The sequence below is a fragment of the Ruegeria sp. AA6 genome, assembly GCF_056542865.1.
In genome coordinates, this window is the sequence record NZ_JBQGAN010000016.1 from 1 (window position 1) to 101,009 (window position 101,009).

Annotated in this window: 106 protein-coding genes; 65 read left to right on the top strand and 41 right to left on the bottom strand. The window is 58.7% G+C overall.

Annotated features, from left to right (window positions below; all coding sequences use genetic code 11):
• Positions 1–117: 117 nt before the first annotated feature.
• Positions 118–1,950, bottom strand: coding sequence for a dihydroxy-acid dehydratase (gene ilvD / locus ACR0LN_RS16945; protein WP_480431300.1), 1,833 nt, complete (start codon positions 1,948–1,950; stop codon positions 118–120).
• A gap of 107 nt (positions 1,951–2,057) precedes the next feature.
• Between ilvD and ACR0LN_RS16950 the strand changes: the two genes are divergently transcribed.
• The 5 genes from ACR0LN_RS16950 to ACR0LN_RS16970 all read left to right on the top strand — a co-directional run bounded on the left by ACR0LN_RS16950 (position 2,058) and on the right by ACR0LN_RS16970 (position 6,214).
• Positions 2,058–2,621, top strand: coding sequence for a helix-turn-helix domain-containing protein (locus ACR0LN_RS16950; protein WP_480431302.1), 564 nt, complete (start codon positions 2,058–2,060; stop codon positions 2,619–2,621).
• Positions 2,618–2,950 (top strand): CBU_0592 family membrane protein, encoded by a 333-nt coding sequence (locus ACR0LN_RS16955; protein ID WP_480431304.1) that lies wholly within the window; start codon positions 2,618–2,620, stop codon positions 2,948–2,950. Before ACR0LN_RS16950 ends, ACR0LN_RS16955 begins: the two co-directional genes overlap by 4 nt.
• A gap of 3 nt (positions 2,951–2,953) precedes the next feature.
• Positions 2,954–4,084, top strand: a complete 1,131-nt coding sequence (locus ACR0LN_RS16960) for a Hint domain-containing protein (RefSeq protein WP_480431306.1) — start codon at positions 2,954–2,956, stop codon at positions 4,082–4,084.
• Positions 4,085–4,175: 91 nt separating this feature from the next.
• Positions 4,176–5,030: a 3-mercaptopyruvate sulfurtransferase gene (sseA, locus tag ACR0LN_RS16965; protein ID WP_480431307.1), complete on the top strand. Its 855-nt coding sequence runs from the start codon at positions 4,176–4,178 to the stop codon at positions 5,028–5,030.
• Positions 5,030–6,214, top strand: coding sequence for an amino acid aminotransferase (locus tag ACR0LN_RS16970; RefSeq protein ID WP_480431309.1), 1,185 nt, complete (start codon positions 5,030–5,032; stop codon positions 6,212–6,214). Before sseA ends, ACR0LN_RS16970 begins: the two co-directional genes overlap by 1 nt.
• 112 nt (positions 6,215–6,326) lie before the next feature.
• On the opposite strand, the gene ACR0LN_RS16975 is transcribed toward ACR0LN_RS16970, so the two are convergent.
• Positions 6,327–7,652 (bottom strand): ammonium transporter, encoded by a 1,326-nt coding sequence (locus tag ACR0LN_RS16975; RefSeq protein ID WP_480431311.1) that lies wholly within the window; start codon positions 7,650–7,652, stop codon positions 6,327–6,329.
• 32 nt (positions 7,653–7,684) lie between these two features.
• Positions 7,685–8,023, bottom strand: coding sequence for a P-II family nitrogen regulator (locus tag ACR0LN_RS16980; protein WP_058273036.1), 339 nt, complete (start codon positions 8,021–8,023; stop codon positions 7,685–7,687).
• 258 nt (positions 8,024–8,281) lie between these two features.
• Here ACR0LN_RS16980 and ACR0LN_RS16985 point away from each other — a divergent pair, with 258 nt between their 5' ends.
• Positions 8,282–10,471: a transglycosylase domain-containing protein gene (locus ACR0LN_RS16985; RefSeq protein WP_480431313.1), complete on the top strand. Its 2,190-nt coding sequence runs from the start codon at positions 8,282–8,284 to the stop codon at positions 10,469–10,471.
• 56 nt (positions 10,472–10,527) lie between these two features.
• On the opposite strand, the gene leuB is transcribed toward ACR0LN_RS16985, so the two are convergent.
• Entirely contained in the window at positions 10,528–11,631 is a 1,104-nt protein-coding gene (gene leuB, locus ACR0LN_RS16990) for a 3-isopropylmalate dehydrogenase (protein WP_480431315.1), read from the bottom strand.
• Positions 11,632–11,722: 91 nt separating this feature from the next.
• On the opposite strand from leuB, the gene ACR0LN_RS16995 reads away from it, so the two are divergent.
• Positions 11,723–12,250, top strand: coding sequence for a redoxin domain-containing protein (locus ACR0LN_RS16995; RefSeq protein ID WP_480431317.1), 528 nt, complete (start codon positions 11,723–11,725; stop codon positions 12,248–12,250).
• On the opposite strand, the gene ACR0LN_RS17000 is transcribed toward ACR0LN_RS16995, so the two are convergent.
• From ACR0LN_RS17000 to leuC, 6 genes are all read right to left on the bottom strand, one after another.
• Complete coding sequence (locus tag ACR0LN_RS17000) at positions 12,247–13,140, bottom strand: LysR family transcriptional regulator (protein ID WP_480431319.1); 894 nt, start codon at positions 13,138–13,140, stop codon at positions 12,247–12,249. The genes ACR0LN_RS16995 and ACR0LN_RS17000 overlap by 4 nt on opposite strands.
• Before the next feature lie 57 nt (positions 13,141–13,197).
• The gene (locus tag ACR0LN_RS17005) at positions 13,198–14,241 is read right to left on the bottom strand and encodes an endonuclease/exonuclease/phosphatase family protein (RefSeq protein WP_480431321.1); all 1,044 of its coding nucleotides are present in this window, start codon (positions 14,239–14,241) and stop codon (positions 13,198–13,200) included.
• Positions 14,238–15,068 (bottom strand): hypothetical protein, encoded by an 831-nt coding sequence (locus tag ACR0LN_RS17010; RefSeq protein WP_480431323.1) that lies wholly within the window; start codon positions 15,066–15,068, stop codon positions 14,238–14,240. The genes ACR0LN_RS17005 and ACR0LN_RS17010 overlap by 4 nt, the downstream gene beginning before the upstream one ends.
• Positions 15,069–15,429: 361 nt before the next feature.
• Positions 15,430–16,035 carry a 3-isopropylmalate dehydratase small subunit gene (gene leuD, locus ACR0LN_RS17015; RefSeq protein WP_480431325.1) on the bottom strand — a complete coding sequence of 202 codons (606 nt, stop codon included), beginning with the start codon at positions 16,033–16,035 and terminating at the stop codon, positions 15,430–15,432.
• A gap of 42 nt (positions 16,036–16,077) precedes the next feature.
• Entirely contained in the window at positions 16,078–16,650 is a 573-nt protein-coding gene (locus ACR0LN_RS17020) for an HdeD family acid-resistance protein (protein WP_480431327.1), read from the bottom strand.
• Positions 16,651–16,687: 37 nt separating this feature from the next.
• Positions 16,688–18,091 carry a 3-isopropylmalate dehydratase large subunit gene (gene leuC, locus ACR0LN_RS17025; protein WP_480431329.1) on the bottom strand — a complete coding sequence of 468 codons (1,404 nt, stop codon included), beginning with the start codon at positions 18,089–18,091 and terminating at the stop codon, positions 16,688–16,690.
• A 242-nt stretch (positions 18,092–18,333) separates the two neighbouring features.
• On the opposite strand from leuC, the gene ACR0LN_RS17030 reads away from it, so the two are divergent.
• The 4 genes from ACR0LN_RS17030 to ACR0LN_RS17045 all read left to right on the top strand — a co-directional run bounded on the left by ACR0LN_RS17030 (position 18,334) and on the right by ACR0LN_RS17045 (position 21,212).
• On the top strand, positions 18,334–19,686 hold the full coding sequence (locus ACR0LN_RS17030; RefSeq protein ID WP_480431447.1) for a mechanosensitive ion channel family protein: 1,353 nt from the start codon (positions 18,334–18,336) through the stop codon (positions 19,684–19,686).
• Between the two features lie 164 nt (positions 19,687–19,850).
• On the top strand, positions 19,851–20,210 hold the full coding sequence (gene rsfS, locus ACR0LN_RS17035; protein ID WP_480431449.1) for a ribosome silencing factor: 360 nt from the start codon (positions 19,851–19,853) through the stop codon (positions 20,208–20,210).
• A 44-nt stretch (positions 20,211–20,254) separates the two neighbouring features.
• Positions 20,255–20,725 (top strand): 23S rRNA (pseudouridine(1915)-N(3))-methyltransferase RlmH, encoded by a 471-nt coding sequence (rlmH, locus tag ACR0LN_RS17040; protein ID WP_480431331.1) that lies wholly within the window; start codon positions 20,255–20,257, stop codon positions 20,723–20,725.
• Position 20,726: 1 nt separating this feature from the next.
• Positions 20,727–21,212 carry a flavodoxin family protein gene (locus ACR0LN_RS17045; protein WP_480431333.1) on the top strand — a complete coding sequence of 162 codons (486 nt, stop codon included), beginning with the start codon at positions 20,727–20,729 and terminating at the stop codon, positions 21,210–21,212.
• Here ACR0LN_RS17045 and ACR0LN_RS17050 read toward each other — a convergent pair.
• Together ACR0LN_RS17050 and ACR0LN_RS17055 are read right to left on the bottom strand one after the other, a co-directional pair.
• Complete coding sequence (locus tag ACR0LN_RS17050; RefSeq protein ID WP_480431450.1) at positions 21,209–21,556, bottom strand: hypothetical protein; 348 nt, start codon at positions 21,554–21,556, stop codon at positions 21,209–21,211. The two genes, ACR0LN_RS17045 and ACR0LN_RS17050, sit on opposite strands and share 4 nt — an antisense overlap.
• Positions 21,557–21,591: 35 nt before the next feature.
• Positions 21,592–22,302 (bottom strand): DUF599 domain-containing protein, encoded by a 711-nt coding sequence (locus tag ACR0LN_RS17055; protein WP_480431334.1) that lies wholly within the window; start codon positions 22,300–22,302, stop codon positions 21,592–21,594.
• Between the two features lie 82 nt (positions 22,303–22,384).
• Here ACR0LN_RS17055 and ACR0LN_RS17060 point away from each other — a divergent pair, with 82 nt between their 5' ends.
• The 6 genes from ACR0LN_RS17060 (at position 22,385) to ACR0LN_RS17085 (ending at position 28,587) form a co-directional block, all read left to right on the top strand.
• Positions 22,385–23,833, top strand: a complete 1,449-nt coding sequence (locus ACR0LN_RS17060) for an FAD-linked oxidase C-terminal domain-containing protein (protein ID WP_480431336.1) — start codon at positions 22,385–22,387, stop codon at positions 23,831–23,833.
• A 23-nt stretch (positions 23,834–23,856) separates the two neighbouring features.
• Complete coding sequence (locus tag ACR0LN_RS17065) at positions 23,857–24,957, top strand: FAD-binding protein (protein WP_480431338.1); 1,101 nt, start codon at positions 23,857–23,859, stop codon at positions 24,955–24,957.
• A gap of 4 nt (positions 24,958–24,961) precedes the next feature.
• Positions 24,962–26,275 carry a glycolate oxidase subunit GlcF gene (gene glcF / locus ACR0LN_RS17070; RefSeq protein WP_480431340.1) on the top strand — a complete coding sequence of 438 codons (1,314 nt, stop codon included), beginning with the start codon at positions 24,962–24,964 and terminating at the stop codon, positions 26,273–26,275.
• Between the two features lie 118 nt (positions 26,276–26,393).
• Complete coding sequence (locus tag ACR0LN_RS17075; protein ID WP_480431341.1) at positions 26,394–27,185, top strand: trypsin-like serine peptidase; 792 nt, start codon at positions 26,394–26,396, stop codon at positions 27,183–27,185.
• The gene (locus ACR0LN_RS17080; RefSeq protein ID WP_480431342.1) at positions 27,182–27,997 is read left to right on the top strand and encodes a trypsin-like serine peptidase; all 816 of its coding nucleotides are present in this window, start codon (positions 27,182–27,184) and stop codon (positions 27,995–27,997) included. Before ACR0LN_RS17075 ends, ACR0LN_RS17080 begins: the two co-directional genes overlap by 4 nt.
• Positions 27,998–28,119: 122 nt before the next feature.
• Positions 28,120–28,587, top strand: a complete 468-nt coding sequence (locus tag ACR0LN_RS17085; RefSeq protein WP_480431343.1) for an Hsp20 family protein — start codon at positions 28,120–28,122, stop codon at positions 28,585–28,587.
• Between the two features lie 140 nt (positions 28,588–28,727).
• On the opposite strand, the gene ACR0LN_RS17090 is transcribed toward ACR0LN_RS17085, so the two are convergent.
• The 3 genes from ACR0LN_RS17090 to ACR0LN_RS17100 all read right to left on the bottom strand — a co-directional run bounded on the left by ACR0LN_RS17090 (position 28,728) and on the right by ACR0LN_RS17100 (position 33,399).
• Positions 28,728–29,513: a DUF1194 domain-containing protein gene (locus tag ACR0LN_RS17090; protein ID WP_480431344.1), complete on the bottom strand. Its 786-nt coding sequence runs from the start codon at positions 29,511–29,513 to the stop codon at positions 28,728–28,730.
• Positions 29,514–29,611: 98 nt separating this feature from the next.
• A complete protein-coding gene (locus tag ACR0LN_RS17095) occupies positions 29,612–31,795 on the bottom strand; it encodes an esterase-like activity of phytase family protein (protein WP_480431346.1) in 2,184 nt (727 codons plus the stop codon).
• A gap of 128 nt (positions 31,796–31,923) precedes the next feature.
• Positions 31,924–33,399 (bottom strand): NAD-dependent succinate-semialdehyde dehydrogenase, encoded by a 1,476-nt coding sequence (locus tag ACR0LN_RS17100; RefSeq protein ID WP_480431348.1) that lies wholly within the window; start codon positions 33,397–33,399, stop codon positions 31,924–31,926.
• Positions 33,400–33,646: 247 nt separating this feature from the next.
• Here ACR0LN_RS17100 and ACR0LN_RS17105 point away from each other — a divergent pair, with 247 nt between their 5' ends.
• From ACR0LN_RS17105 to ACR0LN_RS17145, 9 genes are all read left to right on the top strand, one after another.
• Entirely contained in the window at positions 33,647–34,726 is a 1,080-nt protein-coding gene (locus ACR0LN_RS17105; RefSeq protein ID WP_480431349.1) for a hypothetical protein, read from the top strand.
• 19 nt (positions 34,727–34,745) lie between these two features.
• Complete coding sequence (locus ACR0LN_RS17110; protein WP_480431350.1) at positions 34,746–35,123, top strand: hypothetical protein; 378 nt, start codon at positions 34,746–34,748, stop codon at positions 35,121–35,123.
• Positions 35,116–36,234: a hypothetical protein gene (locus ACR0LN_RS17115; RefSeq protein WP_480431352.1), complete on the top strand. Its 1,119-nt coding sequence runs from the start codon at positions 35,116–35,118 to the stop codon at positions 36,232–36,234. The genes ACR0LN_RS17110 and ACR0LN_RS17115 overlap by 8 nt, the downstream gene beginning before the upstream one ends.
• A gap of 56 nt (positions 36,235–36,290) precedes the next feature.
• Complete coding sequence (locus tag ACR0LN_RS17120; protein ID WP_480431353.1) at positions 36,291–38,225, top strand: AAA family ATPase; 1,935 nt, start codon at positions 36,291–36,293, stop codon at positions 38,223–38,225.
• Entirely contained in the window at positions 38,222–38,578 is a 357-nt protein-coding gene (locus tag ACR0LN_RS17125) for a hypothetical protein (protein ID WP_480431355.1), read from the top strand. Before ACR0LN_RS17120 ends, ACR0LN_RS17125 begins: the two co-directional genes overlap by 4 nt.
• The gene (locus tag ACR0LN_RS17130; protein ID WP_480431357.1) at positions 38,575–38,700 is read left to right on the top strand and encodes a hypothetical protein; all 126 of its coding nucleotides are present in this window, start codon (positions 38,575–38,577) and stop codon (positions 38,698–38,700) included. Before ACR0LN_RS17125 ends, ACR0LN_RS17130 begins: the two co-directional genes overlap by 4 nt.
• 415 nt (positions 38,701–39,115) lie before the next feature.
• Positions 39,116–40,453 carry a DUF6638 family protein gene (locus tag ACR0LN_RS17135; RefSeq protein ID WP_480431359.1) on the top strand — a complete coding sequence of 446 codons (1,338 nt, stop codon included), beginning with the start codon at positions 39,116–39,118 and terminating at the stop codon, positions 40,451–40,453.
• 1 nt (position 40,454) lies between these two features.
• Positions 40,455–40,721 carry a hypothetical protein gene (locus ACR0LN_RS17140; protein WP_480431360.1) on the top strand — a complete coding sequence of 89 codons (267 nt, stop codon included), beginning with the start codon at positions 40,455–40,457 and terminating at the stop codon, positions 40,719–40,721.
• 9 nt (positions 40,722–40,730) lie between these two features.
• Positions 40,731–41,375 carry a DUF1523 family protein gene (locus ACR0LN_RS17145; protein ID WP_480431362.1) on the top strand — a complete coding sequence of 215 codons (645 nt, stop codon included), beginning with the start codon at positions 40,731–40,733 and terminating at the stop codon, positions 41,373–41,375.
• A gap of 37 nt (positions 41,376–41,412) precedes the next feature.
• Here the strand turns inward: ACR0LN_RS17145 and ACR0LN_RS17150 are convergent, their stop codons facing one another.
• The 6 genes from ACR0LN_RS17150 to ACR0LN_RS17175 all read right to left on the bottom strand — a co-directional run bounded on the left by ACR0LN_RS17150 (position 41,413) and on the right by ACR0LN_RS17175 (position 48,657).
• Entirely contained in the window at positions 41,413–42,507 is a 1,095-nt protein-coding gene (locus ACR0LN_RS17150; RefSeq protein ID WP_480431364.1) for a flagellar basal body P-ring protein FlgI, read from the bottom strand.
• A complete protein-coding gene (locus tag ACR0LN_RS17155) occupies positions 42,504–43,514 on the bottom strand; it encodes a flagellin (RefSeq protein WP_480431366.1) in 1,011 nt (336 codons plus the stop codon). The genes ACR0LN_RS17150 and ACR0LN_RS17155 overlap by 4 nt, the downstream gene beginning before the upstream one ends.
• Entirely contained in the window at positions 43,514–44,965 is a 1,452-nt protein-coding gene (gene flgK, locus ACR0LN_RS17160) for a flagellar hook-associated protein FlgK (RefSeq protein WP_480431367.1), read from the bottom strand. The genes ACR0LN_RS17155 and flgK overlap by 1 nt, the downstream gene beginning before the upstream one ends.
• A gap of 33 nt (positions 44,966–44,998) precedes the next feature.
• Entirely contained in the window at positions 44,999–46,294 is a 1,296-nt protein-coding gene (locus ACR0LN_RS17165; RefSeq protein ID WP_480431369.1) for a flagellar hook protein FlgE, read from the bottom strand.
• A 98-nt stretch (positions 46,295–46,392) separates the two neighbouring features.
• Positions 46,393–47,229, bottom strand: coding sequence for a flagellar motor protein MotB (locus ACR0LN_RS17170; protein WP_480431370.1), 837 nt, complete (start codon positions 47,227–47,229; stop codon positions 46,393–46,395).
• A gap of 87 nt (positions 47,230–47,316) precedes the next feature.
• Positions 47,317–48,657, bottom strand: coding sequence for a FliI/YscN family ATPase (locus tag ACR0LN_RS17175; RefSeq protein WP_480431372.1), 1,341 nt, complete (start codon positions 48,655–48,657; stop codon positions 47,317–47,319).
• A gap of 84 nt (positions 48,658–48,741) precedes the next feature.
• Between ACR0LN_RS17175 and ACR0LN_RS17180 the strand changes: the two genes are divergently transcribed.
• The 9 genes from ACR0LN_RS17180 to ACR0LN_RS17220 are packed head-to-tail and all read left to right on the top strand — an operon-like array spanning position 48,742 to position 53,296.
• Positions 48,742–49,128: a FlgB family protein gene (locus ACR0LN_RS17180; protein WP_480431373.1), complete on the top strand. Its 387-nt coding sequence runs from the start codon at positions 48,742–48,744 to the stop codon at positions 49,126–49,128.
• A gap of 12 nt (positions 49,129–49,140) precedes the next feature.
• Positions 49,141–49,527, top strand: coding sequence for a flagellar basal body rod protein FlgC (gene flgC, locus ACR0LN_RS17185; RefSeq protein WP_480431375.1), 387 nt, complete (start codon positions 49,141–49,143; stop codon positions 49,525–49,527).
• Positions 49,528–49,538: 11 nt separating this feature from the next.
• A complete protein-coding gene (gene fliE, locus ACR0LN_RS17190) occupies positions 49,539–49,829 on the top strand; it encodes a flagellar hook-basal body complex protein FliE (protein ID WP_480431376.1) in 291 nt (96 codons plus the stop codon).
• A gap of 4 nt (positions 49,830–49,833) precedes the next feature.
• Complete coding sequence (locus tag ACR0LN_RS17195; RefSeq protein ID WP_480431378.1) at positions 49,834–50,106, top strand: flagellar biosynthetic protein FliQ; 273 nt, start codon at positions 49,834–49,836, stop codon at positions 50,104–50,106.
• Positions 50,106–50,816, top strand: a complete 711-nt coding sequence (locus ACR0LN_RS17200; protein WP_480431380.1) for a flagellar hook-basal body complex protein — start codon at positions 50,106–50,108, stop codon at positions 50,814–50,816. Before ACR0LN_RS17195 ends, ACR0LN_RS17200 begins: the two co-directional genes overlap by 1 nt.
• Before the next feature lie 22 nt (positions 50,817–50,838).
• Positions 50,839–51,624: a flagellar basal-body rod protein FlgG gene (gene flgG, locus ACR0LN_RS17205; RefSeq protein WP_480431382.1), complete on the top strand. Its 786-nt coding sequence runs from the start codon at positions 50,839–50,841 to the stop codon at positions 51,622–51,624.
• Positions 51,624–52,037 (top strand): flagellar basal body P-ring formation chaperone FlgA, encoded by a 414-nt coding sequence (gene flgA, locus ACR0LN_RS17210; RefSeq protein WP_480431384.1) that lies wholly within the window; start codon positions 51,624–51,626, stop codon positions 52,035–52,037. The genes flgG and flgA overlap by 1 nt, the downstream gene beginning before the upstream one ends.
• Entirely contained in the window at positions 52,037–52,768 is a 732-nt protein-coding gene (flgH, locus tag ACR0LN_RS17215; protein WP_480431452.1) for a flagellar basal body L-ring protein FlgH, read from the top strand. Before flgA ends, flgH begins: the two co-directional genes overlap by 1 nt.
• Positions 52,769–52,777: 9 nt before the next feature.
• On the top strand, positions 52,778–53,296 hold the full coding sequence (locus tag ACR0LN_RS17220) for a flagellar basal body-associated protein FliL (RefSeq protein ID WP_480431386.1): 519 nt from the start codon (positions 52,778–52,780) through the stop codon (positions 53,294–53,296).
• Between the two features lie 21 nt (positions 53,297–53,317).
• Here the strand turns inward: ACR0LN_RS17220 and ACR0LN_RS17225 are convergent, their stop codons facing one another.
• From ACR0LN_RS17225 to ACR0LN_RS17255, 7 genes are all read right to left on the bottom strand, one after another.
• Positions 53,318–53,701, bottom strand: a complete 384-nt coding sequence (locus tag ACR0LN_RS17225) for a hypothetical protein (protein ID WP_480431387.1) — start codon at positions 53,699–53,701, stop codon at positions 53,318–53,320.
• On the bottom strand, positions 53,698–54,786 hold the full coding sequence (gene flhB / locus ACR0LN_RS17230) for a flagellar type III secretion system protein FlhB (protein ID WP_480431389.1): 1,089 nt from the start codon (positions 54,784–54,786) through the stop codon (positions 53,698–53,700). Before flhB ends, ACR0LN_RS17225 begins: the two co-directional genes overlap by 4 nt.
• A complete protein-coding gene (locus tag ACR0LN_RS17235) occupies positions 54,783–55,556 on the bottom strand; it encodes a flagellar biosynthetic protein FliR (protein WP_480431391.1) in 774 nt (257 codons plus the stop codon). The genes flhB and ACR0LN_RS17235 overlap by 4 nt, the downstream gene beginning before the upstream one ends.
• Positions 55,553–57,580, bottom strand: coding sequence for a flagellar biosynthesis protein FlhA (gene flhA / locus ACR0LN_RS17240; RefSeq protein WP_480431453.1), 2,028 nt, complete (start codon positions 57,578–57,580; stop codon positions 55,553–55,555). The genes ACR0LN_RS17235 and flhA overlap by 4 nt, the downstream gene beginning before the upstream one ends.
• A gap of 69 nt (positions 57,581–57,649) precedes the next feature.
• Complete coding sequence (locus tag ACR0LN_RS17245; RefSeq protein ID WP_480431392.1) at positions 57,650–58,342, bottom strand: lytic transglycosylase domain-containing protein; 693 nt, start codon at positions 58,340–58,342, stop codon at positions 57,650–57,652.
• Between the two features lie 72 nt (positions 58,343–58,414).
• Entirely contained in the window at positions 58,415–58,843 is a 429-nt protein-coding gene (locus ACR0LN_RS17250) for an Lrp/AsnC family transcriptional regulator (RefSeq protein ID WP_480431393.1), read from the bottom strand.
• Between the two features lie 36 nt (positions 58,844–58,879).
• Entirely contained in the window at positions 58,880–60,109 is a 1,230-nt protein-coding gene (locus tag ACR0LN_RS17255) for an MFS transporter (RefSeq protein WP_480431455.1), read from the bottom strand.
• A 174-nt stretch (positions 60,110–60,283) separates the two neighbouring features.
• Here ACR0LN_RS17255 and ACR0LN_RS17260 point away from each other — a divergent pair, with 174 nt between their 5' ends.
• From ACR0LN_RS17260 to ACR0LN_RS17290, 7 genes are all read left to right on the top strand, one after another.
• Positions 60,284–60,898 carry a ribonuclease D gene (locus ACR0LN_RS17260; protein ID WP_480431394.1) on the top strand — a complete coding sequence of 205 codons (615 nt, stop codon included), beginning with the start codon at positions 60,284–60,286 and terminating at the stop codon, positions 60,896–60,898.
• Positions 60,895–61,863, top strand: a complete 969-nt coding sequence (locus ACR0LN_RS17265; RefSeq protein ID WP_480431395.1) for a KpsF/GutQ family sugar-phosphate isomerase — start codon at positions 60,895–60,897, stop codon at positions 61,861–61,863. Before ACR0LN_RS17260 ends, ACR0LN_RS17265 begins: the two co-directional genes overlap by 4 nt.
• 16 nt (positions 61,864–61,879) lie before the next feature.
• The gene (lptC, locus tag ACR0LN_RS17270; protein ID WP_480431397.1) at positions 61,880–62,479 is read left to right on the top strand and encodes an LPS export ABC transporter periplasmic protein LptC; all 600 of its coding nucleotides are present in this window, start codon (positions 61,880–61,882) and stop codon (positions 62,477–62,479) included.
• A gap of 3 nt (positions 62,480–62,482) precedes the next feature.
• Complete coding sequence (locus tag ACR0LN_RS17275) at positions 62,483–62,974, top strand: LptA/OstA family protein (protein WP_480431398.1); 492 nt, start codon at positions 62,483–62,485, stop codon at positions 62,972–62,974.
• The gene (gene lptB / locus ACR0LN_RS17280) at positions 62,974–63,732 is read left to right on the top strand and encodes an LPS export ABC transporter ATP-binding protein (protein ID WP_480431400.1); all 759 of its coding nucleotides are present in this window, start codon (positions 62,974–62,976) and stop codon (positions 63,730–63,732) included. Before ACR0LN_RS17275 ends, lptB begins: the two co-directional genes overlap by 1 nt.
• Positions 63,733–63,984: 252 nt before the next feature.
• Positions 63,985–64,548, top strand: coding sequence for a ribosome hibernation-promoting factor, HPF/YfiA family (gene hpf, locus ACR0LN_RS17285; protein WP_480431401.1), 564 nt, complete (start codon positions 63,985–63,987; stop codon positions 64,546–64,548).
• 61 nt (positions 64,549–64,609) lie between these two features.
• Positions 64,610–65,074, top strand: a complete 465-nt coding sequence (locus ACR0LN_RS17290; RefSeq protein ID WP_480431402.1) for a PTS sugar transporter subunit IIA — start codon at positions 64,610–64,612, stop codon at positions 65,072–65,074.
• A 66-nt stretch (positions 65,075–65,140) separates the two neighbouring features.
• On the opposite strand, the gene dalA is transcribed toward ACR0LN_RS17290, so the two are convergent.
• Positions 65,141–65,656 (bottom strand): divisome-associated lipoprotein DalA, encoded by a 516-nt coding sequence (gene dalA / locus ACR0LN_RS17295; RefSeq protein ID WP_480431403.1) that lies wholly within the window; start codon positions 65,654–65,656, stop codon positions 65,141–65,143.
• Between the two features lie 169 nt (positions 65,657–65,825).
• Between dalA and ACR0LN_RS17300 the strand changes: the two genes are divergently transcribed.
• Both ACR0LN_RS17300 and ACR0LN_RS17305 read left to right on the top strand, forming a co-directional pair.
• A complete protein-coding gene (locus ACR0LN_RS17300; RefSeq protein ID WP_480431404.1) occupies positions 65,826–66,425 on the top strand; it encodes a L,D-transpeptidase in 600 nt (199 codons plus the stop codon).
• A gap of 140 nt (positions 66,426–66,565) precedes the next feature.
• Positions 66,566–66,748 carry a hypothetical protein gene (locus tag ACR0LN_RS17305; protein WP_010442520.1) on the top strand — a complete coding sequence of 61 codons (183 nt, stop codon included), beginning with the start codon at positions 66,566–66,568 and terminating at the stop codon, positions 66,746–66,748.
• A gap of 76 nt (positions 66,749–66,824) precedes the next feature.
• Here ACR0LN_RS17305 and hemH read toward each other — a convergent pair whose 3' ends face one another.
• Both hemH and ACR0LN_RS17315 read right to left on the bottom strand, forming a co-directional pair.
• Complete coding sequence (gene hemH, locus ACR0LN_RS17310; RefSeq protein ID WP_480431405.1) at positions 66,825–67,874, bottom strand: ferrochelatase; 1,050 nt, start codon at positions 67,872–67,874, stop codon at positions 66,825–66,827.
• 56 nt (positions 67,875–67,930) lie between these two features.
• Entirely contained in the window at positions 67,931–68,761 is an 831-nt protein-coding gene (locus ACR0LN_RS17315) for a methyltransferase domain-containing protein (RefSeq protein ID WP_480431406.1), read from the bottom strand.
• 16 nt (positions 68,762–68,777) lie between these two features.
• Here ACR0LN_RS17315 and ACR0LN_RS17320 point away from each other — a divergent pair, with 16 nt between their 5' ends.
• The 5 genes from ACR0LN_RS17320 to ACR0LN_RS17340 are packed head-to-tail and all read left to right on the top strand — an operon-like array spanning position 68,778 to position 71,746.
• A complete protein-coding gene (locus ACR0LN_RS17320; protein WP_480431407.1) occupies positions 68,778–69,506 on the top strand; it encodes a ComF family protein in 729 nt (242 codons plus the stop codon).
• A 37-nt stretch (positions 69,507–69,543) separates the two neighbouring features.
• Positions 69,544–69,801 carry a glutaredoxin 3 gene (grxC, locus tag ACR0LN_RS17325; RefSeq protein WP_480431408.1) on the top strand — a complete coding sequence of 86 codons (258 nt, stop codon included), beginning with the start codon at positions 69,544–69,546 and terminating at the stop codon, positions 69,799–69,801.
• A complete protein-coding gene (locus tag ACR0LN_RS17330) occupies positions 69,801–70,631 on the top strand; it encodes a carbon-nitrogen hydrolase family protein (protein WP_480431409.1) in 831 nt (276 codons plus the stop codon). Before grxC ends, ACR0LN_RS17330 begins: the two co-directional genes overlap by 1 nt.
• A 14-nt stretch (positions 70,632–70,645) precedes the next feature.
• Positions 70,646–71,086, top strand: a complete 441-nt coding sequence (locus tag ACR0LN_RS17335; protein ID WP_170327795.1) for a MarR family winged helix-turn-helix transcriptional regulator — start codon at positions 70,646–70,648, stop codon at positions 71,084–71,086.
• A 24-nt stretch (positions 71,087–71,110) separates the two neighbouring features.
• On the top strand, positions 71,111–71,746 hold the full coding sequence (locus ACR0LN_RS17340) for a hypothetical protein (protein ID WP_480431410.1): 636 nt from the start codon (positions 71,111–71,113) through the stop codon (positions 71,744–71,746).
• A gap of 62 nt (positions 71,747–71,808) precedes the next feature.
• On the opposite strand, the gene ubiG is transcribed toward ACR0LN_RS17340, so the two are convergent.
• Complete coding sequence (gene ubiG / locus ACR0LN_RS17345; protein ID WP_480431411.1) at positions 71,809–72,558, bottom strand: bifunctional 2-polyprenyl-6-hydroxyphenol methylase/3-demethylubiquinol 3-O-methyltransferase UbiG; 750 nt, start codon at positions 72,556–72,558, stop codon at positions 71,809–71,811.
• Between the two features lie 48 nt (positions 72,559–72,606).
• Here ubiG and pip point away from each other — a divergent pair, with 48 nt between their 5' ends.
• The 6 genes from pip to infB all read left to right on the top strand — a co-directional run bounded on the left by pip (position 72,607) and on the right by infB (position 79,897).
• Positions 72,607–73,584, top strand: coding sequence for a prolyl aminopeptidase (gene pip, locus ACR0LN_RS17350; RefSeq protein WP_480431412.1), 978 nt, complete (start codon positions 72,607–72,609; stop codon positions 73,582–73,584).
• A complete protein-coding gene (locus tag ACR0LN_RS17355; RefSeq protein ID WP_480431414.1) occupies positions 73,581–74,402 on the top strand; it encodes an ABC transporter substrate-binding protein in 822 nt (273 codons plus the stop codon). Before pip ends, ACR0LN_RS17355 begins: the two co-directional genes overlap by 4 nt.
• Positions 74,403–74,560: 158 nt before the next feature.
• Positions 74,561–75,151, top strand: coding sequence for a ribosome maturation factor RimP (rimP, locus tag ACR0LN_RS17360; protein ID WP_480431415.1), 591 nt, complete (start codon positions 74,561–74,563; stop codon positions 75,149–75,151).
• Positions 75,151–76,767, top strand: a complete 1,617-nt coding sequence (gene nusA / locus ACR0LN_RS17365; protein WP_480431417.1) for a transcription termination factor NusA — start codon at positions 75,151–75,153, stop codon at positions 76,765–76,767. The genes rimP and nusA overlap by 1 nt, the downstream gene beginning before the upstream one ends.
• Positions 76,768–76,790: 23 nt before the next feature.
• Complete coding sequence (locus ACR0LN_RS17370; RefSeq protein ID WP_480431419.1) at positions 76,791–77,414, top strand: RNA-binding protein; 624 nt, start codon at positions 76,791–76,793, stop codon at positions 77,412–77,414.
• An 8-nt stretch (positions 77,415–77,422) separates the two neighbouring features.
• On the top strand, positions 77,423–79,897 hold the full coding sequence (gene infB / locus ACR0LN_RS17375) for a translation initiation factor IF-2 (RefSeq protein ID WP_480431421.1): 2,475 nt from the start codon (positions 77,423–77,425) through the stop codon (positions 79,895–79,897).
• 195 nt (positions 79,898–80,092) lie between these two features.
• On the opposite strand, the gene ACR0LN_RS17380 is transcribed toward infB, so the two are convergent.
• The 6 genes from ACR0LN_RS17380 to ACR0LN_RS17405 all read right to left on the bottom strand — a co-directional run bounded on the left by ACR0LN_RS17380 (position 80,093) and on the right by ACR0LN_RS17405 (position 85,875).
• Positions 80,093–80,959 carry an alpha/beta fold hydrolase gene (locus tag ACR0LN_RS17380; RefSeq protein WP_480431422.1) on the bottom strand — a complete coding sequence of 289 codons (867 nt, stop codon included), beginning with the start codon at positions 80,957–80,959 and terminating at the stop codon, positions 80,093–80,095.
• 246 nt (positions 80,960–81,205) lie between these two features.
• Positions 81,206–82,033, bottom strand: coding sequence for an alpha/beta hydrolase (locus ACR0LN_RS17385; RefSeq protein WP_480431423.1), 828 nt, complete (start codon positions 82,031–82,033; stop codon positions 81,206–81,208).
• Between the two features lie 3 nt (positions 82,034–82,036).
• Positions 82,037–82,915 (bottom strand): tryptophan 2,3-dioxygenase, encoded by an 879-nt coding sequence (locus tag ACR0LN_RS17390; RefSeq protein WP_480431425.1) that lies wholly within the window; start codon positions 82,913–82,915, stop codon positions 82,037–82,039.
• 63 nt (positions 82,916–82,978) lie between these two features.
• Positions 82,979–84,007, bottom strand: coding sequence for an L-threonine 3-dehydrogenase (tdh, locus tag ACR0LN_RS17395; RefSeq protein WP_480431456.1), 1,029 nt, complete (start codon positions 84,005–84,007; stop codon positions 82,979–82,981).
• Between the two features lie 14 nt (positions 84,008–84,021).
• On the bottom strand, positions 84,022–85,206 hold the full coding sequence (locus ACR0LN_RS17400; protein ID WP_480431426.1) for a glycine C-acetyltransferase: 1,185 nt from the start codon (positions 85,204–85,206) through the stop codon (positions 84,022–84,024).
• 105 nt (positions 85,207–85,311) lie between these two features.
• Positions 85,312–85,875 (bottom strand): helix-turn-helix domain-containing protein, encoded by a 564-nt coding sequence (locus tag ACR0LN_RS17405; RefSeq protein ID WP_480431428.1) that lies wholly within the window; start codon positions 85,873–85,875, stop codon positions 85,312–85,314.
• A 117-nt stretch (positions 85,876–85,992) separates the two neighbouring features.
• Here ACR0LN_RS17405 and ACR0LN_RS17410 point away from each other — a divergent pair, with 117 nt between their 5' ends.
• Positions 85,993–87,168, top strand: a complete 1,176-nt coding sequence (locus ACR0LN_RS17410; protein WP_480431429.1) for an acetyl-CoA C-acyltransferase family protein — start codon at positions 85,993–85,995, stop codon at positions 87,166–87,168.
• A gap of 92 nt (positions 87,169–87,260) precedes the next feature.
• Here ACR0LN_RS17410 and ubiB read toward each other — a convergent pair whose 3' ends face one another.
• Together ubiB and ubiE are read right to left on the bottom strand one after the other, a co-directional pair.
• Positions 87,261–88,790 (bottom strand): 2-polyprenylphenol 6-hydroxylase, encoded by a 1,530-nt coding sequence (gene ubiB, locus ACR0LN_RS17415; protein WP_480431430.1) that lies wholly within the window; start codon positions 88,788–88,790, stop codon positions 87,261–87,263.
• Positions 88,790–89,542 carry a bifunctional demethylmenaquinone methyltransferase/2-methoxy-6-polyprenyl-1,4-benzoquinol methylase UbiE gene (ubiE, locus tag ACR0LN_RS17420; protein WP_480431458.1) on the bottom strand — a complete coding sequence of 251 codons (753 nt, stop codon included), beginning with the start codon at positions 89,540–89,542 and terminating at the stop codon, positions 88,790–88,792. Before ubiE ends, ubiB begins: the two co-directional genes overlap by 1 nt.
• A 179-nt stretch (positions 89,543–89,721) precedes the next feature.
• Between ubiE and ACR0LN_RS17425 the strand changes: the two genes are divergently transcribed.
• The 7 genes from ACR0LN_RS17425 to recF all read left to right on the top strand — a co-directional run bounded on the left by ACR0LN_RS17425 (position 89,722) and on the right by recF (position 96,965).
• Positions 89,722–90,390: a hypothetical protein gene (locus ACR0LN_RS17425; RefSeq protein ID WP_480431432.1), complete on the top strand. Its 669-nt coding sequence runs from the start codon at positions 89,722–89,724 to the stop codon at positions 90,388–90,390.
• A complete protein-coding gene (gene mutM / locus ACR0LN_RS17430; RefSeq protein WP_480431434.1) occupies positions 90,348–91,199 on the top strand; it encodes a bifunctional DNA-formamidopyrimidine glycosylase/DNA-(apurinic or apyrimidinic site) lyase in 852 nt (283 codons plus the stop codon). Before ACR0LN_RS17425 ends, mutM begins: the two co-directional genes overlap by 43 nt.
• 66 nt (positions 91,200–91,265) lie before the next feature.
• Positions 91,266–92,042 carry an enoyl-CoA hydratase gene (locus ACR0LN_RS17435; RefSeq protein WP_480431435.1) on the top strand — a complete coding sequence of 259 codons (777 nt, stop codon included), beginning with the start codon at positions 91,266–91,268 and terminating at the stop codon, positions 92,040–92,042.
• Positions 92,043–92,267: 225 nt separating this feature from the next.
• Positions 92,268–92,531, top strand: a complete 264-nt coding sequence (rpsT, locus tag ACR0LN_RS17440; protein WP_170351928.1) for a 30S ribosomal protein S20 — start codon at positions 92,268–92,270, stop codon at positions 92,529–92,531.
• Between the two features lie 554 nt (positions 92,532–93,085).
• Positions 93,086–94,483: a chromosomal replication initiator protein DnaA gene (gene dnaA / locus ACR0LN_RS17445; RefSeq protein ID WP_480431437.1), complete on the top strand. Its 1,398-nt coding sequence runs from the start codon at positions 93,086–93,088 to the stop codon at positions 94,481–94,483.
• Positions 94,484–94,710: 227 nt separating this feature from the next.
• Positions 94,711–95,832: a DNA polymerase III subunit beta gene (gene dnaN / locus ACR0LN_RS17450; RefSeq protein ID WP_480431439.1), complete on the top strand. Its 1,122-nt coding sequence runs from the start codon at positions 94,711–94,713 to the stop codon at positions 95,830–95,832.
• 35 nt (positions 95,833–95,867) lie between these two features.
• On the top strand, positions 95,868–96,965 hold the full coding sequence (gene recF / locus ACR0LN_RS17455) for a DNA replication/repair protein RecF (RefSeq protein ID WP_480431440.1): 1,098 nt from the start codon (positions 95,868–95,870) through the stop codon (positions 96,963–96,965).
• On the opposite strand, the gene ACR0LN_RS17460 is transcribed toward recF, so the two are convergent.
• Positions 96,962–97,528 carry a carboxymuconolactone decarboxylase family protein gene (locus tag ACR0LN_RS17460; protein WP_480431442.1) on the bottom strand — a complete coding sequence of 189 codons (567 nt, stop codon included), beginning with the start codon at positions 97,526–97,528 and terminating at the stop codon, positions 96,962–96,964. The two genes, recF and ACR0LN_RS17460, sit on opposite strands and share 4 nt — an antisense overlap.
• 100 nt (positions 97,529–97,628) lie before the next feature.
• On the opposite strand from ACR0LN_RS17460, the gene ACR0LN_RS17465 reads away from it, so the two are divergent.
• Positions 97,629–98,201, top strand: coding sequence for a TetR/AcrR family transcriptional regulator (locus ACR0LN_RS17465; protein WP_480431443.1), 573 nt, complete (start codon positions 97,629–97,631; stop codon positions 98,199–98,201).
• Positions 98,202–98,303: 102 nt separating this feature from the next.
• Positions 98,304–100,721, top strand: coding sequence for a DNA topoisomerase (ATP-hydrolyzing) subunit B (gyrB, locus tag ACR0LN_RS17470; protein WP_480431445.1), 2,418 nt, complete (start codon positions 98,304–98,306; stop codon positions 100,719–100,721).
• The last annotated feature ends 288 nt before the right edge of the window (positions 100,722–101,009 follow it).

The window sequence follows — 101,009 nt, forward strand, 5'->3', positions numbered from 1 at the left end:
CGCGGCGCCGGGCCCTAGGTCGAACGTGGCATCGGCGCAGCCGATGGTGCGCTTCGGGCGCGGGAGCCCTTTGAGGTTGAGAAGAGCCGGCCCCAATCAGGAACCGGTCCTTGCCGATCAGACCTGACGTACGGCGCCTTTGGCAGCGCTGGTGGTCAGTTTGGCGTAAGCCTTGAGTGCCGTGGACACCTTGCGCTTGCGTGGTTCGGCGGGCTGCCAGCCTTTTTCGTCTTGTTCCTCGCGCCGGGCAGCCAATTCTTCGTCGGATACGGCCAGATGGATCGAGCGGTTGGGGATGTCGATCTCGATCTTGTCGCCTTGGCGCACCAGCCCGATCTCACCGCCTTCGGCAGCTTCGGGAGAGACGTGGCCAATCGACAGACCCGATGTACCGCCCGAGAAACGGCCATCGGTCAGCAAGGCGCAGGCTTTGCCCAACCCTTTGGATTTCAGATACGAGGTCGGGTACAGCATTTCCTGCATGCCCGGACCACCGCGTGGGCCTTCATAACGGATCACCACGACGTCTCCTGCCTCGACCTTACCGGTCAGGATGTCGTTCACCGCCTGATCCTGGCTTTCGCAGACATAGGCCGTGCCGGTGAAGGTCAGGCTGCTTTCGTCAACGCCTGCGGTTTTCACAATACAGCCGTCCCGGGCAATATTGCCAAACAGAACCGCCAGACCGCCATCTTGGCTGAAGGCATGTTCTTTGGACCGGATCACTCCGTTCGCGCGGTCAGTGTCCAATTCCTTGTAACGGTTCGACTGGCTGAACGCCTGCGTCGTACGAACGCCGCCTGGCGCGGCTTTGAACAGATCCTGCGCCTTGGGGTTGTTGGCGACCTTGATGTCCCAGTTTGCAATCGCCTCACCCATGGAGGCCGAATGCACAGTGCCGCAATCTTCGTGCAGCAGCCCGGCCCGGCCTAGTTCGCCGAGGATTGAGAAGATGCCGCCGGCGCGGTGGACGTCCTCCATATGCACATTCTCGGTGTTGGGCGCGACTTTACACAAGCAGGGCACCTTGCGGCTGAGCCGGTCCATGTCTGCCATGGTAAAATGCACCTCGCCTTCATGAGCGATGGCCAACAGGTGCAGAACGGTATTCGTCGATCCGCCCATGGCGATGTCCAGGCTCATGGCGTTCTCGAACGCCTCGAACGTGGCAATTTCGCGCGGCAGGAAGCCTTTTTCGTTCAGTTCGTAATGGCGCTTGGTGATTTCGACGATGCGGCGACCGGCCTCAAGGAAAAGTTCTTTGCGATCCGAATGCGTGGCCAGTGTCGAGCCGTTGCCCGGCAGTGCCAGACCCAACGCCTCGGCCAGACAGTTCATCGAGTTTGCGGTGAACATGCCCGAGCACGACCCACAGGTCGGACAGGCGTTTTCCTCGATATGTTTCACCTGCTCATCGGTGTAGTGGTCGTCGGCGGCAGCGACCATCGCATCCACAAGGTCGATTTTCTTGACGTCCAGATCCTCGATGTCGATCTTGCCGGCCTCCATCGGGCCGCCCGAGACAAAGATCGCCGGGATGTTCAGGCGCATCGCAGCCATCAGCATGCCGGGGGTGATCTTGTCGCAGTTCGAGATGCAGACCATCGCGTCAGCGCAATGGGCGTTGACCATGTATTCCACCGAATCCGCGATCACCTCACGCGAGGGCAGCGAATACAGCATGCCGTCATGGCCCATGGCGATGCCGTCATCCACTGCGATGGTGTTGAATTCCTTGGCGACACCGCCTGCGGCCTCGACCTCGCGGGCGACCATCTGGCCGAGATCCTTGAGGTGGACATGGCCCGGCACGAACTGGGTGAAAGAGTTGACGATGGCGATGATCGGCTTGCCGAAATCGCTTTCGGTCATGCCAGTGGCGCGCCACAGGCCGCGGGCACCGGCCATGTTGCGGCCATGGGTGGAGATTCTGGATCGGTACATTGGCATGATGCTGTTTCCCTTTTGCCCCGGTTGCGATATGCAGGTGTTGGACGTTATAACGCACGTATCACATGTGCGCTATAACGCACAAGAGGATTCGAAAGACGATTACGATGGCACCCGACGATATTACACTGAAACTGAGGGATGTGCGCGCCGCCGCAGGGCTGAGCTTGTCAAAAGTGGCCGAGATGACCGGCGTGAGCAAAGCCATGCTGGGTCAAATCGAGCGCGGCGAATCCAGCCCGACCATCGCCACGCTATGGAAGATCGCCAAGGGCTTTCAGTTGCCTCTAAGCGCCCTGATCGGTTCCGAAGCCCTGCGCGACACACCCAGTTCGGACGTGTTCCGCACTGTGACCTTTCCTGGCAGTCTTGAGGTCAAGATCGTCTTTCCCTTTGATCCCGCGTTGCGGGCCGAGACGTTTCATGTCGACCTCGCCCCAAATCAGGTCCACGAGTCTGCCGCTCATGCCGCTGGCGTGACTGAAGAAGTCTTCGTCTTGCGTGGCACGCTGGATATTCTACGCGATGGCGAATGGGTGCCGTTGCAGGCCGGGCAGGGGCTGCGCTTTGCGGCGGACCTGCCGCATAGCTATCGCGCGGGCGAACAGGGGGCCGCTTTTCTGAACATGCATCACTATGCCCAACTGGACGCGTTGGCTGCGATTGGATGAAATTTTTTGCAGGGTTGGGGCAGAACATGACCGGGCTATTGGATAGTTTGACTTTGGTCGATGTGGTCGGGTCCATTGGGGCTTTGATTGTGGTCGCCGCCTATTTTGCCACCCAAATTCGCGTGATGTCATCCGAAGACCTTGCTTTTCCAGTCCTGAACCTGGCCGGTTCGGTTCTGATCGTTTTTTCACTAACGAAAAATTTTAACCTTGCCTCCATGCTGATCGAAGGCTTTTGGATTTTAATCAGCCTGATCGGTATCATACAGTACTATCGTTTGCGCCTTACCAAACGGCGTAATTTGCAAGCAGTGCCGGAAGAAAGTTGAGAAATGGCCTTTATTTCTGAAATTGATTTTCGTGGTGGCAATGGCGTTTCCGGCGGAGAATATGTCGAGATCACGCTGGGCCCCGGTGACGATCCGGCAAATTTCACCGTCAGCGCATATGACGATGACGGAAACCTGCACACCACGTCTGGCATTACTGGCGGAGAGGTATCTCTGGACAGCCTCACAGAGATACCGCACCCGGACGATCCTGACTTTACCATCTACGTGATCCCTCTGGGCATTCGAAACGGACCAAGTACCCAGAATGAATCCGCAGGCGTTGCATTGACCGATACGTCCTCGGGCGAGGTGCTGTCTTTTTTCAGCAGCGAACGAGAGGGGGCTCTGACACCGACGGAGGGTGCCGCCGCCGGAAGCACGTCGGACCCGATTCTGGACAACCGCGACCTAGGACCCGGTGAAAGCTATCAATGGGATATTTTTGGCAACCTGACATTGGGGCCGTCGACCGAGGACGATTCTGTGCTGTGCCTGACCGCTGGTAGCATGGTGCGCACGCCAACCGGGTTGGTCTGCCCGGCACAACTGAGCGCCGGAGACTTGGTCTGGACACTCGATCACGGATATCAGCCGCTGCGCTGGGTGGGCATTCGACGGGTATCGGCGCAGCAGTTCCAAAAGTTACCGAAGCAACGCCCATTTCTTGTGCATCAAAACGCGCTGGCAAGCAGTGTTCCGATAGCAGATTTGGTGCTGTCCCCGCAGCACCGGGTGCTGCTCCGTTCCGTTGTGGCTGAGCGCGTCTTCGGGGCCGAAGAAGTACTGGTCGCAGTCAAAAAACTGGACGGTTTTGACGGGATCGAAACGGCGGATACGCCTGAAGGTGTCACCTATGTGCATCTGCTTTTTGACCGGCACGAGATAATCGAGGTGAACGGAGCCTTGGTTGAAAGCCTGTTAATTGCTGATCAATCGACCTTGGGCTTGCTGGATGGAGCTTTGAAGGGGCAGGGCGACGATCTGCCATCACCTTTGTTGGCAATTCGGCCGTGTAGGCCAATCGTAACCGGGACGCGCCTGCGCAAAATGCTGGAACGGATGCGCAAGAACCAGAAGCCGCTGCAACCGCCGGTCACGCCCGAAGAGCCGAAACGTTCTCAGCAGGCTTAGTCATAGCACTGCGTGGTTACACCCAACCGCATCTTGCGTCGCAATTCCCGGCAGTATAGGGACAGCACTGCGCGCAAAAGGAGAGGCTTTGATGAAGGACGATCCGAAAACCCTCGTTTCAACCGAATGGCTTGCGGCCCATCTCAAGGATCCCGATCTGCGGATTCTGGACGGATCGTGGTATCTTCCGCAACAGGGGCGTAACGCCAAGGCGGAATATGACGCTGCACACATTCCCGGCGCCCGGTTCTTTGACATTGATGAGATTTCCGATCACCGCTCGGACCTGCCACATATGGCACCGCCGGTCGAGAAGTTCATGTCGCGCTTGCGGGCGATGGGCGTGGGCGATGGGCATCAAGTGGTGGTCTATGATGGTGCCGGCCTGATGTCTGCCGCGCGCGTCTGGTGGTTGTTTAAACTGATGGGGCAGGAAAACATCGCGGTTCTGGATGGTGGCATGCCCAAGTGGCAGGCTGAAGGGCGTGAGATCGAAGATCTGCCGCCTATCATCCGCGACCGCCACATGACGGTCCGGGTGCAGAACCATTTGGTGCGCGATGTCACGCAAGTCTCGGCCGCTGCCAAGCTGGCCGATCATGAAATCATCGACGCCCGCTCTGCCGCCCGCTTTGCCGGAGCCGAAGCCGAGCCCCGCGAAGGGTTGCGCTCGGGTCATATTCCGGGGGCGCGTAATGTGCCCTTTGGCAATTTGCTGAATAAGAATGGCACCATGAAGTCGCCTGATGAGTGCCGAACCGTGTTCGAGACCGCAGGCGTGGACCTGTCGAAACCCGCGATCACCTCTTGTGGTTCGGGCGTCACCGCAGCGATCCTCAGCCTTGCGTTGGAACGCATCGGCAAGAAAGACCACTCGCTATATGACGGCTCCTGGGCTGAATGGGGTGCGTTCCCGACCCTGCCCGTCGCAACCGGAGAGAACTGATGTTCGAGAACCTCAAACCGCAGCCCGCCGACAAGATTCTGGCACTGATGCAGATGTATCGCGAAGACCCGCGCGATCAGAAGATCGACCTGGGTGTAGGCGTCTACAAGAATGCCGAAGGGGTGACGCCGGTGATGCGTGCGGTAAAAGCCGCCGAAAAACGCATTCTGGAAGAGCAGGAAAGCAAAGCCTATACTGGCCTGGCGGGTGATCCGGCCTATGCGGATGCAATGATTGGTCTGATCCTTGGTGACGCTGTTCCGCTCGGCAACATCGCCGCCGTGGCGACCCCCGGCGGCACCGGTGCCTGTCGGCAAGCGTTTGAGATGATCCGCATGGCCAACCCTTCGGCCCGTGTCTTTGTATCGAACCCGACTTGGCCCAACCATCTGTCGATCCTGAACTATCTGGGGATGGAGATGGTTCCTTATCGCTATTTCGATGGCGAAACCCGTGGCGTCGATTTCGACGGCATGATCGAGGATCTGAAGTCCGCAAAAGCAGGCGACGTAGTGCTTCTGCACGGTTGCTGCCACAACCCCACCGGGGCCAATCTGAACATGGTGCAGTGGCAAGAGGTCGTGAACCTGATCAATGAACTGGGCTTGGTGGCGATGATCGACATTGCCTATCAAGGCTTTGGCGACGGTCTGGAAGAAGACGCTCAGGGCACCCGCCTGGTCGCCTCGTCCGTTAAGCGTTGCCTGATCGCGGCGTCCTGTTCGAAGAACTTTGGGGTTTACCGTGAACGCACCGGCCTGTTGATGGCGATCAGCGACGATGCAGCACAGACGGCTCTGAACCAGGCGACCTTGGCGTTCCTGAACCGCCAGAACTATTCCTTCCCGCCCGACCATGGCGCGCGGGTTGTGACCACGATCCTGAATGACGACACCCTGCGCGCCGACTGGCAAGCTGAACTGGAAGAGATTCGCTTGTCCATGCTGGGCTTGCGTCAGCAACTGGCTGATGAGCTTCAGCGCCTGACCGGCTCGGACCGCTTTGGCTTTGTAGCACAGCATCGCGGTATGTTCTCGCGTTTGGGTGCCGCTCCGGAACTGGTCGAGAAACTGCGCGCGGATCACGGCATCTACATGGTTGGTGACAGCCGCCTGAACATCGCAGGTCTGAACGCCAATACGGTGCCGATTTTGGCCAAGGCAATCGTCGACGTCGGCGTCTAAGCAGGCCTCCATCAATCAACTAAAGCCGCGCAGACCCGCGCGGCTTTTTTATCTGTAGCAAAAGAAAAAGCCGGGCGCGAACGCCCGGCTTTCGAGTGGTGAACTCAGGTTCTTAGCCTTTGGAGAACTCAGGATATGCTTCCATACCCAGTTCGCCCATATCCAGGCCGTTGATCTCTTCTTCCTCGCCAACCCGCAGGCCAACTGTTGCCTTGAGGATCGAGAAGAGGATGAAGCTGACCACGAAGACAAAGATACCAATGGCAGCAAAACCGATGATCTGGGTCACGAAGGACGCGTCACCATTGGTCCATGCGACGATGAAGGTGCCCCAGAAGCCTGCGATCAGGTGAACCGGGATTGCGCCGACCACGTCGTCGATCTTCATGCGGTCCAGCATCGGAACCGTCAGGACAACGATCACACCACCGATGGCACCGATGATCAGCGCCTGGAACAGCGACGGAGCCAGCGGCTCAGCGGTGATCGATACCAGACCAGCCAGCGCACCGTTCAGCACCATGGTCAGGTCGACCTTGCCATACATCACTTGCGTCAGGATCAGTGCGGCGACGGCACCGGCGGCTGCGGCCATGTTGGTGTTGGCGAAGATGCGGCTGATGTCGGCCATGTCACCGATGGTGCCCATTGCCAGTTGCGAGCCGCCGTTGAAGCCGAACCAACCCAGCCACAGGATGAATGTACCCAAAGTGGCAAGCGCCAGGTTCGAACCGGGGATCGGAACCACTTTGCCGTCTTTGTTGTACTTGCCGATCCGCGGGCCCAGAACGATGGCACCGGCCAGCGCTGCGAAACCACCTGCGGCGTGAACCAGAGTCGAGCCGGCGAAATCGCTGAAGCCCATTTCGGACAACCAGCCGCCGCCCCACTGCCAGGACGCTTCGATCGGATAGATGATGCCGGTCAGGACAATCACGAAGATGAAGAAGGGCCACAGTTTGACGCGCTCGGCCATGGTGCCCGAAACGATCGAGGCCGTAGTGGCGCAGAACATCAGCTGGAAGAAGAAGTCCGACCCGACGGATGCATAGGACAAGTCGGTTTCGACACCGTCAAGACCAACCGGTTCCAGCGACGTTGGTGAGAACGCCCCGAGGATACCGGAAATGGTCCAGCCATCACCCGGATACATCAGGTTGAAGCCGACCAGCCAGTACATGATGGCGGCAAAGGAAAACAGGCCCATGTTCTTGATCAGCTGCATGGCCACGTTCTTGGAGCGCACCAGACCGGCCTCGAGCATGGCAAAGCCAGCGGCCATCCAGAACACCAGGAAGCCGCCAACCAGGAACAGCAGCGAGGTCAGGATGTATTGCGTGTGCTGCGCAGTTTCGCCAGCGGCGGCCTCTTGCGCAAGGCCCATCTGCGGCAACGCGACAAGCGCGGCGGCAGGGATGAGAGATTTCATCAGGTTCATTGTTAGTCCTCGAAAGTTGTGAGTGGCGGCGCTTACAGCGCCTCTTCGTTCGTTTCCCCGGTCCGCACGCGCAGGGCCTGCTCAACATCGAGGACGAAAATCTTGCCGTCGCCGATCTTGCCGGTTTTGGCGGTTTTGGTGATGGTCTCGACGATCTGGTCGGCCATCGTGGCGGGCACCACGATCTCCAGCTTGATCTTGGGTACGAAGTTCACAGCATATTCGGCGCCACGGTAGATTTCCGTATGGCCTGACTGAGAGCCGAAGCCCTTGATTTCGGTCACCATCATGCCGCGTACGCCTGCTTCGGTCAGTGCCTCGCGCACCTCCTCAAGCTTGAACGGCTTGATTGTCGCAATGATCAGTTTCACGTTAGTCCCCTCTGCTTTCCGGGTCTGTCCGGTCTGTTTTGCACCTGCAGAAAAAAGCGTGTCGGGGCGCTTTAAGGAACGGTCACCAAGTAATGTGGTGGGGAAAATAGCGGCAAGGTGCACAATTTTTGCACAGAAATGATGCTTTGATTAAAAAATGGGCAAACTTGAGAGGCCCTTCATCGCAAATTCAGACCTCTACTTCGTCCGCATAGCAGGGTATGTTGCCTCAAAACGATAACCGGGCAGAGGTTGAGCATGACTGAGTCCAGGCGCCGAAAGGCCCCACTTGTCGCGGACAAAAGATACCCGTCGAAAGGGCGAAAACCCACGGCGACCAAACGGACTGCGAAACCCGCGGGTAAAAAGGCTGCTGCGCGTAAAGCGACAACGCGGAAGACTACCCGTAAGAAGACGCGCCGCAAATCCTGCGGCAACGGGGGTGGGTTCTTCCGTCGCCTGTTCCGTTGGGTCTGGCGGGTGATCTGGGGTGTCACATGGCGCGTTGGCGCGGTGGTTGGTTTGCTGCTGGCGCTGGCAGTTGGCGTTGTTTACACCTCGCTGCCGGATGTGGATGCCCTGCTGGATGGCCGCGCGCGCGGCTCGGTCACGTTGCTGGACCGCGATGGCAAGGTGTTTGCCTGGCGCGGGGATCAGTTCGGTGGGGTGATTACCGCCGATACCGTCTCACCGCATTTGAAAAACGCCGTCGTCGCCACCGAGGACAAGCGATTCTACCGCCATTTCGGCGTCAGCCCCCGTGGCGTCGCCAGTGCCGTGCGCATTAACCTGAGTGAGGGGCGCGGCCCCCTGTCGGGCCATGGCGGTTCGACCATCACGCAGCAAACCGCCAAGCTGCTGTGCCTTGGTGTGCCTTACGTGCCTAGCGAATGGGAATCTGAGGCCGCTTATGAGGCCGACTGCCGACAGGGCTCGTTGTGGCGCAAGGCCAAGGAAGCTGTCTATGCGATGGCGATGGAGGTGAAATACTCTAAGGACGAAATCCTGACCATCTACTTGAACCGCGCTTTCCTGGGCGCGGGTGCGCGCGGGTTTGAGGCCGCGAGCCAGCGCTATTTCGGTATCTCTGCCGCCGAGGTGAACCCGTCACAGGCTGCAATGCTGGCAGGTTTGCTGGTTGCTCCGACACGGTACGCGCCGACGAACAACCTGCAACGCTCGCAGGACCGGGCGCGGCTGGTGATCGGGTTGATGGAGGCGCAGGATTATCTGACCGCCTCGCAGGCCAGCCAGGCACGCAGCAATCCGGCGCAGCTGTCCGAAGCGGCCGCCGCGCGGGCAGGTGGCTATTTCGCGGATTGGGTGATTACTGAACTGCCCAGCTTTTTCGGCTCCGACACCACAGATGATGTGGTGATCCGCACCACGCTGGATCAGCGTTTGCAGAAATCGGCTGAAGAGGCACTGAAGTTCATCTTTCAGGAGAAAGTGCGCGAAGGGTCCAAGGCGCAGGCCGCGATTGTGGTGATGTCCGCGGATGGCGCCGTACGGGCGATGGTCGGTGGGCGCAAGACACGTGTGTCGGGCGCGTTCAACCGGGCCACGCAGGCGCTGCGTCAGACCGGGTCGTCGTTCAAGCCGTTCGTTTATGCCACCGCGCTGGAGCTGGGTTATTCGCCGCTGGATACCGTGGTGGATGAGCCCTACTGCATCAACATTCCCGGTTCTGGCCAATGGTGCCCCAAGAATTACACCAACAAGTACTACGGTCGGGTCAGTTTGGCGGATGCGCTGAAAAACTCGCTGAATATCCCGGCGGTAAAAGTGGCTGAGGTCGCTGGTCTGGACAATGTTCGCACGGTCGCCAGCGAGTTTGGCATTGAAAGCGATCTGGCAGAGGGTCCGGCGCTGGCATTGGGTGCTTCGGAAAGTACGTTGATCGAGATGACAGGGGCCTATGCAGGTATCCTGAACGGCGGCTCTGCCGTGGAACCGTATGGCCTGTCGGAACTAAAACTGTTGGGCGATGAAACGCCCATGATGGTGACAAGCTCGGGCATCGGCGAACGGGTGATCAACGACAAGGCCGCCAAGCAGCTGACATGGATGATGGAACGTGTGGTCTCTGAAGGCACCGGCGCGCGGGCGCAGTTGCCCGGATGGCAGGTGGCGGGCAAGACCGGCACCACGCAGGCGGCGCGGGACGCGTGGTTTATCGGGTTTACTGCGGATTACGTGGCTGGTGTCTGGATGGGCTATGACGACAACACGCCGCTTTCAGGTGTCACCGGTGGCGGCCTGCCCGCCGAGATTTGGAAAGAGACCATGCTGCGCGTGACCGAAGGGATGACGCCAACGCCACTGCCAATGCTGGCACCGGACCCGCCGGTGCGCACCGCGCAGCCGCAACGGCAACGGCAACGGCGCAGGCAGGGCGGGCTTGAGCAAACGATCAACAACCTGCTGAACAATATCTTCGGCAACTAAAATGAAAAAAAGGCGGTGCAAAGTGCACCGCCTTTTCTTTTAAGTGTGAAACCTGATCAGAGGCTGCTGTCCAGCGCAGCCAGAATAGCGTCGCCCATCTCGGTGGTCGAAACCGGCGTGACACCTTCGTCTGCAAGGAGGTCACCGGTGCGAACACCATCGGCCAGTACCTTTTCGATCGCGGCTTCAAGACGGTCGGCTTCGGCACCCTGATCAAAGCTATAGCGCAGCGCCATGGCAAAGCTGAGGATACAGGCGATCGGGTTGGCCTTGCCTTCGCCCGTGATATCGGGGGCCGAACCGTGCACGGGTTCGTACATTGCCTTGGGACGGCCATTCGCCATCGGTGCGCCCAGCGAGGCCGAAGGCAGCATCCCCAGCGAGCCGGTCAGCATCGCGGCGCAGTCCGACAGGATATCTCCAAACAGGTTGTCGGTCAGGATGACGTCAAACTGCTTGGGCGCGCGGACCAGCTGCATCGCGCCGTTGTCGGCATACATATGCGACAGCACTACTTCGGGATATTCCTTGGCCACACGGTCCACGACCTCGCGCCACAGAATCCCCGATTCCATCACATTGGCCTTCTCCATCGAGCAGACCTTTTTGTTCCGGCGCATCGCCAGCTCAAAGGCCGAACGCGCAGCGCGTTCGATCTCGGATTCGGTATAGCGCTGGGTGTTGATGCCGACGCGCTCGTTACCTTCCTCGAAGATGCCGCGCGGCTCGCCGAAATAGACGCCCGACGTCAGCTCGCGCACGATCATGATGTCCAGACCAGCGACGATGTCTTTTTTCAGCGACGAGAAATCGGCCAGCGCGTCAAAGCACTGCGCCGGGCGCAGGTTCGAATACAGGTCCATTTCCTTGCGCAGGCGCAGCAGACCACGCTCGGGCTTGAGGCTGAAATCCAGATCGTCGTATTTCGGGCCACCCACGGCACCCAGCAGAACCGCGTCCACCTCTTGCGCTTTGGCCATGGTTTCGTCCGACAGCGGCTTGCCATGCGCGTCATAGGCGGCACCGCCGACCAGATCCTCGCTCACGTCAAAGTGAAGGCCACGCTTTTCGCCGAACCAATCGATGATTCTGCGCACTTCGGCCATAACTTCCGGGCCAATTCCGTCTCCGGGCAGGATGAGGAGCGAGGGGTTGGACATGAAGGATCTCCTTGCGTTTCGTCGCAATGGCCCTAGCGTCTGCGCCGCATCGGGTCAATGAGACGAACCCGTCAAATCACGAGGAAAACACATGTTGATACCGGGAAATCCCGTCCCTGCGCTAAAAATCGAAACGGTGGGTGGCGGAAGTTTCGATCTCGACGCCGACACAGGCGAAAACGGAACGCTGGTGATTCAGTATCGCGGGTTGCACTGCCCGATCTGCATCAAGCAGATGGCCGAGGTCGAAGCCGCGCTGGATGAGTTTGCTGAGCTGGGGGTTGAAGTGATCATGCTGAGCACGGACACCGCCGAGCGCGCCGCCGAGACAGTCGAGAAATCGGGCACCTCGCGCCTGCGGGTGGGTCACAGCCTGCCGCTGGTCGCTGCGCGGGACGACTGGAAGCTGCTCATTTCGAAAGGCCGTGAAGGCACCGCCGAGGCGCCCTTTTTCGCCGAACCCGGGCATTTCTACATCGCGCCGGACCGATCGCTTTTCTTCGCTTGGCAACAATCGACGCCGTTCGCGCGCCCGTCAGCAGCGGACATCAAGGGCGGTATCAAATACGCGCTGGAAAATGGCTATCCGCCGCGCGGCACTTATACCGGCGCGCTTTAAAAGTTGGCCTTCAGGCCCTTGGCCAACAAGTCCCAGACCCTGCGGATACGCGGGGTCTGACGCATGGCTTGCGGCGCGGCCAGCCAGACGGGCAGTGCCAGCACATCGAGGTCCGGTAGAATGATCTCGACATCCGGGTCGGCCTGCGCCACCTGAACCTGGGTAAACCCGATGCCGCAGCCTGCGCGGACCAGCTCCCAATAGGCGCTCTGCAGATCGCACCTAGTGGCAAAGCTGTCCTTGCTGACGGGCCAGCCACGGGCGCGCATCTTGGTGATCATCTGTTCATTGGCGTCAAAGCCGACCAGATCGTGATCCAGCATGTCTTCGGGGCTCTCGGGTCGTCCCGCGCGGTCCAGATAGGACCGAGCGGCGCAGAAACACAGCTGCACGTCCCCCAAATTGCGCGAAATCAGGTCCACCTGTTCCGGGCGGTACATTCGAACCGCGATGTCAGCCTCGCGATACAGTAGGTTTTCGGTGGCGTCCGTCGCAACCAGTTCCAATTGAATGGCCGGTTCCTGCACCCGGATCTGCGCCAGAATAGGCGGCAACAGGTGGTGGGACGCAAAGACCGAAGCGGTGATGCGCACTGTTCCTTCCAGTTGCTGTGACTGGCCTGCTGCGGCAAGGCTGAACGAGGTCATAGCACTGTGCATCTGTTGCGCCATCGGCAGCAACTCAGCGCCCACGCCACTCAGCTTCAGGCCACGCGCATGGCGGTCGAACAGGGACACGCCCAGCTCATCCTCAAGCGCGTGGATTTGGCGGCCCAGCGTGGGCTGGCTGCGATCCAACTGCCGTGCCGCCGCCGAAAGCGAGCCGGTTTCCGCCACGGCCAGAAAGCTTTGGATCAACGACCAGTCTGCATGTGTAAGAGATTTGTCCATTCAGATATGAATACACGTTCTGATGATTGCAGCAATTCCCGGAAGGAAATGAATGGATTAATGCGTTGGGTGGTCCGGCATAGTTACATCGACCCAGACCAGTCGGTGCCTGCTGGCCTGTTCGGCGGCTGTGCGCAATGGCGTCCCTTTCTCGGGCCAGAATACACCAGCGCCAGTCACCTGAAGATCAGCCGAGGGCAGCACGTAATCCACCCGCATCTCGCCCACCGCTTTCCAGACCACGGTGGTCAGCGCACCAGTGGGGTCGCTGGGTTGTGGGTCCTGCAAGCGAGGATTTGCCAGCAGATCGCGGATCGCCTCTTTGCGCCCCTCTCCATGCACCGGGTCCAGGTTGGCATCCCCTGCGATCACGAACGGGTTGTCTGGCTTGCCCCCAAGTTTACCGTCCAGAACAAGCGACCAGAGGCGTATCTCATCCCGATTACGCAGCCCGTTGCGGTCTTCGGGCCCGTCGAATACCGGCGGAGCGGCGTGAAAGGTCATCACGTCTAGCATGCCGACGGGTGTATTCACTGGCACGATCCAATGGGCCACGGCGGACAGGCGTTGGATGCGCTGGGCTTCCTCCGAAGGGAATAGCCCGGCATCTGTAACTGGCAACATTGCGCCCGGTAGGTCGCGCCACAGCAAACTGGTGAAATCCTGCACGGCATCGGTGTGAATCGGAAAGCGTGACAAAACGGCAATCCCAGCTTGGCCGGTGAAACGGCCCCAGCCCTGCGCATCTGCCGGACCGTGGGTGCGGCCGTCGCCGTTCAGGTCCAAAGACGTCTCCAGCCCGGCATTGGGTTGGGCTGAGAAATGATAGGGATAGTCGAGCCCTGCCTTTCGCACCTGCTCGGTCAACGCCATTAAGGCCAAACCCTCCATGTCCCAGTCGATACCCTGTAATGAGATGACATCCGGGCGGGCCGCGACAAGCACTTCAACGACGGCCTGCACCTGTGCATCACCCCGTCGAATGTCACGCAGCAACAGGCCGGGTCCGTCGCGGCTGAGCTCTGTGTTATAGGTGGCGATGCGTACCGTCTCTGCCTGCGCCATCACTGGCAGCAGCAGCAGCAGAAGGATGCGGATCATGCGGCCTGTGTGGTCTCGGTTGTGGAATAGGCGCGGCGCTTCTCAACGATCAGATTGGCGATCCGCAGGGTCGCCATGCCCCGCATGATCATGCTGGCCGGTAGGAACGCCCAGGCGCTCAGCGTCCAGATCAGGGTCTGTGGATTGCTCAGCGAAATCGGATTGGCGTAGTCGGTCAGCAGTTTGATCAATGCCGGGATCACGAAGGGCAGCAGCACTCCGATTGAGATGTTCAGCCGTCCGTCGCGCTGTAGGCGGGTGACAACGTCACCGCCTTTGGTCGGATCGAAAAGGGGCAGATTGGTCCAAACGTTGAACGCGCCGTTACCGGTTGGCCATCCCCGCAATTTTACTGCGTAGGCAAAGCTGCCGATGGTGACGAGCGCGATCACATATGCCACGCTGGCTGAAATACGCACCAGTTCAACCAGCGAAGCGCTTGCGTCGGCGGGCAGCATAAGCACGATAAGTCGTACCGGTGAATAAGGGAAATCCACCACATTGGCGACGCTAAGGCCCAACGCATAGATTGCCGTGGTCAGCTCGCTGGAGGCATATACGTTTTTACAGACCAGCGTCAAAAAGGTGATCATCGACATTAGTCCGACAAAGCGAAGTCGGTTCACAGGCGGTGCGTCACGGAATTCAATAAAACTGGGAAAGGCTGAATTGTATTCGGCAAACGTCAGAAAGAAGGCGAGGATCGCGAGAAAGACGACAATCTCGGTGCCATTCGTTGACGATATGGGCAGGTACAACGCGGGGGTCAGCACCATCAATGCGACCAATATTCCCCGAATCGCCGCCCCTGTTGTGCGCGCAATCACTATCCGAACCCTTTCAAACTGGATTAGTCGATTCTTCGCCGACTTCAGTTCCAACTTGCGCCCGCCATTTTTTGGTACGGCGGATGTCTTAATTCACCAACGTTCAACTGGTGGGTGCCTGTCCCCATCAACATTGGCGGTAAGCGACAATTCGCTCAAGCCAAGGCGCAGAAAACACGTGATTTGGGGCAAAATGATGGCGCAACTGGTGCGCGATTGCATCATTTTTGACGCAAACCCGGCGTGTGTATCAACGTGATACCTAGATGTTGTAGCCTAGCCGGTTGCAACCCCTAGAATGCGAACGGGGGCCGCCTCGGAGCCCCCGTAATGTTATATTTTTTAAGATTCGCTTACAGAATCACACCCAGGGGCGGGCCTGGCTTGCGTGATCCTCAAACTTGTCGATGTGATGGTCTTTCTCCATCGTCAGGCCAATATCGTCCAGGCCGTTCAGCAGGCAGTGCTTGCGGTGTGGGTCAATGTCGAACTCGATCACGACACCATCCGAAGTGGTGATTTGCTGATCTTCCAGATGCACGGTCATGCGGGCGTTTTCGCCTTTATGCGCGTCTTCCATCAGAATTGCATGATGCTCTTCCTTAACCACGATGGGCAGGATGCCGTTCTTGAAACAGTTGTTGAAGAAGATGTCGGCAAAGCTGGTCGAAATTACGACCTTGATGCCGAAGTCTTTGATGGCCCAAGGCGCGTGTTCGCGCGACGAGCCGCAGCCAAAATTGTCGCCTGCGACCAGAATCTCGGTTTGACGATAGGCGGGTTTGTTCAGGACGAACTCTTCGTTTTCCTGCCCGTCATCGTGATAGCGCATCTCGTCAAACAGCACGACACCAAGGCCGGACCGTTTGATGGTTTTCAGATGCACCTTCGGAATGATCATATCAGTGTCGATATTGATCAGTGGCATTGGGGCGGCCACCCCGTGGACTTTTTCAAACTTTTCCATGTTCACACTCCTGCGAGAGAGGGCCGCGCCCGTACCCCGCGTTTAAGCTTGTTTCGCTTCCGTTGAATCGCCTGACGGCGCTTTGTCATCTTTGGGGGCGCCCTTGACGAAGAACGCCATGAAGACCAGGCCCAGCCCGTTGAAGATCATTTCGATGCCCAGCAGGATGCCCAGCAATTGCAGCAGCACCGCAGGATCGGCGGCGGCAAAACGCCAGATCAGGACGGCCAGCACTATCGACATGATGCCCGAGATTAGCGTTGCCCAGAAATACTGCGTTCCGCGCATCTGGAACGACAGGATTACGCGGGCAATGCCGCCTGCCATGAACAGGATCAGGCAGACGGTCGCCAATGTAACGGTTCCCTGCAGCGGGTGACCCAGGAAGGACCAGCCCAGAAACAGCATCACGATACCCATGATGAACGACAGGATCTTGTTGCCGGTTCCCTCGACGGTGAAGCCGCCGACAACTTGCAGTGCGCCCGAGATCAGCAGCAACACTCCGGTCACTACAGTCACGGCAATCGAGGCCACCGCCGGTGCGCCCAGTACAAAGATACCAAACGCTATGGACAGAAGCCCCAACAGGAGCCATTTGATCCAGTCACTCATGTCTTCAATCCCTCAAATATCTAGATATGAGGGCACCTTACATCAATTCACGGACGTCTGTCAGCCGTCCTGTAATTGCCGCTGCGGCAGCCATGGCGGGGCTCAGCAGGTGGGTCCGTCCACCACGGCCCTGACGGCCTTCAAAGTTGCGGTTCGAGGTCGCGGCACAACGCTCGCCCGGTTGCAACTGGTCGGGGTTCATCGCCAGACACATCGAACATCCGGCCAGACGCCATTCGAACCCGGCCTCTTTGAAGATGTCAGCCAGGCCCTCTTCCTCAGCCTGAGCGCGGACCAGACCCGAACCCGGTACGACCATGGCGCGCATCCCGTCCTTGATCTTTTTGCCCTTCAGAATTTCAGCCGCGGCGCGCAGGTCTTCGATGCGGCCGTTGGTGCATGAGCCGATGAAAACCGTGTCGATTTCCACATCGCTCAGCTTTTGACCGGCTTCCAGACCCATGTATTCAATCGAACGGCGGGCCGCGTCGACTTTACCGCCCTCGAAATCTTCGGGGTGTGGAACGCTTGCGGTGATCGGCAGCACGTCCTCGGGGCTGGTGCCCCAGGTCACGACCGGCGCGATATCTTCACCGCGCAGGGTGATGACCTTGTCGAAATGCGCACCTTCGTCGGTGTAGAGCGTTTTCCACCAATCCATCGCGGCTTCCCACTGCGCACCTTTCGGGGCGTGCGGGCGGCCTTTGACATATTCGAACGTGGTTTCGTCCGGCGCGATCAGACCGGCACGCGCGCCGCCTTCGATCGCCATGTTACAGACGGTCATGCGACCTTCCATCGACAGATCGCGGATCGCTTCACCACAATATTCGATGACGTAACCGGTGCCGCCAGCGGTGCCGGTTTCACCGATCACGGCCAGAGTGATGTCCTTGGCGGTCACGCCCGGCTGCAGTTTGCCGGTGATTTCCACCTTCATGTTCTTGGACTTCTTCTGGATCAGGGTCTGCGTGGCCAGAACATGCTCAACCTCGGACGTGCCAATGCCGTGGGCCAGCGCGCCAAACGCGCCGTGGGTCGCCGTGTGGCTGTCGCCGCAGACGACGGTCATGCCGGGCAGGGTCCAGCCTTGCTCGGGGCCGACGATGTGGACGATGCCCTGACGTACGTCATGCACGGGGTAGTAGTGAATGCCGAAATCCTTGGCGTTCTTATCCAGCGCTTCAACCTGAATGCGCGATTCCGGGTTCTCGATCCCGTTCACACGGTCCGGGGTAGTCGGAACGTTGTGGTCCGGCACGGCGATGGTCTTTTCCGGCGCGCGTACCTTGCGGCCTGCCATGCGCAGGCCTTCGAACGCCTGCGGGCTGGTGACCTCGTGCACCAGGTGGCGGTCGATATACAGCAGGCAGGTGCCATCATCGGCTTCATGCGCGACATGGGCATCCCAGATCTTGTCATAGAGTGTTTTGGGGGACATTGGTCCTCTCCCGTATAGCAATGAGAAATAGCTGGCGAGTGGCTGGAGGCCGCTTATAGGCGGGCCAGAACCGTGCGGGCGGCCCCAAAGAACCGTTCACGCAGGCGCGTGCGGTCTTGCAATGTGGGTGCAGGGGCCAAGGTGAGTCTCATGCGCACCAGATATATCGGGCTTTGCTTTCAATCAAGGTTCAATCCGGCACCGGACTTGCATCAATGGGCAACGCTGTTCAAGCTGGGGCCATGAATCAGGACCTGATCCCCAGCTCGCTGTCGGACCTATATGATAACATGGTCGCGGGCTTTTCCGTGCAATTCGAAAACCTTGTTGAGCTTATCGTAACGCCGGGTTGGCGGCAGCATCAGCTAGTTATTATCCTCGTTCTATGGGCATTGGCCTATGTGCTGAAACTGGTGACACAGAGCCGGTGGGATGCCTGGGCCCGCGCCCGCGAGGGCTGGCCGAAATGGCGTCTGCGCACGCTGGTGCAACTGATGCAGCGTCTGACACTGGTCTATTTCGTCGTGATGTCCTGGGCGCTGTATCTGCTGATGCAGCAGATCACATGGCCGTCACGCAGCTATATCATAGGTGTTGTTGCCACCCTGGCCTTGGCATGGCTGGTCATCGCACTGGTGGCGCGGCTGGTGCGCAACCGGACCCTGCGGCGGATCTTCAAATGGGCCATGTGGGTCTATGCAACGCTTGTGGCCCTGAATCTGACCGATGACGTTGCCGAGTTTCTGGATGGCGTGGCGATTTCCATCGGCGATCTGCACATCTCGGCGCTGGGGATTATCAAGGCGGTTCTGCTGATTGGCATCCTGCTGACGCTGGCCCGTATCGGAACCCGCGCCGCCGAGCGGGGGTTGATGAGCAACGATGACATCACTCCATCCATGCAGGTGCTTCTGGCCAAGGGCATTCAGGTGCTGCTGTATGGCGCGGTCTTTATGGTGGCCATTCGCACGCTCGGGTTCGACCTGACAGGCATTGCGCTGCTGTCCGGTGCGATTGGCGTGGGGATTGGGTTTGGCCTGCAAAAGGTGGTTTCGAACCTGATCTCGGGGATCATCATCCTGATGGACCGCTCGATAAAACCGGGCGATGTGATCTCGTTGGGCGATACCTTCGGATGGATCAATGCGCTGGGCGCGCGCTATGTGTCGGTCGTCACGCGGGACGGGCGGGAATATCTGATCCCGAACGAGGATCTGATCACCAACCAGGTGGTGAACTGGTCGCATTCGGACAAGTTCGTGCGCCTGGATCTAGAGTTCGGCACCAGCTATGACGATGACCCCCATCAGGTGCGTGCAACGGCGATCCGAGCCGTAAAGGCCGTTACTCGAGTGCTCAGCGGTGGGCCGCACGAGCCCGTCTGTCACATCACCGGATTCGGAGACAGCAGCGTGGACTATGTCCTGCGATTCTGGATCAGCGACCCGACCAAGGGGCTGACCAATATTCGCGGCAATGTCTATCTGGCGCTGTGGGACGCATTCAAGGCCGAGGGTATCTCGATTCCGTTCCCGCAGCGCGAAGTTCGCCTGCTGAACGAAGACGCAGCGGCGCAACAGATCGCCAAAGAGTGAACCCGTGCGCACCCTGCATGACGGCCCTTCATTGAAATGTTGCATTCCCCTTGTTACCTTAATAATACCCCGGCGCCGGGGATGTGCGGCGCGCAGCAAAGGAGGACTATGTCCTGTCACTACATACCCAGGCGGGTTTGCCCGCCGATGACGGGGCCAGTGTAATGGCCCACTCTCAGTCAATCAGCGACAAGCTGCTTGAACGTATCCTTTCCTCACTTTCCGATGACAAGGCCGAAGACGTCGTGCAGATCAACTTGCAAGGCAAATCCTCGGTTGCGGATCACATGGTGATTGCCTCGGGTCGGTCGACCCGTCAGGTCGCTGCCATGGCGGAAAAGCTGACGGATCGCATCAAGCAGGAATTCGGTTTCACCTCAAAGGTCGAAGGCAAGGATGCCGGCGACTGGGTGCTGATCGATACGGGCGACGTGATCGTCCATATCTTCCGCCCCGAAGTGCGTGAATTCTACCAGCTGGAAAAGATGTGGCTGCCCACGAGCGGTAGCGCCTCGGCCAACTGAGGTGCCATCCCGGTCTGCATTAACAGGCCGGTGGCGAGAGAAATATGCGTATCAGCATTTGTGCGGTCGGGCGATTGCGTGCCGGACCGGAGAAGACCCTGCTTGACGACTATCTGACCAGATTTGACCGGACCGGCCGCGCGCTGGGCCTTGGTCCCGCACGGGTGATCGAGGTTGAAGACAAGAAAAACGCAGGTATGGGGGCCGAGGCCGCGCTGTTGCGCAAGGCGCTGCCCAAAGGTGCAGTCATCTGCACGTTGGATGAGCGCGGGCGGGTCATGTCCTCACCCGATTTTGCCAAGAAACTGGGCGGATGGCGCGATGCCGGGCGGCAGGATTTGGCGCTGATCATTGGCGGGGCGGACGGAATAGACCCTAATCTGCGGGCTGAGGCCGATTTTTCCATCTCATTCGGGTCGATGGTCTGGCCCCATATGCTGGTCCGTGTGATGCTGGCCGAGCAACTGTATCGGGCCGCAACCATCCTGTCGGGCGGCCCCTATCACCGGGTCTGACATGGCGCAGCTTTTGATCGTTTACCATTCCCGTACCGGCGGGGCCCGGCAGATGGCCGAAGCGGCGGCTGAGGCGGGGCGTGACGAGGCGGATGTTGTTCTGAAATTCGCCGATCAGACCGGGCCGAACGATCTGCTGGCCGCCGATGGATATATTTTCTGCGCGCCCGAGAATCTGGCCGCGATTTCGGGTCTGATGAAAGAGTTTTTCGACCGCTGCTACTATCCCGTGCTGGGCAAGATCGAAGGCCGCCCTTATGCGCAGATGGTCTGTGCCGGGTCTGATGGAGAAAACGCGGCCCGCCAGATGGCCCGGATTGCCACCGGCTGGCGGCTGAAAGAGGTGCAACCGCCCCTGATAATCTGCACTCATGCGCAATCGCCCGAGGCGATTCTGGCCCAAAAGACCATTCCTGACGATCAGTTGGACCATTGTCGTGAGATCGGCGCGGCGCTGGGCGCGGGCCTGACTTTGGGCGTATTTTAGTTCAAAGAGACCACAAAGGTCTCTTCGGCCCAGCCGTCCGCGTTGGTGCGGGCCTGCACCTGTACCTGAGAAGTCCCTGCTGGGATCGCAACGCCGCTTAAAGATCGCGTAAAGGGCTGTTCGTTCTCATGCGGGTGGTGCAGCACGCGCATCCCCAGTTCCGTCCCGTCCATATCCAGAACCCGCCAACCGTCGGCATAGTCATCCCAACCGGTTTCAGGATGCGAGACGGTCACGTCGAATCGCCATGTTTCGCCGCTCTGACTGGCGGTGACGTTTTCGATCACAGGGTCATCGGCTAAGGCGGGGCTGGCCAGAAAGGCGCTGAGAATCAGGTATCGCATGAGCTGACCATAGGGGGCTGACCGGGCCTTCGTCATCACGACTCTGTGTTAGGAGGCAGGGTCAGTAGCACCGAACGAGAGTGAGAGGCGAACTCCCGGCGGTACAGGACGCCCACGGTCAGCAACGCACCAATGATCAGGGCCACGGGTCCCAATATCCATGTGACAGAGGCCAGCGCGAAATAGGTGGCGCGCAAGGCGCGGTTAAAGCTGCGGGCAGCGGTGACACAAATCTCGGCCGCCTGTGCCGCGCGCGGATAGGCTTGCGGATCTTCGGGGTCGTTGGGCACGGCGGCCATCAGAACGGCGCAATAGCCAAACAGACGATGCGCCCAGACATATTTCAGGAAGGCGTTCGACAGAAACACCAGAACAACCAATATCTTGACCTCCCACACCAGCGCGGGCGCGCTGCCGATGGCCAGATCTTGTGCCACTCCGGCCAAACGCTCGGTATTGCCCAGCAGGGCCAGCCCGCCCCCGATGGCGATCATCGTGGTCGACGCAAAGAACGTGCTGCCCTGCCGCATGCTGGCGACCACCTGCGCGTCGAACATGCGGGGCTGACGCGTGACCATCTCGCGCATCCAGTCGCGGCGGAAATCGTCCATCATCATCGCCACGGATCGCTTGCCGGGCGAGGGGTTGTCGATCCGCCAGCCGATCCACTGCCACGCGGAAAACAGCAGCAGAACGGCGGCATAGTCCAGCGGTGAAAACACCAGGGCGCGTTCAATCCAGGTCATGACCGCGACACTACGTGCGGATGAGAGAACTTGCCAGATGCGGAAATTGGTAATATTATTTTACCAAACGAGGGGGTCCGCCATGGATATGCCAACGCCAAATCCCGATATATTAGGCCGTAAGGCCATAGTTTTGCAGCGGTTGTTGCGGGTCTTGCCCGAAGACGCGGTGATTCACGACCCGGCTGAAACGCGGGCGTATGAATGTGATGCGCTGACCGCTTACAGGTGTCCTCCGCTGCTGGCAGTCCTGCCGTCGACCACCCAAGAGGTTTCGGACGTGCTGCGCATCTGCCATGAAGAGGGCGTACCAGTTGTCCCGCGCGGGTCGGGTACGTCGCTGGCAGGCGGGGCGCTGCCAACGGCAGACTGCGTGATCCTCGGCATTGCGCGGATGAACGAGGTGTTGGAGACCGATTATGACAATCGCTTCATCCGCGTTCAGACTGGTCGGACCAACCTGAGCGTAACCGGCGCGGTCGAGCAGGAGGATTTCTTCTACGCCCCTGATCCGTCCTCGCAACTGGCCTGTGCGATTGCGGGCAATATTGCAATGAATTCCGGCGGCGCGCATTGCCTGAAATACGGTGTGACCACCAATAACTTGCTTGGCGTCAAAATGGTGCTGATGGATGGCAGCGTGGTCGACATTGGCGGCGCACATTTGGACGCGGGCGGGCTGGACCTGTTGGGACTGATCTGTGGGTCCGAGGGCCAGTTGGGTGTAGTGACCGAGGCCACCTTGCGCATCCTGCGCAAACCCGAAGGCGCGCGGCCCGTGCTGATGGGGTTCGATGACAACGAGGTCGCCGGGCAATGTGTGTCTGACATAATCAAGTCAGGCATCCTGCCAGTGGCGATCGAATTCATGGATACGCTCTGTATCAGGGCGTGTGAGAACTTTGCCCATGCGGGCTATCCCGATTGCACCGCGCTGCTGATTGTCGAGGTGGAAGGCTCAGAGGCCGAGATCGACGATCAACTGGCGAAGATTATTGAGATCGCCAAACGTCATAACCCGGTCGAATTGCGCGAAAGTCAGTCGGCTGAAGAAAGCGCGAAAATTTGGCTGGGCAGGAAGTCGGCCTTTGGGGCCATGGGGCAGATGAACGACTACATGTGTCTGGACGGCACGATCCCCGTGTCCTCGTTGCCCGAAGTGCTGCGTCGGATCGGAGAGCTAAGCCAGCAATACGGTCTGCCCGTGGGCAATGTCTTCCATGCGGGGGACGGAAACATGCACCCGTTGATCCTGTTCGACGCCAACAAACCCGGCGATTTGGAAAAATGCGAGACGTTCGGCGCGGACATCCTACGGTTGTGTGTCGATGTCGGCGGCTGTCTGACCGGTGAACACGGCGTGGGTATCGAAAAGCGGGATTTGATGTCGCACCAATACGCGCCTCAGGATCTTGAGGCGCAGATGGCCGTCAAGGACGTGTTCGACCCAAGCTGGCTGCTGAACCCTGCCAAAGTGTTCCCTTTGGACGCCTCTGAGGCGCGTCGTGCGTCTCGCCTCGCCGCCGAATAAGGCTTTAACACGGAAGAATATCGATGAGACCTGAAACAGAAGCCGAATTGGCCAAGATGGTGGCCGGACTACAGCAACCGGTGCGCATCGTCGGAGGCGGAACCCGTGGCATGTCAGGTCCTGAGGATATTATCGAAACATCCGGGATGTCAGGTATCACCTTGTACGAGCCCGGTGCCCTGACCCTTGTTGCGCAAGCTGGCACGCCCGTGGCTGAAATTGAGGCCGCGCTGGACGCAGAGGGTCAGCAACTGGCTTTTGAACCAATGGATCATCGCGGTCTGTTGGGCACGAACGGAGATCCAACCATCGGTGGCGTGGTCGCTGCCAATATCTCAGGCCCGCGCCGAATACAGGCTGGGGCGTGTCGGGATTTTCTGTTGGGCGTCCGGTATGTCGATGGCATGGGGCAGGTGATCAAGAATGGGGGTCGGGTGATGAAAAACGTCACCGGCTACGATCTGGTCAAGCTGATGGCTGGGTCATGGGGGACGCTTGGGGTTCTGACTGAGGTCTCGTTGAAGGTGCTGCCCAAGCCCGAGGCAACAGACACCTTGACCGTTCACGTGGCAGAGGTGACCCAAGCTGTTCAGGCCATGTCCGCCGCGCTGAAATCGCCGTATGAGGTCAACGCTGCCGCTTATGACCCACAAGGTGGCCGCGTCCTGCTGCGGGTCGAAGGGTTTTCGGCGTCGGTGGCTTACCGGATTGAACAACTAAAGTCTGTGCTGTCGGGCTTTGGTGAAATCACCGAGGCCACAGACTCTGCAGGGCTGTGGCGTGACATTCGCGATGTCGCGTCGTTTCAGGGCCAAGACGGCGATGTCTGGCGGATTTCGGTCAAGCCAACTGACGCCCCAGAGATTGCATCGCGGCTGAACGCCGATCAGCTGCTGTTTGATTGGGGCGGCGGCCTGATCTGGGCTCTTGTCCCGAAAGGCACAGATTTACGGGCCAGGCTGGGCAGGTTCGACGGCCATAGCACCCTGGCGAGAGGGGCAAGCGAAACCATCAAAGCATTGGGGCAGTTCCAGTCCGAACCGGAGGGAATGAAGGCTCTAACACAAGGGTTAAGGCAAAAATTTGATCCACGTGGTGTCTTCAATCCGGGTTTGATGGGGTAAACCAATGCAGACAACGTTCACTGAAAAGCAACTGCAGGACCCGGCGATCCAGCGGTCGAATGAAATTCTGCGCAGCTGTGTGCATTGTGGGTTCTGTACCGCGACCTGCCCGACCTATCAGGTGTTGGGGGATGAACTGGACAGCCCGCGCGGTCGTATCTACCTGATCAAGGACATGCTGGAAAACGAGCGGGTGCCAGATGAAAAGACGGTCAAGCATATTGACCGCTGCCTGTCCTGTCTGGCCTGCATGACGACCTGCCCGTCGGGTGTGCATTATATGCATCTGGTCGATCACGCGCGGGAATATATCGAGGCCAATTATAAACGCCCATTCACTGATCGCGCGCTTAGGTGGGTGCTGGCACAGATTTTGCCTTATCCGATGCGGTTTCGCTGGGCGCTGATTGGGGCAAAGCTGGGGCGCCCGTTCCGGTTTCTGATGCCAGATGCGCGGTTGCGGGCAATGCTGGACATGGCGCCCAAGCATATCCCTCCGGTCAGTCGGAATGATGATCCGCAGAGCTTTGCTCCCAGAGGTAAGCGTGTAAAACGTGTGGCGCTGATGACAGGCTGCGCGCAGAAGGCGCTGAACACCGACATCAACGACGCGACCATCCGGCTTTTGACCCGGTTAGGGTGTGAGGTTGTGGTGGCCGAAGGGGCCGGGTGTTGCGGGGCGCTCACCCATCACATGGGCAAGGTGGACGAAAGTCACAAAGCCGCAGAAGCCAATATCAAAGCCTGGGTTTCCGAAATGGATGCTGGGGGGTTGGACGCCATCGTCATAAATACAAGCGGATGTGGAACCACCGTGAAAGACTATGGTCATATGTTCCGCAATGACCCGCTGGCCCAGGACGCGGCGCGGGTGTCCGGTATCGCTATGGACATTAGTGAGTTGCTGGTTCAACTGGACCTGCCCAAGGGCGCGGACAAGGAGATGACGATTGCCTATCATGCCGCCTGTTCGCTGCAGCATGGTCAGCAGATTAAGACGCACCCAAAAGACCTGCTGAAACAGGCTGGATTCGTAGTGTTAGAGCCTGTTGACAGTCATCTATGCTGCGGCAGTGCCGGGACATACAACCTGATGCAGCCCGAAATCTCGGGCAAACTGAAACAGCGCAAGGTCAAAACGCTTGAAGCCAAAAAACCGGATGTGATCGCTGCCGGGAATATTGGCTGCATGATGCAGATCGGCTCGGGAACGGACATTCCCATCGTACATACGGTCGAGCTGTTGGATTGGGCCACCGGCGGTCCGATACCAAAGGCGATGCGTCAGGCCGGGTCAGATATTCCGATCCTCAGATAAGCGCGGCTGATGCAGCCCTGCATCAGTCGTCGACAGAAACGGTCCCGGGGTCAACCGCCCTATTTTCGCCCAACACGGCGCATAGAAAGGTAAGCCAACAGCAACGCCGGAGAACCGTTTGCGAAACTGGATCAGGGCTTTAGTACTGGCATTGACGCCGATGGCTGCCATGGCGCAGGACAGCGGATTGAAAAGCCTCGAAACCACCGATGCCGGGCGGGCCTGGATGGCCGTGGGCCGTCTGGACATCAATGGAGCGGGGTTTTGCACCGGTACGCTGATATCTCCGACCCTTGTTCTGACAGCTGCGCACTGCCTGTATGACAAGGTAACCGGGCAGCGGATCGACCTGTCCGAGGTCGAGTTTCTGGCGGCCTGGCGTCTTGGGCGCGCGTCTGCTTATCGCGCCGCCCGTCAGGCGGTCATTCATCCGAATTACCGGTACGACAAGGAAACCTCGGCTGCGCGCCTTCGCAATGACATTGCCTTGATCGAGCTGTGGCAACCCATTCGCAGCACTGCCATTATTCCCTTTGAGACGGGAAACCGCCCACCTCGGGGTGAAGAGGTTGGGGTGGTATCATACGCGCAGGACCGCGCTGAAGCGCCATCCTTGCAAGAGGTCTGCTCGGTCATGACCCGCCGATCAGAAGTTATGGTGATGTCCTGCGATGTCGAGTTCGGCTCCTCGGGGGCACCAGTTTTCTCCTTTGACGGTGATCGTCCGCGCATTGTGTCGGTGGTAGCGGCCAAGGCAGAGTTTAATGGCAAGCGCGTTGCAGTCGGCACTCCGGTCGAAGGATCACTACACCTGTTGCAGGCGGAATTGTCTGCCGGTCGCGGGTTCCTTGCAGTTACGCCCAGTGGCGCAGCCAAAAGAAATATCGGAGCGAGGTTTATTAAGCCATGACGCGCTTATTTTTGGGCGCCCTTTTGTGCATGTTGATCTTGTCGACCGCTTCCTATGCCCAAAGCGCCAAGCGCAAACTAACGGACCGTGAGGACCTTTATGGCTGGGAGGCCATAGGGCGGCTGGACATCGGCAATCAGGGGTTCTGTACCGGCACATTAATTGCCCAAGATCTGGTTCTGACCGCCGCGCATTGCGTATTTGACAAGAAAACCGGCAACCTCTTTGCCCCCGAAAAACTGACCTTCCGGGCCGGGTTGAGCCACGGCAAGGCATTGGCTGACCGCAAAGTCGTTCAGATCGCGGTGCATTCGGATTATGCCAATCACCCGAAGCTGTCGCCTGCTACTATCCGAGCGGACGTGGCTTTGATGCGCCTTGAGCAACCCATTCCTTATTCTGTGGCGGACCCTTTTGCACTGCACAGTGGACGCGTGTCCGGCAATGAGGTCAGCCTCGCCTCTTACGGTCGCGGCAGGGCCGAGTCGATCACCCGCGAGCGGTCCTGCAGAATCTTGCAACGGCAGCAGGGTCTGATCACTTTTAACTGCGACATTACCTTCGGGTCATCGGGCTCAGCGCTGCTGGCCCGGAACGGGCCCCGCTGGCAGATTTTGTCGGTGGTCTCTGCGGTTGGAAGCGATGGACGCCAGAAAGTCGGATTTGGTATGGAACTGTCTGGCATCGTTGAAGAACTCAAGGCTGATTTGCGCCGCGACGCGCCAAAACCCAAGGCGGCGATCCGCCGGTTGCAAGTGGGGTCGGGCAAGTCCAGTTCCGGGGCGAAATTCATCTCATCTGACGGGTCTTGAACTGGGTCAAAATGCTCCCCATGTGAACTGTACCGGGTCGCCACGAACGGGACCCGGCTAACACCACAGCCCGTCCGAACGGAGGGCAAAACACAGATCGCTCAAACATGAGGATATGACACATGCGTACATTTGATTTTGCACCGCTGCACCGCGCCACGATCGGTTTCGACCAGATCGCCGATATGATGGATCGTGTTCTGACCAATGATGTGGCTCAACCCAGCTATCCACCTTACAATATCGAAAAAACCGATGCCGACACGTATCGCATCTCGGTTGCTGTCGCCGGTTTTTCGGAAGAAGACCTGTCGGTCGAAGTGAAGGAAAACGCGCTGATCGTCGCTGGCAAGAAAGCCGCCGAGGATAAAGAGCGCAGATACCTGCATCGTGGCATCGCCACCCGCGCGTTCGAGCGCCGCTTTGCGCTGGCCGACCATGTCCGCGTCACCGGCGCGAGCCATGAAAATGGTATGCTGAACATCGACCTGAAGCGCGAGGTGCCCGAGGCCCTGAAACCGCGCCGGATCGAGATTTCGTCCAGCAAAGCCATCGAGAAGGATGTGGTCGACGCCAAGGCCGTAAACTGAGGCCGTTGACCCCAAAGCGATAGTCCCGCCTCTCTGGACTGTCGCAGACTGCACGCCCCGCGCACCTCCAGGCGCGGGGCGTTGTTTTTGCTGTGCCGGGATGTTCGGCTTGCGGACAAAACTGCGATGCGCTTTACTTGCTATCGCGTTGCAAGCCGTTGATCTTGGAGTTCCCGTAGCAGCTTTCTCTTCATAGCCCGCGTGTAGTCTGTATAACCGTTCGCGATTTCTACAAATGCGCCGGGCCCAGAAATCACATGGCTCGCATAGTAGGCTTGAACCTCGGGCTCGGCGCCTTCGATCACTAGACCGTTGACAGTTACGTGCTCGAAAGGAAAGTGTCGATAAGCGGTTTCTGGTGGGTAGCGGTGGTTGTGGATGCCATCGCCGGAAACATCGAGAACAAGCCGGTCGCACCAAGACACTTCGCTAAGTTTAGTGGCTCCGAAACTAAGCGCAGCCCCTAATGCCGTCGGATATTCTGCATCTTCGCGCTGCTGGACGAACAAGCGCTCAATAAACGCAGATAAATCCTGTTCGTTGTGGATAAATTTCCAAGGTGAGACGATCGTTTGCTGGTGGTAACCGCTCCATTCGTAGGCCATTAGCGCAACTGCATCAGGTCTGGAAAGAATTACTCGTCGTACAGATTGGTCAGACAGCGCAGCGGCTAGGCCCTCACGCTGCAATTTGTATTCCGCATCGTCCACGCTGACCGAAACATCGAGTGCAAAAGCAAGGGCAACCGAGCATTCTGGTTCCTCTGCTTTTGCCGGACAGGCCAGCAGCGGCGCCAATAGTGCAATGCGTGCCAAAGGGATCATCGTGAAGCGCTCCTTTGCAACATTTTCAATGCAGAAACGATAGCATATCGGCCAGGATTCGCCAGAATCGGCGTTGACATAACACTTGAAGCTTCGGAACACTTTCCCCTGCTATGGTCGACTTTTGGCTTGATGCCGACGTAGGCAGCAAAATGACCCCGCACAATTTCGTGCGGGGTCTCTTAATGTTTTACCTGCGATTAGTTCCCTGCCGTCACCGACCCAATCGACCAGAACATTGTCTCGCCCGAGGCGTCGTCGACGCCGTCATTGTCGGTCATAACAAACGCTTCGCCCGAGGGCAGGATGGCCAGACCTTCGATCTTGTCCAGAACGTAACCACCGGTCGAGGTCAGGTCGGGCAGCAGGTCGCGGACCTCTTCTTTGCTGACCACGGGCAGTGGGCCGCCCAGTGTGGCCGGGGTCATGTCAGACAGCGGGATGCGGTAGATCTTTTTGGTCACGGCGCGGTGGTCGTGCTGATTGTCACGTTCGATGACGTAGACATGCTCCCCGAAGGCCACGATTTCCGACAGGCCGACCCAGCCCTTTTCCGGGTCCGCTTTGGGATAGTGCACGGCCCCCCATCCCTTGGTGTCGAGATTATAGGCGACCAGTTTCACGTGGTTCTCCGGGTCGTCTTTCCATTCGCGCTGAACGGCCATCCACAGGGTGTTGCCGATCTTGGTGATGCCTTCGAACCCAAAGCGCTGTTCGACCGCCATCAATTCAGGTGGCAGGCCGATCTCGCCCTTGCGATCTTTAATCAGACCATCTGCGCTGACGTGATAGATCGCGTGAGGGATGACACGGTCGGTGCGCCCTTCGGAGGCGACATAGAAGCCCCCCTCGCCGTCTAGTGTGATGCCTTCAAGGTCCAGTTTCTGCGCCGGGTTGCCGTCCTGCCGATGGATGCGGATCACGTCGACAATGCGGGCGGGTTGCTGGCTGGGGTCGATCTTGAAGATCGAAGGCTGGAAGCCATAATAGCTGTCATTGACCGCATAGATCATGCCGTCTTCATCCGCGACCAGACCGGACAGTGCGCCCCAACCGATCAGCTCATCCGCGCCTGCGGAGGTCAGATGCGGATAGTTGGCGGGGACGTCCTGATATTCAAAGATCGACACATGCGCCCGAGGGCCGCCATCCTCGATCAGGTCTTTCTCATTGGCCGAGATCAGCAGGTTGCGTTCGGGGATCGCCACGTAACCTTCCGGGCCAACACCCGAGGGCAGCAGCTGTTTCAGCACTGGATTGGCCGGATCGGTGGCGTCATAGACCCCCACGACCGAGGCGCGCTCGGCCCCGACAAAGATCATCGGAGTACCGCCGAAGGTGGCCGCAGTCACGCTTTCCGGCTCAACGCCTTTGGCGTCCGAGCGTTTGTCGGGATAGTGGCCGATCTGGATGATGGCTTTTTCGAAATCGGTGCCGTTTTCATAAACAACGGTGCCGTCCTTGTGGAAGATGGTCCAGCCGCGCGAACCGCCCTCATAATCGCCTTCGTTGGCGGTGGCGAAGTGGTTGTCGTCGATCCATTTTACCGCGTCCGGTTCGCGCAGGCGGCCCGGCTGGCTTTCGGTGAAGATCAGCGCGCCGCGCTCGTCAGTGGCATCGATGCCCTCCAGATCAACAGCGCCCGCCGAGAAATGGCTGACCACGGTGCCGTCCTTGTCGACGACGGCGATATGGTTGTTTTCCTGCAGGGTGACGACGGTCTCGCCCAGACCGTTGATGTCCACGAACTCCGGCTCGGGGTCGGTCGGCGCAACCTCGGCCAGACCGGTCAGCGAGGCCATGGTCATGCCCGCGCAGTCCAGCGCGCCGTCTTTCAGCGGCACCAGCGCCAGCGACCCGGCGGGCAGCTGCGGGATGACGCCGTCATTCAGGTCTTCATCACGCTCGTTTTCAATCGCCACGGCAACAAAGCTGCCATCGGGGGCGATGGCGACGCTGTCGGGCTGGCCACCCAGATCACAGGCGCCGGTTACAGCCTTGCTCTCAATATCAACCGAGATCAGCTTGCCCGACGGCGCGGTATAACTTTCAGAAGTGTTCACGCCAACAAAGGCTGTCGTGCCAACGATACCAACTGATGTTGGTTCGCCACCCACATCCATCGCGCCCAGAGGCGCCGGGTTCGCGGGGTTGGTGATGTCGACCATGCCGATCACGCCCAGCGGGCTGTCAGTATAGACCAGCGTCATGCCATCCGCAGTCGCGGCGATGATCTCGGGCGAGGTCTCGCGGGTGGTATCCGCCCCCTCGACCATGTTCTTGACGACCGGGAAAGACGCAATTCGGTTGAAATTCATCTCTGCCATGGCCTGACTGGCGGTCAGGGCTAGGGCAGATGTCAGGCAGACAAAGCGCAATGACATCGGTAGGTATCCCCTCATACTTGGATGCAAGGGGAATGAACGCGGGTCATTGCAGAGATGTGACGGTTTGTTTGCAGTTTTGTGACAAACTGCAAGGCCCCGGCGCAACGCACCGGGGCCATCTTGGGTCAGACAGACAGGCAGACGTATTTCATCTCAAGATAGTCTTCCATGCCGTGATGGCTGCCTTCGCGGCCCAGGCCGGACTGCTTGACGCCGCCGAACGGGCCCAGTTCAGTCGAGATGATGCCAGTGTTCACGCCAACGATGCCATATTCCAGCGCCTCAGCCACTTTGTAGACGCGGCTCAGGTCCTTGGCATAGAAATAAGAGGCCAGACCAAAGATCGTGTCATTGGCCATGGCGATCACGTCATCCTCGTTTTCGAACTTGAACAGCGGCGCCAGCGGGCCAAAGGTTTCGTCCTGTGCCACCATCATGTCCTGCGTTACGCCGGTCACGATGGTCGGCTGGAAGAAGGTGCCGCCCAGATCGTGCGGCAGACCGCCGGTCAGAATTGCTCCGCCCTTGTCGGTGACGTCCTTGATGTGTTCTTCGACCTTGGCGACCGCCTCGGCGTTGATCAGCGGACCGGTTGTGGTTCCGTCGGTCAGGCCGTCGCCGACCTTCAGTGCCTCAGTCGCCGCTTTTAGCTTGGCGGCGAATTCGTCATAAACTCCGGCCTGTACGTAGATGCGGTTTGCGCAGACGCAGGTCTGGCCGTTGTTGCGGAACTTGCACAGCATCGCGCCTTCGACGGCGGCATCCAGATCGGCATCATCGAACACGATGAACGGGGCGTTGCCACCCAGTTCCATCGAGCACTTCATGACCTGATCCGCCGCCTGCCGCAGCAGGATACGCCCCACTTCGGTTGAGCCGGTGAAGGTCAGCTTGCGTACGCCGGGGTTTTCGCAGAACTCTTTACCGACCTCGCTGGCCTGCGACGAAGGCACCACGTTGAACACACCAGCAGGCACACCGGCCTGCTCGGCCAGAAGCGCCAGCACCAAGGCAGACAGCGGCGTTTCGGCCGCCGGACGCGCGACAAAGGCACAGCCAGCCGCCAGCGCAGGCCCAGCCTTGCGGGTGATCATCGCGTTGGGGAAGTTCCACGGCGTGATCGAGGCCGCCACTCCGATGGGCTGTTTCAGTACCATGATCCGCTTGTCACGCTGGTGACCCGGGAAGGTTTCGCCATAAACGCGCTTGGCCTCTTCACCGAAGAATTCGATGAAGGACGCACCATAAGTGATCTCACCCACCGCCTCGGCCAGCGGTTTGCCCTGTTCTGCGGTCAGGATTTTGCCTAGGTCTTCGGCGTTTGCCACCATCAGGTCAAACCAGCGGCGCAGGATAACCGCGCGTTCCTTGCCGGTCAGCTTGGCCCATTCCTTTTGCGCAGCCTCAGCCTGCGCAATGGCACCGGCCACTTGAGCGCGGCTGACATCGGCCACCTCGGCCACGACGTCGCCCCGGGCCGGGTTGGTCACGGCAAAGGTGCCGTTGTCACCATCCACCCACTGGCCGCCGATATAGGCTTTGGTCACCAGCAGGTCGGGGTTTTTCAAAAGGGACTTCAGATCGGTTGTCGCGTCCAGCATGGGTCAGCCTCCGGCAGGAATTGATTCAACGCACCCAATCAGGTGGGGTCCGGTATGTCTATGTCCACAATGGCCGTCGGATCAATCCAGATTTGATCATATGCCCAGAGAACAGGCTGGCAATTCGCGCCTATCTTTTTCAGCCTGAGTTTGCAAAGGTTCAGGGGATTTTTGACCCGAAGGGGATGTAAATAGCCGTAACATTCCCTATCTTATTGGGTAATTAAAGAAAAAAGGGATAGCAGCGATGTCGAACCATCAATTTGACGCCTTGATTGAAGAAACTCAGGCAAAAGTGCGTGAAAGCCAGTCGCAGATCGAAAACCTGACCTCGCGGATTGACGCCGCGCGGGCCAAGATCGGCACCGCCGAGGCCGATATCGACATCGAAAACGCCACGCTCGAGGACGTGCACGCCCATACCGAGGTGATGAATGCAAATATCGCCGAGCTGATCATGGGTCTGGACGATGTGACAAATGCGTTTTCCAAGGATTTTGACGAGATGCGTTCGAAAACCGGGTGGGAGTCGTTTGTCGGCATTTTCGCCAAGGGCAAATCCGAGTCCATGCGGCAGGAGCGAATGCGCACCGCCAATATCGACGACAAGCTGCAGGACCTGATCGCCAAATCCGACGTAATCGTGAAACTGCTGCAAGGGCAGCTGTCCGTGCTGGAAGAACAGCGCGTGAAGGTCGAAAACAACCTGACCGGCACTCTGGACGAGCGTGAGGCGACCGTGGCCGAGCTGGAATCGCTGCGCGCCGAAATTCAGGGCATGGACCCGACAATCATCACGTTGGAGAACAAGATCAGCGTCGAACAGGATGCCGCCGCGCGCACCCAGTTGGAAACCGAACTGGCCGAGCTGAACAAGCAATACAACGCCAAGGTTCAGGAAGAGCAGGTCAAGCTGGCCAAATCGCAAACGCTGGAGCGTTACATCGAAAAGGGCAAGACCTGGGTCGATTCACTCCAGAACCAGGCAGCGACGCAGATGGTGCTGATCAACAAGCTACAAACAGACACCCAGCAGCGCGTGGTGTTGTACGACGCCCTGACCAAATCGCTGAAAACCGCGCAGCAGCAGGACGTGGCCCACCGCATCAACGAGATCGGCGTGCAGACAGACCAAGAGGCGCAAACCGCCATGGCCGCCATCGGCACTGCGACCAACCAGAAAATGGCCGACATGCTGGAAGCGCATGAGGGCCACATGGTCTTTGCCCGCGACGTGCTGGAGAAAAAGGCCAAGGCGGATGAACGCTTTGCCCGTCGGTTTGCCTCGATTGTCGAGAAGCATGATAAGAACTTGTATGGGGGTTGAGCAGAGGGTCGGACTCAATATGAAAACGACGACTCTATTGTTCGCAACAATCCTGTCGCTGACGGGGCTAACCTGCTTGATAATTGGTTTCGCAACCTTCCATTCTGCGGGAATGGTCGACTGGAGACTCATTCAGATCGTATCTGCCATCGGGCTAGGAGCGCCAATCCTCGCATGGCTTTGGATATGGATTTTTAATGTATTCTTGCCGATCTTCCTCTGGGTTTTCTGGAAGTATCTGAGCTTGTTCCAATGGATAACGGGAATCAAACTTGGAACTTGGTTTGGCAAACAAATCCTTGGTGACCCAATGGCAAAGCACAACCAAAGAGGTAAGTGGCCCTTCTTGTATCGGGAAGTAGGGCGGATTTTGGAAGTCAAAGAAGCTCATGACTGACCCCACCCAAGACCATGTTGGCCTGACCGACACCTTCGCCTCGCGCCGCTATTTCCGCAAATTCGAGGTGATCACCGTTCACCTCCTGCGCGTAGCCGCGACAATGGAGGCGGAGGGCGCGATCAGCAAGCAAGAGGTGCGGATCGTGTCGCGCTACCTTTCGGGGCTGCTCTACACCTTCCGCGCGCTCTCCATGAAATATCTGCTGGTCGGACGCGATACGGGGCGGTTCTTTGGCAGCCTCGCCATGGACAAGCGCGACAGCGGGTTTCCGGTGGCGGCCGAGTTGCTGAACATGGCCAACGACGCGCAGCAGGCGCAGGTGCATCTGGCGAACATGCCCTCGGAAGACGACCTGAAAACCGATATGGTGCGAACCATTATTGGCGATCAGGAAATCCCGACAAAGCTGCAATTCGCGTTATCTCAAAGGCTCTACTACGAGGAGTTGCTGAAAGGTCAGCTGTTCTGGGCGCGCAATGATCCCGAATGCCACTGGATCGGGAATGAGGGGGATCGGCGGAAATTCCTGATCCATTGGGCGGTTTATGACAGTCAGATCAACCTGCCGGTGATCTACCTGATGCAGTTGGAGGACAGCGGCAAAACCGCTCTGCCCAAAGACCAACGCCGCTGGCCCGAGGTGCAGGCGCATCTGATGGCGCAATCCTTGGGTGGATTGAAACTGGTGACGATTGCCAAGGGCTTCGATCAGGATTTCGACGACCTGCACCCCAAACACCTACGCCGCATTCATGTGGGGCCGATGTATTCCTCGGCCTATACCGAGCAATCCGGCCCGCTGCGGCAGGTGCTTGAGGACGCGCAGGCGCCCGAGGGGCAAGATTGGGCGCTGGCCTGGACCACCGAAGAACTGCAAAGCGAAGAGGTTGTGCAGGAACGATCCGGCTGGTTTGGCACGGTGGATCGTGAGGTATTTGCGTTGGACCCGTTCGGCGGGCAAGGGGCCGAAACCGGGGCCACGCGTGCGCAGCGCTCGATCATCTTGCCTCAGCGTCCGTTTCAGGTTCTGGCCGAGCGTAACCCGCCGGGTTTTGGTGATGTGCGCAAATTCGTGGTCAGCAAGTCCGGGCAGGTGTTGCGCTATTAGTATTTTTGCCTCCGGCGGGAGTATTTTCAAAAAGATGAAGCAAGGGCGGATTTGAAATGAGTTTGACGTCAGATCAGATGGAATTGCGTGAGACGGATATTCGCAAACACTATCCGGCAGCGACTGCCTTGCTGAACGGGTTCGAGCACGCGCCTCGGATCGCGAAGGCGGTTGAGGCGGCGGTTGAGCGATCTCCGGGCGTTTCCACTGGGCGGCGCTTCCGTTCGACCACGCCGGGGTTGGTGACACGGCGAACGGTGCGCGCTGATGGAGTGCATCTGGTCGCACGGATCGAGGCCTCGGATGAGGGCGATACGCTGGTGTCTCCGCCGCAAGCGACCACGCAGCAGGCTATTCGCCGCGCGATTGCCATCGCTCTGGCCGTGGCTGAGGCTTATGCGGAACAAACCCCTCTGGCCGATCTCAAACGCGCCAATCTGGCCGGAGATCTTCCCGCCGCACGCAAGACTGAGTTCTCGGAACTGCTGACGGCCGAGGCACTGATCACCTCGCACACGTTCGGAAACGCGCTGGCCTATCTGATGTCTTCGCATTTGGGCGAGACCACCGTTGATACTGGTGAGATCGAAGAGGTTTTGACGGACAACGGCCAGCTCGCCCTTCATGGCGCGCTGTGGGAGCTGGACCAGACGCTGGCGAAACACGCCCCCGACGACGCGCATTTGATAGCGGCGGTCAGTGCCTATGCCGAGCAACTTATGGAAAAGGCCGCCCTGCGCGCTCAGTCCGCTGGCCATTTGACCCCGTTCCAGAACGCGGCCTGGCATATCGAGGCCGACGACCTGACCATCCGGGGGTTTGAGCCGGCCTCCAAGGCCAAATCCACCACGCTGACCATGACGTTCAAGAAACCGAACGAGGTCGTGGGCAACCATATCGCCAAGTATCAGGCCATGAAGCTGGCCAAGATGCTGATGGCCTACGACTTCGACCGCCGCCTGAACCCCTTCGCGGAACTTGGCGGGTTCATCTTCACCTTCATGGGCGACGGCAAACCGGGCACCGGCAAGACCACTCTGATCCAGATGATGGCCGGGCTGATCAACGACTATTGCCAGAACGTGGGCTATCCGTTCCGCTATCAGAACCTGAGCACCGACAATATCGACAGCTATCAGGGCAAATCCGGCCAGAACGCCAAGGCGTTTATCAACACGATCATCGACCCCTCGGTCATCGGGTTCGGCACCATCGACGATATCGACCAACTGGCGGGTAAACGCGGCGACCGGCAGTCCTCGGCTGGGCAGTTGGAAATCACCGCCGTGCTGATGGAGAGCTTTGCAGGTGCCAACACTGTCGTGCGCGGCAACTGCACCTTTGGCATGTTCTCGAACTACCCCGAGAATGTGGACGACGCCCTGCGGCAGCGGGCGGGCGCGCGGTTCCTTGTGGACGGGCCGCAAACGCGTGAGGATTACATCGACATCCTGCACCTGCTGATGGGCCGCAACCACGACATCCCGCTGGGCGAACACGAAGCCTATGCCGCGCAGGAAATCAAAAAGGCCGTCGCCGCCAGTTTCGAAAGCCATGCCCGCCCGCATGAGGACGCTTTGTTGCAAGTCTATGACCGGGTTTCGGCTCAGATCGGCCAGATGGACACGATTGCCAAGCTGGGCACCTACCTCAAGGCGATCCAACAGGCAGATGAGCGTTTCACCGGTCGCGCGATCAAGAACATCACTGATGCGGTCAAGGTTCGCGCGATGGATTTCGAACTGCCCGACGAATGGATGGAAAACCCCGACCTGTTCCTGTTCCGCGACTACGACACCAAGAAGGCCATGATCGAGGACCTGCGCCAACCGATCACGGTCGAGATGGTGAGTCAAGAAATCAACCGCTACGCCGACAGCGAGTTCCGCTATGCCGACAAGAGCGACGAGGTCGCCATCGAAAACGCCGTCCGCGAGATGGGCCGGATGGAAGAGGCCAAGCGGCGGTATCTGGAGGGGAAAGGAGAATGATGCTCCTTTTGTTTAGCTTGGCGGCAATAACTTCCGCCTTGATCGGGTGGCGCTATGGCACACCAATCGCGGCCACCGAAGAAGCGGGATTTTATCCTGAGAAAAGCCACCGATTGTTTGATGCTTTGTTGTGTTCTGTTGTAGTTAGCCTGTTCGTTATTCCTGCGATAGTTATTGGGTTTCATCACGTTTTCGGTGGTGGCGATTTCTTTGAAGCGGCCGGAAAAACGATCCTTGTCCAAATGTTTCTTTTTGCGTTTAATCCCGGTTGGATATTGCTCCTCGCGCCATTTTCATTGGTACCCTGCACGCTGCTTTTCATCCTGCGTAGAATTTGGGGAGGAGTTCATTGAAACTGCAGAGAACAAATTCCCAAATCAAAGCAAGAGCCAATGTCGCCATCGAAAACGCGGTGCGCGAGATGGGTCGGATGGAAGAGGCCAAGCGGCGATATCTGGAGGGGAAGGGCATTTAAGTAATGATCATAATGATCGCTATAATCGCAACTGTCGGTGCCTCAAGTTTCGCGTTGGGTTGGTATTCGTCGCCTAGACTGGTTCCATTCGCGGCTTCTGTGATTTTTGCACCACTCATCGGAGGACTTATCGCTCCAATGGCATTGACTGAGGCGTGGGGGCTTTTGTCTTCTGGCCAATTCGATGCGGGCAGCGGATACTTTCTGGTCTACTTGGTCAGTCTGATTAAGTTTCCGTGGCTCCTTCTTTGCACAATATTGCTCTCATCTGGGATGTGTCTGTTTGCGCTACATGTCCGCCAATCTCTAGGTTCCTCTCTGTCAAATGAGGACACGACTCAGGCTCGAAATAAGGAGCAAAGAAAGCTCATGAACGAAGCAGCTTTAGAAAAGGGTCACAAGCGGGAATGACACAATGATCCGCCTCATCGAAAAAGGCCTGATGTTCGGCAACCTCGTCCACATCTCCAGCCCAGCCTTAGTCGAGCGGTATAACCGCGCGCTGCAGCATCTGGCGGGCAAAACCACGGCGCTGGCGGATTTCCATGTCGATATCTCGGGCTATTCGCCTGAGGTGGGGATTGAGTTGGAGGACGAACTCTATCTCAATCCCAACGGGGTAAACCGGCAGTTCATCCTGCTGACGACCGAACAGAAACGCGCGCCTCTGCTGAACGTCAAATTCTCGACCTCGCGCGATATCCTGCGCGAGTTCATCGAGATGAATGAGGCTCAGCTATTCGCCCTGACCGCCACCGACGCGGTGGCCGGAGAGCTGGTGAACTCGGTTTTCAAACTCACCACGCCGCGCGACCTTCTGAACCTGCGCAAGATCGAGATTGAGGCCGACACGGTCGGCGGCACCCTGCGCAAGGCCGAGCAACTGGCGGGCATGGTCGAACGGTTCAAAACCGAAGAAGACGCCTGGTTCGACGACGTGCTGATCGCCAAGATGATCGAAACCGCCAAGGAAACCGGCGATGTCACCCGCAACCCCGTCCATCTGCGCCACACCGCGTTTGAGCAACGCAATTTCTGGACAGCGCATTTCGGCGGGCTCTACCTGTTTCCCGATCTCGACTACCCGGCGGCGATTTGCATGGGCGACCGGCCCGACGACGTACCAATCGAGCATGTGTTCGACCGCACGCAACGGCACCGGATTGCAGCCTTCCTCAACGATAATAACCTGGTCGAGACGATCATTGAGGCGCGCGGTGTGAACTCTGCCGCCGTTCTGCAGCAAAAGATGGATTTTCTGACTGTCCATGCCGCCGCAGATGCGGGCATTGACCTGACCGGTCTGGACCGCAGCGACATGCGGCGTTTGGCGCGGAACCACGCCGACCGTCTGCCCGAGGCGTTCCACGGCCTTGCTCAGTTGCTGCGCTGGGCCAGCGATGGCGGGCCGTGGCCGCGCATCACCTCGGATCATCCGGCCTATTTCTACACATTGCGGGCCGCTGATACCCCGCATCGCGATTTGGTAAATATGTTGCTGGCCGAGCTTGCCCCATTGGACCCGCGCCAGATGTTCATCTGCCACAAGGAACTGTTTTACAGTACCTATGCCGCCTGGCCCGAGGCCAAGAAAGCCTATGTTGCCGACTTTCTGGAACGCGAGTATCAGGTGGACAAGGCAGGCGCCCGGGCTGCGCTGTTCGGTCATGAACCGGATATGAGCGGCCAGGACCGGGTCAGTGATGACATCATCGCCCGTGTCGGTCCCTGGGGCGCGGTAAGAAAGGGTTGATATGTTCGGAGCGCTGCGCCTTTTTCTGGTCTTGCTGGTTATCCAGACCGTCGCTTATTTCGCCCTGTCGCTCTATTCGCGCGGGGTACGACGTCGCAAGCTTGAGGACTGGTGGGATGAAAAGGGTAAAACCGGCAATAAAGATGCGTTTGTCGCCCGCGGTCTGCACGTCTATGACAATTCGTTCCGGCGCAAACTGATCCTTGGCGTGTATATTGTGCCATGGGTGGCTATTGGTGCGCTGATCTACATCGTGAATTATATGTGAGGGTACGGCATGGCCTATTTGAAATGGGCATTCATTATCATCTTCTGGGGCACGATCGCCGTGATCCTGCAATACTCCCTGCCACAGCACGATGTGGTGAGGATCGTAAATACGTATGAAGAGCGTCAGGACCTGAACGACTGGACCCGTATCTTCTGGTCGGAACCCGATGATCAATCGACCAGCCTGTCAAACCGCGACGTGCAGTTCATTCAGGCTGTGCGCGCAAACGGCAAGCCGATCGTCTACCGGAACGAAGATACCAGTTGGGGATGGCCGCCCTATTTCAAGTTCGATACGGCCAACCTGTATACCGAAGCCAATGATGCGATCTCGAACAAGAATGCCCCGGAATGGGTCGTCGTGACGCATTACGGTTGGCGCAATGAGTTCATGTCGATCTTCCCCAACGCGGTTTTCATCAAGCATGTGGATGGGCCGGATGTTCGCATTATCCCTTGGTTCAACATCATTTTCCTGACGGTGTTTTTCGCAATTGTCTGGGCAATCTGGGTGCGCTGGCGCAGGTTCCGGCAGGCAAAGATCGACCCAATGCTGGAAAATGTAGAAGATGGGTTTTACGCAGCAGGCGATGCCATTGAAGAAAAACGCCACGGGTTTCGCCGCTGGTTGGACAGTTGGAAATCCAAGTGAGGGCGCGGGTCATGTGACCCAGCCCTTGCGGTTTACATTATCTGACTATGAATTCCGCATGCAGCGCCCCAGCGGCCTTGATCGTCTTCAATATGTCGATCATGTCGCGCGGCGAAACCCCTAGGGCGTTCAGCCCGGCCACGACCTCGGACAGGGTGGTGGCCTCGGGGATTTCGGCCAGCCCGGTGCCTTTTTCCTCTTCGATCCCGGCGATTGTGCGGGGGACCACGACGGTTTCACCGCGCGCAAACGGGTTGGGTTGCACGGCGATGGGTGCTTCCTCGACCGTCAGGGTCAGATTGCCCTGCGACACCGCAACCCGTGAAATCCGAACCTCTTGCCCCATGACGATGGTGCCCGAGCGCTGATCGACCACCACGCGAGCTTTGGTTTCGGGTTCGACCAGTATGTTTTCAATTCGGCCCAGTGCATGTGCCGTCGATATCGATCGCGTCGCAGCGATGTTTAACTCCACTGTCCCGGAGTCCCGCATGATCGCCACGGCCCGGTTGAACTCGGTGTTGATCGCGGTCTCAATGCGACTGGCGGTGGTGAAGTCCGGCTCGCGCAGGGCCAGTCGCATTTGCGTCAGTGTCGAAAGGTCAAAGTCGATCTCACGCTCCACCCGCGCGCCCGAGGGGATCACGCCGGAGGTCGGTACGCCTTTCACCACCGAAGCGGCCTCGCCCTCGGCCACGGCACCCCCGGCCAGAACGGTACCTTGCGCCACTGCGTAGATCTGACCGTCAGCGGCGTTCAAGGGTGTCATGATCAGCGTTCCACCCAGCAGGCTTTTGGAATCGCCGATGGCCGAAACTGTTACATCGATCTGCCCACCAACGCGCGCAAAGGGCGGCAGACTGGCCGTCACCAAGACAGCCGCCACGTTTTTGGGACGAAAATCCTCACCATTCACGTTGACACCCAGCCGTTCGAGAATGTTCGACATGATCTCTTCGGTGAAGGGCGAATTGCGCAGTCCGTCACCGGTGCCATTCAGCCCGACCACCAGACCATAACCCACCAGATCGTTGCCCCGAACACCATCGAAATCCACAAGGTCCTTCAGGCGGATTGTCCCGGCAAAGGCGAACCCGGGTAGTAACATCAATAGGAAAACAAGGAGTCTCATCTCAGGAAATTCACCAGCGACAGGTTCGCATTGCGAACGGTGACGGAATACAGACTTTCCAACTGGAACTGGACAGTCTGCAGCTGTGTGGCGGTCTCATACGGATCTGCTGCAATCAATTCGTTCCGGCTGTACTCCAGACTGGTCTGCGCAGCGCTGTTGCGGGTGGCCGCCTGTTCAATCCGTGCCTCAGCCGACCCTACCTGCGCCCGCAGGTTCACGATGTCATTCTGGGTGTTGGCCAGATCAACGCCCAGCTGCGTGAACAATCCCGTGCGTTGGTCGCGTGGCAGGTTCAGGGCATCGTCCGATACAAGCGCAGCAACCGCAATGTCCCGTATCGCATCCTTAAGCGCTGGATCCGTTGCGGTGATCGGTATTCTTACGCTTTCATTCTCAGAGATCTGCATCGGTGCCAGCGCGGTGTTCGACCCCTGATAGATCACCGCGTCGAACCCGGCGGGATCGTTAAACCAATCTTCTGCCGCCTGCCGGATATCCGCTACTGTGGTGTGCCCGGTCAGTTCAGCCTCAACGGCGGTCAGGAACGTTTCGGTCGAGGGCAGGGGCGAAACATCCGTCGCCGTGCCGGAATACAGGCTGCGCCCACCGGCCCGTGTGTTCAGCGCAGATATGATCGTGTCCAGTTCATTGCGCGCCTGCACCGAGGCGTTTTCATGGCTGACGGCCTGGTTCGACGTGCCAAATGCCAGCAAGGATGAGGTGATCTCGGTCACCGAGTCATTCACGGTCGTCAGGCTCAGCTGCATGGCGTCTGTGAACAGGCCCGCCTCGGCCGTCGACACCTGATAGGCGTTCAGGCGCGACAGGCTGCGATCCAGATCCAGCAGATGCGAATAGTCACCATCCAACCGACCCGAGACATCCTGAACCTTTCCGGTGGACATCTCGTAAGACAGGGTTTCGATCTGGTTTCTGAGTTCGGTCGAGCGGGTCTGCAATGTCATGCCCCGCGCCAGATCACCGATTGACGTCAAATTCATCATCACAGCCTCAACAAGGTTTCCATCAATTCATCCACGACCGAGATTACCCGCGCGTTTGCGGCATAGGCCTGCTCGATTTCCATCAGGTTTTGCAGTTCCTGGTCGGTATCCACGCCCTGTTCTGCTTCGATCCGGGCCATCTCAAGCTGCGCATTATTGGCAAAGGTCAGGCGTTGACTGGCGGTATGGGCGCTGGACCCGGTTTTGGACATCAGTGCCTCGGTCAGGTTCGAGGCGCGCATGTCACCGGTACCAAAGGGCGATCCCGCAACCGGGCGCGCCGCGTTCAAAACAGCGCCGAATGCCTGCAACTGCGTTGCATCGCCCGGATTGCCGGGAGCGACCGCGCCCAGCCCGTCGCGCAGACGCCAGCTGTCGCCGCCATTATCTGGATCGACAATCACGTTTAGGCTGATGCGTGAGGCCAACCCCTCGGGTGCCGTGGCATCGAACCGGTTGCCGGCGTCGGTGAACAGGCCCGGATCGGTGGGCAGCGCGGTCGGGTCCAGACCGGGTGTTTCGAACCGTTCGATCAGGTCTCGGGCGACTGCATCCAGATTGGCCTGCGCTTCAACGGCCAGATCATCGCGGATTTCGAACTGTGCCATCAAGGCACCACCGCGTATCTGCGCTGTGTCGCCGCTGATCCGCACCGGGTTGCCGTTCATCTCCAGCCCCGACAGCAGACCGTTGCCCACGGTCATATGGGGTTTCGTGTCGCCAGTGGTGGTAAAGGAAAACTCTGCCGCCGACTGTTCCAGCAGGATCAGCCCGCCATCCGAATACAGAGACACCTGATCGTGCGCGCGTGGCACCGCATTTACGGGCACCAATGCGTTGACCTGATCAATTAGCACCTGCCGCTGATCAATCAACGCGCCTGTGTCGCCACCTGCATATTTGACCTGAGGGATTTTGGCGTTCAGTTCCTCAATATCCTTGAGTGTCTGGTTCAGGGCATCCACCTGTTTGCCAATCGTGCGATCCGCGTCCGACCGCAACTGCCTAACGCCCTCAGAGGCCGAGTTTATAGTATTCGCCAGATCGCGACCGGTGCGGGCCACCTGGTCCAACCGTTCAGACGAATCCGGCAGGCTGGCGGCGGTGATCAGGCTGCTGTCGAACTCGGCCAGCCTGTTGGCCAGCGAGGACGGGTCGTCGGTCGTGCCAACGACGCCTTCGACACCGGCGTGAAAGCTGGACAGCGCGGACTGATAGGCCAGATCCGCATCGGTGGTGCGGCGGTTGGCCGTCAGGACCGGGTCGTGATTGCGGACCACGCCCACCGTGCGCACGCCGGTGCCCGAGATCGTATTCGTCGTCAACTCCAGCGACCGGCGGGCATAGCCGGGCGTCAGTGCGTTGGCGATGTTGTCCGATACAACCGACGTCCCCCGGCTAGAGGCGGTCAGTCCGCTTACAGCGTTATTGAATGCGGTCGACAAATTCATCAGACTGCCCCCCTTTCTGGGTCAAAACCCAAATCAGCGTTTGAGGTTGGTGGTTTCCTGCAGCATCTCATCCACAGTCTGAATCACCGTCGCACTTGAGGAATAGGCGCGCTGGGTTTGGATTAATGAGGTCAGTTCGGTCGCGATGTCCGTGGTGGATTCCTCGCGCGCGAAGGATACAAGGTCTCCGGTCGGGCCCTCTCCGGCGTTCCACAGGAAGAAAGTGCCGCTGTCCCGCGATGGCGCATAGGTTTGGCTGTCCAGCGCGGTCAGGCCGTTTGGATTGGGTACATCGGCCAGTGGGATCTGGAACATGCGACGGCTAACGCCGGTATCATAGAACGCATAGACATAGCCGTTTTCATCGACCTGAACGCTGGTCATCGTACCCACGGCGGAACCGTCGCGCGTGATCGACACAGGCGCAAACGTGTCCGACAACTGGGTAATGCCATCTGGATCGCTGATTTGGCCGATATTGATCTCCATCGGGCCGCCAGCGACGTTGACGACGACACTGCCGGTGACCGGATCATACGCGCCGCCGGTAACTGGTGTGACGCTGGCCAACGTGCCTCCCGCGGTGCGGCTGTCGGTGAAGGTCAGAGTGTATTCCCCGATCACCGCCCCGCCCGAGGCCGAATCGCGCAGGATCATAGTCCATTCGTTGCTGGTGCCGGTTGCTGGAACGGTCGGCACAAGCTCAATATCGACGCTTTCGGATTTACCGAGGTTGTCGAAATACTCAACCGACAAGGGCTGCGTATCACCGGGAGCCCCGGCATCGGTAGCGGTCGCGGGCAGGTTCATACGCAGGTTCATTTGCGTGGTCGGGGAGCCGGACAGCTGATTGACACTAAGCTGCACCGGTTCCAGCGCCGCCGGGGTATCGCGGGGCACCGCCGGGATCGAGCCGTCTGGGTTGGCGCGCCAGCCCAGCAGGACCAGCCCGGATTCAGTGACCAGATAACCCTCATCATTGGTGCGGAAGGATCCGGTCGTCGTCAGCTGCATCTCATTCGATCCGCCCGCGATTTGTGAGATTGGGCGCACCGGCAACATGCCCCGGCCCCGCACGGCCAGATCGGTCGAGTTGTTGGTGGTCACCAGCGACCCGCGCTGGTCAATCAGGCGTTGGCTGGTTGTCCTGACCCCACCCGCCGAATAGCTGCCGCCCTGGCCCGACGTGACCATCGAATGAAAATCCGTCTCGACCCGCTTGTAGCCGAAAGTCGAAGAATTCGCGATGTTGTCCGAAATGGTGGCCAGCCGGTTGGCGTTGGCCTTCAATGAGGCCACACCGGCATTCAGCGAGGAGGAAATCGTCATTGGCACGCCCTTCTGTTGCGTCAATCTTTGATGCAACAGCTAACGCACTGCCTCTTAACAGCGCGCTAACAGGTAAAATGCCGTCTATCCTGTGATCGTCAGGTCTCGCGCAGGAAGATGATCTCGATCCGGTTATTGCGCACGGCCATCGGGTTTTCATCTGACAATTCCCGGTCGGCGTGACCGGTCACGCGATCCAGTCGCGACGTCGCAAACCCCTTATCTTCAAGCAGTTGCCGCACCGCCTGCGCGCGTGAGGTCGAGATATCCCAGGACGGATCGCGCGCCAGAACCACGGGCGAGGCGCTGACATGGCCTTCGACCGCCACGTCATTGGTCACCAGATCCGACGACCGGGCCACCAGCAGCGCCAGCGCCCGCATCATCGGGGTCGGCTCATCCGTGCCCGATTCGAACAGCGGTTGATCCTCGGTGTCGAACAACTCAACGACCAATCCTTCGTCGGTGACGCGCGTGACGATGTGTTTCAGGACCTTGTCCGACACCATGCTTTCCCCGGTGCGCCCCAGAAGCTCGGCCTCAAGGGTCGAGAAATCCTCGGACGTCTTTTTGCCGCCATCCGGGTTCACTCCGATCGACCCGCGAGCCTGCCGGGCAATCGTTGGGTGTCGTTTGGCAGCCCCCGAGCCATCCATCACCATGGTCGTTTCCGAGAACATGTTGTTGCCGCCAAAGGCCCCGTCACCGCCGCCTGAGACCGGGTTCAACGGTATTGTCGGCGAGAAGTAATCGGCCAACCCTTTGCGTTGTGTTTCCGTCGTTGCGTTCAGCAGCCACATCAACATGAAGAACGCCATCATGGCCGTGACAAAGTCGGCATATGCGACCTTCCACGCGCCACCGTGGTGGCCTTCGCCACCGGACACACGTTTCTTCTTGATGATGATTGGCGCCGCATTGGATTGCGCACCCATCTCCACCACCTTTTTCTATCACCCAGCTAAAGGCGTAGCCGGGCAGGTCTTAAGGTAGGCTTAACACTTAAAACTGTCCGGAGTTCTTTAGCGCGGCAGGGTGGCACTGGCCCGCCGCAGGATTAGCTGCAGGCGGTTGAAGCTGTTCTGGATGCGGTCGGTCTCGGGTTTGCCGAAGAACGCGTCCAGTTCCTCATGCACGCGCACGGCCTGATCCAAAAGCGGGTCCGCGCCCTCAGTATAAAGCCCGGCTTTGATCATCACTTCGGACTGCTCATAGCTGCCGACCAGTTTGCGAGTTTCGGATATCATCTGATTTTCTTCCGGCGTCGCCGCCCCCGGCAGGCTGCGCGAGACCGAACGGCTGAGGTCAATGGCCGGGAACCGCCCACGCTCGGCAATCTCGCGGCTCAGCACGACATGCCCGTCCAACACGCCGCGAAGGATATCTGCGACGGGTTCATCCATATCCGACCCAGCGACCAGAACGCTGAACACGGCAGTGATATCGCCCTGATCGGTCGTGCCGGGGCCGGCGCGCTCACAGAGCCCGGCAATCAGCGGCGTGACCGAAGGAGGAAAGCCGCGCAGTGAAGGGGCCTCACCCATCGCAACGGCGATTTCCCGGTGCGCTTCGGCAAAACGGGTCACCGAATCGGCCAGAAACAGCACGTTCAGACCCTGATCGCGCAGATATTCCGCCACCGACATTGCTGACCAGGCGCAGCGCCGCCGCGCCAGCGCCGACTGATCCGAAGTTGCCGCGACCACGACCGAGCGTTTCATCCCCTCGGCCCCCAGTGCGTGTTCGACGAACTCATTCACCTCGCGCCCGCGTTCTCCCACCAGCGCAACGACGACGGTATCCGCCTGCATCGACTTCGCCAGCGTCGCCAGCAGGGTGGATTTTCCCACGCCCGACCCGGCGAACAGGCCAATACGTTGCCCCTGCACCACGGGTAGCATGGTGTTGAGCATGGCCAGTCCGGTCTCCATCCGCGCGCCCAACGGTTTGCGCGCCACAGCGGGGGGCGGTGCGCGCATGATGTCCTGTTCCTGCATGCCCGACAGCAAAGGCTTCCCGTCCAACGGTTTGCCGAACGGATCAACCACGCGCCCCAGCCAGTGCATCCCCGGCGCAAAGTCGGGTGTCTGGTCCAGAATCACCCGGTCACCCAGACAGACGCCATCGGGCGCGGCAGCCGGCATCATGTGAATCACATCCGATTCGACATGCAGCACTTCGCCCGGCAGTTCCGGCCCGCTGCGCCGCCGCAGGGTCAGGTGATCGCCGATCCGCGCTTGCCCCTGAAGTCCTTGTATTTCAATGACGCCGCGCGCCACGCCGGACACGCGACCCATATGGCGCACTGCCGACAGCCGGTCGAATCCGCATTTCAGAAGCATCGGGTCGAGATCGGACATCATGGGTTCTCCAACGGGTTTCTGAAAACGGTTTCTAAAGGAATCGGGGTTAAGCCTTGATTGAAATCGATCGAGGGAGAAGCCCCGATGTTCAATGACCTGAACGTCTTTAAAACAGCGTACGCAATGGCAACCCATGCCGGGCAACGGCAGGCCGTTATCGCACGCAACATGGCCAATGCGGATACGCCGGGCTACCAGCCCCGCGATATCGAGGGTTTTCAGAAAACATTCGAAAGATCAGGGCGTGAGGTGTCGATGACTTCTACGCGCGCTGGCCATCTGAACGGTGCCGCCGGTCCGCAACCCTGGGCTGAATATGAAGTTGCGCCCTCGGGTGATCCCAATGGCAACGGTGTGTCCGTTGAGGAAGAGATGTTCAAGGCGATTGAAGTCAAGCGTCAACATGACCGCGCGCTGACGATCTACAAATCTTCGATGAACATTCTGCGCAGCAGTATTGGCCGGTTGTAGGGAGCGTCAGACATGAGTGATTTTTCCCATTCCCTTGCCGCCTCAACCAGCGCCCTGCGCGCGCAATCGGCGCGGCTGCGGCATGTGTCCGAAAATATCTCAAACGCCGACACGCCGGGCTATCGCCGCAAGACGGTGCCGTTTGAGACGGTGCAGCAAGACGGGCGCGAAGTGGTGCAGGCTGGGCGCGTCAAGCTGGACCGCCGCGACGGGTCACGCATCTATGACCCCAGCCACCCGATGGCGGATGAAAGTGGTCATTACCGCGGCTCGAATGTCGATCTGATGATCGAGATCGCTGACGCCCGAGAGGCGCAGCGCAGCTACGAAGCCAATCTCAAGATGTTCGACCAGACACGCCAGATGTCGTCGAGCCTGATGGAACTCCTCAGAAAATAAAGGACACCAGAATGGATATCCGATCCCTGAATGCAGCCCAGAATTATGCCGTTGCCCGCCCGGCCACGCAGGCCGATCCAGATCACGCCGGAATGGTTCAAGGCTTGCGCAATACGTTTCAGGACTTTGCCGCCACGCTGAAACAGAGTGAGCAAGTGTCCGAGGCCGCCATGACCGGACAAGCTGACCCGCACGCGCTGGTGCAAGCCTTGGCGCAAACCGAGCTTGCCGTGGAAACCGCCGTGGTTGTGCGCGACAAGGTAGTCGAGGCCTATCAGGAAATCTTGCGGATGCCGGTCTGACAAGATGATGAGCGAAGGTCTGTTCTATGACATCGTGCGTCAGGCGCTGTGGGTTGCGGTGATCACCTCGGTCCCGATCCTGGCGGTGGCGCTGGTGTCGGGCCTGATCGTCGGCCTGTTCCAGGCGTTGACCTCGGTGCAGGAAATGACGCTGACCTTCGTGCCCAAACTGATCGCCATCGTCGTCGTGTTCTGGATTTCCATGGGCTTCATGACCCAGACGCTGGTGACGTTTTTCACCACAACCCTCATCCCACTGATCGCCGGAGGTCGCTGATGGATACTGCCTATACAACTCTGTCCCGCCAGTCCGGGCTGATGAATGAAATGCGGCTGGTCGCGAACAACATCGCCAATGCCAACACCACTGGATATCGCGCGCAAGGGTTGGTGTTCTCGGAATTCGTCCGCGACATGCCGGGCAATCCGTCCCTGTCCATGGCGCGGGCCGAGGTGCGCAATACCTCGCTGCAACAGGGTCTGCTGACCGAGACCGGAGGCCAGTTCGATTTCGCCATCGAAGGGGATGGGTTTTTCATGGTTGAAACCGCGTCGGGCAATCGGCTGACCCGAGCGGGGGCCTTCTCACCAAGCGCCGAGGGCGATCTGGTCACGATGGATGGTCACCGGGTGCTGGACGTGAACGGTGCACCGGTTTTCATCCCACCAGACGCGGCCTCGATCGACGTGGGAAACGACGGCACGCTGAGCATCGAGGGTCAACTATTGGGCCAGATCGGCGTCTACCGCGTGGCCGATCCAAAAACACTGGTGCGCGAAGGCAGCACGCAGTTCAGGGCCGAGGGTGAGATTGAACCGGTGGAAAACCCCGTCGTTGTGCATCGCTTCCTCGAAGGCTCGAACGTTAACGCGGTCGAGCAGGTGACCCGCTTGGTTGAAATCCAGCGCGCTTATGAGCTGGGGCAAAGCTTTCTTGAAACCGAAGACCAACGCGTGCGCGAGGCGCTAAAGGCGCTGATGCGGTGAATTGTGAAAAGGAGATTTCAATATGCGGGCTTTGAAAATCGCCGCAACGGGCATGACGGCGCAGCAGATGCGGGTCGAGACGACATCGAACAACCTGGCGAACACGAACACCACCGGCTACAACCCCCGTCGCGCCGAGTTCGCGGATCTGCACTATCAGCAGATGGCGCGGGCGGGCACGGTGAATGCCAATGACGGGACGGTCCTGCCGACCGGTATTCAACTGGGTCTGGGCGTGCGTCCCTCGGCGATTTCTGTGCAGCTGGCGCAAGGGGCTTTGTCGGCCACAGGTGGAGATCTGGATGTTGCCATCGAAGGGCGCGGTTATCTTGAAGTGACTTTGGCCAATGGGCAGTCCGGCTTTACCCGCGATGGCGGTCTGAAACGCTCGGCTGAGGGGCTGATCGTGACGTCGGACGGCTATGCGGTCGCCCCGGAAATCACCATCCCTGACGATGCCCGCTCGATCTCGATCAATGCCTCGGGCGAGGTTTATGCCTATTTCGACGACGCGCCCGAGGGGCAGCTGTTGGGGGAAATCACGCTCGCCAGTTTCTCGAACGCCAAGGGGCTTGAGGCGATTGGCAGCAACCTGTTCCGAGAGACGGAGGCTTCGGGCGCGCCGGTTGTGGGCACCCCTGGCGAGGACGGGTTGGGCACCTTGCGGCAGGGCTATCTTGAGGACAGCTCGGTCGATGCGGTACGGGAAGTGACTGAACTGATCGAGGCACAGCGCGGATACGAGATGAACGCCAAAGTCATTTCCGCCGTCGATCAGATGATGGGCGCAACGACACAGGTGCGGTGATGCGGGTTCTGATCCTGATATTGCTGCTGATACCGGTTTCCGCGCTAGCGGATATTGTGGTTCCTACCCGAACCATCCGCGCCAAGGAGATCATTTCGGCGACCGACCTAGAGGTTAAGGCTCAACAGGTGTCCGCTGGTGTGTCCAATCCGGAACTGCTGATCGGGCAAGAGGCCCGCATCGCGCTCTATCCCGGTCGCCCCATTCGCGCAGGAGATGTCGGGCCGCCCGCCCTTGTGGACCGCAATGATCTGGTTGTTCTGATCTTTGACCGCAAGCCTCTGTCGATCACGGCGGAAGGCCGCGCGCTGGGCCGAGGCGCTGCCGGGGATCGCATTCGGGTCATGAACCTGTCCTCTCGCACAACAATTACCGGCGTTATTCGGACGGATGGTCAAATCGAGGTAAAATGATGACAATATTACCAAAAACTTTACTGTGTACCGTTTTAGTTGTGTCAGCTTGCGGGCGTTTGGATCACCTGCGAAGGCCGCCAAGCTTTACGCCAAACGAGGATTCCCCTGAACATGTCGCCATGCTGTGGCCGGGCCTGCCGCTGCATACCCAGCCGCAGCGCAATGTCGACCGTTCTTCGTTGTGGAGTGGCGGTCAGAATTCGTTGTTGGGCGATCAGCGCGCAATCAAGAAGGGCGACATCTTGACGGTTGTGATTGAATTGGACGAAGAGGCCGAGTTCTCGAATGACACCGAGCGTTCACGCTCGGCTTCGGAAAGGCTTGGGATTGTCGGCTTGTTCGGTTTGCCACAGCGCGCGGATAAACATTTGCCCGAAGGCGCGTCGTTGGCGGACGCGGTCGAGATTGATTCATCTTCGGAAAGCACCGGTGAAGGATCGGTCAAACGCAACGAAAAGCTGACGCTGCGCGTGGCCGCAACAGTGGTGGATGTGTTGCCGAATGGGGTGCTGTCAATCTCGGGTTCGCAGGAATTGCGCGTCAATTTTGAACTGCGCGAGTTGTTGGTCCAAGGCTATGTGCGGCCACAGGACATCTCGCGCAAGAATGAGATCACGTATGACAAGATCGCCTCGGCCCGCGTGTCCTACGGCGGACGCGGCCAGATTACCGATATGCAGCAACCGCGATATGGCCAGCAAATCCTGGACGCCGTATTGCCGTATTGAGGAGCGGATATGATGAAGAAGTTGCTACCCGTCGTTTTTCTGCTGGTCGGTCTGGGCGCCGGGGTCGGTGCCGGGATCGCGTTTTCACCGTCCACGCCGAAAGATGGCTCAAAGCCGGAAATGCTCGAAACCAAACCGGAAAAAGCCAAGGAAAAATCTGCCAATACAAAGGGTGCAAAGGCAGGCAAAAAGAATGATTCAAGTGATTACGAATACCTCAAGCTGACCAAGCAATTCGTGGTGCCGGTCGTTGATTCCGAACGGATCGAGGCGCTAGTGACCATGTCGCTGAGCCTTGAGATCACCCCAGGCATGACCGAGGCGTTTTATGCGGTCGAACCCAAGCTGCGCGATGGGTTTTTGCAGGTCATGTTCGATCATGCGAACACGGGCGGTTTCGATGGGGCCTTCACGGAGTCCGACAACCTACTGGTGTTGCGCAAAGCTCTGCTTGAATCAGCGCGCAAAGACCTGGGGGATGATGTTTCGCAGGTTCTGATCATGGGTGTCAGCCGCCAAGACGTCTGACCCGGATATCCCCGCGGAATTTTAGGCCGACTGTGTTTTGATCAAAGCGCGTTTTCGCGCAACTTTTTGAGCTTCTGACAGGTTTGCAACAGCCTGTTGGCGGCCAAAGGCGGTGCGCAACGCCTCGATCGCTGTCAGCTTTTGCGCACGCAGCCTTGCCAGTTCCATGTTAAGCTGGCGGCGCGTTGCCGACTCCCACCCATTCCACAAAACGTCTGTGCCGGTTACGCGATACCCATCGGTCGCTGCGCTGTCCTTGCGGGTTTGCCGCATCTGAGCATCCAGCCGTGCCAGTTGTTGCTGCACCCGGGCTTCGGCCTCTAACAGGGGGCGCAGCGTGTTGTATTTCTTTTGGAAGGCGGCTTCGGTGACTTTTGAAAGGTCCTGTAATCCGTTCCGTTTCATCTGATCTGTCCTTTTGCCCGTTTGCGCATCGCCTCGGCAAAGCGGATTGCGGCGGCGACCGGCCGATAATGCTCTTCCGCGATTTCCTGCCCGATCTCGACCGCCGCGTGCAGCGCGCGTGCGGTCGGGGGATCGGAGTGAATGGGAACGCCGGCCTCAATGGCGCGCGCGCGGATTGCGGCGGCGACTTCGTCCACACCTTTGGCCACGCAGGCCGGGGCAGAGCCCGATGTCCGCGCCCATTTCAGCGCCACCGCATAGTGGGTCGGGTTGACGATCACCACATCCGCCTTTGGCACATCCGACATCATCTGGTTGGTGGCGATGTCCTGCGCGCGTTGACGGCGTTGCTGTTTGACGTGCGGGTCGCCTTCGGCATCCTTAGTTTCGTCTTGGATTTCCTTGCGCGACATGCGGTTCTTGCGCATGTGTTCTGCGTATTGCCACAGATAGTCCACCACTCCGATCACCAGAGCGACGGCGATGACGATGAACAGAAACCGAAACAGTAAGTTCATCATCTGCATCACCGAGAATCGCGCGGGCGCAGCGCTGGCCGAGAGGATCTCGCTCAGGTTTGCTTTCAGGAAAACCGCGAGGCAGACGCTGTAGATCACCAGTTTCACAAAGCTTTTGGCGAATTCGAACAGGCCGCCTCGGCCAAATTTATTCTTGGCGTTTGAGATGAGTGAGATGCGGGACAGCTTGGGTTTCAGCTTACTGGGCGCAAAGATCAGCGCGCGCTGGGCGATTAGGTTCAGCAAAACGGCTGAGGCGGGCAGGGCAAACAGGACAGCAACTGAAAACAATGCCGCTTTCACTATACCTCCGACTGCGCTGGTCGCAGGTCCATCGGTCAGCAAGGGGCTTATCTCACCGGCCTGACCGAGCAACACGACAAACAGGCTGCCCATGTGCTGCACGCTGAATTGCCCGGCTGTGAACAAAGCAATGAGATATCCGGTGTAGGCGGCAACCACGGATAGGTCGTTGGATTTGGCGACCTCGCCCTTTTCGCGCGCCTTTTGCAGTTTCTGCGGCGTTGGCTCGTAAGACTTGTCGCTGTCGTCGTCTGAACCGCTCATCTCGGGTCCTCAAGCGGGTTCAGCATGAAGGAGAACAGAGCATCGGACCAGACCGACAGGATCAGCGGGGCACCTGCAAACAGCAGAAACAGACCTGCAAAGGTGATGGCGGGGGCGCCGACAAAAGCCACCATCAGCTGCGGCATCGCGCGGTTGATGACGCCCAGCGCTAGGTTGTAAATCAGCGAGGCAATGACGAAGGGCATCGCCAGCGCGAAGGCCAGGCCAAAGCTGCGCGCGATCTGCTGCACACCCCAGTGCGACAGGTCCGGGGCCAAAGGAGGTGTGCCCACTGGAAACAGCGTATAACTGTGGATCAGAAACTGCGCGACCCGGATATGCAGCCCAAGCAACACCGCCAGCGTCAGCCCCGCCAGCGTCAGCAAGTGTCCCATCGCAGGAACTGGTTCTGCGGCCGACGGACCCAAAATCTGTGACAGAGACGTCGCCTGGGCCGCAATCGACCCGGCCGTTTGAAGCGCCAGAACGAACAGGCGCAGGGACAGGCCCAATGCCATTCCAATCAGTACTTCGGTCAGAACCAGGCCGACCATTGTCAGCAGCTCGGGCTGGGTGATCGGTGCTGAGACCGCTGGCGCTACAATCAAGGTAAACGCTGTGGCAATTCCAAATTTGACCCGTGTCGGGATGCTGCGTTCGCCAAAGGCAGGCAGCAGCGAGACCATGGCCGAAACACGCAGGAAAACGGCAAAAAGATGCCACAGGCCCTCGCCCAGCTGAGGCAAAAGCTCGGGCGGCAGCGCGATCACGCGGGCACCGTTCCGACCAGCGCTGGACGCGCCTCTAGCCCGATTTCCTCGAAGGATAAAACCGGATTGGCGATACCGCGTGCGTGCATGATGGTGCGCAGCAGCCTGCGCCGCCGGGTCGAGGTCACAACAGCCGGAAACAGCCCATGGTCGGCGGATTGCGCCACGCTGTCGGTCACACCATCGGCCAGCTTATTGAACAGGTTCGGCGGCAGCGCCACGTCCAGCCCGGCATTCGGCGCGTCGATCTGGTAGGTGGCGAAGGTATCCTCCCATTCCGGGGCCAGTTGGATCAGGGGGATCGAGCCGTCCTCGCGCTTCATTTCGGCCACCAGCTGGAAGCCCAGCCGTTGCCGAACCAACTCGCAAATCCCTTCGGGTTGGGTGGTGGTCAGACGTGCTTCGGCCACACTTTCCAGGATCAGCGCCATGTTGCGGATCGATACGCGCTCGTCCAACAGCAGTCGCAGCACGGCGTGCAGGGTGTCGATCGGCACCTTGTCGGGGATCAGCTCGTCCAGTAGTTTGCGGTTGGCCTCGGCCCTTACCGGATCGCTGAGCCGCGTCATCTCGGACAGCAGGCGGCGCAGGGATTTCAGGGTCAGCAGGCGCGAGAAGTTCTGTTTGATGATTTCCAGCAGATGCGTGGCCAGAATCTCGGGCGGAGAGACGATGGTAGCCCCGCTCATCGCTGCGGCCTCTTGATCCTTGGGCAGAATCCAGCGGGCGGGGGCACCGTAGACAGGTTCGGTGACGTCAGTGCCGTCGGGCAGCATGTCGCGGTCCTCCTGCACCAGTGCCAGCACCAGATCGGGGTTCAACTCACCACGCGCTTGTTCAACGCCCTGCACTTTGACCACATACGTGCCCATGGGCAGATCGGCGCGGTCGGTCAGGCGGATATCGGGCAGGATCAAACCAAAGGTCGAGGCCACATAGGTGCGCATATTGGCGATGCGCGCGTCCAGCCCGGTGCCGGGATTCAGGACCATGCTGACCAGATCGGGGGCGAATTCCAGATGCACGTCATCCAGATCCAGAATGTCACCAATGGCTTGTGAGACCGGCGTGTCGTCCTGTGGTGCCGTGCCCATCGCGGCCTGTGCATTAGCCTGCTGTTTGCGGTACACGTTATAGGCCGAGTATCCGAGCACGGCGGCGCCCAGAATGAACGGCAGAAAGGGCAGGCCGGGAACCAGAGAAAACAGCACCATCAAAATCGCAACCGTTCCCAGCGCCGCTGGGTGTTTACCCAGTTGCGAGAAAATGGCATTGTCGGTGGCCCCTTGCGTGCCACCGCGCGCCAGCAGCAGGGCGGAGGCGATTGAGATGATCACCGCCGGGATTTGCGACACCAGGCCGTCGCCCACGGTCAGGATGGCATAGGTCTCGAACGCTGAAGAAATGGGCATGCCGTGCACGATCACGCCCATGATCAGACCCATCACAAGGTTCAGCAGCGTGATCAGCAGCCCCGCGACCGCGTCACCCTTGACGAATTTCGACGCGCCGTCGAGCGAACCGAAAAACGTCGTCTCCTGCTGTTCGCGTTCACGCCGTTCCTTGGCCTGTTGGTGGTCGATGGCCCCGGCGGACATGTCACTGTCGATGGCAAGCTGCTTGCCGGGCATCCCGTCCAAGGCGAACCGTGCGCCAACCTCGGCCATACGCGCGGCCCCTTTGGTGATGACCATAAAGTTCACGATCAGCAAAACGCCGAACACCACCAGACCAAGGAAAATGCTGCCGCTCATGACGAAATCGGCGAAGCCTTCGATCACGTCCCCGGCGGCGTTGGGGCCGGTATGGCCCTGTCCGATGATCAGCTTCGTCGAAGACACGTTCAGCGACAAGCGCAGCATCAGCGAGGCCAGCAGGATTGTTGGGAAGGATGAGAAATCCAGTGGCCGCTCGATAAACAGCGTCAGCGTAAAGATCAGGATCGCCAGCGCGAAAGAGGCCGCCAGCCCCACATCCAGCACCCATGCGGGCATTGGCAAGATCATCATCACGATGACCGTCATCAGCGCCAGCGCCAGCAGCACGGTCGGAGAGAACAGGGAACGGGCGTCGATCTTGGGCACGCGGGTCTCCTAGTTGAACGAGATGAAGGCGGCGGAGGTGCCGGATGGCGGAACCAGCGACCCTAGAGCGCCTCCGCTGGATTGCGGCAGGTTCACGGGGATCAGAGGCGTTCCTGCGGTGGTGAACGGATCGCTTGCCCTCGGGTCAGGGGCGGGAACGGACTGATCCAGCTGGGCCAGCACGGCCTGAAACCGCGTTGAATAGGCATTAGCTAAAGATGGCGTTCGGGAGTGGTACGCCCCGACAGCGGCAGGCCATGAGCCAAGCTCAGAATAGAGTTCGTTCAGGAAGTGTGCGGCGTAGGTGGCGTTCTCATCTGGGTCGAACATCGCGTCGATGGATCGGAACGCCTTGCCATGCCAGCGGTAATTGATCTGAAAACAGCCGATGTCAAAGCTGCGTTTGCCCGCCTTGAAAATGTTGAAGACATAGGACTTGGCCTCGTATTCCGAAGTGAACCAAAACCCCTGACCTTCGACGTTGATTGTCCAGGGCCAGGGTTCCAGCCGCCCGTCCTGTTGCCGACCGGTCTCGACCCGCGCAATCGCACGCATTACGTCCAAAGGAACGCCCTCGGACAGGGCCGCGCGCTGGGCTGCGTTGTCGCAAATTCGGGCGACACGTGCGTCAGACATAGCCAAACCCTGTTGCCCCACGCAAAGGGCAAGGAAACTCAGGCCAAGGAACAAACGATAGGGCATTCTGCCGGTCCGGGATTCTGATCAGTCCCGGCCAAGCTAGGCGCGTTCCGGTTTACAGAGGGTTATCAGCCGTCAAATTCGGTCAATCCGACGGCGGAAGACAACGCTGGTATTGGTGCGCAGCACGCCCGGAATCTTAGCTAGATCGTCGACCAGAATATCCAGATCCTCGATCCTTGGCGCCTCAGCGGACAACAGCAGGTCGAACTCACCATTGATCGAAAGGCAGAGTTTCACCTCGGGGTAAGCCTCAAGCCGCTTGATGATGCGAGTGGTTTCCTTTTGCTGCACTTCCAAAAGCACAACCACCTGCACCCGTGGTGCGTCTTCGGGGCTGTTCAGAACCACCGAATACCCGGCGATCACGCCGCTGTCTTCCATCCTGCGAATCCGTTCATGTACCGTGGTCCGGGCCACGCCCAGTTTTGCGGCGATTTTCGACGTCGACTCGCGGGCGTTGTGTTGCAGGGCGGCGATGATGCGGCGGTCTAGCTGATCCATGATGTCCCAAGGTGTAAAGCAGAGTAGCCCGGCGGCTCAAGGTGTGTCAGCGCGTTCTTTTGAAACGGCTTTCTGACCCTTTGGCCAGATGAGCAAGGCCGCCATCAGCCCCGGCACCGCGGCAATCGTCATCCACCCCAGCGTCTCGGCAGGGCCAGTCTTGGTCATGATCCAGCCGGTCAACGGGTACAGGACAAGCCAGCAGGCGTGGGACAAGGTGAATTGGGCGGCAAACAGGGCGGGTCGATCTTCGGGTCCGGCCGTGCGGGTCAACAATCGGCCCGACGGTGTCAGTGTCGCGGAATAACCGAAGCCGATGCAGGCCCAAAAGGCTGCGAGGCTGCCTAGTGAGACCAGGGAAAATGCGAACAAGCCGGCGGACAGACCCATGGCGAGGGTGCCAAAGGTCGCTCCGGCCAGCATGACAGAGCGGTCCTTGTAGATATTCAGGACGCGGGGCAGAGCAAAGGCCGCCAGCATCGACCCACCGCCAAATCCGGCCAGCGCGACAGCAACCGCGCTTTCCGAAAGGCCCAGATCGGCGCGCACAATGACAACCGTGTTGACGATGACCATCGCGCTCAGCGCGGCGGCTGTCCATGTCAAGGCCAGCAATCCGCGCAGTCTGGGCGTGCTCAGGTAAAGGCGAATGCCGCGGGTGGTTCGGTCGTATATTCCGCGGCGTTTGTTCGGCTTGGGTGAAGGCAACGCGACCGACACCACCAACATAGCAGACGCGACAAAGCCCAAACCGGTGCCCCAGAAAAGGCTGTCAAAACTGACGAAAAGTAAAAGTGCAGCGGCCAGCATCGGGCTGAGCAAGCTTTCCAGATCATAGGCAAGCCGCGATAGGGACAGGGCCTTGGTATAATCCTCCTCATCGGTCAGCACGTCTGGAATCGTGGCCTGAAACGCCGGGGTGAACCCGGCTGAAGCTGATTGCAGCATGAAGATCAGGACATAGATCTGCCAAATCTCTGTCACGAAGGGCAGACACACAGCGACCGCCGCCCGAACCAAATCAAGCGCAACCAGCATCCGGCGCCGGTCGAGCCTTTCGGCAAATGCCGCTGCGATTGGGGCGATGACGACATAGGCCACCATCTTGATCGTCAGCGCGGTGCCCAATACCAGCCCGGCGGCGTCCCCGGCCAAATCATAGGCCAGAAGCCCCAGCGCCACCGTTGCCAGGCCAGTACCCGTCAGCGCCACAACCTGTGCAGCAAGCAGATGGCGATACACGCGGTTTTTCAGGATGTTGAGCATCGGCTGTTTAAACCTTTCGACAACACGAGCAAGGCTTTGCGCCCAAGTCCATTTTCCCGCCAATCGTTTCGGGGTCAAGAAATCCGCGCAACTTGGGCGCATTGTATTGATAGCGTTGAGTTTGCGGGCCAAACCTCCTATCTCGGGGGCGATATCGCATAAAGGAAGACCCTCGTGGCGAACCACCTGTATAAAAACGACCTGCCGGACGGGTTGGACCTGGGCCCTGTTGTGGCCATTGACTGCGAAACCATGGGGCTGAATCCTCATCGTGACCGCCTGTGCGTGATCCAGATGTCAGGTGGCGATGGCAATAGCCATATCGTGCAGGTGGAAATCGGGCAGACCGAGGCGCCGAACCTCTGCGCGATGCTGGAGAATCCCGACGTCCTGAAGCTTTTCCATTTCGGCAGGTTTGACATTGCCGCGATGTATCACACGTTCGGAGCACTGGCCGCGCCGGTCTATTGCACCAAGATCGCCAGCCGCCTGGTGCGCACCTATACCGACCGTCACGGGCTGAAGAACCTGTGCCAAGAGCTGATCGGCGTCGATATCTCGAAGCAGCAGCAGATGAGCGACTGGGGGGCGGAAACCCTGACCGATGCGCAGCTGGAATATGCGGCCTCGGACGTTTTGTACCTGCATCAACTGCGCGAAGCACTGGACGGGCGTCTGGCCCGCGAAGGCCGCACCGAGATGGCGCAGGCGTGTTTTGACTTCCTGCCGATGCGTGCGAAACTTGACCTCGCCGGTTGGCCTGAAACGGATATTTTTGCGCACTCATGACCGATACCGAAGCATTCCTGAGAACCGCCCGCCAGGTCGTCACCGACGAAGCCCGCGCGCTTGACGTGTTGGCCGACAGCCTGAATGAAGACTTTGCCGAAGCCCTGCAACTGATCCTGCAGGCGCCGGGCCGCATTATCATCAGCGGCATCGGAAAATCGGGCCATATCGGCCACAAGATCGCGGCCACGCTGGCCAGCACCGGAACGCCCGCCTATTTCGTGCATCCGGCCGAGGCAAGCCACGGCGATTTGGGTATGGTGTCGAAAGGCGATGTGGTTCTGGCCATCTCCAATTCAGGTGAGGCGCCGGAACTGGCCAACCTGCTGGCCTTTACCCGCCGCTTCGGCATCCCGTTGATTGGTCTGTCCAGCAAGCCCGAAAGCACGCTGATGAAACAGGCGGACGTGCATCTGTTGATCCCCTCATTGGGCGAGGCCTGCGGGTTCGGTATGGTGCCGTCGATCTCGACCACGTTAACGCTGGCGATGGGAGACGCGCTGGCAATCGCGCTGATGAATTACCGCGATTTCAAGCCAGAAGATTTCCGTGCCTTCCACCCTGGTGGCAAGCTGGGCGCGCAGCTTTCCACAGTGCGCGACCTGATGCACGAGGATCTGCCTCTTGTTACTACTAGTACTCCTATGAGTGAGGCGCTTTTGGTGATGAGCCAGAAGAGCTTTGGTGTCGTTGGCGTGACCGACGACGAAGGCCGACTGGTTGGCATTGTGACCGATGGTGACTTGCGCCGGAACATGGACGGGTTGTTGAACAAGACCACCGAAGAGGTCATGACTGCAAATCCGCGTACCGTAGGCCCCGACGAATTGGCTGAAGCTGCGGTCGCGCTCATGACAATGCAAAAACCTAAGATTACTTGCTTGTTTGTCGTAGATCCTGAAACTGATGGGCGTGCGCAGGGTATCCTGCATATCCACGACTGCCTGCGCGTCGGGCTGGGTTAGACGGGAGGGTCGCGCGGTGGATGGACACTCTCGCAGGGTACAGTTTCTCAAGGTTTTGCTGCCGCTGGTGGCAATTTTGATGCTGTCCACCGTGTTCCTGTTGTCGCGCACGATCGACACCAATGTGTCTGTTCCCTTTAGTCAGAAAGACATTGATGAGCGGCTTGCTGATCAGGTTGTGACGAACCCCAAATACCGAGGCACCACGCGAAAAGGTGAAGATGTTCAGATAGAGGCAGTCAGGGCCACACAAGGAACCGAGGCCTCCGTCCCAACTGCCGCGGAATTCAAAGGACGCCTGGGCCTGTCGGACGGCGGCGTCATAACGTTGGATTCCAATTCTGGCATGATCCGACCGGACAAGAATACTGCGACCTTTGTGGGTGATGTGGTCATCACCTCGACGGATGGAACTGAAATCACGACCGATCTGCTGAACACCGCGCTGGACGAAATCCGCGGCGATGCGCCGGGGCAGGTCAACGGCACCGGCATCATCGGTAACTTTTCCGCAGGCGGCATGACGTTTGGTACGGAAAAAAAGGACGGACCGGTCCATATTATTTTTACAGACGGCGTGAAGCTGATATACGACCCGGAAAAAGCAGAAAGATAACCTGTGTTCGATTTTCGATTTGTCCTTGTTTGCCTTGTTGTGACCCTGGGTGCTTTTTCTGCAGCAGCGCAGGAAGCTCAGGTCGCGTTTGGCGCCGTGAAAGCTGACCCGACGCAGCCGGTCGAGGTGACCTCGGAAACCCTGAACGTCAACCAAGAGGACGGGTCAGCCGAGTTTCTGGGCAATGTGATCGTCATTCAAGGTGAGATGCGCCTGACGGCCGAACGGGTTCTGGTTGTTTATAACGAAGAACGCTCGGGTATCGAGCGGATGGAAGCGGTCGACGACGTGGTTCTGATCAGCCCCCCAGATGCGGCGCAGGGCGATTGGGCTGAATACACGATCGACTCCGGCGTGATTGTGATGAAGGGCAATGTGTTGCTGACGCAGGGGCCCAGCACAATCAGCGGCGATCAGATGAATGCCAACCTAACCACCGGCACGGCGACAATGACCGGCAACGTCAAAACGATCCTGCAGCAGGGCGGCAACTGATGGCGCGTCCTGAATTGACGGTGGCAGAGGGCACTTCTGGTCTCAAGATTGACAAACTGCGGAAATCTTACCGCAAGAAGACCGTGATCCGGGATGTTTCGATGACGCTGGACCGGTCCGAGGTTGTGGCGCTGCTGGGCCCGAATGGGTCAGGCAAGACCACCACGTTCTACTCGGTCGCCGGATTGGTGTTCCCCGAAGCGGGTACGGTCACGATTGACGGACAGACAGTAACGACCCTGCCGATGTACCGTCGTGCGCGGTTGGGTATCGGTTATTTGCCGCAGGAAATGTCGATTTTTCGCGGCATGAGTGTGGAAGACAACATCGCCTCGGTCTTGGATATCACTGTTAAGCACGCCCATCGTCGCAAGGAACGGCTTGAGGAACTGCTGTCGGATTTTTCGATCGAACACCTGCGCCGCGCGCCGGCGCTGGCTTTGTCGGGCGGTGAGCGCCGTCGGGTCGAGATCGCGCGCTGTCTGGCCGCTGATCCGAAATATCTGCTTTTGGATGAACCCTTTGCGGGCGTTGACCCGATCAGCGTCGGGGATATCCGCCACCTTGTGGCCGATCTGAAAAAGCGCGGCATCGGGGTTCTGATCACCGACCATAATGTGCGAGAAACGCTGGAAATTGTGGACCGGGCGTACATCCTGCATGACGGGCAGGTCTTGATGTCGGGAACCCCCGACGAAGTGGTCGAAAACGAAAACGTCCGCCGCGTCTATTTGGGTGAAAACTTCCGGATTTCATGAGCTTGCGCAGAAATGCGCCGATTGCATGGCGGAAATCACGTATATACACGTCTGTTTTGATTGACTCTTCCGCCGTCTCTTGCCTCAATTGGGTCATGGCATTTCTTCGGTTCCCGTCTGGATCACGATGCTCCTTCTTCAAAGGGGGAACGTTACGGCTACTGCAAGGAATGTCCCTACCCCCCACCCGATAAAAACACACACGTCGCGTTACGCTACGTCAAAATGGGTGTGAATTGTGAAGGAGATCACATGCGTTACCAAATCAGCGGAAAACAGATCGACATCGGTGCGGCGCTGCAAACTCACGTTCAGAGCGAACTGGGCGAAGTTGTGGGCAAATATGCCCAGCGTCCGACAGATGCCAACGTCGTCTTTTCCCGTTCAGCGCATGAATATGTATGCGAAACTACCGTGCATCTTTCCACTGGTCTGACTGCACAGGCCAAGGCCCACGCGACCGAAATCTATGCGGCGTTCGAAGGCTGCTGCGACAAGATGGAGACTCAGCTGCGCCGGTATAAGCGGCGTTTGAAAGACCATCACAAGGATCGGTCTGAGCCTGTTGAACTCTTTGGAGCGTCGTCTTATATCCTCGCCTCTGACGAGTCTGAGTCGGCGGCGGAGCCCGATTCTCTGCAACCGATGATTGTGGCCGAGATGGAAACCAAGATACCGTCGCTGAGTGTTGGTGAAGCCGTAATGCAGATGGAACTGGTTGGTGCCCCGGTGCTGGTGTTCCGGAATGAAAACAAGGACGGATTGAACGTCGTGTACCGTCGGGAAGACGGTAATATCGGCTGGATTGATCCGTAACAGGCAAGAATAGCAAAGGCATGCCCCTGCACATGCGGGGGCGTCGCCGTGGAGCATGATCATGGAGCTTTCGAGCATACTGAAGCCCGAAGCAGTTCGCGTACTGTCCGCCGCTTCCAGCAAGAAGCGGTTGTTTCAGGAAATCGCCGACGTAGCTGAGGTGACCCTGGGCCTTGCCGCCCAGATTGTTGTTGACGGGCTGCTCGAGCGGGAAAGCCTGGGGCCAACCGGTGTTGGGCATGGCGTCGCCCTACCGCACGCGCGGATGTCCGAGCTCGAATCCGTTTCGGGCGTCTTTGTCATGCTGGAAAAGCCAATTGATTTCGGGTCTGTCGATCGCCAGCCGGTTGATATCGCCTTTGCTCTTTTCGCGCCGGAAGAGGCTGGGGTGGATCACCTGAAGGCGCTTGCCTTGGTATCCCGCACCCTGCGCGACACGTCGGTCTGCGCAAAACTGCGGGCCAATCCTGATCCGGTCAAGTTATATGCCATTCTGACCGAAGCGCAGTCGATGCAGGCAGCTTAAGCGGTCTCAGATACAAAAAGGCCCCCGTGATATCGGGGGCCTTTTTGTTTTTGACTGGGATTGCGATTACCCGCCGGCACCCATTTCCAGCGTCCACCAGATTTTGCCGCCACCTTCCTGATGCCAGGCAAAGCCCATTTGTGTGGCCTTTGGGTCCATGATGACCGATCGTGGCCCAGGTTCCTGCATCCAGGCGGCCAGCGTCTCGGTTTCGGTTTCATAAGTCTCGGAAATCGCCTCACCCAGGAACGTGCCATAATATCCGACACGCGCAGCGCGGTCGATCGGCGATGATCCGTCAGAGCCAAAATGCCAGGGGCGGTTCTGGCGCGCCATGTCTTTGGAGTGCGTCGCTGCTGCGGCATTGAGCTGTGAGTTCAGTTGTACCGGTTGCAGACCTTGTGCTTGTCGCAATGCGTTGACCGAATCCAGCATGCGAAACTGCAGTTTTTCCGGGTTGCCGCGGATTTTGTAGACCGTCGGTAGGGGGCGACCATCCGCTCCGTAGGTTGGGGTACTGCTGGGGGTACATGCAGCCAGTGCGAAAAAGCAGGCAATGAGTAAAGAAAGGATACGCGTCATGAGAGACCTGATGGTTGAGTTATCCTACGGCATAGCGCGACAGACCGCCTTGGGCAAACGCCCAGTGGCCCTGTTTCGCATGAATCTGCCGGTTTGATTTGCGACTGAAGCATTCTGGCAATAGAATGCGTTAAATTTTTAGATTTGCCTTAGCAAAGGACCGTTCGCCATGGTCACGAAACATATTCACAAGTCCACGCGTCGAGGATTTCTTGCCGGCGCGTCAGCCGTTCTGGCCTCACCCGCGATTGCCCAATATATCCCGGGGGATCCACTACGCCCCGCGCCGGAACCAGAACCTCAAGTGCGCCGCAATATCTCGGGTTTTCGTGCGCTGGACTGGCAGCCCTATTTCTCAAACACCAGAAACGGGGCCATTTTGGTCGATACTGTATCACGAGCGCTGCATTACTGGTCAGATGACCAAAGCGTCTATAAACTGTATCCCTCGTCCGTGCCTCTGACCGAGGAACTGACCCGCCGTGGACGCACCAGCGTAATCCGGAAGGTTGAGGGGCCAAGCTGGTCGCCGACCCCATCGATGAAAAAACGTAACCCCGAATGGCCGGACTATATTCCACCTGGTCCGGATAACCCATTGGGAACACATGCTTTATATCTAAGTTGGAAGTATTACCGCATCCACGGCACGCACGATACGCGCAAAATTGGCCGCAGATCGTCGAACGGGTGCATTGGACTTTTTAATGAAGATATAGCGGAACTGTTTTCAATGGCGAAGGTCGGCACGCAAGTGTTGCTAATTTGACGACATTTTCGCGCACGAACCCGCTTGCGGCGCAAGTTCCAATTGCATTCCAGTCGCATAGCTGATTATTAAAAAGTTACGAGGTAAGTCTTGGGTGCGCGGTTTCGCTATCTGGAACCGTGCAAATTCTGGAGGTTAATATGAAAAAACTCGTTCTCGCCGCTGCACTGACTGCTGCTGCTTCGACCGCATATGCTGGCAACCTGGAAGAGCCGGTTGTTGAAGCACCGGTTGTTGTTGAGGAAACTCAAGGTTCGTCGCAGGGCATCATCCTGCCGCTGATCCTGCTGGTCGTCGTTGCCGCAGCTGTTGCCGCAAGCTAATTTGACGAGCATCATCTAGAGAAAAGGCGGTGGATCGCTCCACCGCCTTTTTTCATGTCTGAAGGTGGGGTAATACTCAGTCCAGCCAGCCTTTCAGATTGTCTTCGACCACCTTACCCAAGGCCGCGATATGCGAATCATCGTCATTGAGGCACGGGATATAGGTAAAGGTCTCACCACCTGATTCTTCGAAGCTTTCTTTGATCTCTTCATTGATCTCTTCTAGCGTCTCGATGCAATCGGCGGAAAATGCCGGTGCGATGACTGCGATGTTTTTCTTGCCCTGTCTTGCCAGCTCGGCCACGTGATCGACCGTATAGGGCTTCAGCCATTCTTCCGGCCCAAACCGGGATTGGAAGGTGGACACAAGCTGATCGTCCGGCCAGCCCAGCCGCTCTTTCAGAAGGCGCGATGTCTTGGCACATTGGCAGTGATATGGATCGCCCTGCTGCAGATATCGTTCCGGCATGCCGTGGTACGAGCAGACCAGAATGTCCGGCTTGGTATCCATTGCCGCATAGGCTTTTTCCACTGAGCTGGCCAAAGCGTCGATGTAGGCGGGTTCATCAAAATAGGCAGGCACAGTGCGGCTGGCCGGTTGCCAGGCTTCCTCCATCAACGCGCGGAAGAACTGATCGTTTGCCGTGGCGGTCGTGGCGCCCGCGTATTGTGGATAGAGCGGGAAGAACAGGATGCGGTCACAGCCCGCGGCCACCATCTCGCGAACCTTGGACTTGGTTGATGGGTTGCCGTAGCGCATGCAGAAATCGACCATGACTTGATCGCCATACCGGGCCTTCATCGCATCGCGCAGCTTGGAGGTTTGATCCTTGGTGATTGTCATCAGCGGGCTTTCGCCCTTGTCGTGATTCCAGATCGACTTGTACGCCTCGCCCGAGCTGAAGGGGCGTTTGGTCAGTATGATCCCCTGTAGGATCGGCTGCCATTTCCACTTGGGATAGTCGATCACCCGCTGGTCCGACAGAAACTCGTTCAGATAGCGGCGCATCGGCCAATAGCTGTAGTCGTCCGGCGTGCCCAGATTGGCCAGCAAAATGCCGACACGGCCCATTTTGACCTTGGGGTGGTCTGCGGGGGCATGATCGGGGCGGGTGGCGTCAAACATGGCGGGCTTCCTGAATTTCTGCGTACCGGGCTGAGATAACCGGAAAAACCCGGTCGTCAATCGGGCAGTTTGCCTTCTTTTGTACCTAACGCATCGGCAAGGCGTGCTTTGGCCGATCCGGGGCGCAAGGGTTTTTGTTGGCTGTCATCGGGCGACCAGCCGGTCAGGCAGATCAGCTCGAACGTGGCGGCCAGACGGCCGTGAGGCGTGGTGAAATGGTCGGCATAGATCTGCTGCGCCCGGGCAAAGACCTGCCGTCTTGTGGGGCGTTTCAGGCGGCCGAAGAGGCTGTTGGCTTCCCCCATCGCCCGAAGATCGCGCATCAGGTGGATCAGGTCGCGGTATTCCGCCGTCAGACGCGCGGTATCGGCGACGGGCAGCGCTAGCCCGGCCCGCTGCAGCAAGCCGCCCAGATCGCGCAGTTCGGCCATCGGCGCGATGCGGGGGCTGAGGCCGCCGGTGACCTCGATCTCGGCTTGTCCAAGGGCGGCACGCAGCTCGTGCAGGGTTTCACCACCCAAACAGACCACCAGCAGCAGCCCGTCGGGACGCAGGGCGCGGTGGCACTGGATCAGCTGCCCCACGGGATCATTGGCCCAATGCAGGGCCATGGCATGGATAACCAAGTCATGGGCGCCGGGCGTGAGATCCAGAACTTCGTCATCCTCAACGATATGTGCCTCTGGCAGCACACCCTGCCAAATCTGCGCAAAGGGCGTCACGACAACCGGGGCCGTAAAGGCTTTGTTAACCATGGCAAGCCGATCCTGCACTTCGTCCACTGCGGCGTGGTGCAGAAACAGCGCCTCATCCCGCGCGCGGGCACGGTGCCGGGTCAGGGCCGGGCGGTCGAACAGAGAGGGTGCGTTGGAATCGGGTAGTTTCATAAGGCGGAACTATCGCATGTGGCAGCGGATTCAAACCGCTGTTCAGGTGATCTATCCACCTCGCTGTATCGGATGCGGCGAGCTGACCGAGGCGGATTTTGGTCTCTGCGGGTCTTGTTGGCGTGACACACCTTTTATTGGAGGGGTGGTGTGCGAAAGCTGCGGCGTACCACTGCCGGGCGAGGCGGATGGTCATCGGATCGAATGTGATGATTGCATCAAAACACCCCGTCCATGGCAGGATGGACGGGCAGCGTTGCTCTATGACGGCAAGGCGCGGTCGTTGATTTTGGCTTTGAAACACGGCGACAGGCCGGAACTGGCACGCCCGGCAGCGCGCTGGATGGCGCTGGCTGGGCGGGATTTGTTACGCGACGGTATGCTGATCGCGCCAGTGCCCTTGCATTGGTCGCGCTTGCTGAAGCGGCGTTACAACCAGTCGGCGCTGTTGGCACAGCATTTGGGCAGGCAGACCGGGCTGGATGTATGCCCAGACCTTCTGGTGCGCCGCGTGCGTACGCCGGTTCTGGATGGGAAAACCACAGAAGAACGGGCAGAAACCCTTTCTGGCGCGATCGTGGGTCATCCAAAACGGCTACACCGCTTGCAGGGGCGCGATGTATTGTTGGTGGATGATGTCATGACCTCGGGCGCGACGCTGGCCGCGTGCGCGCGTGTCTGCCTTGCCTCCGGTGCAAATCATATTTTCGTGTTGGCTCTGGCGCGCGTTGCCAAGGATGCCTAATTCGCACAAGATTGCGCGAAACCCGCGGGGACGGACAATGAAACCGGTTGAAATCTACACCTCGCCGCTTTGCGGCTTTTGCCACGCCGCCAAGCGGTTGCTGAAACAGAAAGGCGTCGAGTTTAAGGAAGTCGACGTGCTGCTGCATCCTAAACGCAAGCCTGAGATGATCCAACGGGCCGGCGGCAAGCGCACTGTGCCGCAGATTTTCATCGGCACGCAGCATGTGGGCGGCTGTGACGACCTCTATGAGCTTGAGCGTCAGGGCAAGCTGGACCGTCTGCTGGCCGCCTGATGAAAACCGCGCTGCTGCAGCTTTGTTCGTCGGATGACCCGGCTGAGAATCTGGCGACCGTGCGCGCCATGATGGCCGAAGCCGCAGGCCAGAGCGCGCGCTTCATCCTGACGCCTGAGGTGACGAACTGCGTCTCGACCAGCACGACGCGGCAGCGCGAGGTTTTGCAGCATGAAGAAGATGACATCACGCTGGCGGGCCTGCGCGATCAGGCCGCCGCTTTGGGCGTTTGGCTGCTGATCGGCTCATTGGCGATCAAAACCCATGATGCCGATGGGCGCTTTGCCAACCGCTCTTTCATGATCGACCCGCAGGGGCAGATCGTAGCGCGGTATGACAAGGTTCATATGTTTGACGTGCAGGTCTCGGAGTCTGAGACCTTTCGCGAATCCAAGAATTATCGTCCTGGCGACCGCGCTGTTCTTGCCGAGACCGATTTCGGCAAGGTCGGCATGACCATCTGTTACGATATCCGCTTCCCATATCTCTATGCGACCTTGGCGCAGGCGGGTGCGCGTATTCTGACTGTTCCGGCGGCGTTTTCACCTGTGACCGGTGCGGCGCATTGGGAATCGCTGCTGCGCGCACGGGCGATTGAGACTGGGTGCTGGGTTGTGGCTCCGGCGCAGACCGGCACGCATCCGAAAACCCGAGGCAAGACCCGCCATACCTACGGCCACAGCATGGTTGTGGCCCCATGGGGAGAGGTCGTCATCGACGCAGGCACCGATCCGGGCATTCACTTTTTCGATTTGGATGATAGTTCTGTGACGGGGGCGCGCCGTCGCGTGCCCTCACTGACTCACGTACGGCCTTTCGACGGGCCTTGATCCAGAACCGAGACATGACTGACGAACATAATGCCCTTGCGGTCACGCTATTCAGCGAGATCCTGACCGCCGATCAATTGCTGCGCAACCGGCTGAGCCGGGTGCTGCCCAAGGGCATGGAAATCTCGCATTTCTCGGTGCTGAACCATCTGGTGTTTGTGGGAGATGAGCGCACGCCCGCGCAACTGGCCAGCACCTTTCACGTCACGCGCGGAGCGATGACCAACACCTTGGCCAAGCTTGAATGGGCCGGATACATCCACATTCGCCCCGACTGGGACGACGCCCGCCGCAAGATGGTCGCCATCAGCCCCGCTGGTCGTCGCGCGCGGGATCAGGCGATTTCGTCCATTGCGCCGCTGATCAACCGCGTGGTTGGAGAGCTGGGGTTGGAGCGGGTCCGCAGCACGCTGCCTGTGCTGCGGGATTTGCGGTTGCAGTTGGAGGGGGAGTAGGGTTGACGCAAATGGCTAATGACAATGAGTAAAGTAGCGTGGGGATGCGATGTCATCATTGGAACATCGTACTACTGTGATTTTACCGGTGATTTGTACCTGAGTGATGAAACCCTTGAAGAAGCAAGACTGTCAGCATTGCGGAATGAACGCGGGTTAGCTCTGGACGAAGGTAAGTTCCCCAAAAAGACAATTGCTAGAAATGGCCGCCCTCAAAAACTCAGGCATTTTGCCAATGCAGGATTCTTTCTCATCTCTCCCGAAGTCGTCGAAGTTCTAAAAACGCTCGATATTGGCGGAGGCGCAGTTTATTCGACGTTGTTTTTCAAAAAAGATCAAAAGACCCCACTGAACTTGCACCACAGCTATCTGAACATCGGAAACGTTAAGGATACGTTTTTGGCAGAGCAATCTCCGAGAACAGAGAAATCAGCGGCTCCTAAATCATGGTCGGAGGAAGATAGGCTAAGAGTCAGAGGCCGCGCTGCAGGATGGGCTGATGATGATGTTGCGTTAGGGTTGGAGTGTCTTGAAGGCGCGGACATATGGGTAGAGAAGTGTTTCAATGACGCATTCTTTATAAGCGACAGGTTCGCTCAGGCACTTCAACGAGAAAATATTGCCGAAAACTTCAACCTTAAGCGCTGCCGCGTCTTGTAGGATGGGTGCTTGCACCCATCGCGCCTGTTTTGTCGTCGAAATGATGGATGCGTGCACCCATCCTACGTGCCCGGCTTCACACTCGCCGTCACATAATTCACGCTCAGATCGCGATCCGAGATCGACCAGCTCCACAGGATCGGGTTGAACACGAATCCCTTGCGGTCGACCGGCTCCAGCCCGGCCTGGCGCAGCAGGTCGAACAGCTCATCGGGGGTGATGAACTTGTTCCACTCATGCGTGCCGCGTGGCAGCCAGCGCATGACGACCTCGGCCCCGAAGATGGCCATCGCATAGGATTTCGGGTTGCGGTTGATAGTGGAACAAATCTGCAGCCCGCCGGGTTTCAGAAGCTGCTGCGTGGCAGTCAGGTAGCTCAGCGGGTCGGCAACGTGTTCCACCACTTCCATGTTCAGCACCACGTCGAACTGCTCTCCCGCAGCCGCCATATCCTCGGCGGTGGTGTGGCGATAGTCGATCTCCAACCCTGATTGCTCGGCATGAATGCGAGCGACGGGAAGGTTACCCGCAGCGGCGTCAGCTCCGACCACGGTGGCCCCAAGGCGGGCCATGGGTTCGCTCAGAAGCCCGCCGCCGCAGCCGATATCCAGCAGACGCAGGCCCTCGAAGGGATTCGCGGCCTTTAGATCACGGTCAAATTCACCCGCAATCTGTTGTGTGATATAGTCCAGACGGCACGGATTCAGCATGTGCAGAGGTTTGAATTTTCCGTGAGGATCCCACCATTCCGCCGCCACAGCCTCGAATTTTGCGATCTCGGACGGGTCCACAGTGTTCGGATGCGCTTGCATTCCTGTCTCCGTATGCTCTTTTACGTTTAAGGACTATATAGGGCCATAATGGACAAGTACCCGGACCAAAAGCGCGCAGTGCAATATCTTTACCCGCCGATCGATCCTTTTGATCAGCGGATGGTGGATGTGGGCGAAGGCCACCGCATTTATATGGAGCAATGCGGCAATCCTGATGGGAAACCCGTTGTCGTGTTGCATGGAGGACCCGGCGGCGGCTGCAGCCCGGCGATGCGACGGTATTTCGATCCTGAAGCCTATCGGGTGATTCTGTTTGACCAGCGCGGATGCGGGCGCTCGCGGCCCCACGCATCTGTGGAGGACAACACCACCTGGCATCTGGTGGCAGATATTGAACGTTTGCGTACCCTGCTGGATATCGACGACTGGACCGTATTTGGCGGCAGCTGGGGCGCAACATTGGCGTTGATCTATGCGCAGGCCCATCCGGACCGTGTGAACAGGCTTGTGCTGCGTGGGGTTTTCCTGGCGACGCAGGCCGAACTGGATTGGTTTTATGGCGGCGGCGCAGGTAAATTCTGGCCCGAGCAATGGGCGAAGTTCACCGCTTTGCTGACCGACAGTGAACTGTACGATACGATCGGGGCTTATAACAAGCGCCTGTTCTCGGGTGATCGTGCGACGGAAATCCTTTACGCACGGGCATGGTCTGCGTGGGAAAACGCGTTGGCGTCCATGCATTCTCACGGTAGTGCCGGGGAAAGCCCCGGCGAATACGCGCGCGCGTTTGCGCGACTTGAGAATCACTATTTCATCAACAGCGCTTTCCTTGAAAAAGACGGGCAGATTCTGGATCAGATGGGCAGGATCGCCCATATCCCCGGCCATATCGTGCAGGGCCGCTATGATATGATTTGCCCACCGCAGGCAGCCTGGAGGCTGTCCCAACTCTGGCCAAATGCCGAACTGCAGATGGTGCGCAATGCGGGCCACGCCCTGTCAGAACCAGGCATCAGTGCCGAACTGGTCCGAATCATGGACCGCGTGGCTGAGGAGGTCGCATGACCCGGATTGATCGCCGTGCTTTGTTTGCCTCGGGTGCCGCTGCAGCCTTGCTGGCGGCGACGGGTGCGTCCTTGGCAGATACACCCAAGGCGGGTGGGACGCTGCGCTTGGCGGTGCCGCGCGATGACAGTCTGGAGCAGGTCTCACGCGGGGCCGTATTCGACACCCTGACCGAGATCGCGCCCGACGGCACCTTGCGCGGCGAGCTGGCGACCGGCTGGCATACGGACGCGACGGCGCGCATCTGGCGCTTTGATCTGCGGTCCCATGTGGCGTTTCACGATGGCGCGGCGCTGGATGTTTCCGACGTGATCTCTGTTTTGAATGAGGTGGGCCGGGCCGAAGCCCTGTCGCCCGACATGGTCCAATTGGAGCTGGCCGAGGCCAACCCGGGCCTGCCGTTCCTGCTGGCCGACAGCCGTTTTGTCATTGCACGCGACGGGCAGGGCGTGACGCCTCTGGACAGGGCCAATGGCACCGGATGCTATCGGGTCGAACGGGCCGATGATGAGCGCCACTTTTTAGGGCGCAAGGTCGCGGGCCATTATAAGGCCGGTACTGCAGGATGGGCTGATACGGTGGAAATCATCGTGATCCCCGACGCCCATGTGCGCGCCGAGGCGCTGCGGGACGGATATGTTGATGTCGCAGCTCTGCCCGAAGGCGAAGACCTGAAAGGCCAGCGTGGTCTGCGTTATCACCCAAGCGAATCGGATATGGCGCTGGCCGTTGCTCCGCATGTGGGGATGCCGCGCCAGATCGGTTCGGGTCGCGTGTTGGACGATGGACGCATCGCCGAACGGTGGTGGCGGGCGTAAATCCGATCACGAATCCCTCCGGGGGTTGCAGATTCGGGAAACCCTGCGTATATGCAGTTCCAACAGCGGCGTGTCGGGCTTCGGTCCGGGGCTCCACCGGAAAATTCGACGGGCCGCGCGCCCGTTTTTTTGTGCCCGGATGAAGGGTAGAGAACCTGATGACAAACGACCTGATAGCTAAAGCTGCCATTGACCGGCGACTGGCCGAGATCATCACCCCCGTGATCGAAGATCTGGGGTATGAGCTGGTCCGTATCCGCTTGATGAGCGGCAAGCAAACCACGCTGCAGATCATGGCCGACAAGCCTGATGGCGGCATCGAGGTGGATGATTGCGCCGAAATTTCGAATGCGGTCAGCGCCACGCTGGATGTCGAGGACCCGATCCTGGATACCTATACGCTTGAGGTTTCCAGTCCTGGCATTGACCGCCCTTTGACCCGTCTCAAGGATTTTGAGACGTTCGAGGGGTATGAGGCCAAGATCGAAACCGCCGAACTGATCGACGGCCGCCGCCGCTTTAAGGGCGAGTTGGCCGGTATCGAAGGGGATGAGGTTCTGATCAACATTCCCGAGGGTTCCGAGACAATCACCATTGGTCTGCAATTTGACTGGCTAAGCGACGCCAAGCTGGTCCTGACCGATGACCTGATCAAGGAAATGCTGCGCCAGCGCAAAGACGCCGGTGCCCTGAACGAAAACGCTTTCGACGAGATTGAGACCGAAGGGTCCGAAGAGGAGACGAACTGATGGCAATCACCTCAGCCAACCAGCTGGAGCTGCTGCAGACCGCCGAGGCCGTGGCCCGCGAAAAGATGATCGACCCCGGTCTGGTTGTCGAAGCGATGGAAGAATCGCTCGCCCGTGCCGCCAAGAGCCGTTACGGCGCTGAGATGGACATTCGCGTCAGCATCGACCGCAAGACCGGCAAGGCGACCTTTACGCGCGTTCGTACCGTTGTCGAAGACGACGAGTTGGAAAACTACCAGTCCGAGATGACCGTCGAGCAGGCCAAGCAGTACATGGAATCGCCCGAGGTGGGTGACGTTTTCGTTGAAGAAGTGCCGCCGGTTGAAATGGGCCGGATTGCTGCCCAATCCGCCAAGCAGGTCATTCTGCAAAAGGTCCGCGAAGCCGAGCGTGATCGTCAGTACGAAGAATTCAAGGATCGCGCAGGCACCATCATCAACGGTGCGGTCAAGCGTGAAGAATTTGGCAATGTCATCGTCGATCTGGGCGGTGCTGAAGCCGTTCTGCGCCGCAACGACAAGATCGGCCGCGAAAGCTATCGCCCGAATGACCGTGTGCGCGCCTATATCAAAGAAGTCCGCCGCGAAGTACGTGGTCACCAGATCTTCCTGTCGCGCACGGCGCCGGAATTCATGGCTGAGCTGTTCAAGATGGAAGTGCCGGAAATCTATGACGGCATCATCGAGGTCAAGGCCGTCGCCCGCGACCCAGGTTCGCGTGCCAAGATCGCCGTAATCTCCTATGATGGTTCGATTGATCCGGTCGGTGCCTGCGTTGGTATGCGCGGCAGCCGCGTGCAGGCCGTTGTGAACGAACTGCAGGGTGAAAAGATCGACATCATTCCGTGGAACGAAGATCAGCCGACCTTCCTGGTGAACGCACTGCAACCCGCCGAGGTTTCCAAGGTGGTTCTGGACGAAGAAGCCGGCAAAATCGAAGTTGTTGTTCCCGAAGAACAGTTGAGCCTCGCCATTGGCCGTCGCGGTCAGAACGTGCGTCTTGCTAGCCAGCTGACCGGTCTGGATATCGACATCATGACCGAAGCCGAAGAATCGGCGCGTCGTCAGAAAGAATTCGAAGCCCGCACTCAGCTGTTCATGGATAGTTTGGATCTGGACGAATTCTTCGCGCAGCTGCTGGTGTCCGAAGGTTTCACCAACCTCGAAGAGGTTGCCTATGTCGAGATCGACGAGCTGCTGGTCATCGACGGCGTTGACGAAGGCACCGCGCAGGAACTGCAGACACGTGCCCGCGAATTCCTGGAAGCACAGGCCAAGGCGGCTCTGGACGCGGCCCGTGCGCTGGGCGCTGAGGACAGCCTTATTGAATTCGAAGGTCTGACACCCCAGATGGTAGAGGCACTGGCAAAGGACGACGTGAAGACGTTGGAAGACTTTGCCACCTGCGCCGACTGGGAACTGGCGGGCGGCTGGACCACGGTCGACGGTGAGCGTATCAAGGATGACGGCGTGCTTGAGCCTTTCGGCGTTTCGCTGGAAGAGGCGCAAGATCTGGTCATGACCGCGCGCATCATGCTGGGCTGGGTTGATCCGGCCGAACTGGAGCAAGCCGAAGAAGAAGACGGCGAAGCGGTAAACGAGGAGGCCGAGGCCTGATTTCAGGGCCTCGGGGTGCGCACATGGGTCGCGGTGGCGTCCATAAGGATCGGTCCGACGGACCCGAACGCAAGTGCATCGCCACGGGCGAGGTTCAGCCCAAATACGGGCTGATCCGGTTTGTGACGGGGCCAGACGGTCAGGTCTATCCCGATGTTGCGGCGAAATTGCCGGGGCGGGGGGTCTATGTGGCGGCAGATCGCGCGGCCTTGGACAAAGCGGTCAACAAAAAGCTGTTCTCGCGCGGGTTCAAGGCGCAAGTCTCGGCACAAGCGGACCTGGCCGATGAGGTCGAAAAACAAGTCGCGCGTCGTGTGGTTGAGCTTCTCAGCTTGGCGCGCAAGTCCGGCGATGCGGTCGCTGGGTATGAAAAGGTCAAGACGTGGCTGGACCGGGAAGAGGCTCAGGTACTGATTCAGGCCAGCGATGGATCGGGGCGCGGCAAGTCGAAACTCAGCACGCCGCACTTCGGAAAATACATCGGATGGCTGACCGCGGATGAGTTGGGGGCGGCATTTGGGCGCCAAACGGTGATTCATGCGGCCATGGCCTCTGGTGGACTCGCCAAACGTGTTGTAGAGGAAGCGCAGCGCCTGCGTGGCTTGCGCGAAACGGATGACGGCGGCAGGGGCCGCGCGGAAGGGTAAGAAGCTTTATGAGCGATAATGACGGCAAAAAGACATTGGGTCTTCGTGGCGGGGCACGCCCCGGGAATGTGAAACAGAGTTTCAGCCACGGACGCACCAAGAATGTCGTGGTGGAAACCAAACGCAAACGCGTGGTGGTCCCCAAGCCGGGTGCCGGCAAACCAGGTGGCGGAGCAACGCCGTCGGGTGATCCGTCGCGCCGCCCTGCCGGGATTTCCGACGCGGAAATGGCCCGCCGGATGAAGGCATTGCAGGCCGCCAAAGCGCGCGAGGCCGAAGAGGCCGCCGCCCGCGAGGCCGCCGAGAAAGCGCGTGAAGAAGAACGCGCCCGTCGCCGCGCCGAGCAGGAAGCCAAGGAACGCGAACAGCGTGAGGCGGAAGAACGTGCAAAGGCCAAGGCCGAAGAGGAAGAGCGCAAGCGCAAAGAGGCAGAAGAAGCTGCCAAACGCGCTGCAGCCGCCCCTGCGCCTGAAGAGCCCAAAGCCGCCCGCGCCCCGGCAAGCAAACCGGCACCCGCCGCGACTCCGCGCAAGCAGGATCGCGAACGCGAACAGCGCGGTCGTGGTAAAGGCCGTGACGACAACCGCCGCTCGGGCAAACTGACACTGGGTCAGGCGACCGGTGGCGAAGGAAACCGTCAACGCTCGATGGCGTCGATGAAGCGCAAGCAGGAGCGTGCGCGTCAGAAAGCCATGGGCGGCCCGGTCGAGCGGGAAAAGGTAATTCGCGACGTTCAGCTGCCCGAGGCGATCATGGTCTCGGAACTGGCCAACCGTATGGCCGAGCGTGTTGCTGACGTTGTCAAATCGCTGATGCAGATGGGCATGATGGTTACACAGAACCAGACCATCGACGCCGATACCGCCGAACTGATCATCGAAGAGTTTGGCCACAAGGTCACCCGTGTCTCTGATTCGGACGTTGAAGACGTCATCAAAGAGGTCGAAGACAGCGAGGACGACCTGCAGCCGCGTCCGCCGGTCATCACCATCATGGGTCACGTTGACCACGGTAAAACCTCGTTGCTGGATGCGATCCGCGATGCACGCGTTGTGGCAGGCGAGGCCGGTGGTATCACCCAGCATATCGGCGCCTATCAGGTGAAAACCGATGGCGGCACCACGCTGACCTTCCTGGATACGCCGGGTCACGCGGCCTTTACATCGATGCGTTCGCGCGGTGCTCAGGTGACGGACATCGTGGTTCTGGTTGTCGCGGCTGACGACGCGGTGATGCCGCAGACGATCGAGGCGATTAACCACGCCAAAGCGGCCGAAGTGCCGATGATCGTTGCGATCAACAAGGTCGACAAGCCGGATGCCAACCCGGACAAGGTGCGCACCGATCTGCTTCAACACGAAGTGATCGTTGAGAAAATGTCAGGTGAGGTTCAGGACGTCGAAGTCTCGGCCATCACCGGGCAGGGTCTGGACGAACTGCTGGAAGCCATCGCGCTGCAGGCCGAGATTCTGGAACTGAAAGCCAACCCCGACCGCGCCGCCCAAGGTGCCGTGATCGAGGCACAGCTGGACGTGGGCCGTGGCCCCGTAGCCACGGTCCTGGTTCAGAACGGCACGCTGCACCAAGGCGACATCTTCGTTGTGGGTGAGCAATACGGTAAGGTCCGTGCGCTGATCAACGACAAGGGTGAACGCGTCAAGGAAGCTGGCCCTTCGGTTCCGGTCGAGGTTCTGGGTCTCAATGGTACGCCTGAGGCCGGTGACGTTCTGAACGTGACCGAGACCGAAGCGCAGGCCCGTGAGATCGCCGCCTATCGTGAACAAGCCGCCAAGGACAAACGCGCCGCCGCCGGGGCCGCGACCACCCTTGAGCAGCTGATGCAGAAGGCAAAGGAAGACGAAAACGTCACCGAGCTGCCGATTCTGATGAAAGCGGACGTGCAAGGGTCTGCCGAAGCCATCGTTCAGGCGATGGAAAAGATCGGGAACGACGAAGTGCGCGTGCGTGTTCTGCACTCGGGCGTGGGTGCGATTACCGAGACGGATGTCGGTCTGGCCGAAGCCTCGGGCGCACCGATCTTCGGGTTCAACGTCCGTGCCAACGCGTCCGCTCGGAACACCGCGAACCAGAAGGGTGTCGAGATCCGCTATTACTCGGTGATCTATGACCTCGTTGACGACGTGAAAGCGGCCGCATCCGGCCTGCTGAGCGCCGAGATCCGCGAGAAGTTCATCGGTTACGCCGAGATCCGCGAAGTCTTCAAAGTCACTGGTGTCGGCAAAGTTGCCGGCTGTCTGGTCACCGAAGGCGTGGCGCGTCGTTCCGCAGGCGTCCGCCTGCTGCGCGACAACGTGGTGATCCACGAAGGCACGCTGAAAACCCTGAAGCGCTTCAAAGACGAAGTGACCGAGGTTCAGTCGGGTCAGGAATGTGGTATGGCATTCGAAAACTACGACGATATCCGCGCCGGCGACGTAATCGAAATCTTCGAGCGCGAAGAGGTTACGCGCACGCTCGACTGATTTGGTTCAGGATGGAATTTGGAAACAGCGGCTCAATCGGGCCGCTGTTTTTTTGTCCATGATTGCCGCGTACTTTAGATGTCTTGCCCGAGATTCTCTGAACCCAGTAAGTAACGTGCATCATCCAATCCCAGCCCAATCGCCAAGGTAATCTGATCCGATGTCGGCTACTCGGGAATAGCTGACTTTGACTTGCTAAGACAGACTAGCGACCGCGCCCACAAATTCGGTCCAACGCTCGCGATCCACAAACCCATAGTGTCCTGCGCCCGGCCATTCATGCGCCGTGCAATCGCGAAGCTCAGAGCACAGATGCCGCGGCATCTCCGGTGAAATAATGTCGTCTGCAGTACCATAAAATATTTTTACTGGTTGCCGGATATCATTTGGCGAAAATCTCCAGTCCCAAAGAGCCATCGTCATTTCGAAAACGCCTTCTTCGTGTTGTTGGTAACCAAGACGAAAGTTCTCTTCGAACAAGGCTTGTTGCTCTGGATTGCGGAGTATTGTCTTGGCTTCGTTGGGCATTTGGTCAACTACAGACTCCACATATGAAGGGATGTCTTTCAAAGCACTTTTGGCACCAATACGTTCTGCCCAGCGGATCAAAGAGGTCAGATGGCGCAATTTCGCGATGGTCTTCAGGTCCTTTAATACTAGCATTTTGGTAACGCCAGGCTCATCGAATGGCGCCACAGGAGAAGCGAGCGCAACCTTGCGCACACGTTCGGGCATGTGAAATGCCACTGCTAAAGCGTGAGGGCCGCCTCCGGAGTGGCCCGCTACATTGAAGGTATCCAGTTTAAGGTGGTCGGCCAAATCCTCCATGTCAGCGCCCCAATCGACCATTCGCCGATCTTTTTTCGGACTCGATCCTCCGACACCTGGTTCGTCTGCTGCAATCCATCGCACTCCAAGCGAAGCGGTTAGACTGTCGTCGGGTTGGCGAATGACGTGAGAATCCGAAAACCCATGGCTGAAAATTACCGGTGTTCCATTTGGGTCGCCGTAAGTGCTGAATGCGAGCGTTCTACCATCTCTGAGAGTTAGCTGTTCGGTCAAGTTGTTCTCCTAAAACGAAATATTGTTAAGTCCTGGGTTCTTTGGAACATTGGCATAGACTTGATCCGTGGTTACAAGCCGTTCCCGTTTTTGGGGTACCATACCTATTGGTTCGCATAGTGAAACACGGATTTCAGTTTGGGTTCGAACCGAACACCTCTGGCTTCGAGTCAAACACGCGGTTCGTGGTGATTGCGCCGGTTTGTGAGGCAATGGTCAAAATTGCCTGACACCCAATAGCTTTGACTATCGATGTTCCGGCAAAAATGTCCCTGGGTGCATGATAATGTCGAAATGCTGCATCCCCTTCTTCAACTCGAAACTGACCGAATGGCCGCCCTTGCGCAGCAGTTCCGCATAGTCCCGGCTCTGGCGGATGAATTCGGGCGTGTCGCGCTCGGCCACCGTCACGTGATAGCGCGGACCGGGGGCGGGGCGGTGTCGGATGGGGGAGAGGTCGTTCACCTCAACCGGTGTCAATTGCAACGGTTCATTCACTGATGTCAGGCTAATCGGTTCCAGATCGTAAACCCCGCTGATCAGGATCACGTCGCGCACGCGCAGCCCGGCACGAGCCAGCGCATCGGCTGAGGTCGCCATGACCATGCTTGCCAGTTGCGCCCCGGCACTGTGGCCGGACAAGGTGATCCGCGAGGGGTCGAAGCCCAGATCTGGTGCGTTGGCAGCCAGCCAGAGCAAGGCTTCGCGGCACTCGTCGATCATGTCGCCGATCCGTGCCTCCGGGGCCAATGTGTAGTTCAGGGTCGCAAAGGACTGTTCGGCCTCAACCAGTGCCGGGGCCATCATCGCTGATTCACGCTGACTTAGGGCCTGCCAATAGCCTCCGTGAATAAAGATATGCAGAGGTGCGCCTGTGCACTTGGCGGGAAAGAAGTCTAGAACTTGAGCCGTACTGTCACCGTAAGAGACGTCCCCGATCACCTCCATCTGCGCCCGATGTTGTGCGCTAAGGGCAGCGTAGCTTTCCAAATACGGCGTCAGGTCTCCGCCGATCATCGACCGGGGTGAGTATTCCTGTTCCAGCTCGTCCTGAGAAAACCCTCGGTACAGCATTGCTTACTCCTGCTCGGTATACATCAGCGCGGTGCGTACATCGTAGAGATCATGGAAGAAGCGCAAATCCAAGGCCTTGCGCAGAAAGGCGACGCCGCTGGAACCGCCTGTACCGGGCTGGTTGCCGATCACCCGTTCCACCGCCGTGACGTGATCGAAACGCCACCTTTGGAACAGGGATTCCACGTCCATCAGCTTTTCGGCCAGCGCATAAAGTTCCCAATACCTTTCGGTGTCGCGATACACCTGCACCCAGATCTTAACCACACGCGGGTCGCCGGAATAGGGTTGCGCATAGTCGCGATCCAACAGGTCTTGCGGCACCTCAAACCCCTTGCGGTCCAGCATGAACAGCACCTCGTCATATAACGAAGGTTTGGTCAGCGCATCGTTCAGCATAGCCATGACCTCGGGGTCATGTTCGTGCACTTTCAGGGTCGAGGCGTCCTTGTTGCCCAGAATGAACTCGATCTGGCGATAGCCATAACTTTGGAAACCGGACGAACTGCCCAATGCCTCACGAAAGGTCATGTAATCCGCAGGTGTCATGGTCAGCAGGGTTTCCCAGGCCGAGATCAGTTGCCGCTGGATTGCCTTGACGCGGTTGAGGTTTTTCATCGCCGGGCCAAATGCGTCCTGTTGCAGGAAGTGGCGCGTTTCGACCAGTTGATGGTGCATCAGTTTCAGCCATAACTCGCTGACCTGATGGATGATGATGAACAGCATCTCATCGGGTTGCGCGGGGTCTTGAAAGGTCTTTTGCAGGTTCAGCAGGGTCTTGAGCTGCAGGAAATCACCATAGCTCTTGCGATGGGTCTTCGCGAAATCGGTAACGAGTGAGTCTTCGATCCCGCGTTCCAGATACCTGTCCTTGTCGCCCATGTGCTCCTCCAAACGCGCGGGTTCTTCCCTGTTTAGGGTCAAAACCCGCGCGGTGCCAGAGCGTCAGGTCCAGTCGAGCACCACCTTGCCCGACCGTCCCGACTTCATCGCGGCAAAGCCTTCGGCGAAATCGTCGACTTTCATCTCATGGGTAATGACGCGGCTGACATCCAGACCGTTCTGCAACATGGCGATCATCTTGTACCAGGTCTCGAACATCTCGCGCCCGTAGACGCCCTTGATGGTGATCGCCTTGAACACGATGCGGGACCAATCCACGGGGGATTTTCCGGGGGGGATGCCCAGCAAAGCGATCTTGCCGCCCATCACTAGCGCTTCAACCATCTGGTCCAGTGCGATTTGCGAACCGGACATTTCGAGGCCCACGTCGAAGCCCTCCTTCATGCCCAGTTCTGTGATGACGTCTTGAAGGTCTTCCTTGGACACGTCGACCGTACGCACGGTCGGTACGACGTGTTCCGCCAAGGTCAGGCGATCAGGATTGATATCGGTGATTACCACATGCCGGGCACCGGCGTGCCGTGCAACGGCGGCGGCCATTATGCCGATGGGGCCGGCGCCGGTGATCAGGACGTCCTCACCCAGCAGATCAAAGCTCAGCGCGGTGTGCACGGCGTTGCCGAGCGGATCGAGGATGGCTCCGATCTCATCCGGCACGTCATCGGGCAAAGGCACCACGTTGAAGGCAGGCAGCTTCAGATATTGTGCAAAGGCGCCCTGTTCGTTTACCCCGATGCCCCGCGTGCCGGGGTCCAAGTGGAACTTGCCCGCGCGGCTCTGGCGACTGTCAGTTGTGATCAGGTGGCCCTCGCCGGAACAACGCTGGCCGATCTCAAGCCCAGTCACGTTGCGGCCAATCTCGACGATCTCACCGGCGAATTCGTGGCCCGTGATCATCGGGACCGGCACGGTGGCCGCAGCCCATTCATCCCAGTTCCAAATGTGGATGTCCGTCCCGCAGATACCGGTCTTGTTGACCTTGATCAGCACCTCTTCCGAGGTGATCTCGGGCACCGGGGCTTGTACCATCCACAGGCCTTCCTCGGGTTTGGATTTCTCCAAAGCTTTCATCGTGTTGGGTCGCATCAGATCACTCCCAGTTCTTTGCCGACTTTGCCAAAGGCGGCCAGTGCACGGTCCAATTCGTCCTTGGTCAGAGCCGCATTCATCTGCGTTCTGATCCGCGCTTGCCCGCGCGGGACAACGGGAAAGAAGAAGCCCGAGACATAGACGCCTTCGTCAAACAGTCGCGCCGCCATGTCTTGCGCCAAGGTCGCTTCACCCAGCATCACCGGAACGATCGGGTGTTCGCCGGGCAGCAGATCAAAGCCCAGCTTCTCCAATCCTGCGCGCCAGTATTTGGCATTACCGAACAGTTGCGCGCGCAGCATGTCGCCCTCTTCGACCAGACGGATCGCTTCCAGACCAGCGGCAACGATGGAGGGTGGCAGCGAGTTCGAGAACAGATAGGGCCGCGCCCGCTGCCGCAGCAGGTCGATCACTGCTTGCGGTCCGGCGATGTAGCCGCCGATTGCCCCTCCAAGTGCCTTGCCCAAGGTTCCCGTCAGGATGTCCACATCGACGCCGAAGTGATCCGGTGTGCCCGCGCCATTCGGTCCCATAAAGCCGGTGGCATGGCAGTCATCCACCATGACAATGGCATCGTATTTGTCGGCCAGTTCGCGGATATTCGGTAGGTTCGCCAGATAACCATCCATCGAGAACACGCCGTCGGTCGCAATCATGATATGCCGCGCCCCATCGGCGCGCGCTTGCTTTAACATGAGTTCGAGGTCGTTCATGTCGTTATTCTGATAGCGATAGCGTTTCGCTTTGCACAGCCGCACGCCGTCGATGATCGAGGCATGGTTCAAGCTGTCCGAGATGATGGCGTCTTCCGGCCCTAACAAAGGCTCAAACAGACCGCCATTGGCATCGAAACAGGCGGCGAACAGGATCGCATCGTCCTTTTTAAGGAACTTGGCCAGCTTCTGCTCCAACTCGCGGTGAATATCCTGCGTGCCGCAGATGAACCGGACCGAGGCCATGCCGAACCCCTTCGGCTCCATCGCGCTTTTGGCGGCGTCGATCAGCGCGGGGTGATCGGCCAGGCCCAGATAGTTGTTGGCGCACAGGTTGATCACCTGTTTGTCGCCCACCGTAATTTCACCGCCCTGAGGCGAGGTGATCATTCGTTCGCGTTTGTACAGACCCTCAGATTCGATCTGCGCGAGGGTGCCCGTGATGTGGGACAGGAATGCGTCTGCCATGGCGGTCTCCGTTATGTGAGTCGCATATCTAACATAACGGATGTAGTTCCCGAATAGGGGAATTACAATATCTAAGAAAAAAATCCGTAAAGGCGGATTCTTGCCTTATGCGTTCTTGACGATCAGAAACACGCGGGCCGGGCCGTTGGCGACAATCGAATGCTCCACATCCGCTGCATATCGCGCAGTATCGCCCTGATGCAGGTCGCGCGAAGCGGTACCCGAAGTCACGCGAACCGCACCTTCCAGCACCGTCAGCTGTTCCCGCGCGCCGCGTGCATGGGGTTGGCTGGTCAGCGCCCCGTCGGTGTCGAATTCGATATCGTAAACCTCATGGCCCCCGGCCTCTTCGGGTGGTGAGAGGATGCGGATGCGGCAGTTCTGGCCCATATTGTCGATGCTGGGCACCTCGGCATTGCGCAAAACTTCGACCTGGTCGGCGGTGTTGGCCTCTTCCAGCAACCCTGCGAAATCCACCTGCAAGGCGCGGGTCAGGTTCCATAGGGTCGAGATGGTGGGGCTGCTTTCACCCCGTTCAATCTGGCTGACCATCGAGCGGGATACGCCGCTGAGGTTGGCCACGGCTTCCAAAGACAGGCCTTTGGCCCGGCGCGCTTCTTTCAGGCGGGCAGGCAGGCGTGTCAGGATATCGTCAGTATTGTCCGTCATGACGGAATTACATGTGCCCTGAGCAGATAATTGTCAATTCCAACCGTGACGGGACGTCTCATAGGACATGTTTATGCTGCAGGTGCATACTGACGACGAATCCCGGAGGAGACTGACATGACTGATATCGTATTGCTGGACGGTGCGCGCACTGCAATTGGAACCTTTGGCGGAGCACTGTCGTCGACCGCACCCATTGATCTTGCGGCCGTCGCCACAGAAGCCGCGCTGGAGCGCTCGGGCGTTGAGGGTGCGCAGATCGGGCATGTGGTCTTTGGTCATGTGATCAACACCGAGCCGCGCGATATGTACCTGTCGCGTGTTGCGGCAATGCAGGCGGGAATTCCCAATGGTACGCCGGCAATGAATGTGAACCGGCTGTGTGGCTCGGGTGCGCAGGCGATTGTCTCGGCGATGCAGTCGCTGATGCTGGGGGATGCGGATTTTGCAGTAGCGGGTGGTGCCGAGAGCATGTCGCGCAGCCCGTATATCGTGCCGCAGGCGCGTTGGGGCGCGAAAATGGGAGACGTTTCCTCACTGGATATGATGCTTGGGGCGTTGAATTGTCCGTTTGGAACCGGCCACATGGGCGTGACTGCCGAAAACGTTGCCGACGAACATCAGATCAGCCGTGAGCAGATGGATGAATTTGCGATGACCAGCCAGACCCGTGCGGCGGCGGCGATTGAGGCTGGGTATTTCGACAGTCAGATCACTCCGGTTCAGATCAAGGTCAAACGGGACATGGTCGATTTCAAAGTCGATGAGCATCCGAAAGCTACGACTATAGACGCTTTGGCCGGGTTGCGGCCAGTGTTCAAAAAAGATGGCCGTGTGACAGCGGGCAACGCATCGGGCATTAACGATGGCGCCGCAGCGATGGTCTTGGCGACGGCGGACGCGGCCGAGAAAGCCGGGTTGAAACCCAAGGCGCGCATTCTGGGTTATGCGCATGCGGGTGTTCGACCCGAAGTGATGGGGATCGGACCAATTCCGGCGGTGCAGAACCTGATGAAAAAGACGGGCTTGTCTGTGGACGATTTTGACGTGATCGAGAGCAATGAAGCTTTCGCAGCGCAAGCTCTGGCTGTGAATCAAGAGCTTGGACTGGATGCGGCCAAGGTAAACCCGAATGGGGGTGCGATCGCCTTGGGGCACCCGGTCGGCGCAACTGGGGCGATTATCACTCTCAAGGCGCTGTACGAGTTGGAACGGACGGGTGGGTCCAAAGGCCTGGTGACAATGTGCATTGGCGGCGGGCAAGGGATTGCCATTGCCATCGAGCGTCTCTGAGCCCGACCCGGGCAGGGGGGCTGTCTGCCCCCCATCGCGCGTGCGCGCGATTCCCCCCGAAGATATTTTTAGCCAGATGAAGCAGGCGGGTCTTAACGGAGTGCGTTGAGCAGTATGACCAATGCAGCGCCTGTTGCAGCGCCAATGGTGGCGGGAAGCGCCGTGGACCATAGGCTTGATTTCTGAGGTTCTTCTTTTTGCGTTTGAGCAATCAGGGCGTTTTCGACCAATCCCGGCAGACGGGGACCGAAGCGAGCAAGAACCCAGGCGGTTTTGCTAAAGTCGCGCAGTGCTGCGCGGGGGCCGATGGACTGCTTAATATAGTCCTCGACCACCGGGCGGGCGACTTCCCAAATGTTCATATGCGGGTCGAGCGAGCGGGCAACGCCTTCGACCACGACCATTGTACGTTGCAGCAGGATCAGTTCGGTGCGGGTTTCCATGCCGAAACGTTCGGTGACCTCAAAGAGGTAGTTGAGCAACCGGCCCATCGAGATATGAGAGGCGTCCATGCCAAAGATGGGCTCGCCCACGGCGCGAAGCGCGCGGGCGAATTCGTCGACATCCCGGTTGGCGGGCACATAGCCGGCCTCGAAATGAACCTCGGCCACGCGTTTGTAGTCGCGGCGGATAAAGCCAAAAAGAATCTCGGCATAGACCCGGCGGGTGTATTCGTCGATATGACCCATGATGCCGTAGTCATAGGCAATGATATCGCCATTGGCGGCGACTTTCAGGTTGCCTTGGTGCATGTCGGCGTGGAAATAGCCGTCGCGCAGGGCATGCAGCAAAAACAGGCGTAGCACGCGTTCCGCCAGATCACGGCGGTTATGACCAGCGGCATCCAGCGCTTCGTTGTCGCCCAGTGGAATGCCGTCCGCCCAGCTGAGCGTCATCACCCGACGCGCCGACAGGGACCACACAACTGGAGGCAGCCAAAACCCGGCATCGTCCTTGGTATTGGCAGCATATTCCGAGGCCGCAGCGCTTTCCAGACGCAGGTCCAGCTCGCCGCGGACAACGCCGTCAAAATGTTCGATCACGTCCATTGGGCGCAGTCGGCGCGCGCCCGGAGCGAACAGGTCGATGATGCGGGCGGCGAAATAGAAGGCGTCGACATCCTTGCGAAAAGCGCGCTCAATGCCTGGCCGCAGCACTTTGACAGCGACATATTCCCCCGTGCTGACCAGCCGAGCCTTGTGGACTTGCGCAATCGAAGCGGCTGCGATCGGCTCGCTGAACTCTTCGAAGATTTCGCCGACGGGCTGGCCAAGCTCTTTTTCAACCTCGGCCATGGCTTCGGCGCGGGAAAAGGGCGGCAGCTTGTCCTGCAATACGCGCAGTTGCGCCGCAAGTTCGGCACCGACCACGTCGGGTCGGGTCGAAAGGATCTGGCCAAACTTGATATAGGCCGGGCCCAAGGCGGTTAGCGCCCGCGTAGCCGGCGGCATATTAGGGTCGCCTTTGTAACCAAGCCATTGGAATGGTTTGCCTAACGCGTGCGCCACAAAGCGCAAAGCGCGCGGGGCTTCAAATGCGTCCAGCACCACATTCATGGCGCCCGTGCGCTCTAGCGTGGCGCCCGTACGGATCAGGCGGATGATGTTGTGAGGGCCGCGCATTAGATCTTCCAGCCGGAATGCAGCGCGGCGATGCCCATGCTGAGGTTGCGGTACTTGGCGTTTTCAAATCCGGCCGTGCGGATCATGTTCAGGAATGTTTCCTGATCCGGGAACTTGCGGATCGATTCCACGAGGTACTGATAGCTGTCGTAATCATTGGCGATCAGCTTACCCATGCGCGGGATGACGTTGAAACTGTAGAGGTCATACAGCTTCTGCAGTCCGTCATTGGGCAACTGGCTGAACTCCAGCACCATCAGGCGTCCGCCGGGTTTCAAAACGCGGTAGGCTTCGTTTAACGCTTCTTGCGGGCGGGTCACGTTACGGATGCCGAACGAGATCGTGTAGACGTCGAAGGTATTGTCCTCGAAGGGCAGGGCCATGGCGTCGCCGACCACCCAGTTCAGGCTGTCGGACATCTGGTCAGCCTCGGCGCGCTGGCGGCCTTCGATCAGCATCGGCTCGGTCAGGTCCAGAACGGTGGCGTGACCGTGGCCCGCGCGTTTGAGGAAACCGAACGAAATATCGCCGGTTCCGCCCGCCACATCCAGTAGGCGCTGACCGGGGCGAGGGGCCAGCCAATCCATCATCGCGTCTTTCCAGACCCGGTGGATGCCCATCGACATGACATCGTTCATAACATCGTATTTCGAAGCGACCGAGTTAAACACGCCCTGCACACGCCCGGCCTTGTCGGCCTCGCGCACTGTTTCAAACCCAAAATGGGTGGTCTTGTCGTTGGTGTCGGACATGAAAGGGATGCCTCTGTCTGTGTTGCTCATCCTTATAGGCCTCAGCGCTGGGAAGACAATCGCGCGAAAAGGTAGCAGGGGGCGGCGAATTGACTGCTACGCCACAGATTTTCCTTAGTCGTGGGGTAATACGGAGACCGGTTTTTATATATTTTTTCGAATCCGGTGGAGTTTTCATTTTGACAGGTCTGTTTGTAACGGTTCTGGCGTTTCTCTTTATCGCGTGGCGCGTGGGGGCGGTCGTTCGCACTTTTCTAAGGGTTGGCCGAGCAGAGGGGCTGGGCGGCAAGCTGGATGCGGCAGAGAGGCATTTCCCAAATGACATCCTGATGGAATCAATGTCCAGGGCTGGCAGCGAGCTGCCCGCGCAGCAATCGCTGACACGATTGACCTTTCGGGCAACGCCGGGGGTGATTGTACTGACGGCATTGGTTGTGATCGTGCTTTTTTACATCAGCTTTGTGCGACCCGAACTGGCAGGGGGAGATGACATTCTGCCATTCCAAAATCCTGAGGTGATCGTTTGGATCAAGCTTGGGGTCATGCTGTTGGGCCTATACACTTTGGTCTTTCACCTCGCCAATTCCATCTCGATCGACGGAGCTGAACTTGTGACAATGGGTCCTTTGTTTCAGCGGCGGTGCTATGATCTGAAGAAGCTCACCAAAATTAGTCTCAGGCACAACGGTAACTATGTTTTGCGCTTTTCCGATGGGAAGACGGCGCGAATTCTGAAATATGTGACCGGACATGACGAAATGGTGCTGGCGCTTGAAAACGCGCTTGCAGCAAATCAGGAGAGCGCATGCCTGAGCTTCCCGAAGTTGAAACGGTCCGCCGCGGGTTGACGCCTGCAATGGAAGGCGTGGTGATCGAACGGGCAGAGGTGAACCGCCCCGACCTTCGCTGGCCCTTCCCCGAACGCATGGCTGAACGTTTGACGGGACAGCGAGTGGATCGGTTGCGGCGGCGGTCGAAATACATCCTTGCCGATCTCAGTAGTGGCGAGACCTTGTTAATCCATCTGGGTATGTCGGGACGGATGACAGTTTCGGGTGATCCGTTAGGGCAGTTTGTGCACGATCATCCGATGCCCGAGAAACACGATCATGTTGTGTTCCACATGGCTAACGGCGCGCGAGTCACCTTCAACGATCCGCGCCGGTTTGGCGCGATGGATCTGATGCTGACTGACAAGGCCGAAGAACATAAACTGCTGGCGGTTCTGGGGCCCGAGCCTTTGGGCAATGATTTCCACGAGCAACACCTGGTAGATGCACTCCGAGGCAAGAACACTCCGGTGAAATCCGCGCTGCTGGATCAGGGAATCGTTGCCGGATTGGGCAATATCTATGTGTGCGAGGCTCTTTATCGCGCAGGTGTGTCGCCACGTCGCAAAGCCGGACAGATTTCTGCGGCCCGGGTTGCTGCACTGGTTCCGATCATCCGGCAGGTGCTGAAAGACGCGATCCAGGCGGGTGGCTCATCCCTGCGAGATTTTCGCCAAGCTGATGGAGAACTTGGATATTTTCAGCACAGCTTTGATGTCTATGGCCGTGAAGGTGAGCCATGCCGGACTGAAGGCTGTGAGGCAGAGGTGAAAAGAATCACCCAGTCCGGTCGCTCATCCTTCTATTGCGCGCAATGCCAAAGATAGCTTGATCCAGCGTTCTCGCGTGATAAGGAATCGTATCTGAACGGAACAACCGGAAGCTTACACCTCATGGCTTTTGAGACGATCATCGTCGAAATCGAAGACCACGTCGGGCTTATCAAGCTCAACAGACCGGACGCGTTGAATGCGCTGAACTCACAACTGATCTCGGAACTGTGCACGGCTTTGGAAGAAGCGGATGCCAATGACAAGGTGCGCTGCATCGTCATAACCGGATCGGACAAGGCCTTTGCTGCTGGTGCGGACATCAAGGAAATGTCCGAGATGAGTTTTGTTGACGTGTTCGACGGAAATCTGTTCGGTGATGTAAACGACCGGTTCAATGCTATCCGCAAACCAATCATCGCGGCCGTTGCTGGATATGCGCTGGGCGGTGGTTGCGAATTGGCAATGATGTGTGACTTTATCATTGCCGCTGACACGGCCAAGTTCGGCCAACCCGAGATCAACCTGGGCGTCATTGCCGGGTTGGGTGGCTCACAGCGTCTGACGCGCTTTGTTGGTAAGTCCAAGTCGATGGACATGAATCTGACCGGGCGTTTCATGGACGCGGAAGAGGCCGAGCGTGCCGGGCTGGTCAGCCGCGTTGTTCCAGCCAAAAAGTTGATGGAAGAAGCAGTCGGTGCCGCACAGAAGATTGCTGAGAAATCACAGCTGAGCGCTATGGCCGCAAAGGAAGCTGTCAATCGCAGCTACGAGGTCACGCTGAGCGAGGGGCTGCTGTTTGAACGTCGCGTGTTCCACTCGATGTTCGCGACTGAAGACCAGAAAGAGGGCATGGCGGCCTTCCTCGAAAAACGCGCGGCCCAGTTCCGCGACAAGTAAAGCGCGCGAGCGTCCGAAGCAGGCGGGCTAGGCCCGCCTTTTTCATGGCACCATGCGCAGGCAAAGAATCAGCTTGGCAAAGCCTGCAAACTTGGATAAATAGCGCCGCTATACATGCGCGTGCGGCCCGCTTGGCCCGACTCACACTCGTGATTTCTGATCCGGTGCGGATATGTCCGTGGCGCGCAACCCTAGATAACCGTACCGAACGAAGGTCAGAAACACATGGCAAATTCGCCCCAAGCTAAAAAGCGCGCGCGTCAGAACGAAAAGCGCTTCGCAATCAACAAAGCACGCCGTTCGCGCATCCGTACGTATCTGCGCAAGGTCGAAGAAGCGATCGCATCCGGTGACAAGGACGCGGCAACCGCTGCTTTGCGCGCTGCTCAGCCCGAACTGATGCGCGGCGTCACCAAAGGCGTCTTCCACAAGAACACCGCATCGCGGAAAATGTCGCGCCTGTCGGCGCGCGTAAAGGCGCTGGGCTAAGCGCTCAGGTTGACCTTAGGTCAACAAAACAAGGCTGAATTGTTTACAAAGGCGTCACAATCCGTGGCGCCTTTTTGCTGCTGTTGCCGGAATGCCGCGCCTTCAAGAAACTGAGAGATTCTTTCGGCCAAAGACCCGAGTCAATATCAGAGTTTCGTTGCCGTAGGCATTGGCCTCTTGTTACCACTGAGTCAGCGATTCACTCGCTTGGGGGGACAGGCTGTTTCATCGATCGGACTGACGGGCATCAGGACGATTGTGAAGCGAATGTTGGCAAACTGGCTCGACCGGTTTGCTGATCTGCAAATGGTCTTTGGGTTACCGAAGATCTGAGCCCTGTCGAAAAATTAGATTGCGATGCGCACCCGGCATTTGGGGCGCCCTTCTGTTGGGTGCCTGCGTGTTAGGCTGTGCTGACTTTCGGGGACAATCCCGCCTGACTGATTTGGTTTGGCGCACGGGTACCCTTTTGCGTGTGAGTGCTTAATGCCGGGCAACCGGACGTAGTAATAAGGCCGACAGGCCAATAAAGAATGGGATGCGTGAGGCGCTTAATGACACAAGAAAAATGGGGACAACTGCGTAACAAACTGCTCAAAGCGATCGGCAAGAACAACTACACGACCTGGATTGAACCTCTGGAATTCCAAGAGGTGCAGGATGGCGTTGCTGTGTTCTCGGTGCCAACGAACTTTATGGGCAATTACGTAAGCCAGAACTTTGCGGACTTGATTCTGTACGAAATGAATACCGCAGGTGAAACGGTTCAGCGTCTGGCGTTTCGCGTCGCGGCAAATTCGCCCGCGCGTCCGTCAACCCAAGCCGTGGCCGCATCGACGGACATTCAGGACAGTCCTCAGCCTCAATCCTTGTCGCAGCAGGCCGAGCCGGCAAATGACGCGCTCGAATCCCTGCAAGCCGCGCCGCTCGACGCCCGTTTTACCTTTGATACTTTCGTGGTCGGCAAACCCAACGAGCTTGCCCATGCCGCCGCGCGCCGTGTGTCCGAAGGTGGTCCCGTCACGTTCAACCCGCTGGTTCTGTATGGCGGCGTTGGTCTTGGTAAAACCCACCTGATGCACGCCATCGCGTGGGAGCTGAAAACCAAGCGCCCCGAGTTGAACGTTCTGTACTTGTCGGCCGAGCAATTCATGTACCGCTTTGTGCAGGCCCTGCGCGAACGCCGGATGATGGATTTCAAACACCTGTTCCGTTCGGTCGATGTGCTGATGGTGGATGACGTGCAGTTCATCGCCGGCAAGGATTCGACTCAGGAAGAATTCTTTCACACGTTCAACGCGCTGGTGGATCAGAATAAACAGATCATTATCTCGGCCGATCGCGCGCCTGGAGAGATCAAGGATCTGGAAGACCGCGTTAAATCACGCCTGCAATGCGGTCTGGTCGTTGACCTGCATCCGACCGACTACGAACTGCGTTTGGGCATCCTGCAGAACAAGGTACAGCAATACAGCTCTACCTACCCTGATCTGACGATCGCCGATGGTGTGCTAGAGTTTTTGGCGCATCGCATTTCGACCAACGTGCGTGTGCTGGAAGGCGCCCTGACCCGTCTGTTCGCCTTTGCCTCGCTGGTGGGGCGCGAGATCGACATGGAGCTGACGCAGGATTGTCTGGCTGACGTGCTGCGCGCATCCGAGCGCAAGATCACCGTCGAAGAGATTCAGCGTAAGGTGTCGGATTACTACAACATCCGCCTGTCGGATATCATCGGTCCCAAACGCCTGCGGTCTTATGCCCGTCCGCGTCAGGTGGCGATGTATCTGTGTAAGCAGCTAACCAGCCGGTCCCTGCCCGAGATTGGCCGTCGCTTTGGCGGGCGTGACCACACCACGGTTATGCATGGTGTCAAACGCATTGAAGAGCTGAAAATCACAGACGGCCAGATCGCAGAAGACGTGGAAATGTTGCGTCGCGCGCTGGAAGCCTGAGACTACACCCTACCACTCTGGAAGCGCCCTGGTTCTTCACGCCGGGGCGTTTTCTTGTGCGGAATTCTCCACGGAAGCGCATGAACTGTGCCCGCGCGGCCACGGGGCTCTTGACGCATTGGCTATTCCGACCCAGAAAACCATAAAAAATCCTTGTGCCTCAGGGTGGAACCGCTAACGTGCCAGTCCCGCCCATATTCGGCACGCAAGTCAGAGGAATTGAGGGTATGAAGATCAGCATCGAACGCGGCACCCTTCTCAAGGCCGTTTCCCAGGCCCAATCTGTTGTGGAGCGTCGCAACACCATTCCCATCCTTGCCAACGTGCTGATCGAGGCCGAAGGCGACCAGGCGATGTTCCGGGCGACCGATCTGGATATCGAGGTGGTCGACAAGGCCCCGGCGCAGGTTGAAAAGGCGGGCGCGACGACGGTCGCCGCGACAACCCTGCACGAGATTGTGCGCAAACTGCCCGATGGTGCGTTGGTCACTTTGACCGCTGACAGCGCGGCGGGCCGCCTGACGGTCGAGGCAGGCCGGTCGAACTTTTCGCTGGCGACGCTGCCGAAAGAGGATTTCCCGGTGATGGCGTCCTCGGAGTATCAGTCGAACTTCACCGCCTCGGCGGCGCTGCTGCGGCGGCTGTTCGACAAATCAAAATTTGCGATCTCAACAGAAGAGACACGCTATTACCTGAATGGCGTTTACATGCATGTGGCCGACGGCTCTGACGGCGGCAAGGTGCTGCGCTGTGTGGCGACCGATGGGCACCGTCTGGCCCGCATTGATGCGGATTTGCCTGATGGGGCCGCAGACATGCCGGGCGTAATCGTGCCGCGTAAAACCGTGGGTGAGTTGCGCAAGCTGCTGGACGATGACGAGATGGATATCGCTGTTTCGGTCAGCGAAACCAAAGTGCGCTTTGCAACACCCGACATCACGCTGACCTCGAAGGTGATCGACGGCACTTTCCCCGACTACACCCGGGTGATTCCGCAGGGCAACACCCGCCAATTGGAAGTGGATGCGGCGGAATTTGCGCAGGCAGTCGACCGGGTCGCAACCGTTTCGTCCGAACGCTCGCGGGCAGTGAAGCTGCAGCTTGACGCAGACAAGCTGGTTCTGTCGGTGAACGCACCAGATAGCGGCGCGGCTGAGGAGGAGCTGGCCGTGGCCTATGGTGACGAGCGGCTGGAGATCGGGTTTAACGCCAAGTATCTGCTTGAGATTGCCTCGCAGGTGGACCGTGAGAACGCGGTTTTCCTGTTCAACTCGGCAGGTGACCCGACCCTGATGCGCGAAGGCAATGATCAAAGCGCAGTTTACGTTGTCATGCCGATGCGCGTCTGATCGCGGGCGGCTGATATTAGACGAAGGGAGGGGTCATGACCTTGGCCCTGACCGAACTTACGGTCTCGCACTTTCGGTCTCATAAGCTGGCCCGGTTGTCTCTGGATGGGCGACCGGTGGCCATTCACGGGCCGAACGGGGCGGGAAAGACCAACATCCTTGAAGCAGTGTCGTTGTTCTCACCCGGTCGCGGGATGCGTCGGGCGAGTGCAGCCGAGATGACGCGCCGCCCCGAGGCGCTGGGCTGGAAGCTGTCCGGCCTCTTGAACGCGCAGGGGCAGAACTACGAGATCGAAACCTGGTCCGAAGGCGGCGCCGCGCGTCAGGTTCGGATAGACGAAAAGGCGTCCAGTCAGATTGAATTGGGCAAACTGGCGCGGGTGGTATGGCTGATCCCTTCGATGGACCGGTTGTGGATCGAGGGGGCTGAGGGGCGGCGGCGGTTTCTGGACCGCATAGTGCTGAGTTTCGATCCTGCCCATGCTGAGGCGTCCCTGACCTATGAAAAATCCATGCGCGAACGGAACCGCCTGCTGAAAGAACAGGTGCGGGATGCCCATTGGTATGCCGCGCTCGAGGGGCAGATGGCCGAGACCGGTCAACGCATTCATGCCGGGCGGTTGGCGGCGTTGGACCATCTGCGCACGGCGCAGGAGCACGCGGAAACCGCTTTCCCCTCGGCCGATCTGGAATTGGTGCAGACCGAAGGTGCGATGCCCGGAACGGCCGAGGATCTGCGCGAGGCGTTGAATGAAAGCCGGTTCCGCGATCTGGCGGCAGGGCGTACGCTGGTCGGACCGCATCGGTCGGACCTGCACGGCGTTTTCGCCGCTAAGGGCGTGCCGGCCAAGGATTGTTCGACCGGAGAGCAGAAGGCGCTGCTGGTTTCACTGATCCTGTCCAACGCCCGCGCTTTGGCCGGAATGGTGGGCGCGCCTCCGATCGTCTTGCTGGATGAGGTGGCCGCGCATCTGGATGCCGGGCGGCGCGCGGCGCTTTATGATGAGATTTGCGCGCTGGGCGCTCAGGCCTGGATGACGGGCACCGGGCCTGAACTGTTTGCGGAATTGGGGGACCGCGCCCAAACGCTAATTGTGACCGAAGGCGATGAGGGCTCGGTCGTCACCAGTTAAGCAGGTTCTCTGACCTTACGCTCCCACAGGAAGCCACGCATGACTTCGTCGACCGGGGTTTTGGCCATGTGGTTGACGTAGTTCGACATGGTTTTCTGCGCCAGACCCAGCACCACATCCAGAACCGCGCGGTGTGAGTAACCGGCATCGAAGAAGGTCTGCAACTGTTCCTCGGTCGGGTTGCCGCGAGTTTCCATCACTTGCAGGGTGAAAGTGCGCAGCGCCTCAAGCTTGGGCGAGGGCAGCGGGGTTTCGTTGCGCAGCGCCTCGGTGATCTCGTCGGACACCTTCATCATCTTGGCGATGCCGGTGTGGGCGGGGACACAGTAGTGGCATTCGTTTTCCACGTTGATGGTCTGCCAGACGACGGTTTTTTCGTCATTGTCGAAATCGGTTTGCATGAAGAGACCGTGCAGAACCTGATAGCCTTCCAGGTGCTGCGGGCTTTCCGCCATCACTTTGTGCAGGCCGGGCAGGCGACCGAATGCAGCCTGAGATTTCTCGAGTAGCGGTTTGGACCCCTCCGGGGCGGTTTCGAGGTCGTGAGACGGGAAGTTGGCCATTTTAAAACTCCTGTTTCTGGCGCGGTAAGTCGTATTTAGGGTTTCTTGAGTGATCGCTCAAGTATATATTTGAGTGACCGTTCAAGAATTGGTGAAGACGATGCCCCGTAAACCCGCCTATGACCGAGATGCGCTGATTGCGCAGGCCCGTGATATTTTCTGGCGTCACGGATGGGCTGGGACGTCGTTGAAAGATCTGGAACGTGAGTTGAAACTGAAGCCAGGCAGCTTTTACGCGGCGTTCGGGTCAAAAGATGCGCTCTATGCGCTGGCACTGGAGCGTTATGCGCAGGATGGAGTGGCTAACATGAAGGTGCTGGCGGATGACCTGGGATCACTGGGTGCGCTCAAGGCCCAGCCTCGTTTGGTGGTCGAAGCATCCGGGTCGCCGACCAAGGCTTGCATGTTGTCTAAGACCTACGCGGAATTGCAGGCCAGGGACCACGATCTGGCGCGGCAGGCTCGCACCCATATGATCGCGATGAAGGCCTGTTTTTCTGACCTGTTTCGACGTGCGCAAGCAGAGGGCGAAATCAGCTCGGATCGCGACCCGGATCGCCTTGCGGCAAGGTATCAATCCGACCTTCTGGGCCTGCGATTGTCGGCGGAACGCGATGACGTGAACGCCGCAGAAATCGCTGCGGATATCGCCGCCGATCTGGATCGGCTGTGATCGGCAAATAACCCCAATCTGAGCCACAAAATGTTGGGGGAGCGCGTGACAATCCCCACCAGAAAACGTATAAGTTACCAAAATAATATAGGTACGAACGGCATGTCCGAAGACGCACAGGCACCCCAGGAATACGGCGCTGATTCCATCAAAGTTCTCAAAGGCTTGGAGGCAGTTCGTAAGCGCCCCGGTATGTATATCGGTGACACGGACGATGGTTCGGGTCTGCATCATATGGTGTACGAGGTTGTCGATAACGGAATTGACGAGGCTCTGGCCGGTCACGCTGACCACGTGACCGTGAAAATCCACGCCGATTCCAGTGTTTCGGTCAGCGACAACGGTCGTGGGATTCCGGTTGATATTCACCCCGAAGAGGGCGTTTCCGCCGCCGAGGTCATCATGACCCAGCTGCACGCGGGCGGTAAGTTCGACAGTAACTCGTACAAGGTGTCTGGCGGTCTGCACGGTGTGGGTGTTTCGGTGGTGAACGCCCTGTCCGACTGGTTAGAGCTGCGCGTCTGGCGCAACGGCAAGGAACACGTCGCGCGCTTTGAGGGCGGAGAGACAGCCGAACACCTGAAGGTGGTCCAGGAATGCGGCGACCGCACGGGAACTGAAGTGCGCTTTCTGGCCTCGACCGATACGTTTTCGAATCTGGAATACTCTTTTGAAACGCTGGAAAAACGTCTGCGCGAATTAGCCTTCCTGAACTCGGGCGTCCGGATCATTCTGATCGACGAACGCCCTGCCGAACGGTTGGAAACCGAACTGTTCTACGAAGGTGGCGTTAAGGAGTTCGTCAAATACCTTGACCGGTCGAAAACCCCGGCGATGCCGGAGCCCATTTACATCAAGGGTGAGCGCGATGATATCGGCGTTGAAATCGCCATGTGGTGGAATGACAGCTATCATGAGACGGTTCTGCCCTTCACCAACAACATCCCGCAGCGTGACGGCGGTACGCACGTGGCTGGTTTCCGCGGTGCTCTGACACGGACGATCAACAACTACGCACAGTCCAGCGGGATTGCGAAAAAGGAAAAAGTCAGTTTCACCGGTGATGACGCGCGTGAAGGTCTGACCTGTGTGCTGTCGGTCAAAGTGCCGGACCCGAAATTCTCGTCCCAGACCAAGGACAAGCTTGTGTCGTCAGAAGTGCGCCCGGCAGTCGAAGGTCTGATGAACGAAAAGCTCGCCGAGTGGTTCGAGGAAAACCCGAACGAGGCCAAAGGGATCGTTGGCAAGATCATCGAGGCTGCTCTGGCCCGTGAAGCCGCCCGCAAAGCCCGCGAACTGACCCGTCGCAAGACAGCGATGGATGTGAACTATCTGGCCGGGAAGCTGAAAGATTGTTCCGAGAAAGACCCGTCCAAGACCGAAGTTTTCCTCGTCGAGGGGGACTCGGCCGGAGGTTCGGCCCAGACGGGCCGCGACCGGCTGACTCAGGCCGTTCTGCCCCTGCGCGGGAAAATCCTGAACGTGGAACGCGCGCGGTTTGACCGGATGCTATCGAGCCAAGAGATCGGTAACCTCGTAATGGCGCTGGGCACCGGTATTGGCCGTGATGAGTTCAACATCGAAAAGCTGCGCTACCACAAGATTGTCATCATGACGGACGCGGACGTGGATGGCGCGCATATTCGGACGTTGCTGCTGACCTTCTTCTACCGCCAGATGCCGGAACTGATTGAGGGCGGGTACCTGTATATCGCGCAGCCGCCGCTGTATAAGGTTTCACGTGGTAAATCAGAGGTTTACCTGAAGGACCAAGCCGCTTTGGACGATTACCTGATCAATCAGGGCGTTGAAGGCGCCGTGCTGAAACTTGGCTCGGGCGAAGAGATTATCGGGCAGGATCTGACCCGTGTGGTTGATGAGGCACGTCAGCTGAAACGCGTACTGGACGCCTTCCCGACCCACTATCCGCGTCACATTCTGGAACAGGCCGCAGTTGCCGGAGCATTCGTACCAGGGGCCGTCGATGCCGACCTACAAGGCGTGGCCGACAAGGTTGCTGCCCGTCTGGACCTGATCGCGCTGGAATACGAGCGCGGCTGGCAAGGCCGGATCACCCAGGACCACGGCATCCGTCTGGCCCGTATCTTGCGCGGCGTAGAAGAGGTTCGTACGCTGGATGGCCCGATGCTGCGCTCGGGCGAGGCGCGCAAAACCGGCAGCTTCACGCAAAGCCTGCAAGAGGTCTACAACACCCCGGCCACGCTGGTCCGCCGCGACCGGTCGCAGGTCATCCACGGCCCTCTGGACCTGCTGCGCGCCATTCTGGAAGAAGGCGAAAAGGGCTTGTCTTTGCAACGCTACAAAGGTCTGGGTGAGATGAACCCAGATCAGTTGTGGGAAACCACGCTTGACCCGGATGCGCGGACCCTTCTGCAGGTGCGTGTGGACGACATGGTTGAAGCGGATGACCTGTTCACCAAGCTTATGGGTGACGTCGTCGAGCCCCGGCGTGAGTTCATCCAGCAAAATGCCCTGAGCGTCGAAAACCTTGATTTTTAGATGGTTTGTAGGTGTGCCCATAATATTGAAATTTGCGCATAACTTTGCATTACTTGCCCATAGTTTTGCGCAAAACCCAACCATAGGTCGAACCCAATTTTAAGAACAGCCGTCAAAAGGTAGTCTGACTATGGGTCATGCAGTTTTCGCGGGGTCGGTCAATATAACTCGGAAGCCTACGGTCTTTTCTGGAACTGATGTCAACGGCGGTGAGAAAGTCTGCCATTGGGCGGAGCAAAAGTCGTCCACTGTTTGGGTTACCGGCGCCTTGGCAAACGCGCTCCCAAA

Bases quoted from the DNA above. Each gene is read 5' to 3' on its own strand.
- grxC (WP_480431408.1), top strand. From the start codon at position 69,544: ATGAAACCGGTTGAAATCTACACCTCGCCGCTTTGCGGCTTTTGCCAC.
- ACR0LN_RS17465 (WP_480431443.1), top strand. From the start codon at position 97,629: ATGCCCCGTAAACCCGCCTATGACCGAGATGCGCTGATTGCGCAGGCC.
- ACR0LN_RS17195 (WP_480431378.1), top strand. From the start codon at position 49,834: ATGATGAGCGAAGGTCTGTTCTATGACATCGTGCGTCAGGCGCTGTGG.
- rpsT (WP_170351928.1), top strand. From the start codon at position 92,268: ATGGCAAATTCGCCCCAAGCTAAAAAGCGCGCGCGTCAGAACGAAAAG.
- ACR0LN_RS17410 (WP_480431429.1), top strand. From the start codon at position 85,993: ATGACTGATATCGTATTGCTGGACGGTGCGCGCACTGCAATTGGAACC.
- ACR0LN_RS16975 (WP_480431311.1), bottom strand. From the start codon at position 7,652: ATGAACCTGATGAAATCTCTCATCCCTGCCGCCGCGCTTGTCGCGTTG.
- ACR0LN_RS17245 (WP_480431392.1), bottom strand. From the start codon at position 58,342: ATGCCCTATCGTTTGTTCCTTGGCCTGAGTTTCCTTGCCCTTTGCGTG.
- ACR0LN_RS16960 (WP_480431306.1), top strand. From the start codon at position 2,954: ATGGCCTTTATTTCTGAAATTGATTTTCGTGGTGGCAATGGCGTTTCC.
- ACR0LN_RS17170 (WP_480431370.1), bottom strand. From the start codon at position 47,229: ATGGGTGCGCAATCCAATGCGGCGCCAATCATCATCAAGAAGAAACGT.
- nusA (WP_480431417.1), top strand. From the start codon at position 75,151: ATGGCAATCACCTCAGCCAACCAGCTGGAGCTGCTGCAGACCGCCGAG.
- ubiE (WP_480431458.1), bottom strand. From the start codon at position 89,542: ATGTCCGACACCAACGACAAGACCACCCATTTTGGGTTTGAAACAGTG.
- ACR0LN_RS17080 (WP_480431342.1), top strand. From the start codon at position 27,182: ATGACGCGCTTATTTTTGGGCGCCCTTTTGTGCATGTTGATCTTGTCG.
- ACR0LN_RS16950 (WP_480431302.1), top strand. From the start codon at position 2,058: ATGGCACCCGACGATATTACACTGAAACTGAGGGATGTGCGCGCCGCC.
- ACR0LN_RS17145 (WP_480431362.1), top strand. From the start codon at position 40,731: ATGGCCTATTTGAAATGGGCATTCATTATCATCTTCTGGGGCACGATC.
- ACR0LN_RS17340 (WP_480431410.1), top strand. From the start codon at position 71,111: ATGAGTAAAGTAGCGTGGGGATGCGATGTCATCATTGGAACATCGTAC.
- ACR0LN_RS17405 (WP_480431428.1), bottom strand. From the start codon at position 85,875: ATGACGGACAATACTGACGATATCCTGACACGCCTGCCTGCCCGCCTG.
- ACR0LN_RS17150 (WP_480431364.1), bottom strand. From the start codon at position 42,507: ATGAGACTCCTTGTTTTCCTATTGATGTTACTACCCGGGTTCGCCTTT.
- ACR0LN_RS17020 (WP_480431327.1), bottom strand. From the start codon at position 16,650: ATGAGTGACTGGATCAAATGGCTCCTGTTGGGGCTTCTGTCCATAGCG.
- ACR0LN_RS17180 (WP_480431373.1), top strand. From the start codon at position 48,742: ATGTTCAATGACCTGAACGTCTTTAAAACAGCGTACGCAATGGCAACC.
- ACR0LN_RS17085 (WP_480431343.1), top strand. From the start codon at position 28,120: ATGCGTACATTTGATTTTGCACCGCTGCACCGCGCCACGATCGGTTTC.
- rimP (WP_480431415.1), top strand. From the start codon at position 74,561: ATGACAAACGACCTGATAGCTAAAGCTGCCATTGACCGGCGACTGGCC.
- ACR0LN_RS17175 (WP_480431372.1), bottom strand. From the start codon at position 48,657: ATGATGTCCGATCTCGACCCGATGCTTCTGAAATGCGGATTCGACCGG.
- ACR0LN_RS17110 (WP_480431350.1), top strand. From the start codon at position 34,746: ATGAAAACGACGACTCTATTGTTCGCAACAATCCTGTCGCTGACGGGG.
- ACR0LN_RS17355 (WP_480431414.1), top strand. From the start codon at position 73,581: ATGACCCGGATTGATCGCCGTGCTTTGTTTGCCTCGGGTGCCGCTGCA.
- leuB (WP_480431315.1), bottom strand. From the start codon at position 11,631: ATGTCCAACCCCTCGCTCCTCATCCTGCCCGGAGACGGAATTGGCCCG.
- ACR0LN_RS17265 (WP_480431395.1), top strand. From the start codon at position 60,895: ATGACCGATACCGAAGCATTCCTGAGAACCGCCCGCCAGGTCGTCACC.
- flgA (WP_480431384.1), top strand. From the start codon at position 51,624: ATGCGGGTTCTGATCCTGATATTGCTGCTGATACCGGTTTCCGCGCTA.
- ACR0LN_RS17055 (WP_480431334.1), bottom strand. From the start codon at position 22,302: ATGACCTGGATTGAACGCGCCCTGGTGTTTTCACCGCTGGACTATGCC.
- ACR0LN_RS17330 (WP_480431409.1), top strand. From the start codon at position 69,801: ATGAAAACCGCGCTGCTGCAGCTTTGTTCGTCGGATGACCCGGCTGAG.
- gyrB (WP_480431445.1), top strand. From the start codon at position 98,304: ATGTCCGAAGACGCACAGGCACCCCAGGAATACGGCGCTGATTCCATC.
- ACR0LN_RS17290 (WP_480431402.1), top strand. From the start codon at position 64,610: ATGGAGCTTTCGAGCATACTGAAGCCCGAAGCAGTTCGCGTACTGTCC.
- pip (WP_480431412.1), top strand. From the start codon at position 72,607: ATGGACAAGTACCCGGACCAAAAGCGCGCAGTGCAATATCTTTACCCG.
- ACR0LN_RS17315 (WP_480431406.1), bottom strand. From the start codon at position 68,761: ATGAAACTACCCGATTCCAACGCACCCTCTCTGTTCGACCGCCCGGCC.
- recF (WP_480431440.1), top strand. From the start codon at position 95,868: ATGACCTTGGCCCTGACCGAACTTACGGTCTCGCACTTTCGGTCTCAT.
- ACR0LN_RS17120 (WP_480431353.1), top strand. From the start codon at position 36,291: ATGAGTTTGACGTCAGATCAGATGGAATTGCGTGAGACGGATATTCGC.
- flgC (WP_480431375.1), top strand. From the start codon at position 49,141: ATGAGTGATTTTTCCCATTCCCTTGCCGCCTCAACCAGCGCCCTGCGC.
- ACR0LN_RS17065 (WP_480431338.1), top strand. From the start codon at position 23,857: ATGAGACCTGAAACAGAAGCCGAATTGGCCAAGATGGTGGCCGGACTA.
- ACR0LN_RS17335 (WP_170327795.1), top strand. From the start codon at position 70,646: ATGACTGACGAACATAATGCCCTTGCGGTCACGCTATTCAGCGAGATC.
- ACR0LN_RS17200 (WP_480431380.1), top strand. From the start codon at position 50,106: ATGGATACTGCCTATACAACTCTGTCCCGCCAGTCCGGGCTGATGAAT.
- ACR0LN_RS17385 (WP_480431423.1), bottom strand. From the start codon at position 82,033: ATGCTGTACCGAGGGTTTTCTCAGGACGAGCTGGAACAGGAATACTCA.
- dnaN (WP_480431439.1), top strand. From the start codon at position 94,711: ATGAAGATCAGCATCGAACGCGGCACCCTTCTCAAGGCCGTTTCCCAG.
- ACR0LN_RS17225 (WP_480431387.1), bottom strand. From the start codon at position 53,701: ATGAAACGGAACGGATTACAGGACCTTTCAAAAGTCACCGAAGCCGCC.
- ACR0LN_RS17030 (WP_480431447.1), top strand. From the start codon at position 18,334: ATGAATCAGGACCTGATCCCCAGCTCGCTGTCGGACCTATATGATAAC.
- dalA (WP_480431403.1), bottom strand. From the start codon at position 65,656: ATGACGCGTATCCTTTCTTTACTCATTGCCTGCTTTTTCGCACTGGCT.
- ACR0LN_RS17045 (WP_480431333.1), top strand. From the start codon at position 20,727: ATGGCGCAGCTTTTGATCGTTTACCATTCCCGTACCGGCGGGGCCCGG.
- ACR0LN_RS16995 (WP_480431317.1), top strand. From the start codon at position 11,723: ATGTTGATACCGGGAAATCCCGTCCCTGCGCTAAAAATCGAAACGGTG.
- flgK (WP_480431367.1), bottom strand. From the start codon at position 44,965: ATGAATTTGTCGACCGCATTCAATAACGCTGTAAGCGGACTGACCGCC.
- ACR0LN_RS17000 (WP_480431319.1), bottom strand. From the start codon at position 13,140: ATGGACAAATCTCTTACACATGCAGACTGGTCGTTGATCCAAAGCTTT.
- ilvD (WP_480431300.1), bottom strand. From the start codon at position 1,950: ATGCCAATGTACCGATCCAGAATCTCCACCCATGGCCGCAACATGGCC.
- ACR0LN_RS17320 (WP_480431407.1), top strand. From the start codon at position 68,778: ATGTGGCAGCGGATTCAAACCGCTGTTCAGGTGATCTATCCACCTCGC.
- flhA (WP_480431453.1), bottom strand. From the start codon at position 57,580: ATGACGGTCATCGTGATGATGATCTTGCCAATGCCCGCATGGGTGCTG.
- rlmH (WP_480431331.1), top strand. From the start codon at position 20,255: ATGCGTATCAGCATTTGTGCGGTCGGGCGATTGCGTGCCGGACCGGAG.
- ACR0LN_RS17370 (WP_480431419.1), top strand. From the start codon at position 76,791: ATGGGTCGCGGTGGCGTCCATAAGGATCGGTCCGACGGACCCGAACGC.
- ACR0LN_RS17250 (WP_480431393.1), bottom strand. From the start codon at position 58,843: ATGGATCAGCTAGACCGCCGCATCATCGCCGCCCTGCAACACAACGCC.
- flhB (WP_480431389.1), bottom strand. From the start codon at position 54,786: ATGAGCGGTTCAGACGACGACAGCGACAAGTCTTACGAGCCAACGCCG.
- leuC (WP_480431329.1), bottom strand. From the start codon at position 18,091: ATGTCCCCCAAAACACTCTATGACAAGATCTGGGATGCCCATGTCGCG.
- ACR0LN_RS17125 (WP_480431355.1), top strand. From the start codon at position 38,222: ATGATGCTCCTTTTGTTTAGCTTGGCGGCAATAACTTCCGCCTTGATC.
- ACR0LN_RS17400 (WP_480431426.1), bottom strand. From the start codon at position 85,206: ATGGCAGACGCATTCCTGTCCCACATCACGGGCACCCTCGCGCAGATC.
- ACR0LN_RS17155 (WP_480431366.1), bottom strand. From the start codon at position 43,514: ATGATGAATTTGACGTCAATCGGTGATCTGGCGCGGGGCATGACATTG.
- mutM (WP_480431434.1), top strand. From the start codon at position 90,348: ATGCCTGAGCTTCCCGAAGTTGAAACGGTCCGCCGCGGGTTGACGCCT.
- ACR0LN_RS17220 (WP_480431386.1), top strand. From the start codon at position 52,778: ATGATGAAGAAGTTGCTACCCGTCGTTTTTCTGCTGGTCGGTCTGGGC.
- ACR0LN_RS17255 (WP_480431455.1), bottom strand. From the start codon at position 60,109: ATGCTCAACATCCTGAAAAACCGCGTGTATCGCCATCTGCTTGCTGCA.
- tdh (WP_480431456.1), bottom strand. From the start codon at position 84,007: ATGAAAGCTTTGGAGAAATCCAAACCCGAGGAAGGCCTGTGGATGGTA.
- ubiB (WP_480431430.1), bottom strand. From the start codon at position 88,790: ATGCGCGGCCCTCACAACATCATCCGCCTGATCCGTACGGGCGCCACG.
- ACR0LN_RS17165 (WP_480431369.1), bottom strand. From the start codon at position 46,294: ATGACGATTTCCTCCTCGCTGAATGCCGGTGTGGCCTCATTGAAGGCC.
- infB (WP_480431421.1), top strand. From the start codon at position 77,423: ATGAGCGATAATGACGGCAAAAAGACATTGGGTCTTCGTGGCGGGGCA.
- ACR0LN_RS17135 (WP_480431359.1), top strand. From the start codon at position 39,116: ATGATCCGCCTCATCGAAAAAGGCCTGATGTTCGGCAACCTCGTCCAC.
- lptB (WP_480431400.1), top strand. From the start codon at position 62,974: ATGGCGCGTCCTGAATTGACGGTGGCAGAGGGCACTTCTGGTCTCAAG.
- glcF (WP_480431340.1), top strand. From the start codon at position 24,962: ATGCAGACAACGTTCACTGAAAAGCAACTGCAGGACCCGGCGATCCAG.
- ACR0LN_RS17005 (WP_480431321.1), bottom strand. From the start codon at position 14,241: ATGATCCGCATCCTTCTGCTGCTGCTGCTGCCAGTGATGGCGCAGGCA.
- ACR0LN_RS17060 (WP_480431336.1), top strand. From the start codon at position 22,385: ATGGATATGCCAACGCCAAATCCCGATATATTAGGCCGTAAGGCCATA.
- ACR0LN_RS17115 (WP_480431352.1), top strand. From the start codon at position 35,116: ATGACTGACCCCACCCAAGACCATGTTGGCCTGACCGACACCTTCGCC.
- ACR0LN_RS17050 (WP_480431450.1), bottom strand. From the start codon at position 21,556: ATGCGATACCTGATTCTCAGCGCCTTTCTGGCCAGCCCCGCCTTAGCC.
- hpf (WP_480431401.1), top strand. From the start codon at position 63,985: ATGCGTTACCAAATCAGCGGAAAACAGATCGACATCGGTGCGGCGCTG.
- ACR0LN_RS17100 (WP_480431348.1), bottom strand. From the start codon at position 33,399: ATGCTGGACGCGACAACCGATCTGAAGTCCCTTTTGAAAAACCCCGAC.
- ACR0LN_RS17095 (WP_480431346.1), bottom strand. From the start codon at position 31,795: ATGTCATTGCGCTTTGTCTGCCTGACATCTGCCCTAGCCCTGACCGCC.
- ACR0LN_RS17305 (WP_010442520.1), top strand. From the start codon at position 66,566: ATGAAAAAACTCGTTCTCGCCGCTGCACTGACTGCTGCTGCTTCGACC.
- ACR0LN_RS16955 (WP_480431304.1), top strand. From the start codon at position 2,618: ATGAAATTTTTTGCAGGGTTGGGGCAGAACATGACCGGGCTATTGGAT.
- ACR0LN_RS16970 (WP_480431309.1), top strand. From the start codon at position 5,030: ATGTTCGAGAACCTCAAACCGCAGCCCGCCGACAAGATTCTGGCACTG.
- ACR0LN_RS16985 (WP_480431313.1), top strand. From the start codon at position 8,282: ATGACTGAGTCCAGGCGCCGAAAGGCCCCACTTGTCGCGGACAAAAGA.
- fliE (WP_480431376.1), top strand. From the start codon at position 49,539: ATGGATATCCGATCCCTGAATGCAGCCCAGAATTATGCCGTTGCCCGC.
- ACR0LN_RS17435 (WP_480431435.1), top strand. From the start codon at position 91,266: ATGGCTTTTGAGACGATCATCGTCGAAATCGAAGACCACGTCGGGCTT.
- sseA (WP_480431307.1), top strand. From the start codon at position 4,176: ATGAAGGACGATCCGAAAACCCTCGTTTCAACCGAATGGCTTGCGGCC.
- flgG (WP_480431382.1), top strand. From the start codon at position 50,839: ATGCGGGCTTTGAAAATCGCCGCAACGGGCATGACGGCGCAGCAGATG.
- ACR0LN_RS17140 (WP_480431360.1), top strand. From the start codon at position 40,455: ATGTTCGGAGCGCTGCGCCTTTTTCTGGTCTTGCTGGTTATCCAGACC.
- dnaA (WP_480431437.1), top strand. From the start codon at position 93,086: ATGACACAAGAAAAATGGGGACAACTGCGTAACAAACTGCTCAAAGCG.
- ACR0LN_RS17300 (WP_480431404.1), top strand. From the start codon at position 65,826: ATGGTCACGAAACATATTCACAAGTCCACGCGTCGAGGATTTCTTGCC.
- ACR0LN_RS17390 (WP_480431425.1), bottom strand. From the start codon at position 82,915: ATGGGCGACAAGGACAGGTATCTGGAACGCGGGATCGAAGACTCACTC.
- flgH (WP_480431452.1), top strand. From the start codon at position 52,037: ATGACAATATTACCAAAAACTTTACTGTGTACCGTTTTAGTTGTGTCA.
- ACR0LN_RS17105 (WP_480431349.1), top strand. From the start codon at position 33,647: ATGTCGAACCATCAATTTGACGCCTTGATTGAAGAAACTCAGGCAAAA.
- rsfS (WP_480431449.1), top strand. From the start codon at position 19,851: ATGGCCCACTCTCAGTCAATCAGCGACAAGCTGCTTGAACGTATCCTT.
- hemH (WP_480431405.1), bottom strand. From the start codon at position 67,874: ATGTTTGACGCCACCCGCCCCGATCATGCCCCCGCAGACCACCCCAAG.
- ubiG (WP_480431411.1), bottom strand. From the start codon at position 72,558: ATGCAAGCGCATCCGAACACTGTGGACCCGTCCGAGATCGCAAAATTC.
- leuD (WP_480431325.1), bottom strand. From the start codon at position 16,035: ATGGAAAAGTTTGAAAAAGTCCACGGGGTGGCCGCCCCAATGCCACTG.
- ACR0LN_RS17460 (WP_480431442.1), bottom strand. From the start codon at position 97,528: ATGGCCAACTTCCCGTCTCACGACCTCGAAACCGCCCCGGAGGGGTCC.